The 112947-nt window shown below is 70.1% G+C and carries 100 protein-coding genes, 3 tRNA genes, 1 pseudogene and 1 riboswitch (2 of these 105 running past the window's edge); of the genes and pseudogenes, 62 read left to right on the top strand and 42 right to left on the bottom strand.

The features are described 5' to 3' along the window. A protein-coding gene (locus tag F0Q34_RS11395; RefSeq protein WP_149812340.1) for a fumarylacetoacetate hydrolase family protein crosses the window boundary here: on the bottom strand, positions 1-19 show its start. It extends 1106 nt beyond the left edge of the window; only the first 19 of its 1125 coding nucleotides appear in the window; it begins with the start codon at positions 17-19; its stop codon lies beyond the left edge, outside the window. A 128-nt stretch (positions 20-147) separates the two neighbouring features. Here F0Q34_RS11395 and F0Q34_RS11390 point away from each other — a divergent pair, with 128 nt between their 5' ends. From F0Q34_RS11390 to F0Q34_RS11375, 4 genes are all read left to right on the top strand, one after another. Beyond that, positions 148-1479 (top strand): extracellular solute-binding protein, encoded by a 1332-nt coding sequence (locus F0Q34_RS11390; protein WP_149812339.1) that lies wholly within the window; start codon positions 148-150, stop codon positions 1477-1479. Further along, complete coding sequence (locus F0Q34_RS11385) at positions 1479-2390, top strand: carbohydrate ABC transporter permease (protein ID WP_149812338.1); 912 nt, start codon at positions 1479-1481, stop codon at positions 2388-2390. The genes F0Q34_RS11390 and F0Q34_RS11385 overlap by 1 nt, the downstream gene beginning before the upstream one ends. Positions 2391-2392: 2 nt before the next feature. Beyond that, the gene (locus F0Q34_RS11380; protein ID WP_149812337.1) at positions 2393-3211 is read left to right on the top strand and encodes a carbohydrate ABC transporter permease; all 819 of its coding nucleotides are present in this window, start codon (positions 2393-2395) and stop codon (positions 3209-3211) included. Between the two features lie 100 nt (positions 3212-3311). Continuing rightward, entirely contained in the window at positions 3312-3842 is a 531-nt protein-coding gene (locus tag F0Q34_RS11375; RefSeq protein ID WP_149812336.1) for a gamma carbonic anhydrase family protein, read from the top strand. Between the two features lie 44 nt (positions 3843-3886). Here the strand turns inward: F0Q34_RS11375 and F0Q34_RS11370 are convergent, their stop codons facing one another. After that, entirely contained in the window at positions 3887-5200 is a 1314-nt protein-coding gene (locus F0Q34_RS11370) for an aspartate aminotransferase family protein (RefSeq protein ID WP_149812335.1), read from the bottom strand. A gap of 67 nt (positions 5201-5267) precedes the next feature. Beyond that, positions 5268-6296 (bottom strand): alpha/beta fold hydrolase, encoded by a 1029-nt coding sequence (locus F0Q34_RS11365; RefSeq protein WP_149812334.1) that lies wholly within the window; start codon positions 6294-6296, stop codon positions 5268-5270. A gap of 146 nt (positions 6297-6442) precedes the next feature. Between F0Q34_RS11365 and F0Q34_RS11360 the strand changes: the two genes are divergently transcribed. After that, positions 6443-7579 (top strand): glycosyltransferase family 4 protein, encoded by a 1137-nt coding sequence (locus F0Q34_RS11360; RefSeq protein WP_149812333.1) that lies wholly within the window; start codon positions 6443-6445, stop codon positions 7577-7579. Between the two features lie 2 nt (positions 7580-7581). Then, positions 7582-8535 (top strand): glycosyltransferase family 9 protein, encoded by a 954-nt coding sequence (locus F0Q34_RS11355; protein WP_149812425.1) that lies wholly within the window; start codon positions 7582-7584, stop codon positions 8533-8535. Positions 8536-8628: 93 nt separating this feature from the next. Here the strand turns inward: F0Q34_RS11355 and F0Q34_RS11350 are convergent, their stop codons facing one another. Beyond that, positions 8629-9081 carry an Lrp/AsnC family transcriptional regulator gene (locus F0Q34_RS11350; RefSeq protein WP_149812332.1) on the bottom strand — a complete coding sequence of 151 codons (453 nt, stop codon included), beginning with the start codon at positions 9079-9081 and terminating at the stop codon, positions 8629-8631. A gap of 198 nt (positions 9082-9279) precedes the next feature. On the opposite strand from F0Q34_RS11350, the gene F0Q34_RS11345 reads away from it, so the two are divergent. Further along, positions 9280-9906 (top strand): glutathione S-transferase N-terminal domain-containing protein, encoded by a 627-nt coding sequence (locus tag F0Q34_RS11345; protein ID WP_149812331.1) that lies wholly within the window; start codon positions 9280-9282, stop codon positions 9904-9906. Then, positions 9896-10249, top strand: a complete 354-nt coding sequence (locus tag F0Q34_RS11340; protein WP_149812330.1) for a hypothetical protein — start codon at positions 9896-9898, stop codon at positions 10247-10249. The genes F0Q34_RS11345 and F0Q34_RS11340 overlap by 11 nt, the downstream gene beginning before the upstream one ends. A 27-nt stretch (positions 10250-10276) precedes the next feature. Here F0Q34_RS11340 and F0Q34_RS11335 read toward each other — a convergent pair whose 3' ends face one another. After that, positions 10277-10579 (bottom strand): hypothetical protein, encoded by a 303-nt coding sequence (locus F0Q34_RS11335; RefSeq protein ID WP_149812329.1) that lies wholly within the window; start codon positions 10577-10579, stop codon positions 10277-10279. A 322-nt stretch (positions 10580-10901) separates the two neighbouring features. After that, a complete protein-coding gene (locus tag F0Q34_RS11330) occupies positions 10902-13058 on the bottom strand; it encodes an anthranilate synthase component I (protein ID WP_149812328.1) in 2157 nt (718 codons plus the stop codon). Positions 13059-13381: 323 nt separating this feature from the next. Between F0Q34_RS11330 and F0Q34_RS11325 the strand changes: the two genes are divergently transcribed. From F0Q34_RS11325 to F0Q34_RS11270, 12 genes are all read left to right on the top strand, one after another. Continuing rightward, positions 13382-14995: an ABC transporter substrate-binding protein gene (locus F0Q34_RS11325; RefSeq protein ID WP_149812327.1), complete on the top strand. Its 1614-nt coding sequence runs from the start codon at positions 13382-13384 to the stop codon at positions 14993-14995. Positions 14996-15191: 196 nt separating this feature from the next. Further along, on the top strand, positions 15192-16319 hold the full coding sequence (locus F0Q34_RS11320; protein WP_149812326.1) for a THUMP domain-containing class I SAM-dependent RNA methyltransferase: 1128 nt from the start codon (positions 15192-15194) through the stop codon (positions 16317-16319). A 207-nt stretch (positions 16320-16526) separates the two neighbouring features. Next, positions 16527-17915 (top strand): signal recognition particle protein, encoded by a 1389-nt coding sequence (gene ffh, locus F0Q34_RS11315; RefSeq protein ID WP_149812325.1) that lies wholly within the window; start codon positions 16527-16529, stop codon positions 17913-17915. Positions 17916-17947: 32 nt separating this feature from the next. Next, positions 17948-18280, top strand: coding sequence for a 30S ribosomal protein S16 (gene rpsP, locus F0Q34_RS11310; protein WP_149812324.1), 333 nt, complete (start codon positions 17948-17950; stop codon positions 18278-18280). A gap of 30 nt (positions 18281-18310) precedes the next feature. Further along, positions 18311-18925: a ribosome maturation factor RimM gene (rimM, locus tag F0Q34_RS11305; RefSeq protein ID WP_149812323.1), complete on the top strand. Its 615-nt coding sequence runs from the start codon at positions 18311-18313 to the stop codon at positions 18923-18925. Next, positions 18922-19635: a tRNA (guanosine(37)-N1)-methyltransferase TrmD gene (gene trmD / locus F0Q34_RS11300; protein WP_149812322.1), complete on the top strand. Its 714-nt coding sequence runs from the start codon at positions 18922-18924 to the stop codon at positions 19633-19635. Before rimM ends, trmD begins: the two co-directional genes overlap by 4 nt. Positions 19636-19708: 73 nt before the next feature. Next, positions 19709-20086, top strand: a complete 378-nt coding sequence (rplS, locus tag F0Q34_RS11295) for a 50S ribosomal protein L19 (protein WP_149812321.1) — start codon at positions 19709-19711, stop codon at positions 20084-20086. Between the two features lie 285 nt (positions 20087-20371). Next, positions 20372-21799 (top strand): 3-isopropylmalate dehydratase large subunit, encoded by a 1428-nt coding sequence (gene leuC, locus F0Q34_RS11290; RefSeq protein WP_149812320.1) that lies wholly within the window; start codon positions 20372-20374, stop codon positions 21797-21799. 3 nt (positions 21800-21802) lie between these two features. Further along, positions 21803-22444 (top strand): 3-isopropylmalate dehydratase small subunit, encoded by a 642-nt coding sequence (gene leuD, locus F0Q34_RS11285; RefSeq protein ID WP_149812319.1) that lies wholly within the window; start codon positions 21803-21805, stop codon positions 22442-22444. Further along, positions 22441-23553 carry a 3-isopropylmalate dehydrogenase gene (leuB, locus tag F0Q34_RS11280; protein WP_149812318.1) on the top strand — a complete coding sequence of 371 codons (1113 nt, stop codon included), beginning with the start codon at positions 22441-22443 and terminating at the stop codon, positions 23551-23553. Before leuD ends, leuB begins: the two co-directional genes overlap by 4 nt. Before the next feature lie 60 nt (positions 23554-23613). Next, a tRNA-Arg gene (locus F0Q34_RS11275) sits at positions 23614-23690 on the top strand. 38 nt (positions 23691-23728) lie between these two features. Beyond that, positions 23729-23805 (top strand) — tRNA-Arg (locus F0Q34_RS11270). A 258-nt stretch (positions 23806-24063) separates the two neighbouring features. Here the strand turns inward: F0Q34_RS11270 and F0Q34_RS11265 are convergent. The 6 genes and pseudogenes from F0Q34_RS11265 to F0Q34_RS11240 all read right to left on the bottom strand — a co-directional run bounded on the left by F0Q34_RS11265 (position 24064) and on the right by F0Q34_RS11240 (position 30217). Then, positions 24064-25236 carry a hypothetical protein gene (locus F0Q34_RS11265; RefSeq protein ID WP_149812317.1) on the bottom strand — a complete coding sequence of 391 codons (1173 nt, stop codon included), beginning with the start codon at positions 25234-25236 and terminating at the stop codon, positions 24064-24066. A 197-nt stretch (positions 25237-25433) separates the two neighbouring features. Further along, positions 25434-25673 (bottom strand): helix-turn-helix transcriptional regulator, encoded by a 240-nt coding sequence (locus tag F0Q34_RS11260; protein ID WP_149812316.1) that lies wholly within the window; start codon positions 25671-25673, stop codon positions 25434-25436. 71 nt (positions 25674-25744) lie between these two features. Then, positions 25745-26938: a site-specific integrase gene (locus F0Q34_RS11255; RefSeq protein ID WP_149812315.1), complete on the bottom strand. Its 1194-nt coding sequence runs from the start codon at positions 26936-26938 to the stop codon at positions 25745-25747. Positions 26939-27147: 209 nt separating this feature from the next. Continuing rightward, a complete protein-coding gene (locus F0Q34_RS11250; protein ID WP_149812314.1) occupies positions 27148-27759 on the bottom strand; it encodes a hypothetical protein in 612 nt (203 codons plus the stop codon). A gap of 170 nt (positions 27760-27929) precedes the next feature. Then, positions 27930-29234 carry a hypothetical protein gene (locus tag F0Q34_RS11245; RefSeq protein ID WP_149812313.1) on the bottom strand — a complete coding sequence of 435 codons (1305 nt, stop codon included), beginning with the start codon at positions 29232-29234 and terminating at the stop codon, positions 27930-27932. A gap of 222 nt (positions 29235-29456) precedes the next feature. Continuing rightward, a pseudogene (locus F0Q34_RS11240) lies at positions 29457-30217 on the bottom strand (IS256 family transposase). 378 nt (positions 30218-30595) lie between these two features. On the opposite strand from F0Q34_RS11240, the gene F0Q34_RS11235 reads away from it, so the two are divergent. The 5 genes from F0Q34_RS11235 to F0Q34_RS11215 are packed head-to-tail and all read left to right on the top strand — an operon-like array spanning position 30596 to position 40773. Further along, a complete protein-coding gene (locus tag F0Q34_RS11235; RefSeq protein WP_149812312.1) occupies positions 30596-32218 on the top strand; it encodes a nuclease-related domain-containing protein in 1623 nt (540 codons plus the stop codon). Beyond that, on the top strand, positions 32215-35586 hold the full coding sequence (locus F0Q34_RS11230) for a helicase-related protein (protein WP_149812311.1): 3372 nt from the start codon (positions 32215-32217) through the stop codon (positions 35584-35586). The genes F0Q34_RS11235 and F0Q34_RS11230 overlap by 4 nt, the downstream gene beginning before the upstream one ends. Then, positions 35583-37415, top strand: a complete 1833-nt coding sequence (gene drmB / locus F0Q34_RS11225; protein WP_149812310.1) for a DUF1998 domain-containing protein — start codon at positions 35583-35585, stop codon at positions 37413-37415. The genes F0Q34_RS11230 and drmB overlap by 4 nt, the downstream gene beginning before the upstream one ends. After that, positions 37412-38818: a DEAD/DEAH box helicase gene (locus tag F0Q34_RS11220; RefSeq protein WP_149812309.1), complete on the top strand. Its 1407-nt coding sequence runs from the start codon at positions 37412-37414 to the stop codon at positions 38816-38818. Before drmB ends, F0Q34_RS11220 begins: the two co-directional genes overlap by 4 nt. After that, positions 38815-40773 carry a hypothetical protein gene (locus tag F0Q34_RS11215; protein ID WP_149812308.1) on the top strand — a complete coding sequence of 653 codons (1959 nt, stop codon included), beginning with the start codon at positions 38815-38817 and terminating at the stop codon, positions 40771-40773. Before F0Q34_RS11220 ends, F0Q34_RS11215 begins: the two co-directional genes overlap by 4 nt. 24 nt (positions 40774-40797) lie before the next feature. Here the strand turns inward: F0Q34_RS11215 and F0Q34_RS11210 are convergent, their stop codons facing one another. Continuing rightward, positions 40798-42573, bottom strand: a complete 1776-nt coding sequence (locus F0Q34_RS11210) for an AIPR family protein (RefSeq protein WP_149812307.1) — start codon at positions 42571-42573, stop codon at positions 40798-40800. Positions 42574-43010: 437 nt separating this feature from the next. On the opposite strand from F0Q34_RS11210, the gene F0Q34_RS11205 reads away from it, so the two are divergent. The 4 genes from F0Q34_RS11205 to F0Q34_RS21800 all read left to right on the top strand — a co-directional run bounded on the left by F0Q34_RS11205 (position 43011) and on the right by F0Q34_RS21800 (position 46006). Further along, positions 43011-43442, top strand: a complete 432-nt coding sequence (locus F0Q34_RS11205; RefSeq protein WP_149812306.1) for a very short patch repair endonuclease — start codon at positions 43011-43013, stop codon at positions 43440-43442. Positions 43443-43488: 46 nt separating this feature from the next. Further along, a complete protein-coding gene (locus F0Q34_RS11200) occupies positions 43489-44535 on the top strand; it encodes a DNA cytosine methyltransferase (RefSeq protein WP_149812305.1) in 1047 nt (348 codons plus the stop codon). Between the two features lie 56 nt (positions 44536-44591). Next, the gene (locus tag F0Q34_RS11195) at positions 44592-44885 is read left to right on the top strand and encodes a hypothetical protein (protein ID WP_149812304.1); all 294 of its coding nucleotides are present in this window, start codon (positions 44592-44594) and stop codon (positions 44883-44885) included. 947 nt (positions 44886-45832) lie between these two features. Further along, entirely contained in the window at positions 45833-46006 is a 174-nt protein-coding gene (locus F0Q34_RS21800) for a hypothetical protein (RefSeq protein WP_161600842.1), read from the top strand. 403 nt (positions 46007-46409) lie between these two features. Here F0Q34_RS21800 and F0Q34_RS11190 read toward each other — a convergent pair whose 3' ends face one another. Then, the gene (locus F0Q34_RS11190; protein ID WP_149812303.1) at positions 46410-47384 is read right to left on the bottom strand and encodes a LysR family transcriptional regulator; all 975 of its coding nucleotides are present in this window, start codon (positions 47382-47384) and stop codon (positions 46410-46412) included. A gap of 269 nt (positions 47385-47653) precedes the next feature. Here F0Q34_RS11190 and F0Q34_RS11185 point away from each other — a divergent pair, with 269 nt between their 5' ends. From F0Q34_RS11185 to F0Q34_RS11165, 5 genes are all read left to right on the top strand, one after another. Then, positions 47654-48634 (top strand): Bug family tripartite tricarboxylate transporter substrate binding protein, encoded by a 981-nt coding sequence (locus tag F0Q34_RS11185; protein WP_149812302.1) that lies wholly within the window; start codon positions 47654-47656, stop codon positions 48632-48634. Between the two features lie 59 nt (positions 48635-48693). Further along, positions 48694-49608: an NAD(P)-dependent oxidoreductase gene (locus F0Q34_RS11180; RefSeq protein WP_370751209.1), complete on the top strand. Its 915-nt coding sequence runs from the start codon at positions 48694-48696 to the stop codon at positions 49606-49608. Positions 49609-49925: 317 nt separating this feature from the next. After that, entirely contained in the window at positions 49926-50924 is a 999-nt protein-coding gene (locus F0Q34_RS11175) for a Bug family tripartite tricarboxylate transporter substrate binding protein (protein WP_161600841.1), read from the top strand. A 70-nt stretch (positions 50925-50994) separates the two neighbouring features. After that, complete coding sequence (locus F0Q34_RS11170) at positions 50995-52662, top strand: thiamine pyrophosphate-binding protein (protein WP_149812299.1); 1668 nt, start codon at positions 50995-50997, stop codon at positions 52660-52662. 85 nt (positions 52663-52747) lie between these two features. Then, positions 52748-53725 (top strand): Bug family tripartite tricarboxylate transporter substrate binding protein, encoded by a 978-nt coding sequence (locus tag F0Q34_RS11165; protein ID WP_149812298.1) that lies wholly within the window; start codon positions 52748-52750, stop codon positions 53723-53725. 87 nt (positions 53726-53812) lie between these two features. On the opposite strand, the gene F0Q34_RS11160 is transcribed toward F0Q34_RS11165, so the two are convergent. Continuing rightward, the gene (locus tag F0Q34_RS11160; RefSeq protein WP_149812297.1) at positions 53813-54724 is read right to left on the bottom strand and encodes a LysR family transcriptional regulator; all 912 of its coding nucleotides are present in this window, start codon (positions 54722-54724) and stop codon (positions 53813-53815) included. A 144-nt stretch (positions 54725-54868) separates the two neighbouring features. Here F0Q34_RS11160 and F0Q34_RS11155 point away from each other — a divergent pair, with 144 nt between their 5' ends. The 4 genes from F0Q34_RS11155 (at position 54869) to F0Q34_RS11140 (ending at position 57807) form a co-directional block, all read left to right on the top strand. Continuing rightward, complete coding sequence (locus F0Q34_RS11155; protein WP_174242035.1) at positions 54869-55735, top strand: XdhC family protein; 867 nt, start codon at positions 54869-54871, stop codon at positions 55733-55735. A gap of 47 nt (positions 55736-55782) precedes the next feature. Beyond that, on the top strand, positions 55783-56220 hold the full coding sequence (locus tag F0Q34_RS11150; protein WP_149812296.1) for a hypothetical protein: 438 nt from the start codon (positions 55783-55785) through the stop codon (positions 56218-56220). A 59-nt stretch (positions 56221-56279) separates the two neighbouring features. Further along, entirely contained in the window at positions 56280-56639 is a 360-nt protein-coding gene (locus F0Q34_RS11145; protein ID WP_149812295.1) for a carboxymuconolactone decarboxylase family protein, read from the top strand. A gap of 190 nt (positions 56640-56829) precedes the next feature. Continuing rightward, on the top strand, positions 56830-57807 hold the full coding sequence (locus F0Q34_RS11140; protein ID WP_149812294.1) for a peptidyl-alpha-hydroxyglycine alpha-amidating lyase family protein: 978 nt from the start codon (positions 56830-56832) through the stop codon (positions 57805-57807). Between the two features lie 82 nt (positions 57808-57889). Here F0Q34_RS11140 and F0Q34_RS11135 read toward each other — a convergent pair whose 3' ends face one another. Then, complete coding sequence (locus F0Q34_RS11135; protein WP_149812293.1) at positions 57890-59479, bottom strand: ABC transporter substrate-binding protein; 1590 nt, start codon at positions 59477-59479, stop codon at positions 57890-57892. A 62-nt stretch (positions 59480-59541) separates the two neighbouring features. On the opposite strand from F0Q34_RS11135, the gene F0Q34_RS11130 reads away from it, so the two are divergent. The 5 genes from F0Q34_RS11130 to F0Q34_RS11110 all read left to right on the top strand — a co-directional run bounded on the left by F0Q34_RS11130 (position 59542) and on the right by F0Q34_RS11110 (position 64362). Beyond that, entirely contained in the window at positions 59542-60228 is a 687-nt protein-coding gene (locus tag F0Q34_RS11130) for an amidohydrolase family protein (protein WP_277755276.1), read from the top strand. A 5-nt stretch (positions 60229-60233) separates the two neighbouring features. Further along, positions 60234-61121, top strand: a complete 888-nt coding sequence (locus tag F0Q34_RS11125) for an NAD(P)-dependent oxidoreductase (protein WP_149812292.1) — start codon at positions 60234-60236, stop codon at positions 61119-61121. Between the two features lie 128 nt (positions 61122-61249). Further along, the gene (locus tag F0Q34_RS11120; protein WP_149812291.1) at positions 61250-61735 is read left to right on the top strand and encodes a tripartite tricarboxylate transporter TctB family protein; all 486 of its coding nucleotides are present in this window, start codon (positions 61250-61252) and stop codon (positions 61733-61735) included. A gap of 4 nt (positions 61736-61739) precedes the next feature. Continuing rightward, the gene (locus tag F0Q34_RS11115; protein ID WP_149812290.1) at positions 61740-63266 is read left to right on the top strand and encodes a tripartite tricarboxylate transporter permease; all 1527 of its coding nucleotides are present in this window, start codon (positions 61740-61742) and stop codon (positions 63264-63266) included. A 91-nt stretch (positions 63267-63357) separates the two neighbouring features. Then, positions 63358-64362, top strand: coding sequence for a tripartite tricarboxylate transporter substrate binding protein (locus F0Q34_RS11110; protein WP_149812289.1), 1005 nt, complete (start codon positions 63358-63360; stop codon positions 64360-64362). 93 nt (positions 64363-64455) lie between these two features. Here the strand turns inward: F0Q34_RS11110 and F0Q34_RS11105 are convergent, their stop codons facing one another. Beyond that, positions 64456-65727, bottom strand: a complete 1272-nt coding sequence (locus tag F0Q34_RS11105; RefSeq protein ID WP_149812288.1) for an MFS transporter — start codon at positions 65725-65727, stop codon at positions 64456-64458. Positions 65728-65932: 205 nt separating this feature from the next. Between F0Q34_RS11105 and F0Q34_RS11100 the strand changes: the two genes are divergently transcribed. The 8 genes from F0Q34_RS11100 (at position 65933) to F0Q34_RS11065 (ending at position 73703) form a co-directional block, all read left to right on the top strand. After that, a complete protein-coding gene (locus F0Q34_RS11100; protein WP_149812287.1) occupies positions 65933-66805 on the top strand; it encodes an MBL fold metallo-hydrolase in 873 nt (290 codons plus the stop codon). Positions 66806-66876: 71 nt separating this feature from the next. After that, the gene (locus F0Q34_RS11095; RefSeq protein WP_149812286.1) at positions 66877-68307 is read left to right on the top strand and encodes a M20 family metallopeptidase; all 1431 of its coding nucleotides are present in this window, start codon (positions 66877-66879) and stop codon (positions 68305-68307) included. A gap of 84 nt (positions 68308-68391) precedes the next feature. Next, positions 68392-69066, top strand: coding sequence for an SCO family protein (locus F0Q34_RS11090; protein WP_149812285.1), 675 nt, complete (start codon positions 68392-68394; stop codon positions 69064-69066). A 262-nt stretch (positions 69067-69328) separates the two neighbouring features. Next, positions 69329-69541: a hypothetical protein gene (locus F0Q34_RS11085; protein ID WP_241665441.1), complete on the top strand. Its 213-nt coding sequence runs from the start codon at positions 69329-69331 to the stop codon at positions 69539-69541. A gap of 138 nt (positions 69542-69679) precedes the next feature. Further along, positions 69680-70315, top strand: a complete 636-nt coding sequence (locus F0Q34_RS11080) for a peroxiredoxin (protein ID WP_149812283.1) — start codon at positions 69680-69682, stop codon at positions 70313-70315. Further along, on the top strand, positions 70315-71319 hold the full coding sequence (locus F0Q34_RS11075) for a cysteine synthase A (RefSeq protein ID WP_149812282.1): 1005 nt from the start codon (positions 70315-70317) through the stop codon (positions 71317-71319). Before F0Q34_RS11080 ends, F0Q34_RS11075 begins: the two co-directional genes overlap by 1 nt. Before the next feature lie 88 nt (positions 71320-71407). Beyond that, entirely contained in the window at positions 71408-72949 is a 1542-nt protein-coding gene (locus tag F0Q34_RS11070) for an acetolactate synthase large subunit (protein WP_149812281.1), read from the top strand. A 448-nt stretch (positions 72950-73397) separates the two neighbouring features. Then, positions 73398-73703, top strand: coding sequence for a YciI family protein (locus tag F0Q34_RS11065; RefSeq protein ID WP_149812280.1), 306 nt, complete (start codon positions 73398-73400; stop codon positions 73701-73703). On the opposite strand, the gene F0Q34_RS11060 is transcribed toward F0Q34_RS11065, so the two are convergent. Together F0Q34_RS11060 and metZ are read right to left on the bottom strand one after the other, a co-directional pair. Next, complete coding sequence (locus F0Q34_RS11060; RefSeq protein ID WP_149812279.1) at positions 73685-74452, bottom strand: sulfite exporter TauE/SafE family protein; 768 nt, start codon at positions 74450-74452, stop codon at positions 73685-73687. The two genes, F0Q34_RS11065 and F0Q34_RS11060, sit on opposite strands and share 19 nt — an antisense overlap. After that, on the bottom strand, positions 74452-75681 hold the full coding sequence (gene metZ / locus F0Q34_RS11055) for an O-succinylhomoserine sulfhydrylase (protein WP_149812278.1): 1230 nt from the start codon (positions 75679-75681) through the stop codon (positions 74452-74454). Before metZ ends, F0Q34_RS11060 begins: the two co-directional genes overlap by 1 nt. Before the next feature lie 64 nt (positions 75682-75745). Next, positions 75746-75824: riboswitch (SAM riboswitch) on the bottom strand. Between the two features lie 66 nt (positions 75825-75890). Between metZ and F0Q34_RS11050 the strand changes: the two genes are divergently transcribed. Continuing rightward, a tRNA-Gly gene (locus tag F0Q34_RS11050) sits at positions 75891-75965 on the top strand. An 8-nt stretch (positions 75966-75973) separates the two neighbouring features. On the opposite strand, the gene F0Q34_RS11045 is transcribed toward F0Q34_RS11050, so the two are convergent. Continuing rightward, positions 75974-77455 (bottom strand): amidase, encoded by a 1482-nt coding sequence (locus tag F0Q34_RS11045; RefSeq protein ID WP_149812277.1) that lies wholly within the window; start codon positions 77453-77455, stop codon positions 75974-75976. An 82-nt stretch (positions 77456-77537) separates the two neighbouring features. Next, positions 77538-79637, bottom strand: a complete 2100-nt coding sequence (locus F0Q34_RS11040) for a protein-disulfide reductase DsbD family protein (protein WP_174242034.1) — start codon at positions 79635-79637, stop codon at positions 77538-77540. A 111-nt stretch (positions 79638-79748) separates the two neighbouring features. Here F0Q34_RS11040 and hrpB point away from each other — a divergent pair, with 111 nt between their 5' ends. The 5 genes from hrpB to F0Q34_RS11015 all read left to right on the top strand — a co-directional run bounded on the left by hrpB (position 79749) and on the right by F0Q34_RS11015 (position 86563). Beyond that, positions 79749-82193, top strand: coding sequence for an ATP-dependent helicase HrpB (gene hrpB / locus F0Q34_RS11035; protein WP_149812276.1), 2445 nt, complete (start codon positions 79749-79751; stop codon positions 82191-82193). Between the two features lie 120 nt (positions 82194-82313). Then, the gene (locus F0Q34_RS11030; protein WP_149812275.1) at positions 82314-83393 is read left to right on the top strand and encodes a trypsin-like peptidase domain-containing protein; all 1080 of its coding nucleotides are present in this window, start codon (positions 82314-82316) and stop codon (positions 83391-83393) included. A 109-nt stretch (positions 83394-83502) separates the two neighbouring features. Further along, complete coding sequence (locus F0Q34_RS11025) at positions 83503-84621, top strand: ABC transporter substrate-binding protein (protein WP_149812274.1); 1119 nt, start codon at positions 83503-83505, stop codon at positions 84619-84621. Next, positions 84618-85679 (top strand): FecCD family ABC transporter permease, encoded by a 1062-nt coding sequence (locus tag F0Q34_RS11020; RefSeq protein ID WP_241665440.1) that lies wholly within the window; start codon positions 84618-84620, stop codon positions 85677-85679. Before F0Q34_RS11025 ends, F0Q34_RS11020 begins: the two co-directional genes overlap by 4 nt. Next, entirely contained in the window at positions 85676-86563 is an 888-nt protein-coding gene (locus F0Q34_RS11015) for an ABC transporter ATP-binding protein (RefSeq protein ID WP_241665439.1), read from the top strand. Before F0Q34_RS11020 ends, F0Q34_RS11015 begins: the two co-directional genes overlap by 4 nt. 35 nt (positions 86564-86598) lie before the next feature. On the opposite strand, the gene F0Q34_RS11010 is transcribed toward F0Q34_RS11015, so the two are convergent. The 3 genes from F0Q34_RS11010 to F0Q34_RS11005 form a co-directional block, all read right to left on the bottom strand. After that, positions 86599-87333 (bottom strand): 2OG-Fe dioxygenase family protein, encoded by a 735-nt coding sequence (locus F0Q34_RS11010; protein WP_149812272.1) that lies wholly within the window; start codon positions 87331-87333, stop codon positions 86599-86601. 62 nt (positions 87334-87395) lie between these two features. Continuing rightward, the gene (locus F0Q34_RS21795) at positions 87396-87557 is read right to left on the bottom strand and encodes a hypothetical protein (RefSeq protein WP_161600840.1); all 162 of its coding nucleotides are present in this window, start codon (positions 87555-87557) and stop codon (positions 87396-87398) included. A 6-nt stretch (positions 87558-87563) separates the two neighbouring features. Next, a complete protein-coding gene (locus F0Q34_RS11005) occupies positions 87564-88226 on the bottom strand; it encodes a dienelactone hydrolase family protein (protein ID WP_149812271.1) in 663 nt (220 codons plus the stop codon). Positions 88227-88291: 65 nt separating this feature from the next. Between F0Q34_RS11005 and F0Q34_RS11000 the strand changes: the two genes are divergently transcribed. Then, positions 88292-88480: a DUF4169 family protein gene (locus F0Q34_RS11000; RefSeq protein ID WP_149812270.1), complete on the top strand. Its 189-nt coding sequence runs from the start codon at positions 88292-88294 to the stop codon at positions 88478-88480. Here F0Q34_RS11000 and F0Q34_RS10995 read toward each other — a convergent pair. The 13 genes from F0Q34_RS10995 to gpmI form a co-directional block, all read right to left on the bottom strand. Next, complete coding sequence (locus tag F0Q34_RS10995; RefSeq protein ID WP_149812269.1) at positions 88477-90324, bottom strand: ATP-binding protein; 1848 nt, start codon at positions 90322-90324, stop codon at positions 88477-88479. The genes F0Q34_RS11000 and F0Q34_RS10995 overlap by 4 nt on opposite strands. Positions 90325-90463: 139 nt before the next feature. Next, positions 90464-91558, bottom strand: a complete 1095-nt coding sequence (ychF, locus tag F0Q34_RS10990; RefSeq protein ID WP_149812268.1) for a redox-regulated ATPase YchF — start codon at positions 91556-91558, stop codon at positions 90464-90466. 61 nt (positions 91559-91619) lie between these two features. Continuing rightward, on the bottom strand, positions 91620-92033 hold the full coding sequence (locus F0Q34_RS10985) for a hypothetical protein (RefSeq protein ID WP_149812267.1): 414 nt from the start codon (positions 92031-92033) through the stop codon (positions 91620-91622). A 3-nt stretch (positions 92034-92036) separates the two neighbouring features. Next, positions 92037-92609 carry an aminoacyl-tRNA hydrolase gene (pth, locus tag F0Q34_RS10980; RefSeq protein ID WP_149812266.1) on the bottom strand — a complete coding sequence of 191 codons (573 nt, stop codon included), beginning with the start codon at positions 92607-92609 and terminating at the stop codon, positions 92037-92039. A 12-nt stretch (positions 92610-92621) separates the two neighbouring features. Continuing rightward, complete coding sequence (locus F0Q34_RS10975) at positions 92622-93266, bottom strand: 50S ribosomal protein L25/general stress protein Ctc (protein WP_149812265.1); 645 nt, start codon at positions 93264-93266, stop codon at positions 92622-92624. A gap of 203 nt (positions 93267-93469) precedes the next feature. Continuing rightward, entirely contained in the window at positions 93470-94045 is a 576-nt protein-coding gene (locus tag F0Q34_RS10970; RefSeq protein WP_149812264.1) for a histidine phosphatase family protein, read from the bottom strand. After that, positions 94045-94668 carry a glutathione S-transferase family protein gene (locus F0Q34_RS10965; RefSeq protein WP_149812263.1) on the bottom strand — a complete coding sequence of 208 codons (624 nt, stop codon included), beginning with the start codon at positions 94666-94668 and terminating at the stop codon, positions 94045-94047. The genes F0Q34_RS10970 and F0Q34_RS10965 overlap by 1 nt, the downstream gene beginning before the upstream one ends. Before the next feature lie 79 nt (positions 94669-94747). Next, on the bottom strand, positions 94748-95476 hold the full coding sequence (locus F0Q34_RS10960; protein ID WP_149812262.1) for a class I SAM-dependent methyltransferase: 729 nt from the start codon (positions 95474-95476) through the stop codon (positions 94748-94750). Positions 95477-95492: 16 nt separating this feature from the next. After that, entirely contained in the window at positions 95493-95966 is a 474-nt protein-coding gene (locus tag F0Q34_RS10955) for an RNA pyrophosphohydrolase (protein WP_149812261.1), read from the bottom strand. Positions 95967-95988: 22 nt separating this feature from the next. Then, a complete protein-coding gene (locus tag F0Q34_RS10950; protein WP_149812260.1) occupies positions 95989-97131 on the bottom strand; it encodes a divergent polysaccharide deacetylase family protein in 1143 nt (380 codons plus the stop codon). A 24-nt stretch (positions 97132-97155) separates the two neighbouring features. After that, on the bottom strand, positions 97156-98526 hold the full coding sequence (locus F0Q34_RS10945) for a S41 family peptidase (RefSeq protein WP_241665438.1): 1371 nt from the start codon (positions 98524-98526) through the stop codon (positions 97156-97158). 168 nt (positions 98527-98694) lie between these two features. Next, on the bottom strand, positions 98695-100059 hold the full coding sequence (locus tag F0Q34_RS22505) for a murein hydrolase activator EnvC family protein (protein WP_149812258.1): 1365 nt from the start codon (positions 100057-100059) through the stop codon (positions 98695-98697). A 16-nt stretch (positions 100060-100075) separates the two neighbouring features. Then, positions 100076-101608, bottom strand: a complete 1533-nt coding sequence (gene gpmI / locus F0Q34_RS10935; protein WP_149812257.1) for a 2,3-bisphosphoglycerate-independent phosphoglycerate mutase — start codon at positions 101606-101608, stop codon at positions 100076-100078. 246 nt (positions 101609-101854) lie between these two features. Between gpmI and F0Q34_RS10930 the strand changes: the two genes are divergently transcribed. The 3 genes from F0Q34_RS10930 to F0Q34_RS10920 all read left to right on the top strand — a co-directional run bounded on the left by F0Q34_RS10930 (position 101855) and on the right by F0Q34_RS10920 (position 106746). Next, positions 101855-103156 (top strand): DUF1800 domain-containing protein, encoded by a 1302-nt coding sequence (locus tag F0Q34_RS10930; RefSeq protein ID WP_306419388.1) that lies wholly within the window; start codon positions 101855-101857, stop codon positions 103154-103156. Further along, positions 103153-104358, top strand: coding sequence for a DUF1501 domain-containing protein (locus tag F0Q34_RS10925; protein WP_149812255.1), 1206 nt, complete (start codon positions 103153-103155; stop codon positions 104356-104358). The genes F0Q34_RS10930 and F0Q34_RS10925 overlap by 4 nt, the downstream gene beginning before the upstream one ends. A gap of 87 nt (positions 104359-104445) precedes the next feature. Further along, a complete protein-coding gene (locus tag F0Q34_RS10920; protein WP_149812254.1) occupies positions 104446-106746 on the top strand; it encodes an MHYT domain-containing protein in 2301 nt (766 codons plus the stop codon). A gap of 33 nt (positions 106747-106779) precedes the next feature. On the opposite strand, the gene F0Q34_RS10915 is transcribed toward F0Q34_RS10920, so the two are convergent. Both F0Q34_RS10915 and F0Q34_RS10910 read right to left on the bottom strand, forming a co-directional pair. After that, entirely contained in the window at positions 106780-108372 is a 1593-nt protein-coding gene (locus tag F0Q34_RS10915; protein WP_149812253.1) for an ABC transporter substrate-binding protein, read from the bottom strand. A gap of 210 nt (positions 108373-108582) precedes the next feature. Then, on the bottom strand, positions 108583-109560 hold the full coding sequence (locus tag F0Q34_RS10910; RefSeq protein WP_149812252.1) for a TIM44-like domain-containing protein: 978 nt from the start codon (positions 109558-109560) through the stop codon (positions 108583-108585). Positions 109561-109741: 181 nt separating this feature from the next. Here F0Q34_RS10910 and F0Q34_RS10905 point away from each other — a divergent pair, with 181 nt between their 5' ends. Then, positions 109742-110635 carry a lysophospholipid acyltransferase family protein gene (locus F0Q34_RS10905; protein ID WP_241665437.1) on the top strand — a complete coding sequence of 298 codons (894 nt, stop codon included), beginning with the start codon at positions 109742-109744 and terminating at the stop codon, positions 110633-110635. Positions 110636-110673: 38 nt separating this feature from the next. On the opposite strand, the gene F0Q34_RS10900 is transcribed toward F0Q34_RS10905, so the two are convergent. From F0Q34_RS10900 to xseA, 3 genes are all read right to left on the bottom strand, one after another. Next, a complete protein-coding gene (locus tag F0Q34_RS10900) occupies positions 110674-110907 on the bottom strand; it encodes a hypothetical protein (RefSeq protein ID WP_149812250.1) in 234 nt (77 codons plus the stop codon). Positions 110908-111008: 101 nt separating this feature from the next. Then, positions 111009-111878, bottom strand: a complete 870-nt coding sequence (locus tag F0Q34_RS10895; protein ID WP_149812249.1) for a M23 family metallopeptidase — start codon at positions 111876-111878, stop codon at positions 111009-111011. A gap of 23 nt (positions 111879-111901) precedes the next feature. Continuing rightward, a protein-coding gene (gene xseA, locus F0Q34_RS10890) for an exodeoxyribonuclease VII large subunit (RefSeq protein WP_149812248.1) crosses the window boundary here: on the bottom strand, positions 111902-112947 show its 3' portion. The gene runs 511 nt beyond the window's last position; 1046 of the gene's 1557 nt are visible here — the last part of the coding sequence; its start codon lies off the right edge, out of view; it ends in the stop codon at positions 111902-111904.

The following is a 112947-nucleotide window of genomic DNA, read 5'->3' as shown; positions in this document are numbered from 1 at the left end:
CGGTGGCGAGGCTGGTCATGCGGCGTCCTCCGGTTGCTTCCTTCCCCATTTTCCTAGCCGCTTCCGTTGGGGCTTGCCATCCGGGGCGCGGCGATGAAAGCATGAGCCAAACAACCGGCGCAGCCGGGAAAACGGGAGGGTTTCAAGATGTCCGAGTTCACGCGCCGTGTCGCGCTGCGCGGGGCCGCCGGCCTGCTGGCCGCCCCCGCCCTGGTGGAATCCGTCGGCGCCCAGCAGGCCTTCGACTGGAAGCGCTTCAAGGGCCAGCGCGTCGAGGCCAGCCTGACCGCCAATCCGCGCTCCTCCCTGCTGATCCAGCACCAGAAGGAATTCGAGGAGCTGACCGGCATCCGCGTCGGCGCCGAGGCCATCCCGGAGCAGCAGCACCGGCAGAAATTCGCCATCGAGTTCGCTTCCGGCCGGCCTTCCTTCGACGTGGTCGGCATCAGCCTGCATGTCAGCAAGCGCCAGGTTGGCCGCGCCAAATGGACCACCGACATCCGGCCGCTGCTGCAGGACCCGACCATGACGGCGCCGGACTTCGACTTCGCCGATTATGGGTCGGGGCCGGTGGAATATTCCACCCAGGCCGATGGCCGCATGGACACGCTGCCGGAATTCACCGACTACTTCATCCTTTACTACAACAAGGAACTCCTGGCGGCGAAGAACATCGCCGTGCCGAAGACCTTCGACGAGCTGTACACCGCGGCCAAGGCGCTGACCGACCCGGCGAAGCAGCAATACGGCTTTGTCGGGCGCGGGCTGCGCAATGCCAATGTCACGCTCTGGGCGTCCTTCCTGCTCGGCACGCAGCAGCGGGATTCGGTCAGCCCGGACATGAAGCTGCTGACCGACACGCCCGACGCCATCGCCGCGACCGAGGCCTATGCGCGCATCATGCGCGAATGCGGCCCGCCGGGGAATGTCGGCTTCAACTGGAACGAATGCCAGACCACCTTCATGCAGGGCCGTGCCGCCTTCTGGATCGATGGCGTGGGCTTCGCCGCGCCGCTGGAGGACAAGGCGCGGTCCCGCGTCGCCGGCAAGGTGGGCTATGCCGTTTCGCCTGCGGGGCCGGCGCATCATCATTGCTGCCTGTTCGGCACCGCCTTCGGCATCAGCGAGCAGAGCAAGGTGCGCGGGGCCGCCTGGTATTACCTGCAATGGGCCTCGGGCAAGCAGAACCAGCTGCGCTACCTGACCTCGGGCGCCGGCGCGCCCGCCCGCACCAGCCCGTTCCGCAACGAGGAGGCGATCGCCTCCAGCCGCTTCCCGCGCGAGTTCTTCACCACCCTGGTGGAAAGCGGCCGCATCGCCCGGCCGGGCCTGCCGGAGATCGTTCCCGTCACGGAGTTCCGCGACACCATCGGCACGGCGCTCACCAACTGCATCGGCGGCGCCGACGCGGCCACCGAGCTGAAGCGCGCGACCGAGGCCTTCCGACCGGTGCTGGAGCAATCGGAAAAGGCCAGCTGATGTCCGGCGCCGCCACGCTTCCCGCGACGGCCGCCACGGCCAGGCCGCGCCGCAACTATGCCCGGCGCTATGTCTGGTTCGTGGTGCCGGCCGCCATCGTCGTGCTCAGCGTGATCCTGTTCCCATGGGTGTTCACGCTGTTCATGTCCGCGCATGACTGGAAGATCGGCGGCGGGCACAGCTATGTGGGCCTCGACAATTACCGCAAGCTGTTCACCGATGACCGCTTCCTGTGGTCCATGGCGCGCACCCTGTATTTCACCGCGCTGGCGGTGATTGGGCCGATGGTGCTGGGCACGATCGCGGCGCTGGTCTTCGCCCGCAACTTCCCGCTGCGGGGCCTGGCGCGCACCGTGTTCATCCTACCGATGATGGCGACGCCGGTGGCGGTGGCGCTGGTCTGGACCATGATGTTCCACCCTCAGCTCGGCGTGCTGAACTGGCTTCTGACGCAGTTCGGCCTGCCGCCCTCCATGTGGATCTACGACGCGAACACCGTGATCCCGACGCTGGTGATGGTGGAGGTGTGGCACTGGACGCCGCTGGTGATGCTGATCGTCCTCGGCGGCCTCGCTTCCCTGCCGGTGGACCCGTATGAGGCGGCGAAGATCGACGGCGCCAATGCCTGGCAGGCCTTCCGCCACATCACCTTTCCGTTGCTGATGCCCTTCCTGGTGGTGGCGCTGATCATCCGCACCATCGACGCGCTGAAGGCGTTCGACACCATCTACGTCATCACCCAGGGCGGGCCGGGCACCAGCTCCGAGACGATCAACATCTTCCTCTACCTGCAAGGCTTCGCCTACTACAACATGGGCTATGCCAGCGCGGTGGTGGTGGTGTTCTTCCTGATCATCGTTTCGCTCGCCGGGGTGCTGCTGTGGGCGCGCAACCGCGCCAAGGATCTCTGACCATGATGCGCGCCCTGGAGAAGATCGGCTTCGCCCTGACCGTGCTGGTGCTGGTTTCGCCGGCGGCGACCGTGTTCCTGTGGATGCTGTCGCTGTCGCTGAAGAACGAGCTGGACAACACCGCCTGGCCGCCCGTCTTCATCCCCAGCCCGCCGGTCTGGGACAATTTCATCGCGGTGTTCGAGCGCAACGACTTCCTGCTCTACACCTGGAACAGCGTGGTGGTGTCCTTCACCGCCACCGGGCTCGCCATCCTGATCGGCGTGCCGGCCGGCTACGGCATCGCCAAGATGCGGGCGACACGCGCGGCGATGCTGATCCTGATCGCCCGCATCACGCCAGGCCTGTCCTACCTGATCCCGCTGTTCCTGTTGTTCCAGTGGCTCGGCCTCACCGGCACGCTGACGCCGATCATCGTCACGCATCTCGTCATCACCGTGCCCATCGTGGTCTGGGTGATGATCGGCTTCTTCGAGGGGCTGCCGGCCGAGCTGGAGGAGGCGGCGCTGGTGGATGGCGCCAATATCTGGCAGGCCTTCCGCCATGTCGCCTTTCCGCTGGCGCGGCCCGGCATCACCGTGGCGGTGATCCTGTCCTTCATCTTTTCCTGGAACAACTTCATCTTCGCCATGGTGCTGGCGGGGCGCGAAACACGCACCCTGCCGGTCGCGGTCAACAACATGCTGACCTTCGAGCAGATCTCCTGGGGCCCGCTGGCCGCCGCCGCGCTGCTGGTGACGCTGCCGGTGCTGCTGCTGACGCTGCTGGCGCAGAAGCAGATCATCGCCGGGCTGACGGCGGGCGGCGTCAAGGGCGGCTGAGGCGGCGCGGCCTGTCGCCGGGGAAGCATTTGGCTGCCCCGGCGGCTTGTGCGGGGCGGCGCTTTGATGGACGCTGGCGGCAGAAACAGGAGGAACCGCCATGGCCATCTACGCCCTTGACGACATCTCGCCCACCCTGCCCGATGAAGGGCGCTACTGGATCGCGCCCGATGCGCATGTCATCGGCGATGTTACGCTGGGGGATGAGGTGGGGGTCTGGTTCGGCGCCGTGCTGCGCGGCGACACCACGCCGCTGCACATCGGCAATGGCACCAACATCCAGGAAGGCGCGATGCTGCATGCCGATCCTGGCGCGCCGCTGACGGTGGGCGCCAATGTCACGGTCGGGCATCATGCCATCCTGCATGGCTGCACGGTGGGCGACGGCACGCTGATCGGCATGGGCGCCACGGTGCTGAACCGCGCCCGCATCGGCCGGCATTGCATCGTCGGCGCCAATGCCCTTGTCACCGAGGACAAGGAATTCCCCGATTTCTCCCTGATCGTCGGCGCGCCGGCCAAGGTCGCGCGCACGCTGGACGCGGAAACGGCCGAGAAGCTGAAGGCGTCCGCGACGCATTACGTCGCCAATTGGCGCCGCTTCGCCGCCGGGCTGCGGCGGATCCGCTGACCGGATCTTCCCGGCCAGGCCATTCCGCCTGACCGGGAGCCGCCTCAGGCGAGCAGGGAGCGCCGCGCCTCGATGAAATCCTGCAGCGCGGCTTCCAGCGCGTCGAAGTCGTTGTCCGTCAATGGCAGGGACAGCGCCATGAAGCCGCGCTTCGGCATGGTGTAGATGCCGCGCTCCAGCAGGTCGTAGAACAGCAGCGAGCGCAGCACCGCATTGCCTTGCGCCGCATCGGCGGGGGAGCGGATCTCGCCGCGCCGCGCGTGGAAGGCCAGCATGGAGCCGATGCCCGTCACCTGCAGCGCCGCGCCGGCGCGGTGGCACAAGGCGTTCAGCCGTTCCCGCAGCGCATCGCCGCGCGCGTTCAGCGCCAGCGCCGCTTCCGGCGTGTAGACCTGACCCAGCCCGGCGATGCCGGCCGCCAGGGTAAAGACGTTGTTGTTGTAGGTGCCGGAATGCTGCAACGGCACGGATTGGCGCGGGTCGAAGCCTTCCATGAGGTCGGCGCGGCCGCCAAAGGCGCCGGCGGTGAAGCCGCCGCCGATATACTTGCCGAGCGTCGTCATGTCCGGCGTGATGCCGTGCTTCGCCTGCAAACCGCCCGGCGACAGGCGGGAGGTCATCACCTCGTCGAAGATCAGCACGATGCCATGATGCGCCGTGCGCTCGCGCAGCATCAGCAGGAAGTCGCGATCGGCGGGGATGCAGCCGCCGCCGCCGATCATGGGCTCCACGATCACCACGGCCAGCCGCCCGGCATGGGCGTCGATCAGGGCACGCGTGGCCTCGATGTCGTTGAAGGGCGCCACGACCGTCTCGAACGGAACGTTGAGCGGGTTGTCCTGGGCGGTGAAGGTCAGGAAGCCGCCATGGTAGCAGCCGGCGAAGCCCAGCACCGCCGGCCGCCCCGTCACCACTCGCGCCGTCTGCACCGCGAAGGTGTTGGCCTCGGAACCGGAATTGCACAGCCGCACCCGCTCCAGGCTGGGGAAGCGGGCGCAAAGCAGCCCGGCCAGTTCGCCCTCCATCGCCGTGTGGCCGCCGAAATTCCAGCCGCGTTCCAGCTGCGCCTCGATGGCGGCGCGGATCACCGGATGGCGATGGCCATAGATGCCGGCCGTCGCTTCGCCCAGGAAGTCGGTGCGGCGGTGCCCGTCCTCGTCCCACAGCGTGGCGCCGTCACCGCGGGCCCAGGCGACGGGGAAGGGGTCGAAGAAGATTCCGGTGCGGGTGTTGCCGCCCGGCATGGAGCCCAGCGCCGCCTCATGCACGCGGCGGCTCGTGGGATGGGCCGCGGCGTAGAGCGCCTTGGCTTCCTCCAGCGCCGCAGGGGCATCCGTGTTGGCGAGGGACTGGCGCATGGGCGGCGAACTCCGTTCCGGACCCGTGCAGGGTCCGGCCCGCATGGCGTCCTGTCAACCGCCCGGATCAGCGCAGGGCGGAGAGCTCCTGCAACAGGCTCTGGTGGAAGCGCTGCGGGGCCTGGATCTGCGGCGAATGGCCGAGATCGGCGAAGCGCACCAGCTTGGAGTTCGGGATCGCCTCGTGCGCGCGGGGCGCCAGCTCGGGATAATTGCCGAGTTTTGGCTGCAATTCGCGCGGGGCTGCGGCCTTGCCGATCGCCGTGTTGTCCTTGTCGCCGATCATCAGCAGCGTCGGCACGCGGATCTCGGGGAAGTGGTGGAGCACGGGCTGGGTGAACACCATGTCGCTGGCCTGGGCCTGGTTCCACAGCACCTGCTCGCGTCCTGGCCCGGCATACATCCCGGCCTGCATCTGCACCCAGCGCTCGTAGCGCGGCTCCCAGCTTCCGGCGTAATAGGTGCTGCGCTGATAGGCGCGGATGCTTTCCACGCTGGTGCGCTGCTCGGAAGCGAACCACTGGTCCACCGTCTGGTGCGGCACGCCGGCGGCTTCCCAGTCCTCCAGCCCGATCGGGTTGACCATCACCAGCCCTTCCGTCTGCTCCGGATACATCAGGGCGTAGCGCGCGGCGAGCATCCCGCCCATGGAGTGGCCCATCACCACGGCGCGGCGGATGCCCAGCTCGTTCAGCAGCGCGTGGGTGTTGGCGGCCAGCTGGTGCAGGGTGAACTGGTAGCCCTGCGGCTTGGAGGAGCGGCAGAAGCCGATCTGGTCCGGCACCACCACGCGCCAACCATTGTCGCGCAACGCCTCGATCGTCGTTTCCCAGGTGGCGCCGCAGAAATTCTTGCCGTGCAGCAGCACGATGCTGCGGCCATTCGGGCGCTCCGGCCGGATGTCCATGTAGCTCATGGCCAGGGGTTGACGCTGGGAGGTGAAGGCGAATTCGGCCGTGGGGAAGGGATAGGCGAAGCCTTCCAGGCGCGGGCCATAGGTCTGCCCCACGCCGCTGTCGGGCGCGGCCTGCTGCGCCTGTGCGGGGGCGGCGAGCGGTGCCAGCAGCAGCGCGGCGAACAGGGGGGCGAGGCGCATCGGCGTCAACTCCAGGGCAGGGGATATCGGGGGTTGATATGGGAGGCGTCATGCGCATGGCCGCTCACGATCCTGGCATCCCGAAGGCGGGCTCATGGGGCAGGCAGCCTTCCGCCCTGGAACGATCTGCCTTATTCCGGCGCGCCATGCCGCCCGTCGACTCGCCCGCCATCCTGCAGGTCCTGCCCGCGCTCAATGCGGGCGGGGTGGAGCGTGGCACGCTGGAAATCGCCGCCGCCATCGCCGAGGCCGGGTTCCGCCCGCTGGTGGCCTCGGCCGGCGGGCGGCTGGTACCGCGGCTGGAGGCGCTGGGCGCGCGCCATGTCACCTTGGCGCTGGATGGCAAGTCGCCCCTGGCGCTGTGGCGCAACGCCGCGGCGCTGCGCGGGCTGATCGCGGCGGAGGGGGTGCGGATCGTCCATGCCCGCTCCCGCTTTCCCGCCTGGCCGGCGCTGTGGGCGGCGCGGCGCGCGGGCGCGCGTTTCGTCACCACCTATCACGGCACCTACAACGAGAACTTCCCCGGCAAGCGCCGCTACAATTCCGTGATGGCGCGGGGGGAACGAGTGATCGCCATTTCCCGCTTCATCGCCGACCTGGTGCGGGAGCGGCACGGCGTGGAGCCCGCGCGCATCCGGCTGATCCCGCGTGGGGTGGATACCGCGCTGTTCGACCCGGCCGCCGTGGAGCCGTCGCGCCTCGCCGCCTTGCGCGCGGCCTGGGGCGTGCCGCGGGACCGGCCCGTGCTGCTGCTGCCGGCGCGGATCAGCCGCTGGAAGGGGCAGGGCGTGCTGCTGGAGGCGCTGGCCCGGCTGCCATCCCCGCGCCCCTTCGCGCTGCTGCTGGGCGATGTCGGGCGCGGCGCCTATGCCGCCGAGCTGCGCGCCAGGGCGGCGGCGCTCGGCCTCGGCGCCGACATCGCCATGCCGGGCCACACCGATGACCTGCCGGCCGCCTTCCTGCTGGCCGACCTGGCGCTGCACTGCTCCACCGATGCCGAGGCCTTCGGGCGCGGCGTGATCGAGGCGCAGGCCATGGCGCGGCCGGTGATCGCGGCCGATCTGGGCGGGCCACGCGAAACCGTGCGGCATGGCGAAACCGGCTGGCTGGTGCCCCCGGGCGATGCCGATGCCCTGGCCGGCGCCATCGCCAGGGCCCTGGCCCTGCCGGCGGCGGAGCGCGCCGCCATCGGCGCCCGCGCCCAGGCCGAGGTGCGCGCCCACTACACCACCCAGGCCATGCAGCGCGCCACGCTGGCGGTGTACCGGGAGCTTCTTCCGTGACCATGAATGCCGGGGCTGGACGCATCCTGGTGATCAAGCTGGCGGCGCTGGGCGACTTCATCCAGGCCTTCGGCCCCTTCGCCGCCATCCGGGAACACCATCCGGGGGCGGAGATCACCCTGCTGACCACGCCGCCCTTCGCCGGGCTGGCGCGGCGCTCGCCCTGGTTCGACCGGGTCTGGACGGATGGGCGGCCGGAATGGCGCGACCTCGGTGCCGTGGCGCGGCTGGCGCTGAAGCTGCGGCGCGGGCGCTTCACGCGGGTTTATGACCTGCAAACCTCCGGCCGCTCCTCGCGCTATCGCTGGTTCACCGGCGCGCGCCCCGACTGGTCCGGCATTGCCCGCGGCGCCAGCCATCCCCATGACAATCCGGCGCGCGACCAGATGCACACGCTGGACCGGCAGCAGGACCAGCTTCGGCGCGCCGGCATCGCCCATTTCCCGCAGCCCGACATGCGCTGGCTGGAGGGGGATCTGTCCGGCCTCGGCCTGCCCGGGCGCTTCGGCCTGCTGATCCCCGGCGCGTCCCCGCACCGGCCCGGCAAGCGCTGGCCGGTGGAGCATTTCGCCGCCCTGGCCGCCGCCCTGCCGGTGCCCGTGGCGGTGCTGGGCGGACCGGGGGAGCGCGCGCTGGCCGAGGCGATCCGCCGCGCGGCCCCCGCCACGATCGACCTGACCGGCCGGACCGATCTGTTGCAGATCGGCGCCCTGGCCCGGCGCGCCGATTTCGCGGTCGGCAACGACACCGGCCCGACGCATCTGGTGGCGGCGGCCGGATGTCCCACCGTGGCGCTGTTCGGCGCCGAAAGCGACCCGGCATTGTCCGCCCCGCGCGGGCCCGCCGTGGCCGTGCTGCGGCACCGCCCACTGGCCGGGCTGGACCGCGCCGCCGTGCGCGCGGCCCTGGCCGACCTGGCCATGCGCGCGCCGCGGGATGCCGGGCCCGCTGCCTGAACGGCCGCGCCGGAGCGGCTTCCGTTCGCACCGGCTCGCGAAAGCCACCCTGACCTTGCTTTCACGGGCATCTTCATCCGGCCGGGACCTGCTTCAGGGCAGGGCGGACACGCTGCGCTTCAGGCAGCGCAGCGCGAAGGCGGTGCGGGTGTGGCGCACCCCGGGCAGCCGGTAGAGCTTTTCCCGCAGCAGCGCCTCATAGCCGGCGGTGCCGCCCACCGCGGCCTTGAGCAGGTAGTCATAGCCGCCGGTCATCAGGTGGCATTCCAGCACCTCGGGCATGTCCTGCACCGCCTGCTCGAAGCGGGCCAGCGCGGCTTCGTCATGCTTGTCCATGACCACCTCGATATAGACGGTGTCCGGCACGCCGAGGGCGGCGTGGTTCAGCAGCGCCACATAGCCCTCGATGACCCGCGCCTGTTCCAGCCGCCGCACCCTTGTCCAGCAGGGGGAAGGGGAAAGGCCCACCTGCTCGGCCAGCTCGGCATTGGTCAGGCGCGCATTGCGGGCCAGTGCCCGCAGGATGCGACGATCGATCTCGTCCATGATCCTCCTCCGAACACAGGGCCGAGGCCCGTCTGACAAGCGAAGTGTGGCGGCGGGATGGCCGGGCCGGCCGAGTGATGCCGCATTCTGCGCCCACGCTTCAGACGATGAGGCCATCCCGAAAGGAGTACATCCATTTCGCTATCGAGATTGACAGATGGGCCGCATCATCACAGTATCGCGATCGGAGGCCAGCCTATGCGCCTGTATGGATATTCCCAGTCGCCGGCGACCCAGCGGATCCAGATCGCGCTGGCGCTGAAGGGCCTCGATGCTCCCGCGACCTTGTCCAAGATGCCATGCGGCATGCCGGGTGGCGGGGCGGTGCTGCAGCTTGGTGGAAGCGGCGCCCTGCCGGCGCTGGAACTGGCCGATGGCGTCAGGCTGACCCAATCCCTGGCCATCCTGGAATGGCTGGAGGAAATCTGGCCAACCCCGCCTCTGTTGCCGCCGGACCCGCTGACCCGCGCCCGGGTCCGGGGCTTCGCCCAGACCATCGCCAGCGACGTGCATCCGCTGCAAAGCCTTCGCCTGGTGTCCCGCTCGCGGGAAGGCGGCCTGGTGGAAGGGGAAGCGCAGGCCTGCGCCCGCCGTGGCATCAGCGAGGGGCTGGAAATCTGCGAATCCCTGCTGGTCGACAATGCCGGGCCGTTCTGCTTCGGCGAAACGCCGGGGCTGGCCGATCTGTGCCTGGTGCCGCAGCTGCGCATGGCGCGGCATTTCGGCGTGCATCTGGCCTTTCCGCATCTTCTGGCGGCGGAAGCCGCCTGCCTGACCTTGCCGGCCTTCCGGCAGCCCAGCCTGGAGTCGGTACATGCCGGATGATCGAAACAGGCGGCGGCGGTGCCGCGTGGCGCTGGGGCTGGGGGTGCTGGCCCTGCTCACGCCTGGTCTGGCGCAGGCGCAGCTGCGCAGCCTGATCGTGCCGGCGGATGCGGGTGTCGCGGTGGCGGCGCGGGGGCAGGCGCAGCCAAGGCTGGTGGCGCCGCCGGCCGCCTTGCAGCTTCCCGCGGATGAAGGCCCGGCGCCGCTTCAGCTTCCCGCGGGGGGGCAGGGTCTGGCGGCGCCGCTGGGTCTGGTCCTGCCGCTGGCGGCAGGTGCCCTGCTGGGGGCGGGGTTGTCACAGGGCGGTGGCTCAGGCGGGGGCAGCCCGGTCCGGACCCGTTGATCGGGTCTGTCCTGTTTCCCGAAAGGCTCAGGCTTCCGGCTGGCGTGACAAGGTCACGCGGTAACGCCCGGCGCTGATTTCCAGCGCGCCCGGGTCGCGCTGCCAGTACCAGCCGCTTTCATCGTCCCAGCGTGCATAGCTTTCGAGCTTGCCCAGCCGCAGAAAGCCGCAGAAGGGGCCATCGATCTCGGCTTCGAAGCCGCCCCACCGCAGGATCAGCAGCGGCCAGCGGCCGCTGGTGCGCGGCGCGTGCAGGAAGGCGGTTTCCTCCAGCGGGGCCGCCCGGAGGGGCGAGGCGGCCAAGGCAGGTTCGCGGGCCAAAATGTCCACTGGCATCTCCCTTTGAAGGGCTGGGGGGCGGGGATTGGAATGTCGCGAAGAATGAATGTTGTGCCGGTTAAATCAACTCACAGTGGCGGGAGTTGTAGCTTGGCCATTTCGCACAACCTGGAATTACATCTGCGCCCGCAACAAATCCTCGGAAAGCACTGAGAAGAACAAGGATTGGTTGAGCCGGCGCGCATGGTCGTTATTTCTATGAAATGAACGCGGCAACCGTAGGCAAGGGTAAAGGCTTGGTCCAAGCAACTGAGCGTGTGGTAGGCGCCGCCGCCCCACCCGGGAAGCGGCGGCCGTGGCGGCGGCGCCCGCCTCAGGCGGCGAATTCGTTGGTGGCGAAATGCCGCAGCAGGTGGCGGATCAGCGGCATGCCGATGCGCGCCGGGTCGGTCATCAGGGATTCAGGGTGGAACTGCACCGCGCCCAGCTTCAGCGAGCGGTGCTCGATCGCCATGATGACGCCGTCCTCGGTTTCAGCGGTGGCGACCAGCTCGGCCGGCAGCGCCACCTTGCGCGCATGCAGGGAATGGTAGCGGCCGACGGTGAAGCGCTCCGGCAGGCCTGCCAGCAACTGCCCGCCCAGGTTGCGGATCTCGGAAGGCTTGCCATGCATGGGCTCGGCCAGCTGGTCCAGCGCGCCGCCGAAATGCTCCACCATCCCTTGCAACCCCAGGCAGACGCCGAAGGCTGGCAGGTTGCGCTGGATCACCAGCTCCAGCGTTTCCGACATGGCGAAGTCCGATGGGCGGCCGGGGCCGGGGGAGAGCAGCACCAGGTCCACCGGCGCGTTGCCGCGCAGCTCGGCGCGGGCCGCCTCGGGCCGCAGCGTGCGCACCTCGGCCCCGGCGGCGCGGACATAGCTGGCGAGGGTGTGGACGAAGCTGTCCTCGTGATCGACCAGCAGCACGCGCAGGCCGGACGCGACCGGCGCCTCGGCCACGGCCTCGGCGGCGGGCTTCACCTCGCCGCGGATGGCGGCGAACATTGCGGAGGCCTTCAGGCGGCATTCCGCCTCCTCCGCCGCCGGCTCGCTGTCATGCAGCAGGGTGGCGCCGGCCCGCACCTCGGCCACGCCGTCCTTCATGCGGATGGTGCGCAGCGTCAGGCCGGTGTTCATGTTGCCGTCAAAGGTGATCCGCCCGATGGCGCCGCCATACCAGCGGCGGGCGGAACGCTCCTCCGCCTCCACATGGCGGATCGCCCAGGTCTTGGGCGCGCCGGTCACGGTGACGGCCCAGGCATGGGACAGGAAGCCGTCCAGCGCGTCCATCTGCGGCAGCAGCGTGCCCTCCACATGGTCCACCGTGTGGATCAGGCGGGAATACATCTCGATCTGCCGCCGCCCGATGACCTTCACCGTGCCTGGCACGCAGACCCGCGCCTTGTCGTTGCGGTCCACGTCGGTGCACATGGTCAGCTCGCTCTCCTCCTTGGCGGAGTTGAGCAGGGCGCGGATGTTGGCCGCGTCCTCCAGCGCGTCGCGGCCGCGCTTGATGGTGCCGGAGATCGGGCAGGTCTCGATGCGCTTGCCTTCCACGCGCACGAACATCTCGGGGGAGGCGGCGACCAGGAACTCGCCCTCGCCCAGATTCATCAGCGCGCCATAGGGGGAAGGGTTCACCTGCCGCAGGCGGCGGAACACCTCGCTCGGCGCGTCGTTGCAGGCGGTGGCGAAGGTCTGGCCCAGCACCACCTCGAACAGGTCGCCGCGGGCGAAGGCCTGCCGCGCGCGCTCCACCATGGCGGCGTATTCGCCGGGGCCGTAATCGCTTTCCGGCGGGCTGGCGCCCTCGCTGGTGCGGAAGCCATCGGCGGGGGTTTCGCGCGGCAGACCCTCGGTGGAGCGGCCGGCGACCTCGAAATCGTAGCGGTAGAGCGAGGCCTGCTCATGCATGTGGTCGACGACGAGGATCTCGTCGGCCAGGTACAGCACCAGGTCGCGCTGGTCGTCGGCGCGGGGCAGGCGGAGCTTCACCGGCTCGAACTGGAACACCAGGTCGTAGCCGAAGGCGCCATAGAAGCCGAGATGCGCGTCCTCCGGGCTGCCGAACAGGTCGCGCAGGGCGCGCAGCACGGAGAACACGGAAGGCTGGCGGGACCGCTCCTCCTCCGGGAAGCTGCCTTCCGGCGTGCGCACGGTGAGGTCGATGCGCCCGGCCGTGGCGGACAGCGCCGCCAGCTCCGGCAGGGCGCGCAGCGCGGGCGCGACGGCGCCGAGCAGCACCTCCCCGCGCGCGTTCAGCGCCTTGATCGCCATCTCCCGCCCGCGCGCCTGGATCATCAGCGGCGGGTCGGAAAAGCCCAGATCCCAGCGGGTGTAGCGGCCCGGGAACTCGAAGGAGGAGGACAGCAGCACGCCGCGCTGCCGGTCCAGCCTGCCGGCGAGGGCTGCCAGCGCCTCGGCCGCCCCGGTTTCCAGGGTTTCGCGGCGGACGGCGATGCCGCCTTCGGTTCGGTAGGTGATCTGCATCGGGACACTCCGGGCTGCGGGGGCCACGGGGTCCGGCGATCGGCTTGTTCGGATACGAAAAAGGCCGCCCGGAACTCCGTGGCGGCCATGTAGGGTTACGCGGGCCGCCTCAGGAGAGGGGCCACCACCAGCGCTGCTGAGGCATTCGCGTGTTCATGCGCGAAACCGTAATGGCCCGCGCCCCCGGTTGCAAGCGCCAGTTTGGCCTTGCTGGCGGCCATGGTCATGGCATCCTCGGAACCGCGTGAAGCCCGGCCCTGAGCGGGGCAGCGCACAGGGAAGGCGACAGGTTGCACGGCATCCACGTCATGAGGGGGGCGGTCATGCGGCGTAGGGCATTGCTGGGATCGGGGCTGTCGGCGGCGGCCCTGCTGGGGGGCGGGGGAGCTTACGGCCCGCTGGCGCGGCCGGCGCTGGCCCAGGGCGCGGCGGCGCGCACGCTGCGCTTCGTGCCGCATGCGGACCTCGCCAATTTCGATCCGGTCTGGGGCACGCAATACGTGGTGCGCAACGCCGCCGTGCTGGTCTGGGACATGCTCTATGGCGTGGACGAGACGGTGACGCCGCGGCGGCAGATGGTGGAGCAGGAGGAGGTCTCGGCCGACGGGCTGACCTGGACCTTCCGGCTGCGCCCCGGCCTCACCTTCCATGACGGAACGCCGGTGCTGGCGCGCGACGCGGTGGCGAGCCTCGCCCGCTGGTCGGCGCGCGACGCCATGGGGCTGATGATCAGGGCCATCCAGCAGGAGCTGGTGGCGGTGGACGACCGCACCTTCCGCTGGGTGCTGCGCAAGCCATACCCGAAGATGCTGCTGGCGCTGGGCAAGACCAACGCCCCTTGCGCCTTCATCATGCCCGAGCGGATCGCGCAGACCGACCCGTTCGGGCAGATCAAGGAATATGTCGGCTCCGGCCCGATGCGCTTCGTGCGGGAGGAATGGGTGCCCGGCGCCCGCGCCGTTTTCGCGCGCTTCGACGGCTACCGCCCGCGCGAGGAAGCCGCCTCCTGGCTGGCCGGCGGCAAGCGCATCCTGGTGGACCGCGTCGAATGGTCCATCATGCCGGACCCGGCCACTGCCGCCGGCGCCCTGCAGAATGGCGAGATCGACTGGTGGGAAACGCCGATCCCCGACCTGATCCCGGTGCTGAAGCGGGCGCGCGGCGTGTCGGTGGACATCGCCGACCCGCTGGGCAACATCGCGGCGCTTCGCATGAACCACCTGCAGCCGCCCTTCAACGATGTGCGGGCGCGGCGCGCGGTGCTGATGGCGCTGAGCCAGGAAGATTACATGCGGGCCATCGTCGGCAGCGATGACAGCCTTTGGCGGCCGCTGCCCGGCTTCTTCACCCCGGGCACGCCGGGCTATACCGAGGCGGGCGGCGACATCCTGAAGGGAAAGCGCGACCTCGACGCGGCGAAGCGCCTGCTGGCCGAGAGCGGCTACAACAACCAGCCCGTGTTCTGCATGTTCTCGCAGGACCTGCCGCCCCACAAGGCCATGGGCGACGTCACCGCCGACCTGTTCGCGCGCATGGGCTTCAACGTGGATGCCGTCGCCACCGACTGGGGCACGGTGGTCGGCCGCCGCGCCTCCAAGGCGCCGCCGGCGCAGGGCGGCTGGAACGTGTTCCACACCTGGCATTCCGGCGCCGATTGCGTCACCCCCGCCGGCTACGCGGCGATCCGCGGCAATGGCGAGAAGGCCTGGTTCGGCTGGCCCGACAGCCCGAAAACCGAGGAAGGCGTGGAGGCCTGGTACGCCGCCCCTGGCCCGGACGAGGAAAAGGCCGCGCTGGCCGCGATCAACCGGGCAGCGATGGAGGACGTGATCTACGCTCCGCTGGGCCAGTTCATGGCCTACCAGGCCTGGCGGTCCAACGTGTCGGGTGTGCTCAAGGCGCCGCTGCCGCTGTTCTGGGGCGTCAGCAAGGCATAAGGCCGGCGCCGCGCCAGGCGCCCTGCCGGGGCGGCGGGCAAGGGGGAGGGGCGGGCATCCACCCGCCCTCCGCGCCGGCAATGGCCGTCCGCGCCGCAGGATGGTAGAGAAGGGGCGGCTTTGTTGTTCTGTCTCCCCGCCCGCGCGGACAGGCCAAGGTGCCGCCGCCCTCCTGCCTCCCGCATCGCAGTTCGAGATGACCAGCAACACCGATTTCGAGATCTTCCTGGCCACCCTGCCGGGGCTGGAGCCGGTGCTCTGGGCCGAGGTGAAGTCCAAGGGCTTCCGGCGGCCGAAGGAGGTTCCCGGCGGCGTGGTGATCACGGGCGGCTGGCCGGAGGTCTGGCGCGCCAATCTGTGGGTCCGTGGCGCCGGGCGGGTGCTGGCGCGGGTCGACGCGTTCCACGTTCTCCACCTGGCGCAGCTCGAAGGCCGCGCCCGCCGCGTGCCCTGGGCCAGCGTCCTGCGCCCGGACGTGCCGTTCCGCGTCGAGGCATCCTGCGCCAAGTCCCGCATCTATCACAGCGGCGCCGCGGCCGAGCGGATCGCCGCCGCCATCGCCGAGACGCTGGGCGCGCCGCCGGCGGAAGGCGCGGCCCCTGGGGAGGCCGTCACGGTGCGGGCGCGCATCGAGCACGATCTTTGCACGATCAGCGTCGATACCTCGGGCGAGCTGCTGCACAAGCGCGGCTACAAGGAGGCCGTGAACCGCGCGCCGATGCGGGAAACCATGGCGTCCCTGTTCCTGCGCCAATGCGGCTACGAGGGCGCCGAGCCGGTGCTGGACCCGATGTGCGGCTCCGGCACCTTCGTGATCGAGGCGGCGGAGATCGCCGCCCGGCTCAATCCCGGCCGCGCTCGCTCCTTCGCCTTCGAGAAGCTGGCCAGCTTCGACGCGGCGGCGTGGCAGCAGATGCGCGCGGTGAAGAGCCAGCGCGTCCCGGCGGCGCGCTTCTACGGCAGCGACCGCGATGCCGGGGCGGTGGCCATGAGCCGCGCGAACGCCGCGCGCGCCGGGGTTTCCGATTGCACCGAGTTCCGGCAGAACACCATCAGCGACCTCCTTCCCCCCGCCGGGCCGCCGGGGCTGGTGATCGCCAACCCGCCCTATGGCGCCCGCATCGGGGAACGGAAGGCGCTGGCGCCGCTGTACCGCGCGCTGGGGCAGGTGCTGATGGGCCGCTTCGGCGGCTGGCGCGTCGGCATCATCACCAGCGAGCCGGGCCTCGCGGCCGCGACCGGGCTGCCATTCCTGCCGGCCACCGCGCCGGTGCCGCATGGCGGGCTGCGCGTGTCCCTGTTCCGGACCGCGCCACTGGCCTGAGGCCGGCCCTTCCGCTTGGCCGCGCCATCGCGGCAGGGAACGCTTGACCCTCCTGGCCCTGATGACCTAAACCCCACCGGCCTGGGTCGGACCCGGGACCTTTTTGGTCGGCGCCTCCCGGAGAGGCCCGGCTCCGTCGCTCCGCGAAGGCTCGCGCAGCGGCGCGTTTTGTTTTGGGCGCTCGTCAGGGCGCGGCAGTGAGGGCGGATGTTCGAGGCGCTTTCGGGCAAGCTGAACGGGGTTTTCGACCGGCTGCGCCGCCGTGGCGCGCTGACCGAGGCCGACGTGGCCGAAGCCTCGCGCGAGGTCCGCATCGCGCTGCTGGAAGCCGATGTCGCCCTGCCGGTGGTCAAGGACATCGTCGCCAAGGTGCGCGAGCGCGCCGTGGGGCAGGAAGTGCTGCGCTCCGTGTCCCCGGCGCAGCAGGTCATCAAGATCGTCAATGACTGCCTGGTCGAGGCGCTGGGCGGCGGGGAGGGCGTGGAGCACGTCCCCGGAATCAGCCTGAACGCGGCCTCGCCGGTGCCGATCCTGATGGTCGGCCTGCAGGGCTCGGGCAAGACCACCACCTCCGGCAAGATCGCGCTGCGGCTGCGCACGCGCGAGAAGAAGAAGGTGCTGCTGGCCAGCCTGGACGTGCATCGCCCGGCCGCGCAGCTCCAGCTCGAGACGCTGGCGAAGCAGGCGGGCGTCACCTCCCTGCCGATCATCCAGGGCCAGTCGCCGCTGGAGATCGCGCAGCGCGCCATGCAGGTGGCGCGCGGCGAGCTGTATGACGTCGTCATCCTCGACACCGCCGGCCGCCTCTCGATTGACGAGGCGCTGATGGAGGAGGTGGCGCAGGTCAAGGCCGCCACCCGCCCGCATGAAAGCCTGCTGGTGGTCGATGCCATGACCGGCCAGGACGCGGTGCAGACGGCGCGCGCTTTCAACGAGCGCGTCGGCATCACCGGCATCGTCATGACGCGCATCGACGGCGATGCGCGCGGCGGCGCCGCGCTGTCCATGCGGGCCGTCACCGGCGCGCCGATCAAGCTGCTCGGCGCCGGCGAGAAGCTGGAGGCGCTGGAGGATTTCCACCCCGACCGCATCGCCGGCCGCATCCTCGGCATGGGCGACATCGTCTCGCTCGTCGAGAAGGCCGCCGAGACGATCGACAAGGCGGAGGCCGAGAAGCTCGCCGCGAAGATGCAGAAGGGTCAGTTCGACCTGGAGGATTATGCTTCGCAGCTCAAGCAGATCAACAAGATGGGCTCGCTTTCGGGCATCCTGAACATGCTGCCGGGCCTCGGCAAGCTGAAGGGGCAGATCGACGAGTCGAAGCTCGACGGCTCCATCCTCAAGCGGCAGGCCGCCATCATCGGCTCCATGACGCTGAAGGAGCGCCGCAACCCCGCGATCCTGAAGGCGAGCCGCAAGAAGCGCATCGCCGCGGGCTCGGGGACCTCCGTTCAGGAGGTCAACAAGCTGCTGAAGCAGTTCGACGACATGTCCGCGATGATGAAGCGGATGAGCAAGCTCGGCCAGAAGGGAATGATGCGCGGCGGCCTCGGCGCGCTCCTGCCTGGCATGGGGGGCGGCAAGCGCCCCTTCTGACACCACGACCAAAACACTGATAGGAACCTGATATGGGCCTGAAGATCCGCCTCGCGCGCGCCGGTGCCAAGAAGCGCCCCTACTACCACATCGTGGTGGCCGACAGCCGCTCCCCGCGCGATGGCCGCTTCATCGAGAAGGTCGGCAGCTACAACCCGATGCTGCCCTCCGACCATGCCGAGCGCGTGCGCCTGTTCGACGAGCGCATCAAGCACTGGCTGAGCAACGGCGCCGTGGCGACCGACCGCGTGGCGAAGTTCCTCGGCAAGGCCGAGCTGGCGCCGATGCCGGTGTTCCGCGAGCAGCCGAAGCAGTCCGCGCCGAAGAAGAAGGCGCAGGAACGCGCCGCCGCCGCGGCCGGCTGAACCGGACGCGCAAGGTAGCGGCCACGCGACATGGGCAAGGATCGCATCCTGGTGGGGGAGATCGGACGGCCGCACGGCGTGCGCGGCCTGGTCCGCGTCCAGTCCTTCACCGCCGATCCGGCGGCTTTGGCCGCCTATGGCCCGCTTTCGGATGAAAGCGGCAGCCGCAGGCTCGTGCTGCAATGGCTGCCTGGCGGGCTGGCCCGCATCGACGGCGTCACCGACCGCGATGCCGCGGCGAAGCTGACCGGCACCCGCCTTTACGTGCCCCGCGGCACCCTGCCCGAGCCGGAGGAGGATGAGTTCTACCTCGCCGACCTGGTCGGGCTGGCGGTGCGGGACGCGCAGGGCGGGGCGCTGGGCGTGGTGCGCAGCGTCGATGACTACGGCGCCGGCGCCTTCCTGACGGTGGTGGACGAGGCGGGGCGCGAAACCCTGCTGCCCTTCACCCGCGCCGTGGTGCCGGTGGTGGACATCGCCGCGGGCCATCTGGTGGCGCAGCCGCCGGAGGATGTCGTGGTGCCGCCGGAAGCGGAAGGCGGGCAGGAGCCGGCGGTGCTGGCCGAGCCGGTCCGCCCCCTGCCGCGCCGCCAGGACGATCCGAAGCGCACCGGCCCGCGCGGCGTGCGCGGAGGTGGCGCGTGAGCTGGCATGCCACCGCCCTGACGCTGTTCCCGGACATGTTTCCGGGCACGCTCGGCCATTCCCTGGCCGGGCGGGCGCTGCGTGAGGAGACGTGGCGGCTGGACACGCTGCAGATCCGCGACTTCGCGGCCGACAAGCACCGCACGGTGGACGACACCCCCTGCGGCGGCGGCGCCGGCATGGTGCTGCGGCCGGATGTGGTGGATGCCGCCTGCGACGCCGCCCTGGCCGACAACGTGGCGCGGCCGCTGCTCTACCTCACCCCGCGCGGGCGCCTGATGGACCAGGCGCTGGTGCGGGAACTGGCCGCCGGCCCGGGCGTCGTCCTGGTCTGCGGGCGGTATGAGGGGCTGGACCAGCGGGTGATCGAGGCGCGCGGCATGCGCGAGGTTTCGGCCGGCGACTTCGTGCTTTCGGGCGGGGAGCCGGCGGCGCTGCTGCTGCTCGATGCCTGCGTGCGGCTGCTGCCGGGCGTCATGGGCGGGGCGGAAAGCGCGGCGGAGGAAAGCTTCGCCGAGGCCGATGCGCCGCTGCTGGAATACCCGCACTACACCCGCCCGGCCGAATGGCGGGGCAGGGCGGTGCCGGAGGTGCTGCTGTCCGGCCACCACGCCGCGGTGGCGCGCTGGCGGCGGGAACAGGCGGAGGCGGCGACGCGCGAGCGGCGGCCGGATCTCTGGGCCAGGCATATGTCCCGGCGGGCAAGCTGAGCCGCCATGCCGGAAGAACGGATTGAACGGGCGGCCCGCGCCGCCTAAACGATTGATCGAGAGGACCAAACCCATGAACCTGCTGCAGCAGTTCGACGCCGAGCAGCTTTCCCGCCTGGCCAGCGCCCGTGAGGTGCCGGAATTCGCCGCCGGCGACACCGTCCGCGTGATGGTGAAGGTGGTCGAGGGCGAGCGCACCCGCACCCAGGCCTATGAGGGCGTCGTGATCGCGCGCTCCAACAAGGGCCTGCACAGCAACTTCACCGTGCGCAAGCTGTCCTATGGCGAGGGTGTGGAGCGCGTTTTCCCGCTTTATTCCCCGAACGTGGCGGAGATCGCCGTGCTGCGCCGGGGCAAGGTGCGCCGCGCCAAGCTGTATTACCTGCGTGGCCGCACGGGTAAGTCCGCGCGCATCGCCGAGAAGGTCGCGCCGCGCGCCGCCAAGGCCTGAACCGGCCCGCGGACGGAATGGGGGCCCCTGCGCCCCCGCAAGCATGGCTCCGGGCTTTTCGCGGCCCGGGGCGACTGGTTTCGGGGGCCGCAGCGGCCCCCGCGACGCCTGAAACCGGATGTGCTTCCGGGGGATGCCTCCCCCCGGCCACAGGCCGGACGGGGTTCCGGGGGATGCCTCCCCTCGCGACGCCATCGCGACCTCCGGGTGGCGCTGGGAAGCTCGCTTCGAGCGCTCGATCGCCACGCGGATGAGTAATGAACCATCTGCCATGGGGATACGCCGATGTCGGGCACCAAGCCGCGCACGCTGTACGACAAGATTTTCGATGCCCATCTGGTCGAGACGCTCCCGGATGGCACGGCGCTGCTCTACATCGACCGCCACCTCGTGCATGAAGTGACCAGCCCGCAGGCCTTCGAGGGGCTGCGCATGGCGAAGCGCCCGGTGCGCCGCCTGGAAGGCACGGTCGCGGTGGTGGACCACAACATCGCCACCGACGCCTCCCGCTACACCGGCATCGACGACCCCGAAAGCCGCGTGCAGGTCGAGACGCTGGAGCGGAACGTGAAGGAATTCAACGTTCCCTACATCCCGCTGACCGACGCCCGCCAGGGCATCGTCCATGTCATCGGGCCGGAGCAGGGCCTCTCCCTGCCGGGCATGACCATTGTCTGCGGCGACAGCCACACCTCGACCCATGGCGCCCTCGGCGCGCTGGCCTTCGGCATCGGCACCTCCGAGGTGGAGCATGTGCTGGCCACCCAGACGCTGTTGCAGAAGCGCGCCAAGAACATGCGCGTGACGGTGGAGGGCGCGCTGCCCGCCGGCTGCACCGCCAAGGACATCGTGCTGGCCATCATCGGCAAGATCGGCACGGCGGGCGGCAATGGCCATGTCATCGAATATGCCGGCTCGACCATCCGGGCGCTGGACATGGCCGGGCGCTTCTCGGTCTGCAACATGTCGATCGAGGCGGGCGCGCGCGCCGGCATGATCGCGCCGGACCAGACCACCTTCGACTACGTCAAGGGCCGCCCGCACGCCCCCAAGGGCGAGTATTTCGACCGCGCCGTGGAATGGTGGAAGACCCTGCCCACCGATGAGGGCGCGGTGTTCGACAAGGAGGTGTTCCTCGACGCCGCCGAGATCGTGCCCATGGTGTCCTGGGGCACCAGCCCGGAGGACGTGCTGCCGATCACCGGCACGGTGCCGAACCCCGAGGAAGGCGCCGACGAGGCGCGCCGCGCCCAGCTCCGCCGCATGGTGGACTACATGGGCCTGACGCCGGGCCAGAAGCTGACCGACCTCAAGGTGGATGTCGTCTTCATCGGCTCCTGCACCAATTCCCGCATCGAGGACATGCGCGCCGCCGCCGCCATCGCGCGCGGCCGCCGCGTGGCCGAGGGGGTACGCGCCATGGTGGTGCCCGGCTCCGGCCTGGTGAAGCTGCAGGCCGAGCAGGAAGGGCTGGACGCCGTCTTCAAGGAAGCCGGCTTCGAGTGGCGCGAGGCGGGGTGCTCCATGTGCCTCGGCATGAACCCGGACAAGCTGACGCCGGGGCAGCGCTGCGCCTCCACCTCCAACCGCAACTTCGAGGGGCGCCAGGGACCGGGCGGGCGGACGCATCTCTGCTCCCCCGCCATGGCCGCCGCCGCGGCCGTCACCGGCCGCCTGACCGATGTGCGCGAGATCGCCGAAGGGAAGCACTGAGCCATGGACGCCTTCACCACCCTGACCGGCATCGCCGCGCCGCTGCCGATGGCGAATGTCGACACCGACAAGATCATCCCGGCGCGCTTCCTCAAGACCATCGCGCGTACCGGGCTCGGCAAGTCGCTTTTCGCCAATCTCCGCTACCGCGAGGATGGCTCGGAGAACCCGGATTTCGTGCTGAACCAGGAGCCCTACCGCCACGCGGAGATCCTGGTCACGCATGAGAATTTCGGCTGCGGCTCCTCCCGCGAGCACGCGCCCTGGGCGCTGCTGGATTTCGGCATACGCTGCGTCATCGCCCCTGATTTCGCCGACATCTTCCACAACAACAGCTTCAAGAACGGCATCCTGCCGGTACGGCTGCCGCGCGAGGTGTGCGACCAGCTGATGGAGGATGCGCGGCTGGGCGGCAATGCGCGCCTCACCGTGGACCTGGAGCGGCAGGTGGTGGTGCGGCCGAATGGCGAGGAGATTTCCTTCGAGATCGACCCGCTGCGGCGCCACCTGCTGCTGAACGGCCTCGACGACATCGGCCAGACCATGCAGAAGTCCGCCTCCATCGACGGCTTCGAGACAAAGCAGCGCGCCGCGCAGCCCTGGCTGTACGGCGCCGCGCAGCAGGAGGAACGCACCGCGTCATGACGGCCAACAAGAAGATCCTGGTTCTCCCCGGGGACGGCATCGGACCCGAGGTGATGCGCGAGGTTCGCCGCATCATCGAGTGGATGGACCGCCGCCGCCATGTCAGCTTCGCGATGGAGGAAGGCCAGGTCGGTGGCGCCGCGCTGGAAGCCACCGGCTCTCCCTGCCCGGATGAGACGGTGGAGCGCGCGCTGGGCGCCGATGCCGTGCTGTTCGGCTCGGTCGGCGGCCCGCGCTGGGACAGCCTGCCCTTCGAGAAGCGCCCGGAACTCGGCATCCTGCGCCTGCGCAAGGAGCTGGGGCTGTTCGCCAATCTGCGCCCCGCGCTGGTGATGGAGCCGCTGGTCGATGCGTCGAGCCTGAAGCCCGACGTGGTGCGCGGGCTGGACCTGATGATCGTCCGCGAATCCACCGGCGGCATCTATTTCGGCGAGCCGCGCGGCATCGAGACCCTGCCCAACGGCAAGCGCCGCGGCGTCGACACCGAGGTCTACACCGAGGAGGAGATCGCCCGCGTCGCCCGCGTCGCCTTCGACCTCGCGAAGAAGCGCAGCGGCCGCCTGACCAGCGTCGAGAAGGCCAATGTGATGCAGACCGGCCGCCTCTGGCGCGCCGTGGTCTCGGAGATCGGCAAGGCCGAGTACCCCGAGGTCGAGCTGTCGCACATGTATGCCGACAACTGCGCCATGCAGCTTTGCGCGCGGCCGAAGCAGTTCGACGTGGTGCTGGCCGGCAACCTGTTCGGCGATCTTCTGTCGGATCTGGCGGCGGCGCTGACGGGCTCGCTCGGCATGCTGCCTTCCGCCACGCTGGGGGCGCCGGATGCCTCCGGCCGCCGCCATGCGCTGTATGAGCCGATCCATGGCTCGGCGCCCGACATCGCCGGCAAGGGCATCGCCAATCCCTGCGCGCAGATGCTGTCCTTCGCCATGCTGCTGCGCTGGTCCTTCGGGATGGAGGAAGACGCTGCGATGATCGAGACGGCGGTGGAGAAGGTGCTGGCCGGCGGGCTGCGCACCGCCGACATCATGGGCCCCGGCACGGCCCGCGTCGGCACCAGCGTGATGGGTGACGCCGTGCTGCGCGAATTGGACAAGCTGGCGGCGTAACGGCTGAAAAAGCCCTCTTGCGCGGGGGAATGGCCTCGGTTATTCCCCCGCCACAGGCCAGCGCCCGTAGCTCAACTGGATAGAGCGCTAGACTACGGATCTGGAGGTTTGGGGTTCGAATCCTCACGGGCGCGCCACGGTGCTCCCGGGAGATCAGCCCGGTACAATTTGGTATGCGCCCGTAGCTCAGCTGGATAGAGCACCAGACTACGAATCTGGGGGTCAGAGGTTCGAATCCTTTCGGGCGCGCCATACCTTCTCAATTGAGATCAAGCAGTTATCGAAAAAGCCTGGCCTCAGCGCCGGGCTTTTCGCTTTGGGCGTCCCACGGAGGCCCCACGAAATCGCTTCTTCGCACCGGCACCTCTGGCGCCGTGAGCGGCGTCAGGGGCCGGTGTTCGGGCTGCGGTTCTGGCGCAGGGGCGCCCGGTTACGAAAGCCTCCGCGTCGTCCATCCTGCGTCACATGGCCGCCCGCGAATTCATCAATCCCCGCGGGCGGAGGCCTGAATCAGGAACGGATGCTCCTGAGCAGGTCGTTGTGCCACGCGATGCACGCGTCGCGCTGCCCGAACGCCGTAGCCTCGACCCCTTCGACGCACAGGGCAGCCTGGCCCGTCCAGATCTCAGGCACATGAAGCGCCGCATCCAGTGCGCAGGACCATGACGCACTCGCCAACTCCGGATACAGTTCCACGGCAGGGCTTTGGCTAATCCGTGGGGCGAGCGCGTCCAGAAAGGTGTAGACGCGCTCCCATTCGAACTCCTGGCGCTTGCTCTCGTGCGATCCCACCGCAAGGTGGACTGCGAACTCCGTGTCGTCGGCCGAGACAAGACTGCCCGTGCGCAAGTCCACCTCGATCCCGAGGAACGAGGCCGCGACCGAATTGGCCTGCTCCGCATCAGCCTCGAGCATCTCAGCCCTTCGCTTTCTCCACGGAATCAGCGTCTCCAGACGCTTCGACAAATTGGGGAAGCCGGCGGCGAAGGCACGAACGTGATCTCGTGTCACGCAGCCGCTGACTCGGGGCAGGTCGTAGGCTTTCGGTGCGTACGGGGGCACAAGCACACGGTTGTGAGTCCGAGTGTACCAGGAAGGATCGCACCGCATCATGGACAGAACGCGCAGCAGATCCTCGCGATGGACCCAGTAGTCGATCGTTGAGGGGACGTTGAGGATCGGCAGAACCTGCCAGAAGGCGTAACTCTGACCAACCATCATCGCCTCGCAGGCGACCTTTTCGCCAAACGCCTCGGTGATCCTCTCGTAGGTGTCGCCACCCATCAGAATGGGATCGATGTCATCCGAGAGAGCCGAGAACGGGACGCCCAGATCAAGCTGGGCAGGCCGTGCGAGGGCCCTCAAGGCCGCAGCGTACGCTGTCTTCGGGATGCCATTCCTCTTGGCCTCTGCGAGCGGCAGACCCACGCCTCCGAGAGGGATGGTTTCGCTCCATGGGTCCAGCTGGGCATGTTCCTGAGGCGGGTGCTTCGGCGCCGCCTGCTCTGCCATCCTCCTGGGCTTCCGCCGCGACGGGGAAGGAGGTGCCGCCAGCTTGGTGGCGCAGGAAAGCTTATTCTTTGGGTCCACAATCATCTCCTGCTGTGGAAGGCCGAGGGGGGCATGGAAGAGGAAGAAGAGCAGCAACGCCGCCCATGCTGAGATGCCGTCGATGTCACGCAAGCATCACGACGGTGACCTCGAGCCGCTGGCCGGCGGCTTCCTCCGGTAGAGCAGGAACCCCCGGTGCTGTTGGCATGGTGCCTCCAGGTATCCTGCTTTCTCGATGCGACGCGGAGTGCGCTGCCGCCCGTTTCGGCAGGTCGCTCGTCAGTGGCCAAGGCAGAACAGGGCCGAACTCCGCGAGGCGGATTCGAGACTCAGCTCATCGCGGTGCTGGCAACGATCCGGGCACTGATGAATGTCTCGATATCTTGGTGGCGGTAGCGGACAGTCTTGTGGCCGAGGCGCACGAAGCGCGGCCCGTCGCCCGTACAGCGCCAGCGCTCCAGCGCCTTGCGGCTGACGCCAAGCCGGGCGGCCACATCCTCGGGTGTCAGCAGGGGAGGGTGATGCGGCGTGGGCGCGGCTGCACGAATGGCCAGCTTCGGCTGTTCCATGGGGTGTCCTTTCGGCGTGGTCAGAAAAAAGGCGCAGGCGCTGAGGAGAGGGCGGCGCGGCCGCCCTCCGGTCAGGCTGTCTCCGGGGATGCGTCGTCGGTCCGCGGCGCCGGCTGGCCGATGCGGCCGACAGCGTTCGCGGCCTCGACCAGGCGCTCCTGGCTGAGGTGCGCATAGCGGCTGGTGGTGGCGACCTGCTTGTGCCCGAGGATGCGGCCGACCTCGAAGAGTGAGTGGCCGCGGTTGGCGAGCGCGCTGGCGAAGCTGTGGCGCAGGTCGTGGAGGCGCAGGGTGGGCGAAAGCCCTGCCGCGGCCTTGGCCCGCCCCCAGGCGCCACGGACGCTCTCCATCGGCTGGCCCCGCCGCCGGGCTGAGGGAAAGACGAAGGGGTTGCCCGGCACCCGCCGAAGGCTGCTGAGCAGCGCCAGCGCTGCGTCGGAGAGCGGGATGTGCCGCCGCTCGCCGTGCTTGGCCAGCGGCACCGTCAGGACGCGCCGCCCGAGGTCGACATGCTCCCAGCGGGCGCGTAGCACCTCACTCTTGCGCGCGCCGGTCAGGGCCAGCAGGTGGATGGCCTCGGCGGCGACGCGGTCCGGCTCTTCGGCCAGCACGGCCAGCAGCCGGATGTGCTCGGCGTCGGAGAGGAATTCCTCGCGGTGCCGCTCCGGCAGCATGCCGGGACGCTCAGCCGGGTTGCGGCCCTCGTAGGCACCCCAGCGCAGGGCCAGGGTAAAGATCCGGCGCAGCACGGCGAGGTGGCGGTTCACCCGCGGGTTCGACAGCCCCTCGGCGAGGAGCCTACGGCGGAACTCCGCCACCTCACCCGGCTCCACCCGGTCCAGCGGTTTGCGCCCGAGCGCGGGCAGGATCCGCTTGCGGCACATCGCCTCGTAGTCCCAGGCGGCGCGCAGCGTGTCGCGGATCTGCGGCAGGTACTTCTGCTCGACGAACTCGGCGAGGGTCGGGACGGCGCGCCGCCGGTCGCGCTCGCCGCCCGGATCGCCGCCGAGGGTGACGGCGGCGCGGAGCTGCTCTCCCTTCTGGCGCGCCTGGTCGAGGGTGATGTCGCCGAGGCGGCCGAGGCGCACCTCCCGGGCGCGGCCGCGGTCGTCGGCGTAGCGCAGCCAGAAGGTGATCTGTCCGCTGGCTCTGACCTCCATGATGAAGCCGCGGAGACGGGTGTCGAAGATGCGGAGTTTCCGTGCCCCCGGCGGCACCGGCGGGGGAGCCTTGGTGAGGGCGCGTGTGATCAGCTCGGTGGCCATGCCAAGCCGCCTTTCATCCGGTCGCGAGGAGTGGGAATGGGTCCCGGCCGCACCGAATGGCGGGCACCGGGGCTCAAGAGTGTGTTCGCGGGGCGACTTTGGCGCGCAAAGGGGAAATTGCGGGCGAGCGGCGAAAATGCCGCCCGCGCGCGCCGTGACCGTCCTCCGGCAAGCTGCCTTGGCGTTGCTTGGCGCGCCTCAGTCAGCGGTCAGGCTTGGTGCTGCCGGCGCGCCACCTCGCAGCGCAGGGCAGTGGTGGCGTGCGAGCTGGCAAGGGCAATCAGGCTGTCGGCTGGCCGCGCCAGGGCAGCATCGATCAGCATCTGATCGAGCACCAGAAGCAGCAGGCTGGCGATGATGCCCTGGCTTCGGCCGGTCGGGTCTGAGCTCAGGATGATGGGACTGCGCGTGGCGCCGCCGCGCTGGACGATGTCCCAGGGGTAGGGGGAGGGGCCATCGCCCGGGCGGAAGCTCAGCGGGGCCGCCATGCCCTGACCGGGGCGGGCGCCGAGGGCCTCGACCACCTTCCCGAGATGGTCGGAGGACTGCAGGGCCATGAGGCTCGGCTTGCGCTGCGCCTCGGCCATCTGCCGCTGTTGGGCCACGCCCGCGATGTCGCGAGCGCTCCAGGCACCACCCGGCCCGGAGTTCTCGTCCAGGCCGAGGCGTAGCGTGGCCTGGGCGCCTTCGCCGGCGTCGAGCACCGCGAGGTGCCAGGGCAGCAGGCAGCCCGCAGGCATGTTGGTGCGGGTGAAGAGGGCGTAACGCCCGGCGAGGTCGCGGCGCAGGGCCACGACGTCCGGGTGCGGAGCGTCGGTCATGGGATCGTCCGTGAAGTTGGATGACATCCGCCTGCGGGCCCGTGGGGCTCAGCAACCTAGCGGACGCGATGCCATGACATATGACCGGGAGCGGAGGTTGCTTCTCTCGGCGGGGCTCAGGGCCTCAGATCCGGTGCGCGTCGCCAAGCCGGATGAGGCCCAGAAGATGATCAGGTCTCCAGCTGCTCGTCGAGGCGGTCGTCACGGCGGCGCGCCGCCCGGAGTGCCTGCCGCGCCTGCTCGAACTCCGGCCGCAGGCCGAACACGGTGGGCCTGTTGTGGAGCCGTCGCAGCAGGCCGGCCCGTTCCATCTCGACCAGGGCGTCGCGCAGCTTCTCCGGCGTTTCCCGGGTGGTGGTGGCGCAGCGGCCGGACCAGAGGAGCGTCTCCAGCGCGCGGCGCGCCTGCTGCGGTGTCGCCTCTCCAATGGGGCGGCCTGCGGCTCCGGCAGGTCGGGGTTCGGGCGCAGCCAGACGCAGGAGCGGCATGAGGCCGAGCAGGAACTCGGTGCCGCACCGTGGGTAGACCTCGTAGAGCTCGTTGACCGTCTGCCACATCTCGTCGAGCAGCGGAACGGCCGCTTCGGCGAGCGCCGCGACGACCGCGGCAGCCGTCTGACCTGAGAGGTTGTCCTCCTCGGGCATCGGAGACGGTGCGGTCGCCAGTAGGGCGCGGACAGTCTCGCGGCTGGGCAGCTCAATCTCCGTCCGCAGCAGGTCGGGCCGCTTGGCGTAAGCCTTCCGGACGGGCGCGGTGCGAGTGCCCAGGTGCCAGCGGACCACCAAGCGGTCGCCCTCGTGGTCTCGGATCGGCCGGATGGTCTGCTGCGCGCCGCCCGTGAGTGAGCGCTGCGCCAGATCCTGGACGATCGTCTCGGCCGCCTGGGCCGGATCAGGGAGGTCCCGGTAGATCTCGCATTGCTGAACCCACAGCCGACCCCGCAGCTGCGCGGACGGAAGTTCGGCCGCCTCGGCCAATTCGGCAACGAGGGCATCAATGCCATTCTGGAGGTTCGCGAGCTCGTGGCCGAGGAGATATGTCCAGTCGTTCCCATGAGCGCCCACCAGGTTGGTGGCACCGCCTGTGGCCGGCTCGCCAGGATCCTCGAGCTGCGACCGCAGCGCACGTATCAGATCGGGGCGAAGCCGGCTTCGGTTGGTGATGCGGAGGCGCCCAGCCTCGTCTGCGCGGAGGACGAGCTCGCCGAAGATGGTCATCTTTCCGCCTTCCGGCAGGTCAGGGACGGTAAACCGGACGGGGAGGTTGGTCTTCAGGCACTGGCCCGGCTTGGGCGCAGCCTCGATGATCCCGGCCTGGTACAGGCGGACGCAAAAGCCTTCTGCCTCCTCGGCTGGCAGATGAGCCAGAGCAACATCAAGGCCGAACTGGATCCGATCGATCAGGACATCAGCCTGCGGAGCACAGGACAGCAGGGGATCGGAAGCGGTCGCATCAAGGGCTGGCAGTTCGCGCACGGTTCCCGTTCCTGAGCAGAGAGGCCTGGAGATGTCTGGGAAGCGGGCATGAGGTCAAGGGTGATGGCATTTCCCCACATTGCCGGGCCTTGTCAGAGGGGAGGCGGAATGGCGCCGCAGCGTGGGGACTGCCTCTGATGACCTGCCCTCTTAGCTCAACTTTGGGTCATGTCCCCTCGCGTGGTGTAGGAGCTATGGTTCCGGCGGGTCGGGTGGCCGGGATCAGGCTGGCACGGCGGAGAGCCTGATGGGACCAGTATCGCTGACTGCGGCGACGGTCTCCAGCGTCATGTAGCGCGACCGCTGGATGGCCCATTCGTCGGACTGTTCGAGGAGGATGGCGCCGATGAGCCGCACGACGGCGGCCTCGTTCGGGAATATGCCGACCACATCGGTGCGGCGCTTGATCTCGCCGTTGAGGTGCTCGATGGGTTGGTGCTGTGGAGCTTGACGCGGTGCGCGGCCGGGAATGTCATGCAGGCGAGGACATCCTCCTCGGCGCCATCCATGAGGGCACCGAGCTTCGGGACCTTCGGCCACAACTGGTCGGCTACCGCTCTCCACTGCCGCTTGGCACCCTCTGCATCGGGCTCCGCGTAGGCGGTGCCGATCCAGGCCGAGACGATGCGGCGCTGCGCCTTTCCGGCATGCGCCAGCGGAGTGCGGGCAAAATGAACGCGGCACCTTTGCCAAGTGCCCCTGAGCACCTTCGTCACGGCGGCCTTGAGGCCCTCGTAGGCATCAGAGACGACGAGCTTCACGTCCCTGAGGCCGCGGCGGGCGAGGCCGCGCAGGAAGTCGAGCCAGAACGGCTCCGCCTCGGAGCTGCCCACCACCATGCCGAGCACCTCGTGCCGCCCGTCGGTGTTGACGCCCACGGCAACGGAGACGATGCGCCCTGCCTCGCGCACCTTCATGTAGGTCGCGTCCAGCCAGAGATAGGGCCAGTCGCCCTCGATGGGGCGGGCCAGGAAGTCGCCCATCCGCTCGTCGATTTCAGCGCAGAGGCGGCTGGGCTCTTGGAGACCCCCTCCAGGTCCATGGCGCGAACCAGATCGTCGACCGAGCGCGTCGAGATGTCCTAGAGATAGGCCTCCTGGATCACCGCTATCAGCGCTTTCTCGGCGGTCCACCGGGGCTCCAGGAAGGCAGGGAATTAGGAGCCGCGCCGTCAGTGGGATCCCGTTGAGACGCTGATCACCTTTCCAACAGGGTTCCTATTCCACGCCGATCCACAGCTGAAAGCCTGCAAGTCGAGCCGTACTGGTGAATTAGCTAAGAATTTCTCGCGGCACCCGTTCCCCTCCCCAATATTTCTCCATAAGCTCAGGCTAGCCAACTGAACCTCGGGCGCTGTTGCGGTGCGGCTTCTACCCACGACTGTCTTGAACCCGAATACGCCGGATGGCGAACGGTATGTGCGATCGCTGCTGGCTGCAGCACCTGCATCCCCCGGCGCCTTCGTTGCTCACTCGGTGAACCTGCCCGAGCATGCCTATAAGCGGTACGGAGAGGCCGACTTCGTCCTCGTTGACCGGCGAGGGCTCCTGGTCATCGAAGTAAAGGGGGGAATTGTCCGGCACTCGGGGGGCGTCTGGAGCTTCGAGAACGGACGAGGGCAGGCGAGGCGGCGCTCCGAGGGCCCGCATAGGCAGGCCGAGTCAGGCATGCAGGCACTCCTCCGGACGCTCGCGCGCGCCGGCGCCCCACCGATCGGCATCTTCGGCTGGGTGGTGGTGACACCCTTCACTTTTTGGGCCGCGCCCCACCCCGAGATCCCAGTCCCGCTACTTCTCGACCGTTCGGCCTGCACCTCGCCTTTTAGTTTCACTGAGGCTCTGGACGGCGCCTTCCAGTGGTGGCGCGATAGGGCGGTCGCGTCAGGCCGTGCCACCCATCCGCTGGACTCTGCCGCCCTGGAGCGCCACCTGCTCCCGGAGTTCCAGTATGCCCCAGCCCCTGCGCGGTGCGCGGAGGCGATCGAGGAGGACGTCGTCCGCCTGACTGAACGGCAAGCGGAAATACTTGAGGGGCTCTCGGGTAACGCGCGGCTGCTTGTCGAGGGGGGAGCCGGGACAGGCAAGACGCTCCTGGCGGCGGCGTCCGCAAGGCAGGCCGCGGCCTCAGGGAGCAGCGTAGGCCTGATCGTCGCCGCGCCGGTCCTGGCGGCTCACCTCGCCGCCGCGATGCCCAGGGTGACAGTGGCCGATCCCGCGACGATGCGGTACCTGCCCGCACGATCCCTCGATGTCCTCGTCGTGGACGAAGGGCAGGAACTGGCTAATCCTGAGGGGCTGCACCAAGCCGGACGCCTGCTCAGGGAAGGGCTGGACGCCGGGTGCTGGCGCTGGTTCATGGACCCTGCCAACCAAGCGCTCCACTCGACCATTGAGCAGGGCAGCCTTGCGCGTCTACGCGCGATGTCGGCCTGCTACCGCTTGACCCGGAACGTCAGGTCGACGCGCAACATCGTCAATCTCGTCCGCGGCACCGTCGGCGCCGACGTGGGCATCTCTGACATCGACCCCAGAGGCGTCCTCCCGCACATTGAGCACGTGCTCGGCCCCGCAGCCGCCGCCCTCGAGGCGGCGGTTAGACGGGCACGCGAATGGATCGACACCGGCGTCGCACCGGGCGACATCGCAATACTCGCTGCGGAGCAGGACGTGACTTCCCTCCTCGAACTGGCGCGCCGGAACCTCGGCGACGACGTAGCCCTGCTGGCCGCTCCCGCTGCACTCGACGCGGCCCGCACGCGCGCCGTAGTGAGCGATCCCTCGACCTTCCGGGGGATGGAGCGGGCGTGGGTGGCGGTTGCGTGCACACCTGGCTTCGCGGAGCAGCCGAGAAGCGAGCGGTTTCTGTACGTTGCCATGACCCGCCCGAGGGCTGGGCTTGCGGTGTTCTTGGCCGATGGTGCGGACGCTTGGTTTAGGGGCCTCCAGGCCGAACAGGAATCACGGGCACAGGAAACGACCCAATGACCCACAGGACCGAGTCCTTGCCCGCTCCCAGGTCTGCCAGTCCGCCGCTCACCACCCGGGAGAAGCGCACAGCCCGCGACCGGCTGGTTGCCACCCTCCGCGGTGACCTCATCGGCCCGTCGCATGGCGACGCTGAGGAACTGCCGGAGCGACCGGACAAGCGCTATCTCATGAGCATGCTCTTCCCGCGGAACGCCACGGCCGCGCCCGTCGTGGAGGAGGAGGAGACATCGGCGCCAGACGCCGGTGCAGGAGGCAGCAACGAGGACGAAGCCACAGACGGCTTCGAGGCGCCGACCGACCTGCTGTTCCAGCGCCTGCCCGCCTCCGTCGGCTTCTCCTTCGCAGTGCCGGCCGGGCACCCATTCTCCGTGGAGATACGGGCCGGAGCCGGCACCTACCGGAAGCGGGTCCCGGTGCAGGAGGGAGCGGCTTCCGGAGTCCCGCCACAGCGAGGCGGAAGCCAGCGAAAGAGGGCATCCTGGGTCCGCTCCGGCCTCTTCCATCCGGCATCCGGCCAAGAGGAACGGGTCGACATATTGTCTACAGGGGCGGTACGGCGTGGTGCGTTCGGCGGCTGGGCGCAGATCCACGTCTCTACGCGCAGCGGACCGGAGGGTTCCTGGATTGTGACGGTTAGCCTCGTAAACGAGAGGACCGTCACGGACGAGAACGGCCGCTACGATCCGGAGGACTGCCTCTACCAAGTCTCGCTTGAGGCCGTGCCCTCCGTGGCCGTCCTGCCGTGGCCGTCCCCCGAGCGGCTCACGGTCGATCCCGAGGAGGACGAACTTGCGCTCCAGTACCGCGACCGGCCCGCGCTCGCCGTCGGGCACGGCTGCGCCGCCGACTGGAGCCCGGCCGCCGACGGTAGGACGCGGATACGAGTTGAGTTCCTGCCGTCCGTCGAGGTCGCCCCGGTCACGACGCGGATCGGTGACCTGGACGGGCGCGCAAGCCGGGCGCTCAGCCTCCAGCGCCTGCAGTCGGAGGCCGTGGCCGTGGGCGACCTCCTGTGCGATCTGCACGCCCTCGTGGAGGCGTATGCCGCTTGGCGCCGGGGCCTCGACGCAGTTCCCACGGATGACCACCCACCCGAGGCGCGCTCACGAATCCTTGGCAGGATTGACGAGGCCCTCCGCCGCATGCGGGACGGCTGCGACCTGCTGGCGCGGGATGCCGACGCGCTCCAGTGCTTCCGCCTCGCGAACCGGGCGATGCTCGTCCAGATGGCCTACTCGGGGAGGGTCAAGTCGGCCGAGAGGAGCGGGCGCCCGGCCGCCGAGCGCGTCAACCCCGACGACGCGATGCACGCGTCCTACGAGTGGCGCCCCTTCCAGCTGGCCTTCCTGCTGCTTGTCCTCCGGAGCATGTGGGAGGAGGGCGACCCGTTTCGCGACGTCGTCGACCTGATCTGGTTCCCGACGGGTGGCGGCAAGACGGAGGCATACCTCGCCGCCGCGGCGTTCGACATGCTGCGGCGCAGGCTGCGGGACCCCGGTCGCGGTGGCGGCACCGCCGTCATTATGCGCTACACCCTGCGCCTGCTCACGCAGCAGCAGTTCCAGCGCGCCGGTCACCTCATCTGCGCGCTCGAGAGCCTGCGGATGCGGGATGCGGGCAGGCTCGGGGACGAGCCGTTCTCTTTGGGCCTATGGATCGGCTCCGGCAACGCCCCGAACGCGCTCTCCGAAGCCGCGGAGAAGTTCGACCGCCTCATCCGGCAGCGGCCGGGCCCAGTGCGGAACCCATTTATCCTCCTGCGCTGCCCGGCCTGCGGCAGCCCCGTCATCTCCCCCACCCGGCAAACCGACGGGGACGAGGGTGTGGGTATCCGCTGCACGCACGCGGCCTTCGAGTTCTTCTGCCTGGAGCCGCGGTGCGAGTTCCACCGGAGCATCCCGGTTCAGATCGTGGACGAGGCGCTCTACCGCGCGCCGCCGACGATGCTGCTGGCGACGCTCGACAAGTTCGCCATGATGGCGTGGAAGGAGAACGCTGGGCGGTTCTTCGGGGCAGGCACGCGCAACGCGCCGCCGTCCCTCGTCATCCAGGACGAACTACACCTTATCTCGGGCCCCCTTGGAACGGTCGCCGGGGGCTACGAGGCTGCCCTCGACGCGGTGATCGCCCACCGCGGCGGGCGCCCGAAGGTCATCGCCTCGACCGCCACCATCCGGCGCTCAGCCGACCAAGCGCTAGGCCTCTTCGCCAAGGAGGCGGCGGTGTTCCCGCCCGCCGGGCTGACGGCCGGCGAGACCTTCTTCTCCCGCCCGGACCCCGACGTGCCCGGGCGCCTCTACCTTGGCGCCATGGCGCAGGGCCACACGCCGACCTTCAGCAACGTGCTCGCCTCAGCCTCCCTACTGACCGCCGTGCCGAGGCTCGGGCTCTCCGATGCAGTGGACGACTCTTGGTGGACACTCGTCGTGTACCATAACAGCCGGCGCGAACTCGGGCGAAGCCTCACCTTGGCGCGCGATGACATTCCCTCCCGCATTGCGGCGCTCCACCCGCCGGGCACGTCCGGCGCCAGGGCGCTGCGCCGGGTCCAGGAGCTCTCGGCCAACGTGAAGGGCGAGGACATCCCTAACGTGATCGAGGAGGTTTCCGCTGGGAAGGGTACCCCCCGCGCCATCGACTACCTCGGCTGTACGAACATGCTGTCCGTCGGGGTGGACATCGACCGGCTCGGCTTGATGATGGTGCTCGGGCAGCCTAAGACGGCGTCGGAGTACATCCAGGCGACGTCGCGCGTCGGCCGCGACGGGACGCGCCTTCCGGGCGTCGTGCTCGCTCTGTATTCCCCCACGAAGCCCCGGGACCGCTCACACTACGAGAACTTCCGGCCCTTCCATGATGCCCTCTACAGGTTCGTGGAGCCGACGAGCGTCACCCCCTTCGCGCTCCCGGCGCGGGAGCGGGTGTTCCACGCCGCCATGATCAGCGCGGTCAGGATGGGGACCGCCCTGTCCGGCAACGCCGATGCGGCACGCTTCTCGACGGCGGACCCGCAGGTCCGGGCGCTGGTGGACCGCCTCTACGAAAGGATGAGGCGGGCCGACCCGACCGAGCGCCGGGGCATCGACTCGAAGGCGGTGGAGGTGGAGCGGTGGTGGGAGACGCGGCTAGCGCAGAACCTCAAATACGCGATGCCGCCGCAGGCCATGAATTTCCCCGTGCTCATCAAGCAGTTCGGTGAGCAGGCCCATCCGGAGGCCCGCGAGACCCTTCAGTCCATGCGCCACGTGGACGTCGGCGTCCGAGTCTGGATCAGGGGCGCAAGGCCGTCCGATGCGCCTTCGGGCGGCAACCCGCCCACCCTGAGACCACGGGGCGGGGCCGCCCGGCGGAGGAACGGTACGTGAGCACAGGCAAGAACTACGAACTCCGCCGCACCCAGCTCGTCGGCGCCGGGGGCATCGGCGCTGTCATTGACATCGGGGACGAGTCCTTCGTTGTCTGCGACGCGGTGGATTGGGGCTCGCCCTCGGAGTACGTCCGCCTACAGCGGATGGAGCAGCGGCTCCGCCGCGACCTCAGGAAGCCGCCTGCGGACCGCCCGGGGTCGCCGGGGCGCGTGCTCCTGCACCGCTTCCCGGAGGCCATGTTCTGCAACAACCCCCGGTGCCGCCGCATCATCCGATGGCAGGAGGCCCGGCACGGGCGCCCTGGACTGCCGATGAGGTGCCCTCAGTGCCAGCAGGAGGGCACGCTGGTACCGATGCGGTTCGTGGTCGCCTGTGAGGACGGCCACCTGGACGACGTGCCGTGGCACCTGTGGGTCCACAAGTCGAACCGGGGCGGCTGCCGCTCCCATGAGCGGTTGAAGCTGTTGGTAGACGAGACCGGGACGGGCGGCCTCGAAACGCTGAAGATCCTCTGCGAGGACTGCGGGTCATCCGAGTCGCTCGACGGCATCACGTCAAAGGGGTCCATGAAGGCTATAGGGGCGCGCTGCCCATCGTGCCATCCCTGGCAGGCCCGGACGGGCGGGTTCACCTGCACGAGGGAGCCTTCGGTCCTCCAACGCGGCGCCACGAACCTGTACTACCCCGTCACCGCGTCCGCCCTCTCGCTGGGGGATGGCGGCGGGGCCTTGGCGCATGACGCGGCGGTGGCCAGGATGCTGGCCTCGACCACCTTCGAGATGGCGAAGGAGGTTGCGGCCGACCTCGCGTCGACGGGCAACGTACCCCACCCGAGGATCGCCCGGTTCGCCCAGATGCTCGCCGACGAGTTCGCGCTGCCCCTCGAACTCGTCCTGGAGCACCTCCGTGCATCCGCGCCCGTCGGTGGGGCAGCATCTAGCGCCGCGGACGACGGCGATCCGGATTGGGATGCCGAGGACATTCTGGCCGAGGAGTGGCGTTTCCTGACATCCGCCGAGGCTGCGGACTTTGCGTCGGACGATCTCGTCTGCCGGGAGACACCTCCTCCGAAGGTCGGTGGGGGGGCGCCGTTCGCGCGCGTCCTGCTCGCGGATCGCCTCCGGGAGGTCCGGGCCTTTTTGGGCTTCAGGCGCATCAAGCCAGACGGGGCACTGGTGCGGCCCGAGGCCGGCCGCGCCTTTCCCCCGGGGGTCCGCCCATGGCTGCCCTCGGTCGAGGTGTTCGGCGAAGGCATATTCATCGCCTTCGACCTCGACTTCGTCTCCCGGTGGGAGGCGGCGGTCCGGGCGGACCGCGACGAGTCCGCGCGGCTCGCCGAACTCGAGCGCCACTGGCAGGACCAGGGATACTGGTTCCTGCCGAGGCCGACGCCGAGGTTGATCGCCATCCACACCCTCTCCCACCTGCTGATGAGGCAGCTCGTGTTCGAGTCCGGCTACTCCTCCTCTGCCCTGCGCGAGAGAATCTATGCGGGCCCCGACATGGCCGGGCTGCTCATCTACACGGCGGACGGCGACTCCGAGGGCTCCCTTGGCGGCCTTGTACGGCAGGGGCGGCCAGACAGGCTCGGCGACCTAATCAGGGTGGCCCTGGACCGCGGGGTGTGGTGCTCCGCGGACCCGGTGTGCCGGGAGACCCAGGGGCAGGGACTCGGCGGCTTCAACCGGGCCGCCTGCCATGCCTGCTCCCTCGTCCCCGAGACCTCCTGCGTGCTCGCCAACACGCTGCTCGACAGGAGCCTCCTCCTTGGACGTGGGTCGTCCCTCCCGGGGCTGCTCGAGGGCGTGCTGGCGGGCTCGCCATGAGGCTGCCAAACGCGCGCGATCTGAACGAAGAGCAAGAACGGGTCTACCTGTACGCGCCCGAGGACGGCCGCGTCCTCGTCTCGGGACCGCCCGGCACGGGAAAGACCGTACTCGCGGTGCTGAGGGCTATGGAGGCGGCGAAGAAGGGCCGACGGACTGCCGTGGCGATGTTCAACAGGATGCTCGAGGCATACGCGTGCCGCCTCCCGGACGGTATAGGGTCGCTCGAGGCTCAGGGAATCCAGGTGCGGACCGTGCGCCAGCTCTTCAAGGAGCTGTGGTTCGGCTTGCGGGTTCCACCGGCCGCGAACGCAGCGTTGATTCTCCTCGATACTTCTTTCGACGAACGTGAGAAGGTCAAGGAGCTTGGTGCTAAGTGGAAGCCCGCGATCTGGGCACCCTGGAGCCCGAAGAGTGGTAAATCTCGCGGCTACAGTTGGACGGTGGAACCCGACGAGTACTGGCGGAATCCCGGCGCGTTCAGTAGATGGTCTCCCACGTCTGATCTTCCTGCCTCGGAGGAAAGTGAGTTCGCTGTCGACTGGGACACTGTTACCCGGCACCTCCTGAAGCACCAGTCCGTCGCCCGCTGGGACGCTCTGTCCATTGACAAGCTGATCATCGACGAGGGCCAGGACTTCCCACCGGAGTTCTTTAGGCTGCTGCGGTTGATGTCCGAGGGAGTGATTGGACCGGAGGGGCGGCCACTAGCGGTGATGGTGCTGGCCGACGAGAACCAGCGCCTCAGCGCCAAGCAGCACTCGACCATATCGGACATTGAGACGGCCCTGGCGATCCCGGCTTCGCGCCATTACCATCTGCGTACCAACTTCCGGAACACAAGGCAGGTCGCGCTCGTCGCGCAGCACTTCTTCGCCGGAGCGAACACGGGCATCCCGTTGCTTCCTGAGCGAAGGGGACCGACTCCGGAAATGCGGCGCTGTGAGAGCGTGCAGACGGCTGTGGAGCAGATCGTTACGTACCAGCGCAACAACCCGAAGCATGAGATCGGGGTGCTCATACCCGACGACGACACTGCCCGCCGGGCCTACTTCGACGCGCTGCGTACGGCGGCCGCTCCTTCGAGCGTGCGCGTCCAGACCTATGCCTTTCGAGACCCGGAATTCAATCAGCCGAAGCGGCACCTCGTCTTCGACGAGCCTGCCGTGACGGTGCTGAATCGTGCCAGCTGCAAGGGACTGGAGTTCGATGCAGTCTTTGTCGTCAACATCCATGCAGCCCGGATCGAGGAGGGCCAGGAGGACTTCTTCAAGATGGGCATGTACGTCATGTCGGCGCGGGCCCGTCGAAGCCTTGCTCTCCTGTGGGTCGGCAGGCCCTCGGATAGGCCCCAAGTGCTCGGGTTGATGCCGCGAGCACCTGCCATCAGGATCCTGGCATGAGTTCGGACAGTCCTGTTCCCCATCTTGTCTCCAATTTCCGAGAGTCCCTGTCGATTCTGGAAAGCCTTCGTGCCTCTGCCCGACCCGGCAGGGGAATGCGGCACCTTGCGAGTCGGCCGGTGGTGGACGCGTTGCGGGCAGCGGAGCTGACGGCAGTGACGGGGGGCCTGGACGGTGAGTTCCCGGTGCTATGCCGCCTCGAGGTGTCCGCCGGCCCCATCGGCGACACCCAGGCCAACTGCGTTCCGCTCGGGCGAATCGCGGCGTTCGTCTTCCGCACGGGGGACGAACGCGACCAGGTCGCGGGAAAGATGTTCGAGAACATCAGCACCGACGGGTTGAGCATGGAGGTCGCGCCCGCACTCTTCAGTCGGGAGGGGCCATCCCGTTTCAACGCGGAGCCCACCGATGGAGCGGCAGGCGAGGCGCAGGACTGGATTCGGGCAGATGCCCTGGCAGGCGCTGTCGGCACTGTCCTATCACTCGCACACCGACGCCTCGAGGCCGCGGCTGAGGCGGGCGCCTTCTTCGACGGCGCCGGGCGCCTCCCTGTCGACCTGCCCGCCTTCGTCAACTCCCTGCTCTCGCCAGACGGCCCATGGGAGACGCCGGGCACCGCGGTCGCCGCAGTCACGTCCAGCCTGCGCGGGCTGCCGGGGCAGGATCCCCTTGAACTGGTTGACCTTTACGCAGAGGCGCTCGGGGCCTGCGGTTATTCCTCGGACAACCTCGACAGGTTTAGGAACTTTGTTTCTGACGTCATCACATCCCGCAGGGCGAGGCGCCCACAGGATCTCGCCGACGAGGGAGACCTGCTGCTCCGGGCGCTCCTTCTCGTCCTGCAGAGGGATCGGATAGACGATATTCTGGACGATTCGGCCGATGGCATGCTTCCGGGGCCGGCCGTCCACCTCACGGCCGCGGCACTCGCTGGTTTCCGCGAGGGCCTCGCGAGGATGCCCTCGGCGATCAAGCAGCCCTTCCGCGACGTCCTCGGCGAGTTTGCCTCTGCTGTCGAGGCCAACCCATCGGTTCGGCTGGAGGATCTCGCCGCGCCCTTGAGGGCGCGACTGCCGGCGGCTCCCGCCACCGCGCCGCTGACCTCGACACTCCAAGACGGCGCGGTCCCGCCAGGCATCGCTGCCAGCGGTGATCTTGAGCCCGCACTGGTCCGGGAACTGCAACTCGTAGCCGAGTCCCTTGGACTCTCGCAGGCACGGCCCGAGGAGGGCATGCTAGGAAGCTGCCCCCAAACCCGCGTGGCGGTCCTGGTTTCCCCTTTGACTAACGATGCAGCCCAAGCCCCAACGCTCTGTCTTCGTGTTGTTATCGGCAGCATTGCGGGCGGGGCGCTTGTTCGCGGGGCGCTCTCGGACGCCCTGAAGGCGGAGCCCGGTTCGGTGCTTTGGCTCGCTCCGGGCTCGAACGAACTGGAGTTGGTGCTTCCGATCGGCGCTGCCACGGAGCAGAACCTGCCGCGTGTGCTCAGCCACCACGTCAAATTGGCCCGGCGCTGGCATGCCGCTGCCGCATCCACAGAGCGGCCCGCCAGCGGCGACGCACCGGCAGAGACCGCGAAGGCCCCGCGGAAGCCGAGGGGCGGGGGTGGCCGCAAGCGACCGGGGCCGTCCTCCACAGGTCAGGGCGCTGGGTCTCCCGATGCCGATAGGGCATCAGAAGCTCCGCAGGACGGCATGGGGACGACCGGAGGCGGGGAGACGAAGCCAGCCCCGCGGCGCCGGTTGAGGAAGGGCGGTGCCGAAGCGGTCGAGGGCGAGGCAGCAAAGCCATCTCCGAAACGTCGCTTGCGGAAGGAAGGCGTCGGCCGGGATCGACCCGCCACGAACCAAGTCAGCTTCCTCGGGCCGGTGTCGGGCCCGGTGCGGGGCGCCGAACCCGAGGCGGACGCCGAGAAGGCAAGTGCCGATCCACCGCCGGAGGACGGCGCTGCCTGATCGGGCCGGGCGCCGCCATTCGCGTCAGTCGAAGAGTTCGGGCAGCCTGGACGACGGTTCCGGCAGGTCGACCACGCGGACCTGCTCCCAAGCGTCGTCGCGCTTGCACCATTCGGTGACATTGCGCGTCCCGGCGCCGGAGAGGAGCGCTTCGTGGAGCGGGCGAGCCCACGACGCGAAGAGCGCCTGGATCTCGCTGGAGGCGTGCTGCGCCCGCCAGACAGCGTCGAGGTCGAATTGGCCCCCGAAGTCGGCGGCGAGGCGGGCAACCATGAACGCCACAACGTTGGCCCCGTACGACCCGAGTTCCGCCGCCCTGACGGCGGACTGGGCCGACCTGAACAGAATCGCGAGCGACACCGCTTCGCGGTAGAACGCGGGGTCCGGCTTCCATCCCCGCTGGAACTTGTCCGGAAGCTCGGACATGAAGATGGAGAAGTTCTTCTGCGCGCCCCGACTGACCGTCTGCGGACGCTCCCACCAGCACATGAGGAACTTCGCGAGGTCGGTCTTGCTGAAAACGTTGCCCTTTGGACATACCGCATCGAACTCGCGGCGCTTCGCCGCCGTCGAGCCGAACCGCGCGCGGGCTACTTGGTAGGCACCCCGGGTTCTCTCGTAGAACCAGCGCGTCCGCTCCCCAGGGCACCACAGCTGCTCGGAGAGCCGCTCGAGTTCGATGTGGAAATCACTGTTGGCAGATAGGTCAGCCACCTGGATCACGTTCTGCGTGTTGGCGTATCGCGAGATCAAGGGCACGAACTCGGAGAGGCGACCGGCCTCCACCCGGGTCAGCTTCATGGCCACGGCGACTTGGCTGACATCCATCCGGTCGACCTTCTTTGCGCGATGGATGGAGGCGGTGGTCTGGGCGCCATTTACGATCTGGAGACCCCTGACGCGGCGGATGACCGTCTCGCCGTGCCAGGAGCCGGCGTCAATCTCGTCGGCCGTGGCGGTGATGCCGTTGTTGTATGCCAGGAAGCGACCTGACTCCTCGGCAATGGTCCTCCGGATGCCCTTGTTCACGCCCCCCTTCGCCTGCAGGAAAGATCGGACGTTGAACTCGAACAGCCTTGCTCCGTACCGCTCGTAGAGGGCGAAAACTAGGTCACCGGGAAGGATTGCGAGGAACGTCTGGTACTCGCGGGGAGGCGGCCTCATCTCCAGGCATGCCAGCGGTCTACCAAGCATCTCCACGAAGTCGATCTCGATGCGCTCCCGCGTGACCCCCTCGGCGGCCGCACGCTTCAACCGCTCCGCGTCCCAGACTTCAAACTCCACTCGGCGCCCGTGGACCTCCATCGGCGGGATGTCTGCCCCCCTGACCACAGCATCGGTCAGCACGTGGACGCGCACATCCTCAATGCGCGGCAGCTCGGCCGCGATGCGGCGTGCCGCGGCATCGGCGAGGGCGCTTCCGGCGAAGCGGGTCAGGTCGCCCCTCGCCGCGTGCTCGAAGAAGCGCGCCGCCGCCGCCCCTATGCGGACGGTCTCGCTCCGCGGCAGCGTGGCCTCGCGGTCGTCCGGCCTGCGGTAAGCGGTAAAGATCTCCAGCCGAGAAGACTCATCGGGGAGGGAGTAGGCAGCCACGCGACAGCGCGAGCGGCCCGAGGCGTCCTCGTGAGGGCAGAGGTCGTGGGACGCGACGGAACCTGCCTCCTCAAGGTAACCGAGCATGACCTCGGCGAGCGCCACATGCTCCGCGAGTGGCGTCCCCGGCTCGATCTCACCGAGCCGGTCATCAGTCTCCGTACGCAGGTTCGAAAGGAATTCTGCGAGCAGTTGGTCCTCAAACAAATGCCTTCTCCGGCTTCTTCGCGGCCTGCCTTGCCGGTACTGCTCCGGCCTGGAGGCGAGTTCCACAGCGTTAGGCTCTGGAATACGCCCGCCGCCCTTTCCGAACCCGGGCACCGTCGGACTTTCCGGGTGAAGGTGGAGCGGTCACTCCTATCGAACTCCGGAGATGTCCGGCGCCGCGGTGCTAATCCGGCGCCCGTCTCTCCGCCGATCTCCACGCCGCAGAGATGCTCAGGGCCGTCGCGGTCGGAACCATTTCTCCTTTCGGGCGCTAATCCGTTCGACGGTCGCGTCAGAACCCGGCAGAAGGGAAGTGACCCAGCTTGACCCCACGTACGACACAATAGATCCTTGGTGGAACGGTGCAAGACGAAGATCTACCTCGAAAGGGCCCTGGCGGGACGCCGCCGCCGGCGCGACGGCATCGGGGGGACATCATGTCCCCCGAGAAGCGCAGCGCCGTAATGGCCCGCATCAAGGGAAGGGACACTGGTCCCGAACGCGCCGTCGCCGAGGCGCTCCGCGCCAGAGGCTGGGATTTCGAGACCCACGCGCGCGACCTGCCAGGACGCCCAGACATGCTGTTCAGGGAGGCCGGGGTGGCCGTTTTCGTGGATGGCGACTTTTGGCACGGGTGGAGGTTTCCGCAGTGGAAGGACAAGCTCTCCGAGAAGTGGGAGGCCAAGATCGAGGCGAACCGGCGGCGGGACGCTAGGAACTTCCGTCGGCTCCGCCGCGCGGGATGGCGCGTGGTAAGGATTTGGGAGCACCAAATTGGCCGGGATCTTCTCGCCTGTATCGCGCGGATCGAGTCCTTGCTGCCACCATGCGACGGTGCCCGCATCGGCAGCGTCACTGCACGCGGGTGAGGATTAAGCCTGGCCAAACGCCTCGAACCCGTTAGTCTCGCGCATCGTGCGAATCCGAACTCTAGATCTCTTCTGCGGCGGCGGCGGCAGCAGCTGGGGCGCCCAGGCTGCTGGTGCAGAGATCGTCTGCGGCGTTGACGCCTGGGACCTCGCGGTTCGGGCGTACGCGAGCAACTTCTCGACGGCCAAGGCGGTCCACCTGCGGATGACGCCAGAGAGTGGCCCCGCTGACCTCGGCGACATCGGCGAAATCGACCTGCTGCTCGGCTCCCCGGAATGCACTCACCATACCTGCGCGCGCGGGAGTAGGCCGCGGGACGAGGACAGCAAGCGTACTGCCTTCTACGTCACCAACTTCGCCCGGGACCTCAGCCCGCGGCCGCGCTGGGTGGTCATCGAGAACGTCGTCCACATGCGTGGCTGGCACGGCTACGAGCCGCTTCTCACCGAATTGCGGCGCCTTGGGTACAGGACCGAGGTCTACATCCTCGACGCTTCCCGTTTTGGGGTTCCGCAGAGCCGGCGGAGAGTCTTCATCGTCGGCGACCTCGCTGCCCAGCCGCCGTCGGAGGTGCGGGGGCAGCGGGGGCGCGCCCCCTGGGTGAAGGGCATTATTGCCGCAGAGGACGAGGGCCATCGCTCCCGTCCGCTCCGGTCGGAGGGTCGCGCCCCCGCCACGCTGGAGCGCGCCAAGCGGGGCATCGCCGCGCTCGGCGAGGGCACGCCCTTCCTCATCGTCTACTACGGCTCGGACGGCGCCGGCGGATGGCAGCCGCTCGACCGGCCGCTCCGCACCATCACGACGCTGGACCGCTTCGGGCTGGTGACTTGGCGCGGCAGCACACCGATGCTGCGCATGCTCCAGGTGGACGAACTCATGGCCGCCATGGGATTCTGGGGTGGCTACAGCCTCGATGGGATCGGCCAGCGGCGGGACCGCATTCGATTACTCGGCAACGGTGTCTGCCCGCCGGTAATGGCCGCCATTGTCGGGTCTCTGACGCGCGGGGCGGCGCAGACAGCTTCCTGGGCAGAGGACGAGGAAGCTCCGCACGACCCGCCTGGTCCCCTGTTCCTGGCGGCTGCCGAGTAGAAGGAGGCCGGGGCGCACCGTTTGCCTCTGTGAGCGTCATGTGCGAATCTTTTTCCATGACGGACCGCAGCCGTGAACGGCGGTGGCTCATCCTCAGCGAGGACGGCCGCCATGTCTGGCTTGGGCGCTACTCTGACCCGAGCGAGGAAGAGATCGCTTCGGCCGAGGCGTCCCTCGCCGCGCAATCACTTGGGGGCTACGTGGCCGTGGCCGAAGGGGACTATTGGTCGCGGAAAGCCCGCATGACCCTTCTGCCAGTTCGTCCTCTGGGGGGGCCAAGGATTCCTTTCGAGCAGGCGTCGGACGCCTTCGAGGCGATTAGAGCGAGGAGGCTGTCGGAACTGGCCTGACCTGACCCGCCTCCGGTTATGGGGGCGCCCGGTCCAGGAGGGGTCAACCGGCCTATTGTTGCCCCCAATGCTCGGATAGGGGTCTGCGTGGAGAAGGCGAAGGCATCTCCAGATGCTCGGTCGCGTCCGGCGACACGCGTATGACAATCTGTTGCCCGAAGGTGAGCCAGATCGCGGCACGGGCAGAGTTGCTGCTCGAGATGTCCTCCGTCCTACGCTTGTCCCACGGGGAAATGAGGGGGGCGGAGGGAGATTGTGGGCCGGGAAGGCACCATCGGCTGCGCCGAAAACCCCGGGAAGCCAACGGAATACCTCTGATCTCCGCCTTCAGATCAGCACTGCCGTAATCTACGAATCTGGGGGTCAGAGGTTCGAATCCTTTCGGGCGCGCCATACCTTCTCAAGCAGCAAATCGCAGATGATACTGCTTCCGGCACGGGTTTCCGGAGGGGTCCGCTTCACCCCATTCACCCGATCCATTCTTGCTTCCGATTTTTTGGCCGGCTTTTCTGGCCTGGGCATGTCGAGATGGGCCGCCAGCCCGTTCGGCCGCGGGCAGCCCGTGTGTTTCCAGGCTTCACAGCCTCTCTGGAGGCAGCCTGGGTGGTGCTGATGCGGCAGGGCAGGGGGATGGCCCGGGGGCTCCACATTCTGCCTCCTGAGGGCCGCCGCAGCGCTTCCTGAATCGCGATGCAGCGCGGAAAGAAGAATTGCCGGCAGGCTCCGCGATCTGGGGGCGAAGGATTGTTGAACATCTTTCGGCCGCCTGAAGCAGAACCTTAGCGGGAAGGATATCCCCCAGAAGGCTCTCTAGGTTGTGAAAAATTCATATTACACGCATGAGTTGTCTATGCGTTACCCTGCTTAACTAGTGAAAGAGTTTCGCTGAAAAAGAAGGGGGACGTTCAGTGGCTCAGAGTGCTGTGCTGATGTTGCCGGAAGAAGGCGTGGATCTGAAGCTGCTGGGCTCGGATATCGGCGAGATCGACCATCTCGATGCCTATCAGGTGCGGATCGTTTGTCCCGACCGGCTTGCCCTGCGAACGGCGGTGAGCGTCATGAGGGCCCTGGGCTGCGGCATCATCTCCAGCGATCTCCCGCTTCAGCCAACCCGCTACTGAAAGGCGAGGCCGTCCTGGCTTCCCTTGGGAAACGGTACGAAAGAGCATTTTAAGCCGAAACTGCAACCTCCAATTGTCATTATAATAAATGCGCCACCCAGGGTGGCGCGCCTCGCATCGAACCCTCCTCCTCACTTCCCGCCCGGCACGGCAGAGCCGGGCGGGCTTTTGTTTGGGGCGGGTGCGGCCATTGTTTACCGGCCGCGAGCCTCGGCCCAGCCTGGCTGACGATGCCTTGGCTCCCTCACTGGAGCTTACTGCGATCGGGGCGCAACGGCGACCTGCTGCCAGACAGATGGCATGCATGGCCTGGCCCCGCTTTTCATGTTGTCCTTCGTGGCGCGCCGCTTACCGGAAGCGAAGGCAAGCTTGCCCCAATGGAGTCTGGCTGTCCTGCAATGCCTCAGCCGCCGGAAGCCAGCGGCCCCGCCGGCGTCTTGCAGGCCTGGCGTTGCGGGCCCGGAGTGGTGCCGGGGCGGGCGCCGCCTTTCTGCTGCAACTCCTGCGCCACGGCGGTCAGGATCTCGACGAATTTGTCGATATGCGAACGGCCATTCTCGAAGGCCGAGCGGACAAGGCTGGGGGTGAGCTTCATTTCCTCCTGCAGCGGCAGCACCCGCAACTCCGGCCAGAAGGCGGCGGTGTATTGATCAACAAGGGCGACGCCCGCGCCCTGGCAGACCAGGGCGCAGGCCATGTCGGTCTGGTAGGTGTCGATCCGCGCGGCCTGCTGGATGTTGCAATGGCGCAGCGCGGAATGCACCAGCTGCCCGAAGGGAAGCGTCGGGTGGTGGACAATGAGGGGATAGGCGGCCAGCGCTTGCAGCGACACAGCCGCGAGTCGCGCCAGGGCGTGGCCTTGCGGCACCACGGCCACCATCCGCCCTTCCATGATCGGCGTGACGAGCAGATTGGGATGGTCGAGCGGCAGCACCGAGACGGCCAGGTTCACCTTGTTGCCGAGAAGCTCCTGCGCCATGTCGTTGAGCAGCGTCGTCCGGAAGTTCACGCGGATGCCCGGATAGCGCGCCGCGAAGCGCGCGATGGTAGTGGCCATCAATCCGCGCCCGAGGCAGGGGCTGGACGAAACGTTCAGGGTGCCTGAAGGGCCCTCGGCCAGGCTGCCGGCGAATTCGTCGACGCGCAGGGCGCGCTGGTAGAAGTCATCCACCTCCTGGAACAGGATCTCGCCCTCCGGCGTCGGCACGAGCTTGCCGCGCACCCGGTTGAAGAGCTTGAGGCGCAGGGTGGCTTCCGTGTGGGCGACGATGCGGCTGGCCGCCGGCTGCGAGATGAAAAGAAGCTTCGCCGCGCCCTTGATCGAGCCGGTCAGCATCACCGCCCGGAACACCTCCATCTGTCGCAGCTTGAACTTCATCGGGCCGGCCTCGGGCGGATGCCGCCGGAAGGGCGGCGCGTTGCGGTGTTCCTCTGATCCGGAAAGGGAAGCAGGCGGCCGGCATCCCGCCGCGTGGCGCGGTCGGGGAAGGAACCGGCGGGCGGGTGGCTGGCCGCCAGGTTATACCCTGTGCAGATTCTGAAATCGCCACCCCCCTGCGGCGCAACTACCCTTCCGGGCAATACAGGACAGGCCGCGCCGCCCGGTCAGCCGGAAGCGCGGAACAAGAATGGGAGGGAAGGCACAGCATGGACTCACCCCGGCTGCAGCGGCGTGTGGTGATCGCAGCGGGCCTTTTGGCCGGACTGGGCGCGGGCCCCGGCCCGGCTTTTGCCCGGCAATCCTATCCGAGCCGGATGGTGCGGATCTTCTCGCCGGTGGCCGCGGGCAGTGGGTCGGACCTGTTCGCGCGCTTCTTCGCCGCGAAGCTGTCGGACGCGCTGGGCCAGTCCTTTGTTGTGGAGAACCGGCCCGGCGGCGACGGCGTGATCGCCGCCAACGCCGCCCGCGCGGAAGCGCCCGACGGCTACACCCTGCTGGTCGGCAGCAACAGCCCGATGGCCGTCAACGTCGCCACCTTCAGGAACCTTCCCTATGATCCGCGGCAGGATTTCCGCCCGGTTTCCGGCATGACCAGGACCATGGCCATCCTGGTGGTGCCGGGCGACTCGCCATTCCGCACCGTGGCGGATGTCGTCAGGGCCGGGCGCGAAGGCCAGCCGGTGCTTTGCGCCACCTACACGGCCGGATACCAGCTGGCCGCGGCGCAGTTCGCCTCGAAAGCCGGCTTCGCCTTCGAGAACGTCATGTATCGCGGCCTCGGCCAGATCATGACCGACGTGATCGGCGGCCGCCTCGAACTCGCCTGCATCGACACGGCCGGCCCGATCGACACGGTCAAGGCCGGCAAGGTCCGCGCCCTCGCCGTGACGGGAGAGGCCCGCCACCCGGACCTGCCCGACGTGCCGACGCTCAAGGAAAGCGGCTTCGACGCCGTGCATTACAGCTGGACCGCCCTGTTCGCCGATGCGCGGGTGCCCGATCACTGCGTGGAGCGGATCGCCGGGGTGATGCAGGCGGCCTTCGCGCAGCCGGAGGTCAGGGCCTTCATCGCCAACAATGGCGGGGAGATGCTGCCCCTTGCCCCGGACGCGCTGCACCGCTTCCAGATCAACGAGATCGAGCGTTTCCAGAAAGCGGCCCGGGACAGCGGGTTCGAGCCGAAATAACAGCCGTTTTCCATTCCTCCAGCCGGCGCCGCGCGGCCGCCGGACCCTCGCGAGAAGGCGTGCCAGACATGAAGATCGGACTCATCGGGCTGGGCAATATCGGCCAGCATTTCGCCAACCGCCTGCTGGCCGGGGGCCACGAGCTTCTTGTCTATGACCGCGCGGAAGCGGCGATGGAGCGCGCCGTGGCGCGCGGCGCGCTGCGCACGGATAGCGCGCGCGATCTCGCCTCGCGCGCCGGGATCGTCCTGCTCTGCCTGCCGATGCCCGACATCGTGGCCGAGGTGGCCGCCGGCCCCGGCGGCGTGATCGAGGGCACAATGGTGGAGATCGTGGTGGACCTGTCCACCACCGGCCCCAGCGTCACCCGGGAGGTGGCGGACAAGCTCCGCGCCCGTGGCCTGGCATTCCTGGGCGCGCCGGTCAGCGGCGGAACCGCCGCGGCGGAAAAGGGCACATTGTCGGTGATGGCGGCGGGACCGGAGGCGACGTTCAAGGCGGTCGAGCCCTGCCTCCGCATCCTTGGCAGCAACATCTTCTATCTCGGCGAGGATCCGACCCTTGGCCAGACCATGAAGATCATCAACAACACCCTCTACGCCACCAGCATGATCGCCAGTTGCGAGGCGCTGGTTTACGGCGTGAAGGCCGGGCTCGACGCGCAAACGATGCTGGACGTGCTCAACGTGTCCAGCGGCCGCTCCTACGCGACGCTGGAGCGGATTCCGCAATGCGTTCTCGACCGCAGCTTCCCGGTCCGCTTCACCACCGCGCTGCTGCACAAGGACATCAAGATGTGCCTTGAGGAAGCGGAGCGCATCGGCGTGCCGATGATGGTGAACCCCGTCGCGCGGCAATTCCTCGCCTTCGCCATTTCGCAGGGCGATGGCGACAAGGACAATGTTTATCCCATTCGGCATTTCGAGCAGTGGGCCGGCGTGCAGTTCGGCCGCAGGCCCGACGCCGCGGGCTGATCCGGCTTTCCCCTGTTCATCACCGCGATGCCGGCATTGCGCACGACGGATGCCGTCGCGGTGGACACGCCGCGTCCGAAAGGATTGTTCTGCGGGCCGGTGGCCGCGACAGGCGGACGGATGCATGAGCGGCTGAGCGGCCTGCGCCGAGCGCCGCCCGCCAGCAGACATGCCATCCGGCGCCGATGCGGCTCGCGGCCGCGCGGCATTCACGTGGGAGATCCCGGCGGATGGCGATTTCGCATCGTTCCGCCCCTGGTCAGATGCCGGCTTCGTCGCGCACACTGCCGCAAAAGAAACAACAGGGGAGGAAGGCCATGACTCGGACTCCGCGACGCATACCGCGTTTCACGACGACCCGGCGCGGCTGGCTCGCCGGCATGGCGGCGGCCCTGGCCGCGCCCGGCGCGCGCGCCGCGGCAACCGGCTGGCCGCAGCGCCCGATCCGGATGATCTGCCCGTTTCCCGCCGGCGGCACCACCGACATCCTGGCGCGCATCGCCGCCGACATCCTGGCCGAAGCGCTGGGCCAGCCGGTGGTGGTGGACAACCGCTCCGGGGCGGGCGGCAATATCGGCGCCGCGCAGGCCGCGCGCGCGGAGCCCGACGGCTATACCCTGCTGCTGAGCTCGCCCGGGCCGCTGGCCATCAACGGCTTTCTTTACAACGATCCCGGCTTCGACGGGCTGCGCGACTTCGCGCCTGTCAGCCAGGTCGCGGAAGTGCCCAACCTCATTGCCGCGCATCCCGCCCTCGGCGTGAAAACGGCGGCGGAGCTGATCGCCCTCGCGAAGCGGCAGCGGATCGCCTATGGCGAAACCAGCCTCGGCGGCACCACGCATCTGGCGGCGGAGCTGTTCCGCCTCCAGGCCGGGATCGAGGCCGAGCATGTGTCCTATCGCGGCTCCGCGGCCATGATGCCGGACCTCCTCGCGGGGAGGCTCGCCTACGGGGTGGACAACCTGCCTTCCATCCTGCCGCATGTGCGCTCCGGCGCGCTGGTCGGCATCGGCATGACCGGCGCCAGGCGCTGGAGCGGTGCGCCGGACATTCCCGCCATCGCCGAAACCCTGCCCGGCTACGAGGTGACCGCCTGGTTCGGCGTGGTGGCGCCCAGGAACACGCCCGATGCGATGATCCGCCGGATGCAGGCGGCGCTCGCGGCCGGCCTCGCGCGGCCCGCCACCATGCAGAGGCTGGCTGACCTTGGCGCCTCGCCGATCGGGGACGCGCCCGAGGCCTTCGCCGCCCGGATCGCGGCCGAGCACGCGAAATGGGGCGCGGTGATCCGGGACGCCGACATCAAGCTCCAGTGACGCCGCGCCGCCGCGCCCTTCTGGTTCCTCTCCCCGCAACAGCCCCTCAACAGCATGGATGGCTTGCCTGATGTCGGATGCCTACACGGTCAGTGACCTGATCGCCGAGTTCCTCGACGCCTGCGGCGTTTCCACGGCCTTCGGCATCGTCTCGGTGCACAACATCCCCATGCTGGACGCGATCTCGCGGCGCAACGCGGTGCGCTTCGTGACGGCGCGGGGCGAGGCGGGGGCGGGGCACATGGCCGATGGGCATGCGCGCGCCTCGGGCGGCCTTGGCTGCGTGTTCACCAGCACCGGGCCGGGCGCCGCCAATGTGGTGGCCGGGCTGGTGGAGGCGCGCTTCGCCGGCACGCCGCTGCTGCACATCACCGGGCAAACGGCGACCCGCTTCGTCGATCGCGGCATGGGCACGGTGCATGACGTGCCGGACCAGCTCGGCATGCTGCAAGCCTCGGGAAAATCCGCCTACCGAATCCGCTCCGCCGGCGAGGCCCTGGGCGTGCTGACCCGTGCCGCCACCGACGCGCTGACGCCGCCCATGGGGCCCGTGAGCGTCGAGGTGCCGACGGATATCCAGCGCGCCACGCTGCCGCGTCCGGCCACGCTCGACGGCTTCGCGCTGCCGCTGCCGCCGCCCTTGCCGCCGGGGGAGGCGGCGCTGGAGCAGCTTGCCGCGCGCGTGATGCGGGCCAGGCGGCCGATGCTGTGGCTCGGCCGCGGCGCGGCGGGCACGGGGCGGGCGGCGCGGGCCCTGCTGGGCATGGGCTTCGGCATGGTGACAAGCTGGGCCGGGCGCGGCGTGGTGCCGGAAGACCATCCGATGAACCTTGGCGCGCTGAACGGCCAGGGGCTGGCCGGCGTCGAGGCCTTCTATGACAGCGTGGACCTGATGATCGTCGCCGGCTCCCGCCTGCGCGGCCACGAAACCGGCGAGTTCTCCGTGCCGCTGCCGCGCGAACTGGTGCAGATCGATGTGGACCCCCTGGCGGATGGCCGCACCTATCCCAACACGCTGTTCCTGCGCGGCGACGCGGCGCTGACGCTGGAGGCGCTCGTGGCGCGGCTCGACGGCCGCTTCAGCGCCGAGCCCGCCTTTGTGGAGGATTTCCAGGCGCTGAGGCGCGATACCCGCGCCGCCTTCAAGGCGTCGCTTGGTCCCTATGGCGGCTTCGCCGAACAGCTTCGCGCCGTGGTGCCGCGCGACGCGGTCTGGGCGCGCGACATCACCATCAACAACAGCACCTGGGGCAATAAGCTTTTCGCGCTGGATGACACCAGGGCGAACATCTACCCCGTCGGCGCCGGCATCGGGCAGGGGCTGTGCCTGGGCATCGGCGCCGCCCTGGCGCCCGGCCATGGCAGGACCGTGGTGATGACCGGCGATGGCGGCTTCTTCCTCAACATGAGCGAGCTGTGGACGGCCGTGCAGGAGCGGCTCGACATGGTGATCCTGGTGATGAACGACCGCGGCTATGGCGTCATCCGCCACATCCAGGACGCGGTGGCGGATGGCCGGCGGCGCTTCGACACCCTGGCGGCGCCGGAGCTGGAGGGTGTCGCGGCGCTGGCCGGGCTGCCCTTCTGGCGTGTCAGCGATCCCGCGCGGTTCGGCGCCACGGTGGCCGAGGCGCTGGCGGTGCGCGGCCCCACCCTGGTTGAGGTGGACATGACCGCCATCGGCGACCATCCGCCCTATTTCCCCTACGGGCCCAAGGTCGGCGCGAAGCCGGCGTAAGCAGGCGGGGAGCCGTAAACCCTGGCATCGGGCGGAAGCGCGGGCTTGAATTGCCCGCCAACAAGAAATCAACGGGGAGGCAGGAATGACAACACGGCGAATGGCCCTCGGAGCCATGGGCGGCCTTCTGGCGCCCGGGCTGCTCAGGGCGCAGTCCAGCGGCGCCGCATGGAAGCCGAGCCGCCCGGTGAGGATGATCGTCACCTATCCGCCCGGTGGCGTGAACGACATTGTGGGCCGCATCGTCGCCGAGCCGCTGGGCGCCGAGCTGGGCCAGCCGGTGGTCGTGGAGAACCGCGCCGGCGCGGGCGGCAATATCGGCACCCTCGCAGCCGCCCAGGCCGAGCCGGATGGCCACACCATCCTGTTCGGCACCACCGCCATGTTCGGCGTCAATCCTGTTTTGTACCAGGATTCAGGGGTGAACGCCGCGGAGGACTTCCTGTGCCTCGGCACCATCGGCGAGGTCGCCAATGTGCTGTCCGCCGTTCCGAAGCGGAACCAGGCGCGCACGGTGCAGGAATTGATCGCCGAGGCGCGGCGCCGCCCGCTTGTTTATGGCTCCGTCGGCAATGGCAGCTCGTCGCACCTGTCCGCCGTTGTGTTCCTGAAGGCCGCCGGGATCGAGGCGACGCATGTTCCCTATCGCGGCTCCTCGCCGCTGGTGGCCGCCATGCTGGCCGGCGATGTGGATTTCGGCTTCGACACCACCGCGACCTCGACCGGCCATATCCGCTCCGGCGGGTTGCGGCCGCTGGGCGTGACCACCGCGCGCCGGGCCTCGGCCCTGCCGGACGTGCCCACTTTGCGGGAAGCCGGGATCAAGGATTACGATCTGGGCATCTGGTTCGGCCTTCATGTGCCGGTCCGCACCCCGGCGCCCATCTTCGCCAGCCTGCAGAACGCGCTGCTCCGCACTAGAACGGCGCAAACGACCGAGCGCCTGCAAAGGGCCTTTGTTGATCCGCTCGCCGTTCCGGGTGACCAGCTTCAGGAATGGGTGAAGAAGGACAGCCTGCGCTGGCAGGCCATCGCGCGGGAGGCCGGCATCCGCGCGGATTGAGGGCCGCGCCAGGCGGGATGGCCAGAGCATTTTGTTCTGTCGAGCATCTTCACCCGATCAGGCGGTCCCGCCCGATCGGGGTCCGCTCTAGCTTCGCCGGCGGAAGGCGGACGGCGCCTGGCGCGACGCGGGGGTGGCATTTCCCTCGCGGCCGGTCGGGCCGGCGGCCGCGACGCTCCTCAACCCGTCCAGCGCGGTTTGGATGAGGCCGGGATCGCCGGTTCCGGCATGCACGGCATAGGCGGGATGCAGGAATTCGGGCGCGCCGGGCACCAGCGCCAGCCGCCCGCTTTCCAGATGCGGCCTGACAGCGCCCATGCGGAAATAGCCGGACCCGCCCGCTTCCAGGATGTAGCCGAGCCCCAGCGGGCCGAAGCGCGTGTGAAGGGCGAGGTCGCCCTGCGCGGCCAGTCCCGCACCCTGCCGCAGCGCGAATTCCGGCCCCCAATCCACCTGCACATAGTCCGGCGGCCTGCCGGTGCCATCCGGCGGCGTGGCCACCATCACCAGCCTTTCTTCCGCAAGCAATTCCACCTTGAGGCCGGCCCGGTAGCGCGGCGCATACATCACCGCGATGTCGAGGACCCCTTCGGCGACCTGGTCCATCAGCTCCTCCTGCAGCCCGACATGCGCGTGGAGCGCGAGGTCGGGGGCCTCGCGGCGCATCCACAACAGCCAATGGATGAGCAGGGGGTCCCAGAGGCTGAACTCGGCCCCGATGGCGAGCACCGCTCGGCGCCCTGGCGGCACGGCCACCTCGTGCCGGGCGCGCTCCCAGAGTTGCACCAGGGCCGGCGCGTGGCGGAGGAACTGTTCGCCCGCCGGCGTCAGCGAGGCGCCGGTCTTGTTGCGCACGAAAAGCGGCCGGTGCAGCTGGTCCTCCAGCGACCGCATCCGCGCGCTGACCGTGGTTTGGCTGATGTTCAGCCGTTCGGCGGCGCGGATGAAGCTGCCGGCCTCGACAATGGCCAGGAAGGTGCGCGCCAATGCGATGTCCATGGGGCCTCCTGCCGCTCATCGTGCAGGATTCCTGCTGACATCGGGCAATAAGATTCATTTGCATGCTGGGTCCCCCCCGCCAAGATCCATGAGGGCCATCCCTGGCGCTGCCGGGGCGCGGCCAACACGGATGGGGGCCCCGCCATGGCCGAGAGCGAGCCGTCTGACCTGCTGGACCTCATGCTGGCGCTGCGCAACAGGCGCGAAGCCCATGTCCTGGCCACGGTGATCGAGACCGAGGGCTCCGCTTCCGCCCGGCCCGGTGCCAAGGCGCTGATCGGCCGGGATGGCGCGCTGATCGCCGGCTGGGTGGGGGGCGGCTGCGCGGAATCCGCCGTTCGACAGGCCGCGCTGGAAGCCCTGCGGAACCAGTGCCCCAGGATCGTCGCGCTGGACCTCGATGACGAGGTGCTGGGCACCGGGATGCCCTGCGGCGGCAGCATGCGCGTTTATGTGGAGCCCGTCCTGCCGCCGCCGGCGCTCTGGATCCTCGGGCATGGACGGGTGGCGGAATGCCTGTGCCGCTTCGGCGCCACGCTCGGCTTCCGCGCCATCGTCAACGACACGCCGGCGCCGGACCCGGCGCGCTATCCGGACGCGGCCGAGATCATCGGCGATGATTATGGCTATGAACAGCTCACGCCGCTTGCTGGGGATGCTGTGGTGATCGCCACGCAGCACAAGGGCGACCATGTTTCCGCCGTGCGCGCGCTGCGGTCCCCGGCCGCCTGCATCGCGGTGATCGCCAGCCGCAAGCGGTCGCGGCTGGTGCTGGAGTTCCTTCGCGGCGAAGGCTTCACGGAGGAGGAATTGCTGCGGCTCCATGCCCCGGCGGGGCTCGACCTCGGCGCCCGGACGCCCGAGGAGATCGCTTTGTCGGTCATGGGGGAGATCGTCATGCTGCGGCGCGGCGGCTCGGGGCGCCCCATGCGGGACAACGCCGCGCGCCACGGGGCGGAGGCGCCGCAAAGGCGCGCCCGGGCGCCGGCCATCGCGCTGGAAACGCCATGACGGGCTTCCCGCGCCAGGCAGAACACATGGTTCAGGGAGTGATGGGCATGCCAGCGAAGACAAGGTTGAGGATCGCTTCTCCGGAGGAGGACCCGAACACAACCATTGTCTGCAACTCGCCGCCCTGCTTCATGCACGAGCTTGATCCGTCCTGGCTCGGCTATCTCCGGCGGGAGGAGGTGGCCGGCCTGCTGACGGAACTGCTGGAAGCGGAACCGCCCGGCACCGTGCTGGAAACAACGTGGCTGCGGGTCATGCTGCGCCAGCATCTCGCGCGGCTCGGTGATGCGGCGCGGATGGGGGGCGGCCATGCCAATCCCGGCGCGGATGGCGCCGGCGATGCCGCGCAGGCGCCGCTGGCGCAGCGGCTTCGCGCCGCCTTGCCCCGCATCCATGATGATGCGCTGCGCCGCGACCTGGCCGATGTTCTGCTGACCCTGGAACACGGCCTCCAGCGCGTGCATCGCCGGGCCATGCCGGGCTGAGGCGCCAAGGCAGCGGAAGCTGCGCGGGCCGAGAGGCCGCAGCGGAAAAGGAAAGCTCCATGACGGACATGATGTACCCGCCGGCCACGCGGGAAACGGCACAGAAGCGGCGCGACCTCGCGCCCGAAACCCAGGCCGCCTTCGATGCCTTCAGCCGGCAGGTCTTCGCCGAGGGCGCGCTTTCGGCGCGGATGAAGCAGATCATCGCCGTTGCCGTGGCCCATGCGACGCAATGCCCGTATTGCATCCAGGGGCACAGCAAGGCGGCCCTGCGGGCGGGCGCGACGCAGGCGGAGCTGATGGAGGCGATCTGGGTCGCCACCGAGATGCGGGCGGGCGGCGCCTATGCCCATTCGACCCTGGCGCTGTCCGTGTTCGAGCGGGAGGAAGCCAGGCGGCAGGCGCCCGCCGGAGAATAGGCGGCATCCGCCTGTTCGCCCGCGCGGCCATGGCCGTTCCGGATGCTCCCGGCCCTTTCGCCGCCGGGATGCGCGAAGCTTGGCCTTAAGGCCATGGGCCGGCCGCGCGACCTGTTGCACACTGCGCCCCGCCTGACGATCGGGCGAAACGCGCAATGATCCGGCGAAGCCGGGCAACAGGAGGACCAAGATGCCAGGAAACAGGATGGGCGATGGCGAATGGGTGTTCGAGCCGGTCGAGAACTGGCCGAAGCTGCCGGCCGAGATCGGAATTGGGGATCTGGGCGATGTCGCCGGGCTGGCGGTGGATGCGCAGGACCGCGTCTACATGTTCAATCGCGGAAAGCATCCTGTTCTGGTTCTCGACCGCGAAGGCAATGTGCTGCGGAGCTGGGGCCATGGCCTGTTCTCCAATCCGCACGCCGCCAGCATCGGCCCGGATGATTCGATCTACCTGACCGACAATGGCGACCACACCGTCCGCAAGTTCAGCCTGGACGGAAAGCTGCTGCTGCAGATCGGCGAGCCGGGCAAGCCTTCCGGCTTCATGAGCGGCAAGCCCTTCTGCCGCTGCACCCACACCGCCCTGTCGCCGGAAGGCGACATCTATGTGTCGGATGGCTACGGCAATGCCTGCGTGCACAAATACGCGCCCGATGGGCGGCACCTGTTCAGCTGGGGGCGGCCCGGCACCGGCCCGGGCGAGTTCAACCTGCCGCACAACATCTGCTGCGACGCGGAAGGCCTGGTTTATGTCGCCGACCGGGAGAACCACCGGATCCAGGTGTTCGACGGGCAGGGGCGCTACATCCGGCAGGTGAACAACCTGCACCGCCCCTGCGGCCTGGCCTTGTTCGGCGGGCGCTGCCCGTGCTTCCTGGTGGGCGAGCTGGGGCCATACCAGCCCGTCAACCGCGCCACCCCCAATCTCGGGCCGCGCCTTTCCATCATGGGCAATGACGGCACGCTGCTGGCCCGCCTCGGCGGGTTGAAGGCGGGGCTGGCGCCCGGGGAGTTCGTCGCGCCGCACAGCGTCGTTCTCGATTCCCGGGGCGACCTGTATGTGGGCGAGGTCGCGGCCACCGACTGGGCGTCGCTGTTTCCGGAGCAGCCGCGCCCCGACCGGCTGCGCCGCGTCCAGAAATTCACGCGCGTCCGGGCGGCCTGAACAAGCGGCCCGCAAAGGGGGCGGGGAAGGGCCGTTCCTCCCCGTCACCCTTCATCGAGGGCCGCGCGGGCTGTGCCCGCCATCAGCCGCGCCGCACCATGGTGGCCGCCGTGTAGCCGCTCATGTTGGGCTCGAAGCGGTAGCCCGGGCGGACACCCCAGACCAGCGACAGGTGGAAAAGCGGGATCATCGGCAGATCGTCCGCGACCACCTGAACCGCCTCTTGCAGCACCTTCTCCCGCGCCTCGGGGTCCAGGATGGTGAAGGACTTTTCCGTCAGCGCGTCGAGTTCCGGGTTGGAATAACGGCTCCAGTTGTTGGCGCCGGCGCGCTTGGCGCGGTCCACGGTGCTCACCACATTGCTCAGGAAATAGGATGCCTCCCCGGTGGAGCTGGCCCAGCTGTGCAGCCACATGCCGTATTCCTGCTTGCTGGCGCGGGCGCTGAAGGCGGAATAGGGCAGCGCGTCCACCACGCTCTGCACGCCGATCCGCGTCCACATCTGCGCCACCGCCTGGGCGATGCGGCTGTCATTGGCGAAGCGGTCGGTCGGCGTGTGCAGCACCAGCCTGAAGCCCTGCGGATAGCCGGCTTCCGCCAGCAGCCTGCGCGCCCGCTCCGGATCATAGGGCGGCACGCCCACGGCGGGATTGGCGGAATAGAAGCCTTCCGGCAGCCATTGGCCGCTGGGCGTGCCGCGGCCTTCCATCACCCGCTCCACCAGCGCCTTGCGGTCGATGGCAAGCGACAAGGCCTGCCGCACCCGCAGATCCAGGAAGGGATTCCGCGGCAGGGGCCTGCCATCGATGCCGGTCACGTCCGGCAACCCGCCCGCGGTGGCGTGGCTGGGCTGCATGAAGGTCAGGCGCGTGCTTTGCGTCTCGACAATGGCGACGCGGCCATCGCGCTGCAGCGCCAGGGCGTCGTTGGAGGAAACCTCGTCGATCAGGTCCACATCGCCCGACAGCAAGGCGGCGCTGCGCGCGCCGGCCTGCGGGATGATGCGGAAATGCACCTTCTCCCATGGTTCGGGGCCGCCGAAATAGCTGTCATTGCGCAGCAGCTCGATCCTGGCGCCGGGCTGGAAGACGGAAAGCCTGTAGGGGCCGGTGCCGATGGCGGCCTTGCCGCTGTTGTAATCCTCGGTTGTCGCGCCTTCCCCGGCATGGCGGGACACGATGGCGATGAAGGTCAGGTCGTTGGGCAGGGAAGGATGCGGGCCGGCGGTGTGCAGGCGCACCGTCAGCGGGTCCACCACCTCCACCTGCGTCACGGGCCGCACATAGCCGGCGAGGCTGCCGGGGCTGTTCGGCACGGTCGGCACGCGGCCGATGGTGAAGGCGACGTCATCGGCGGTGAAGTCGCGCCCATCATGCCATTTCACGCCCGGCCGCAGCTTGAACTCCCAGATCCGCTCCCCGACCGGTGTCCAGCTCAGCGCCAGGCCAGGAATGGGCCGCAGCCGCGCATCGCGCTCCACCAGGCGGCTGAACACATGCAGCGCCAGATTGAAGTTGGGCTGGAAGGCGTAGAAATGCGGATCGGCCGAGCTTGGCGTCGTCGCCGTGCCGATGGTCAGCACGCCGCCGCCCTGCGCGGCTAGGGGCCTGGGCAGCAGCCCGAGCCCGAGAAGCGCCGCGAGGCCGCGGCGTGGCAGGGCGGTGTTCAGCATGGGGGTCTTCCTCGGCATAGTTTGCACGATTGAAATTCGTTAGAAACGTATCATCACGATCCATGACAACACAATCCGCCCCGGAGGTTCCGTTCCCGCCTGCCCCAGGCCATCGTCGCGCAGGCCTGGCTGGACCGGGAGGATGCGGCGGAGCTGCTGGCGGCGCAGGCGCCTGCGGATTGGTGCGCAGCGTCCGCCACAAGCCGGGCGGGCCGGTCTCCCCGGATGAGGTGGGGGGGCGGCGCACGCTGATGTCGGCGGAGCGGTGGCGGCGCGGTTATGCGTTGCTGTCTCGCCACGGCCTGCATTTCGACCTGCAGACGCCGTGGTGGAACCTGCACGAGGCCGCTGTCCTGGCGCGGGACTTTCCGGACACGCTGATCGTGCTGAACCACGCGGGCCTTCCGGCGCGGCGTGACGAGGCGGCGCTGGGCCGCTGGCGCGAGGCCATGGCGGGTTTCGCGGAATGCCCGAACGCGCGTGCAAAGATTTCCGGCCTTGGCCTGCGGGGCCGCCCCTGGCGGGCGGAGGAGAATCGCTGGATCGTGCGGGAAACCATCGCCCTGTTCAGTGCCGAGCGCTGCATGTTCGCCAGCAACTTCCCGGTGGACAGCCTGTGCGGCAGCTTCGACACCATCTTCTCTGGCTTCAGGTCCATCGTCATGGACCCGCCGCGGGCGGAACAGGCGCGGCTGTTCCGTGACACCGCGCGGGAGGTGTACCGCACCAGCCCGGCCGGGCAGGCGTGATCCGCATGTCCAGCCCCCGCATCGGCTTTGTCGGGATCGGCCTGATGGGCACCGCCATGGTGCTGCGCCTGCGGGAACAGGGCTTCCCCGTCACCGTCTGGAACCGCGAGCCGGAGCGGCTGCCGGCCGTGGTGGAGCAGGGGGCGGTGGCGGCCGCGTCCCCGGCGGCGGTGGCCGCGGCGAGCGACATGGTGCTGCTCTGCGTGCTGCACGCCGATGCGGTGCGGGACGTGGTGTTCGGCCCCGACGGCATCGCGGCGGCGGCCCCGGCCGGCGGGCTGCTGGTGGACCTGTCCACAGCCGATCCGGCGGCGACGCGGGAGATGGTGGAAAGGCTGGCCCGCGAGGCCGGTCCGGACTGGGTCGATGCTCCCGTTTCCGGCGGGCCGCCGGCGGCGCGGGAAGGCCGGCTGACGATCATGGCGGGGGGCGCCGCCGCGGCCTTCGCCCGCGCCGAGCCGGCGCTGCGCGCGATCGGCGGCAACATCACGCATCTGGGCCCGGTGGGCGCAGGGCAGGTTGCCAAGGTGCTGAACCAGGCGACCGTCGGCACCGGCTATGTGCTGATGGCCGAGGCCCTTGCCCTGGCGGAGGCGGCGGGCATCGACGCCGCGATGCTGCCCGATGCCCTGGCGGGCGGCCATGCCGACAGCGCCCTGCTGCGGCGCATCTACCCGCAGATGCAGCGGCGTGCCTTTGATCCGCCCGGCGGCTATGCGCGGCAATTGCTGAAGGACCTGGAGGCGGTGCGCCGCTTCGCGGAGGAGCATGGCCTTTCCCTGCCGGTGGTGGAGGCGGCGCGGCGGCGCTTCGCCGACCATGTGGCGGAAGGTCAGGGCATGAGCGACAGCGCATCGGTGATCCGCCTTTACCGGCCCGATCCGCCGCGCTGAACGGCAGGCGCTTGACCCCGCCATTGTCAGGTCATCACACTGCCGCAACCGGCGAACCAAGGCGCCGAAAGAACAAGCAGCGAATGGCGGCCCCATTCGACTGTCCATGGGCGGAAGGAAGAAAGACATTGCAGTTGTCGGACAGGATCACCGGGTCATGCCTGGTCGCGCTGGGGGGCGTCACCGTGTACGGCGCCCTGCAGCAGCCCGGCGTGCCTGGGCAGGATGTGGGGCCCAGCGTCTTCCCCATGGTCATCGGCCTGGGATTGATGGGCTGCGGGTCCCTGGTGGCGCTGCGCATCGGGCACAGCTTCGAGGCGCCGGACGACGTCGTGCCCCCCGAACCGGGGGAGGTGGTGGCGCGGCCGCCCCGCTTCGCGGAATGGCGGGCCTTCCTGCCGCCATTGCTGCTGTTGTTCTACATGCTGGCTGTTGAAAGCCTGGGCTTCCTGCTCACCGCCGCGGCGATCAGCCTGGCGGTGAGCTTCACGATGGGCGCGCGGGCGCGCCTGGCGCTGCCATTGGCGGTGCTGGCGCCGCTGGGCATCCATGCCATTTTCGTCCGGTTGCTGCGGGTGCCGCTGCCGGACGGCCTGCTGACCCTGCCCTGGTGACGCCATGACCGATCTTTTCGAAGGGCTCCGCCTGGTTCTGCAAACCGATGTGCTGATCGCCATCGCGGCCTCCGCCGTCTATGGGCTGGTGATCGGCTCGCTACCCGGGCTGTCCGCCACCATGGCGACCGCGCTGCTGGTGCCCGTCACCTTCTACCTGTCGCCGATCGCGGCGGTGGCGACGATCATCACCGCCTCGGCCATGGCGATCTTCTCGGGCGACATTCCGGGCTGCCTGCTGCGCATCCCCGGAACGCCCGCCTCCGCCGCCTATACCGACGAAGCCTACGCCATGACCCGCAAGGGGCAGGCGGAGCTGGCGCTGGGCACCGGGCTGTGGTTCAGCGCCATTGGCGGCATCGCGGGCACGCTGTCCCTGCTGATCATGGCGCCGGCGCTGGCCGAGGTGGCGCTGAACTTTTCCTCCTTCGAGTATTTCTGGCTCGCCGTGCTGGGGCTGATGTGCGCGACGCTGGTGGCGCGCTCCTCCCCGGTGAAGGCGATCGCGTCGATGCTGCTCGGGCTGTTGTTCTCCTGCATCGGCATGGAGAACCCGGCGGGCACGCCCCGCTTCACCTTCGGCATGACCGACCTGCTGGGCGGGATCGAGCCGCTGCCCGCGCTGGTCGGCGTTTTCGCGGTGTCGCAGGTGATGCGGGCGCTGTCCGAGGCCGAGCCGCCGCCGCTGCCGCGCCGCCGCTTCGGCTCCATCATGGCCGGCCAATGGGCGCTGACCAAGAAGTACCCGAAGCCCATGATGCGCGGCAACATCGTCGGCATCATCATTGGCGTGCTGCCCGGCGCGGGCGCCGACATGGCCGCCTGGGTGTCCTATGCGCTGAGCAAGCGCTTTTCCAAGGAGCCGCAAAAATTCGGCACCGGCCACCCGGAAGGGCTGGTCGAATCGGGCGCCAGCAACAATGCCTCCCTGGCCAGCGGCTGGGTGCCGGCGCTGCTGTTCGGCATCCCGGGGGACACCATCACCGCCATCGCCATCGGCGTGCTCTACATGAAGGGGCTGAACCCGGGGCCGACGCTGTTCACCGAGCGCGCTTCCAGCATGTACGCGCTCTACATCATCTTCATCCTCGCCAACATCATCATGATCCCGCTCGGCATCATCATGATCCGCGTCGCGGCGACGGTGCTGCGGGCGCCGCGCGCCTCGATCATGCCGATCATCCTGCTGCTTTGCGCGGTGGGCGCCTTCGCCACCGGCAACAACCTGTTCGCGGTGCTGCTGGTCGCCTTCTTCGGCACGCTGGGCTACGTGATGGAGCGCAATGGCTATCCGGTGGCGGCGCTGGTGCTCGGCATCGTCATGGGCTCCATGGTGGAGCAAAGCTTCGTCACCTCGCTGATCAAGTCGGACAACAGCATCATGCCGTTCTTCGACCGGCCGATCTCGGCCGTGCTGGCGGCGATCACGCTGGGCGCGCTGTTGTGGCCGGTGGCGGCGTGGCTGATCCGCCGCATGAAGGCGCGCGCCCCTGCCGTCGCCGGGGCGAGTGGGGGGCATGCGAATGGCTGACACGCAATTCATGGCTGGCCGCTGAAAAACCATTCATGATCCGCCTGAACCGGCCTCACGCCGGACCAAGACAACAACAGGAGAATTGTCCATGAGCATGATGTCCCGCCGCGGGGTGCTGGGCGCCACAGCCGGGCTGGCCGCGGCCGGCGCCCTGGGCCACCCGCTGGCACGGCCCGCCCTGGCGCAGCCCCGCTTTCCGAACCGCCCGTTGCAGATGATCGTGCCCTGGGGTGCCGGTGGCGGCACCGACGCCACCGCGCGCATCATCGCCGCGCTGCTGGAAAAGGAGCTCGGCCAGCCCGTCAACGTCGTGAACCGCACCGGCGGCTCCGGCGTGGTGGGCCACAGCGCCATCGCCATGGCGAATCCGGATGGCTACACCATCGGCATCATCACGGTGGAAATCGCCATGATGCACTGGCAGGGCCTCACCGAGCTGACCCATGCCAACTACACCCCGCTCGGCCTGATGAACCGCGACGCGCCCGGCGTGCAGGTCAGCGCCTCCTCCCCCTACAAGGACATCAAGGCGCTGGCGGAAGGCATCAAGAACAGCCCGCCGGGCAAGCTGAAGGCCTCCGGCACCGGCCAGGGCGGCATCTGGCACCTGGCGCTGGTGGGCTGGTTGCAGGCGATGGGCCTGAAGCCCGATCATGTGCGCTGGGTGCCCTCCAACGGCGCCGCGCCGGGCATGCAGGATCTGGTCGCGGGCGGCATCGACATCGTGCCCTGCTCGATCCCCGAGGCGCGGGCCATGCTGGATGCCGGGCGCGCCCGCAGCCTCGCCATCATGGCGCCGGAGCGCGATCCCCAGTTCCCCGACATTCCGACGCTCAAGGAAAGCCTGGGCGTCGATTTCCAGACGGCGGTGTGGCGCGGCATCGGCGGACCGCTGAAGATGCCGGCGGAACAGGTCGCCATCCTCACCGCCGCGCTGGAGCGGGTGTACAAGTCGAAGGAATATTCCGATTTCATGAAGTCGCGCGGCTTCGGCATGGACTGGGCCGATGGGCCGGGCTTCGGAAAGGTCATGGCCGAGACCGATGCGGCGATGGGCGTCGCGATGAAGGCCGCGGGGCTGACCAAGGCCTGACATGCCCGGCGCGGAATTCGCGCCGGCCCGCCCGGCGGGTCAGGGGGAGGACCATGCCCCCTGGAGCCGCCGGGCTTTCCTGTTCCGCGTTTCCTATTCCGCTCCGGCCGCCGGGCCGCCTGGCCGCGAAAAGGCCGAAACCCGTGTCAGGGTCAGGAAGGCAGCCGTGCAGAACAGCAGGATCACGGCGAGGAAGCCGATGGCCGCGCCGACGCCATAGGTTCCCGCGACGGTGCCGGACAGCGATTGCAGCACGGCGCCCCCCAGGAAGAAGGACAGGTTGACGGCGGAAAGGGCCTTGCCGGCGTCCTCGGGCCGCACCGCGGCGCGCGTCATTGCGAACAGCAGGGGCTGGATCGAGATCGACAGGCCGAAGGCGAACAGCAGCGCCGTGTCGGCCGCCGGCGGCATCATCGCCATCCCCGCGAGGCGCGAAACCCATCCCTCCGGCCCGCCTCCCGCCAGCATCAGCAGAAACAATGCCGCCAGCGCATGGCCGGCGGCGAGCAATTCGCGACGCCTGCCGATGTGCCGGTCCAGCACGCCGGCCAGGAGTGGCCCGGCGATCAGCGCCGTGGTGCCGAGCAGCAGAACCGCCCCGGCATCGATGCGCGACAGGCCCTTCACCTCCATCAGCCAGGGGCCGCCCCACAGGCCGCGCACGCCGATGATCGCGGCGAAGGATGCGAAGGCCAGCACCACCACGGGCCAGACCACCGGCCGCGCGCCGATGCGCAGCACGTCCAGCGCTTCATGCAGGAAGCCGGGGCGCGGCTGGGCCGCGGGTTGCGGGAACGGCGCGGGCACGAGCCGCGCGACCAGCAGCGCGATGGCCACGGCCAGCAAGGCCGATACCCAGAACCCGGCGCGCCATCCCTGTTGTTCCACCAGCCAGGCGAGGGGGCTTGCCGACAGAAGCATGCCGACATTGCCGACGCCCTGGATCAATCCGGACCACAGGCCGAACTTCGCCGGACTGAGCAGCTTGGCAGCCATTGTCATCGGGCACAGCAGCATGCCGCAGCAACCGAGGCCGAGCACGATCTGCGCCAGCAGGAAGCCCGGCACCCCGCCTGCCAGCGCCGCGATGCAGCCGCCGATCGCCACCGTGGCCAGCAGCACCAGCGAAACCGGCCGCACGCCGAAGCGGTCCAGCGCCACTCCCAACGGGATCTGCCCGGCCGCGAAGGCGAAATGATACGCCCCTGTCAGGCTGGCCAGCCCTTCCGCGCTGACGCCCAGATCCCGCCCCAGCACATCGGCCGCGATGGCGGGCAGGGTGCGCACCATGTTGGACAGCATATGCCCGAAGGCGAGCGCCAGAAGCGGCGCCACGAAGGCCGCGGAGGCCTCGCGAGTGTTCATCGATGTTCAGTCCGTTCCATCCCCGGGGATGGTGTGCCCTGGCCGGAGCGGCGGGCCAAGGGGCGCTGGCGCATGGCTCCCCGTCGCGCGGCCGGAATGGCCCGGTGACATACGCTCCCCGGATGGACAGCGACGCCGCCGGGACGCGAAGCTGAGGCAAGGGAAGGGCGGCCCGCGCCGCATCCGCAACGAAAGAAGGAAAGCCATGCGCTTCAACATCGGCGATGCCGTGGTGGATGTGGTGCCCGATCTGGAATGCTTCCCCATTCCCGCCGCGAGGCTGCTGCCGACCGCCGACCTTTCCAGCCTGGCGGAGCATCGTGAATGGCTGGAGCCGGACCATGTGGATTTCGGCCGCGACGCGATCCTGCTCGGCATGCACGCCTTGCTGCTGCGGCTGCCGGGGCTCACCATCCTGGTCGATGCCTGCATCGGGGAAGACAAGCAGCGCCCGGTGCATCCGGCCTGGCACCAGCGCCACGCCAGCGGCTTCCTCGACAGGCTGGCGGCGCTGGGCGTGGCGCCGGAGGATGTGGATGTTGTGTTCTGCACGCATCTCCATGCCGATCATGTCGGCTGGAACACCCGGCTTCTGGATGGGCGCTGGGTGCCGACCTTTCCGCGCGCCCGCTATCTCATCGGCCGCCGCGAGCTGGCCTTCTGGCAGGCGCGGGCCGAGCCCGGGCTGGGATATGGCTCCTTCGTCGACAGCGTGCAGCCGCTTCTGGAGGCGGATCGCGTGACGCTTGTGGATGACGGGGAGGAGATCGCCCCTGGCGTGACGCTGTTGCCCTTGCCGGGGCATACGGAGGGCCAGATGGGCCTGCGGGTGCGGCGCGGCGCCGCCTGCGCCGTGTTCTGCGGCGATGCGGTGCATTCCCCGGTCCAGGTGCTGCGGCCGGAATGGTCGAGCGGCCCCTGCACCCATCCCCTGGAGGCGGCGGCCACCCGGCGGCGGCTGCTGGAATGCGCGGCGGAGGAGGACATCCTGCTGGTGCCCGCGCATTTCCGCCGCTGCGGCTGCACTCGCATCCGCCGCCGCGGCGATGGCTTCCGGCCTGTTCTCGGCGCCGGCTGAGCGGGCCGTCCGCTTGACGGAAGGGCGCGCGGCGCGGCACTCCGGCGGTCCAGCCACGCGGAGCCGCGACGATGCGCAACAGTGAAGACATCTGGAACCTGGTGGAAGGCCGGAAGCAGGACTTCATCGGCCTCAGCGACCGCATCTGGGACATGCCGGAACTGCTCTACAACGAGCACCGTTCCTGCGCGGAGCATTCGGCGATGCTGGAGCGGCACGGCTTCCGCGTCACGCGCGAGGTTGCCGGCATCCCGACCGCGGTGATGGGCGAGGCGGGTGATGAGGGGCCGGTGATCGCCTTTCTGGGCGAATATGACGCGCTGCCCGGGTTGAGCCAGGAATCGGGCGTGGCCGAGCGCCGGCCGGTCGAGGCGGGCGGCCATGGCCATGGCTGCGGCCACAACCTGCTGGGCGCGGGCGCGCTGCTGGCGGCGACGGCGGTGAAGGACTGGCTGGAGAAGAACGGCATCAAGGGCCGCGTCCGCTATTACGGCTGCCCGGCCGAGGAAGGCGGCGCCGCCAAGACCTTCATGGTGCGCGCCGGCGCCTTCGCCGATGTCGATGCCGCCATCACCTGGCATCCCTTCGCCTGGGCCGGGGTGCAGGAGGCCGATTCGCTCGCCATGACGCGCATCGACTTCTCCTTCACCGGCCGTTCCTCCCACGCCGCCGCGGCGCCGCATCTGGGGCGCTCGGCGCTGGATGCGGTCGAACTGATGAATGTCGGCGTCAACTACATGCGCGAGCACATGCCCAGCGATGCGCGCATCCATTATGCCTATCTGAACGCCGGCGGCATCGCGCCGAACGTGGTGCAGGGGGAGGCCAAGGTGCGCTACGCCGTGCGCGCCCATACCCTGCATGAGATGTTCGCGCTGATCGAGCGGGTGCGGAAGATCGCCCAGGGCGCCGCGCTGATGACGGAAACCACCGTCGAGGCCCGCATCCTGTCCGCCACGGCCAACCTGCTCGGCAACGCGCCGCTGGAGCGGGTGATGCAGGACAACTTCATGCGCCTCGGCCCCGTGCCGTTCGACGAGGCCGATCGTGAGTTCGCCCGGAAGATCCAGGCGACACTCTCCCCGCAGGACATCGCCAGCAACTACAACCGCTCCGGCTTCCAGCCACGCCCCGACCTGCCGCTGACCGATGCCATCCAGCCGCCGGTGGCGGAGCGGAGCGGCCCGAGCCTGATCGGCTCCACCGATGTGGGCGACGTGTCCTGGGTGGTGCCGACGGTGCAGGCCAGCGGCGCCACCCTGGCGATCGGCACCCCGGCCCATTCCTGGCAATGGACGGCGCAGGGCAAGATGCCGGCGGCGCACAAGGGCATGGTGCATGTCGCCAAGGCGATGGCCGGCACGGCGGTGGACCTGCTGAGCGACCCGTCGCTGATCCCGGCCGCCAGGGCCGACCTGGCCGCCCGCACCGGGGCGACGCCCTATGTCTGCCCGATCCCCGCCGATGTGGCGCCGCCCCTGAGGATGGCCACAGGCGGCTGAGGCCGCCGCTCCGGGGGAAACCCGGCCGCGGCGGGGGGGGGGGGCGGGCTTTCCTGCCTCCGCCCGGCGGTTTATGAACCGGCCATGCAGCGCGCCATCCGGTTCCTGGTCCTGATCCTGATCCTTGTTCTTGGGGGGCTTTGGAGCACCGCCTGGTTCACCCGCCAGCCCAACGAGGCGCTGGGCGATGCCTTCCTGCGCAACCTGGCGCAGCTGACCGGCCGCCCCGCGCCGTCGCCGATCAACGGCACCCAGTTGCCGGCGGGCGTGAGCATGGGCGGCGCCTTCACCCTGGTGAACCAGGATGGCCGCACCGTCACCGAGGCGGACTTCGGCGACACGCTCATGGTGGCCTATTTCGGCTACACCTTCTGCCCGGATATCTGCCCGACGGAGCTGGGCAGCATCGCCGCCGCCATGGACCTGCTGACGCCCGAGCAGGAGGCGCGCGTCACGCCCGCGCTGTTCAGCATCGACCCCGAGCGGGACACGCCGGAGCAGCTCAAGCTGTATGTGGAGAACTTCCATCCGCGCATGGTCGGCCTGACGGGCTCCACCCAGCAGGTGGCCGAGATGGCCCGGCGGTTCCGTGTGTTCTATGGCCGCGTCGAAAGGCCGGAGATGAGCGCCTACCTGATGGACCACACTTCCTACATCTACCTGGTGGAGAAGGGCGGGGCGGTGCGGACCCTTTTGCGTCCGCAATCCTCACCCGAGGCCATCGCGGAGGCAATCAGGCGCCAACTCTCGCAATCTTGACGACAGGCCTTGGCAAGATTGCAAACTTTTGAGATTAAACCATTAACGTTCGTTTTAATTTCGGCAAGAATGTGGCGCCAGGCCCAGCTGGGTCCGGCGAATCGTGGTGTGCGGAAAAAGCCCGGCCGGTTCCCGTTCCGGGGCCCCGCCGCCGCCGTCCAACCTGGGGAGCGAGTGCCTTATGGCGGAAGACTGGTCAGACAACCCGGCTGGGCGTGAACCGGCCCGGAGCGGAGCGGCGACGCCGCGGCATACGCGTCGCTTGTCGGATAAGATCCTGATCGCCTTCCACCAAGCCTGTGACCAGAACGACTTCGAGATCGCCGAGGAGTTGCTTCGGATCCTGGAGAAGATGGTGACGCGGCGGCCGGTCCAGCCCGACAACAACCGGCGCAAGAACATGGAAAGCCTGGTGGCGGCACATGAGCGTTTGTGGCTGCTGCGCCACCCCGAGACACAAAATGCCGATTTCTGATCGTTGAAACAGGATGCCGGCGCCACCACGCCGGCTTCTGCCTTTCATGGTCAATCATGGCCAAGGCTCCGCTTCCGCTTGGATTGACCACGTTCGCGTTGCGTGATTTCCTTCCCGTTCAGATAAGGAGGGTGGCGCATGAGCATCCAGCTGGGGCAGATTGCACCGGATTTCACGGCGGAAACCACAGCCGGCACCATCCGGTTCCATGACTGGGCCGGATCATCCTGGGTGGTGTTCTTCAGCCACCCCAAGGACTTCACCCCCGTCTGCACCACCGAACTAGGCGAGGCGGCACGGCTGAAGCCGGAATTCGACAAGCGCGGCACCAAGATCATCGGCCTGTCCGTCGACTCGCTCGACAATCATGGCGCCTGGAATGCCGACATCGCGGAAACCCAGGGCTCGGCCGTGAACTTCCCGATGATCGCGGATTCCGACCGCAAGGTGTCGGAGCTCTACGGCATGATCCATCCGGAGGCCGATCCCTCGGTCACGGTGCGCACCGTTTATGTCATCGACCCGCAGAAGAAGGTGCGGCTGACGCTGACTTATCCGCCCGCCACCGGCCGCAACTTCCAGGAAGTGCTGCGGGTGCTGGACAGCCTGCAACTGACCGACCGGCACAAGGTGGCGACGCCGGTGAACTGGCAGCCGGGCGACCGCGCCATCATCGTGCCTTCCGTGTCCGACGAGCAGGCCAGGGAACGCTTCCCGCAGGGCTGGGACGCCCAGAAGCCCTATCTGCGCTGGGTGGATGTGAAGGGCTCCTGATGACCGTTTCCGGCATCGCGCAGGGCTTCTGGGGGGCGGTGGGCGACACGCCGCTGATCCGGCTCCGCCGCGCCTCCGAGCTCACCGGCTGCGAGATCCTGGGCAAGGCCGAGTTCATGAACCCGGGCGGCTCGGTGAAGGACCGCGCCGCGCTGGGCATCCTGCAGGACGCGGTGGACCGCGGCCTGCTGGTGCCCGGCAAGCCGGGTGTTGTGGTGGAGGGCACGGCCGGCAACACCGGGATCGGCCTCGCGCTCGCCGCCAATGCCATGGGCTGGCAGAGCGTCATCGTGGTGCCGGAAACCCAGAGCCGGGAGAAGCTCGACTTCCTGCGCATGATCGGCGCCGATCTGCGGCTGGTGCCGGCCAAGCCCTATGCCGATCCGGGCAATTACGTGCATGTGTCCCGCCGGCTGGCGGAGGAAACCGGCGCGGTCTGGGCCAACCAGTTCGACAACCTGGCCAATGCCCGCGCGCATGAGCAGACCACCGGCCCCGAGATCTGGGCGCAGACCGGGGGCCGGATCGACGCCTTCACCTGTTCCTGCGGCACCGGCGGCACGCTGGCCGGGGTGGCCCGCGCGCTGAAGGCGCGGAACAACAAGGTCCGCATCATCCTGGCCGACCCGGAGGGCAGCGCGCTCGCGCCCTGGGCCAATGGCGGGGAGGTCAGGGCGACCCCAGGCAGTTCGGTCACCGAGGGCATCGGCCAGGCGGCCCGCGTTCCCGGCAACCTGGAAGGCGCGCCGATCGACGGCGCCGAGGTCATCCCCGATGCCGAGGCGCTGGAGCAGGTTTACTCGCTGCTGATCGAGGAAGGCATCTCCGTCGGCGGCAGCGCGGGCCTGAACGTCGCCGCGGCCATCCGCGTGGCGAAGGCGCTGGGGCCGGGGCATACCGTGGCCACCATCCTTTGCGATGGCGGCGCGCGCTACCAGTCGAAGCTGTTCAACCCCGACTTCCTGCGGGAAAAGGGGCTGCCTCTGCCCCACTGGCTCAGCTAGATCCTGTCGGTTCCTGGCGCCGTGCCCTTGGCGGCGCGGCGCTTTCGTTCCAGGCTCCTCCCCACCACGACTCATGGGGAGAGACGGCATGAACGGCGCCGAAAGCCTGGTGCATACTCTAGTCAAGTCCGGCCTGAAGACCTGTTTCGCCAATCCTGGCACCAGCGAGATGCATTTCGTCGCCGCGCTGGACCGCATTCCGGGCCTGCGCTGCGTGCTGGGACTGCAGGAAAACATCGTCACCGGCATGGCCGACGGCTATTGGCGCATGTCCGGCCGGCCCGCTGCGACGCTGCTGCATTGCGGGCCCGGCCTGGCGAACGGCCTGGCCAACCTGCACAATGCGCGGCGCGCCCGCAGCGGCATCGTCAACATCGTCGGTGACCAGGCGACCTATCACCGCCCCTATGACGCGCAGCTCACCGCCGACACGGAAGGCTGGGCCCGGCCGGTTTCGGCCTGGGTGCGCACCGCCACCGATTCCCGCCGCGTCGGCCAGGATGCCGCCGTGGCGGTGCAGGCGGCCCGCACCGCGCCGGGCGGCATCGCCACCCTGATCCTGCCCGCCGACACCGCCTGGAACGAGGGTGGCGAGCCGGCGGAGGCCCTGCCTGTTCCCGCCATCCAGCCGCCCGACCCCCATGCCGTCCGCGGCGCCGCGCGGCTGCTGCGGGAAAAGCGCAACGTGCTGATCCTGCTCGGCGGCCCGGCGCTGCGCGCCGAGGCGCAGGCCCTGGCGCACCGCATCGCCACGGCGACCGGCGCGCGCGTCCTGGCGGAGATGTCCAACGCCCGCGTCGAGCGTGGCCGCGGGCGCCTGCAGCTGGAGCGCGTGCCCTATCCGGTGGATGCGGCCGTCGAGGCGCTGAAGGATGTCGAGCACCTGATCCTGGTGAACAGCAAGGCGCCGGTCGGCTTCTTCGCCTATCCCGGCAAGCCCAGCCTGCATTACCCGGAAGGCGCCACCGTCCATCCGCTGACGCGCTACGAGGAGGATTGCATCGCCGGGCTGCGCGCCCTGGCAGAGGAGCTGGGCGCGCCGGAGGTGGCGGTTCCCGATCCCGGTCCGCGCCCCGAGGTGGCGCGCGGCGCGCCGACGCCGGAAGGCCTGGCGCGCACCTTGGCGGCGGTGATGCCGGAGGGGGCGATCATCACGGATGAAAGCGTCTCCTTCGGACGCGGCTTCTATCCGCACACCCACGCTGCGCCGCCGCATGACTGGCTGCAGATCACCGGCGGCGCCATTGGCTGCGGCATGCCGCTGGCCACCGGCGCCGCGATCGGGGCGGGCGGCGACCGCCGGGTGATCAACCTGCAGGCCGATGGCTCGGGCATGTACACCTTGCAGGCCCTGTGGACCCAGGCGCGCGAGAAGCTGCCGGTGACCACCATCATCCTGTCGAATCGCAAGTACCAGATCCTGATCGGCGAATACCAGAATGTCGGCGCCAATCCCGGGCCCACGGCGATGAGCATGCTGGACCTGGGCAACCCGGATCTGGACTGGCTGCAACTGGCCCAGGGCATGGGGGTGGAGGCGGCGCGCGCCACCACGCTGGAACAGTGCGGCGACCTGTTGGCGCAGTCCTGCGCCAGCAACGCGCCGTTCCTGATCGAGCTGATGATCTGAGGCGCGGCAGGGCCGGGGATCTTCCCCGGCCCGAAGTTTTTGCGAAGGACTCGCAAAAGACGCTTGACCAAGGACCAATATGGCCGTTAATTGCGAATAACTCGCAGTTGCAGCGAGGGCTTGGCGGACGCGGTTCTACTACCGTCCCGCCGCGACACCGGATCCCGCACTCTCCCCCGGGTTCCGCCAGGCCCTTGCAGCGCTGCGGGATCCGGCCGGTGACCTGCAGGGGAGGTCGCCAGCCGGGAGCGGACCGGGGTGGTCGGGCGCACTATGCGAACCGTCCGACCCAGCCGAGCGGCGCCTGAAGGGGGAAGCCGCCGGTGAGACTGGATTTGCACGCGGGCAGGGCGTGCAACCCCCGGTCCGCGTCCCCCCTTCCTTCGGCCTCTTTCCTCCGCCGTGGCAGGCGATAGGCTGCGTTCTTCCAACAAGGAGGAATCGCGGCATGCCCTACATGATCGAGGCGACCGACAAGCCCGGCGCCCTGGCGCTGCGCACATCGACGCGCCCCGCCCACCTGAAGTTCCTGGCCGACAACGCCGCCAAGCTGCTGGCCTGCGGCGCCCTGCTCGACGAGCAAACGGGGGAGGGGATCGGCAGCCTCTACATCGTGGACACCGAGGACCGCGCCGAGGCCGAGGCCTTCATCGCCGCCGACCCGTTCAGCAGCGCGGGCGTATTCGGCGAAACCCGCATCCTGCGCTGGCGCAAGGCTTATCTGGACGGCCGCAGCTACCTGCCGCCGGGCTGAAGCAACCCGTCCCACAGGGGCAGGCCCAGCAGCGCGGATAAAGCGATCAAGGCCAGGCAGGCGCGGCGGAACTGCGCCTCGCTCGCCAGGCCGAACATCCGGCTGCCGAGCCACAGCCCAAAGGCATAGGCCGGCGCCACGGCCAGGGCCAGCCACAGCAGGGCCGCGTCCAGCAGCCCCGCCGCCAGATAGGTGACGAAGCTGATCAGCCCGCTGGCGGCGAAGAACAGCACGATGTTGGCGCGCAGCCTCGCCGCCGGAATGGCGCCGCCGAGCCAGTAGGCGACCACCGGCGGCCCGCCCATCTGCGCCGCGCCGGAACAGAAGCCCGACAGCGCTCCCACCGCGATGGAAAGCCGCAGCCGCACGGGTCCATGGTAGCGCCAGCCGGAGGTGAGCAGCGCCAGCATCGCCGCCACAAGGGCGCACATGGCCCAGCGCAGCGTCACCGGATCGGCAGCCACCAGCAGCCAGGCTCCGAGCGGCGCGCCCACCAGGGCCCCGATCACCAGCGTGCCGATCTCGCGCCGCCCGGCCCGCTCCGCCACCTGCGCCCAGGCGCGGGGCACCAGGGGCAGGGCGGTGGGGTTGTCCATCAGCATCAGCAGCGGCGCCGCCGCCTGCGGCCCCAGCGCCGCGCTGGCCAGCGGAACAAAGATCAGCGCCGCGCCGAAGCCCGAGAAGCCGCGCGCCAGCCCCGCCGCCAGCGCCGCCAGCAGCGTCGCCGCCAGCGCGGCGGCTTCCGGCATCAGCCGTGCTGCGGGCGGACGGGCGCCGGGTTGTCGCCCGAGGCCGCGTCAAGCGCCGCGGCGATGTCCTCCACCAGGTCCTCGACATCCTCGAGGCCCACGGAAAGGCGCACGGCGCCGTCGGAAATGCCGAGCCGCGCCCGCTCCTCCGGCCCCACCTTGGAATGGGTGGTGGTGGCGGGATGGGTGATCAGGCTCTTGGCGTCGCCCAGATTGTTGGAAATGTCGATCACCCGCAGCGCGTCGAGGAAGCGGAATGCCTCCGCCTTGCCCTTCAGCGAGAAGGACACCAGCGTGCCGCCGCCCGACATCTGCTTCTTGGCCAGCTCATATTGCGGATGGCTGGCGAGGTAGGGGTAGCAGACCTGCACAACCTCGCTCCGCTCCTCCAGCATCTGCGCGATGGCGGCGGCGGAGCGGCTCATCGCCGGCACGCGCAGATGCAGGGTTTCCAGCCCCTTCAGGATCACCCAAGCATTGAAGGGGGAGATCGCCGTGCCGGTGTTGCGGGTGAAGGGTTGCAGCACCTCCTCGATCCACTTCCTGGAGCCCAGAACGGCGCCGCCCATCACCCGGCCCTGGCCGTCGAAATGCTTGGTGGCGGAATACACCACCACATCGGCGCCGAACTTCATGGGCTTCTGCAGCAGTGGCGTGGCGAACACATTGTCCACCACCACGATGGCGCCCGCCTTGTGGGCGAGGTCGCACACCGCCTTCAGGTCCACAAGCTCCAGCATCGGGTTGGAGGGGGTTTCCAGCAGCACCAGCTGGCAGGGGCGGCGGAAGGCGGCTTCCCACTGGTTCAGGTCGCCGCCATCGACGAACTCGGTCTGGATGCCGTAGCGCGGCAGCAGGGTCGAGACGATCCAGTGGCAGGAGCCGAACAGCGCGCGGGAGGCCACCACCCGGTCCCCCGCCTTCAGGTGCGACAGCATGGCGGAGGACACCGCCGCCATGCCGGTGCCGGTGGCGCGGCAGGCCTCGGCGCCTTCCAGCATCGCCAGGCGCGCTTCCAGCATCTGCACCGTCGGGTTGCCGAAGCGGGAATACTGGAAGTGCTCGGCCTCTCCGGTGAAGGTCTGCTCCGCCTGCAGGGCGCTGTCATAAACGAAGCCGGAGGTCAGAAAGAGCGCCTCGCTGGTTTCGTCCAGGTTGGTGCGCATCTGGCCGCTGCGCACCAGCTGGGTGGCGGGGCGCAACGGGTGGGGGGCAGCGGGCTTGGCCATCGGTCGGGCAAACTCTCGGGCTGGCAGTTCATACAACCCGGCCCGGTCGGGCGGCCCCAAAGCGCGCGGAACCGCCGCGGCCGTTTAGCGCGATTGTTTAAGCTCGCCGCAAGCTGGCCGGACAAATCGCGAGCACCCCGATGACGGGGTGCGCGGACCTTACGCCCCGCTTGCCCCCCGCACAAGGCCGGGCTAGAACGCCTTCAGATGCGGGCGTAGTTCAGAGGTAGAACGTCAGCTTCCCAAGCTGAATGTCGTGGGTTCAATTCCCATCGCCCGCTCCACATTCCCCTCATGATACAGCATTGGTCACGTGCACGCCGGGCAGGCGGCCGTCATTCCATTGGCCGTCCAGCGCCCGCTCGATCTGCGCCGCCAGTTGCAGCAGCAGCCCGTCCCCTGCCTGCTTCGTTTGCGCCTGGATGCCAAGCGGCAGGCCATGGGCCTGCCGGCCCAGCGGCATGGAAAGCCCCGGAATGCCGCACAGGTTGGACAGCGGCGTGTAGGCGAAGAACTTCCACAGGTTGTTGAACCAGTCCCGCACATCGGGATTGTTGCTGAGGGTCAGGTATTCGGTGGTGCCCAGCGGCGGCGTCGGCAAGGCGGTGATCGGCGTCAGCAGGATGTCCCATTGCTCGAAAAAGGCGCCGAAGGCGCGGGAGGCGGTGTTGAACACCGCCTGCATCGCCGCCCGCTCGGAATAGCTGGCATTGATGCCGGCTTCCCAGATGCGGATGTTCATCGGCTCCACCAGATCGGCGGGCGGGCGCTCCAGTCCCTTCTGGCGCAGCAGGCCGGCGATGGTTTGCGCGAAATTGGTGATGTAGCAGGTGGTCTGGGCGGCATAGGCGGCGCGGAAATCGACCTCCGGCACCACCCATTCGACATGGTGGCCAAGCCCTTCCAGCAGCCGCCCCACGCGCTCCAGCTCGGCCACGAATTCCGGCACGGCGCGGTAGTCGCCCCATTCATGCGACAGGGCGATGCGCAGCGGCTTCGGGTCGCGCCGGATCAGTTCGGAATAAGGCTCGGGCGGCGTCCAGTAGGGCATGAACTCGCCCGGCGCGCCGCCGCGGCAGCTGTCGATGAACAGCGCCGTGTCGCGCACCGTGCGGCTCTGGCACCCTTGGGTGGACACCAGGCCCGACAGGTCCGACAGCCCCGGCGCGACCGACAGCACCCCGCGCGATGGCTTCAGCCCCAGATTGCCGTTCACCCCGGCGGGAATGCGGATCGAGCCGCCGCCATCCGTCGCATGCGACAGCGGCACCGCGCCCGCCGCCACCATTGCCGCCGTGCCGGCCGAGGAGCCGCAGGTGGTGAAACCCGTGTTCCAGGGATTGCGGGTGACGCAGACCGCCGGGTTCTCGGCCGAGGAGCAGCAGCCAAATTCCGGCGTGGTGGTGCGGCCGATGATGTTGAGCCCCGCCTGGCGGATCCGGCCGGTGAGGAAGCTGTCCCCGGCCGCCACATGGCCGCGCATCAGCAGCGAGCCCATCTCCTGCCGCCGCCCGCGCAGCGTCGGGCCCAGATCCTTCATTAGATAGGGCACGCCGGCGAAGGCGCCGGCCGGGTCCATGCCGTCCTTCAGCGGGTCGGCCACAACATCCTCGAACACCTCCAGCACGGCGTCGAGGGCGGGGTTGGTGCGGGCGATGGCGGCGGCGGCCTGGGCGGCCAGCTCGGCGGGCGTGACCTCGCCGCGCCGGACACGCCCCGCCAGGGCCACGCCGTCATGCCGGTGCCATTCATCCCAGCTCATCGCCAATGTCATCGTCGCCATTCCTCCGCTTGCCACTGCCAGCCTAGGCGGGGCCAAAGGACGGTCAAGCGGGCGGGCCGAGTTGGGGCCGGGGTCAGCGCAGCGGCGCGGCGGCTTCCAGTGCGTGCACCAGCGCGCCTTCGGTGAGGATCTGCGGCAGCACCTCCGCCTCCCCCCCGCCCGCCGGGTAGAGCAGGTAGAGCGGCACGCCTTCCCGGCCGAAGGCACGCAGCACGGCGGCGATCGCCGGCCCGCCATCGGTCCAGTCGCCTTCCAGGATGGCGATGTTGCGGCGGGCAAAGGCATCCAGCACCGCCTCGCGCCGCAGCGCCACACGCTCATTCACCTTGCAGGTGATGCACCAGGCGGCGGTCATGTTGACGAAGACCGGCCGCCCTTCGGCGCGCAGCTCGGCCAGGCGCTGTTCCGACCACGCCTCGGCCCCGGTCATGGAAGGGTCACCGGCGCGGGCCGGCGGCGTGGCCGACAGGATGGGCAGCGCCGCCAGCGCCAGGGCGGCGCCCAGAACCGCGCCGGCCCAGCCGAGGCGGCGCCCGAGCGGGCGGCGCGCCGCCTGCGCCAGGCCGAGCGCCCAGGCCGCGAAGCCGATGGCCAGCGCGCCGGCCAGCGCCACGGCCAGGCCGGCCGGCGCCACCTGCTGCGCCAGCACCCACACCAGCCACAGCGCGGCGCCATACATGGGGAAGGCGAGGACCTGCCGCAGCACTTCCATCCAGGCGCCGGGACGCGGCAGGTGGCGCGCCAGCCCGGGCCACAACCCGAGCAGCGCATAGGGCGCCGCCATGCCGAGGCCGAGGGCGATGAAGATGCCCAGGCCCTCCAGATAGGGCAGCACCATGGCGGTGCCGATGGCCGCCGCCATGAAGGGCGCGGTGCAGGGGGTGGCGACCAGCACCGCCAGCGCGCCGGTGGCCAGGCTGCCGAGATGCCCGCCCTGCGACGCCAGGGTGTTGCCGGCGCCGACCGGGCCGCCGACGCGGAACACGCCCGAAAGGTTCAGCCCGACCGCCAGCATCAGCCAGGCCATGACCGCGACAAAGCCCGGCGCGGTGAACTGGAAGCCCCAGCCCACCGCCATCCCCGCCATGCGCAGCCCCACCATGATGCCGCCCAGCGCCAGGAAGGACAGCACCACCCCCAGCGTGTAGGAGGCGGCGTGGCCGCGCACCACGCCGCGCGCCGCGCCCGACAGGCGCGCCAGCGCCATGGCCTTCATGGCCAGGATCGGGAACACGCAGGGCATCAGGTTCAGCACCAGCCCGCCCAGGGCCGACAGCAGCAGCGCCTTCCACAGCGGCATCGCCTCGGTGTCGCCGATCAGGGGGGGCGGCACCTCGGCGGGGATGGGGGCGATGTCATAGGCGCTGCGCGTGCCGGCGCCATCGATCAGCACCAGCACGCCGGCAGCGGGGCCGGGCGGCAGCGGCGCCATGCCACGCTTCAGGCTCAGCCGCACCGAGCCTTCCTGGATCTGCGGCATCTGCGGCGCCGCATGGTCGATCAGGCTGGGATCGACGGGAAAGAAATGCGCGTCCTGCAGGGTCGCGGGGGAGAAATCGGGGCTGTCCAATCGCAGGGCGCCGGCTTCCCCGTCGAAGCCGATGCGGGCTTCCCACGGCGCCTGGCGTGGCCGGGCGAGATCCGCCGCACGGAAGGAGGGGGCGATGGCCGGGTCGGCGCGGGGGGCGGCTTCCACCGGCAGGTCGAGCCGGAAGCGGCCTTCCTCGGGAACGCAGATCTCCTTGCAGATCAGCCAAGTGGCATGGGCTTCCAGAACCAGCGTGTCGCCCGGCCGCAGCCCTTCCGGGGCGGTGGCGCTGAACGGCAGCAGCACCGCGTTCTCGTAGCCGTAATTCACCAGCGGGCCGAAGGGCAGGGCATGCGGCGCCGGCCACTCGAACTCGGTGACCGCCAGCCCGGCGGGCGCGGTGAAGCTGATCTCGGGCGCCGCGCCGGCATCGCCGGGATTGCGCCAATAGGTGTGCCAGCCCGGCTCCAGCTCCTGCCGGAGGCCGAGGCGGAAGCTTCCGCCGGGGGCGATGGCCGCGGCGTCGGAAACCAGGGTCATGCGCGCCCGCTCCGTGCGCACGGGCGGGCTTTCCAGCGCGGGGGCAGGCAACGCCGGCATCAGGGTGGCCAGCATGGCCAGAACGGCAGGAAGCAGACGCGGCATGACAGGGTGAAAGCCGATTCCGGTCTCAAGGGAAAGGGTTGGCTGGTGAAGAAGCGTTGCAACGGAGCCGGCGTTTCCTTCCGGCCCGGTTCTGCCCTATGCCGGCGCCCCATGTCCCTGCCCGAATTGCCCGTCACCGAAGCCCTGCCGCGCCTGGCCGAGGTGCTCCGCGCCGGCTCCAACGCCGTGCTGGTGGCGCCCCCTGGCGCCGGCAAGACCACGCTGGTGCCGCTGATGCTCAAGGACGAGCCCTGGGCCGCCGGCCAGAAGATCCTGGTGCTGGAGCCGCGCCGGGTCGCCGCCCGCGCCGCCGCCCGCCGCATGTCCGAATTGCTGGGGGAGTCGCTGGGCGGCACGGTGGGCGTCGTCACCCGGCTCGACCGCGCCGTGTCGGAGGCGACGCGGGTGGAGGTGGTGACCGAGGGGCTGCTGGTCCGCCGGCTGCAATCCGACCCCGGCCTCGACGGCGTGGCGGCGGTGCTGTTCGACGAGGCGCATGAGCGCAACCTGGACACCGACCTGGCGCTGGCGCTCTGCCTCGACCTGCAACGGGCGCTGCGGCCGGAGCTGCGCCTTCTGGCCATGTCGGCGACGCTGGAGGCGGAAGGCTTCGCCCGCCTGCTGGACGCCCCCGTCATCGAGAGCCTGGGCCGGGCCTTTCCGGTGGCGGTGGAATACCGCCCGCGCGACCTGCGCGACGGGCGGGACCTGCCGGACGCCATGGCCTCGGCCATCCGTGGCGCGCTGGCCGAGCATCCAGGCGACGTGCTGGCCTTTCTGCCGGGCTGGGGCGAGATCCGCCGCACCGCCGAGCGGCTGGGCGGCGTCGCCGCCGAGGTGTTGCCCTTGCATGGGGAGCTGCCGCCGGCGGAACAGGATCGCGCGCTGAACCCGTCCCCGCGCCGGAAGGTGGTGCTGGCCACCTCCATCGCCGAAACCTCGCTCACCGTGCCCGGCGTGCGGATCGTGGTGGATGGCGGCTTCCGCCGTGCCCCGCGTCTGGACCCGGCCACCGGCCTCGCGCGGCTCGCGACGCTGCGCATCTCCCGCGCCGCCGCCGAGCAGCGTGCCGGCCGCGCCGGCCGCACCGAGCCGGGCGTCGCCATCCGCCTCTGGACCGAGGCGCTGCATCGCGGCCTGCCATTGTCCGACCGGCCGGAGATCCTGGAATCGGAGCTTTCCGGCCTGGCGCTGGATTGCGCCGCCTGGGGCGCCGACCCGGCCGCCATGGCCTTTCTGGACCAGCCGCCCGCCGGGGCGCTCGCCGCCGCCCGGGCCCTGCTGCGCGACCTCGACGCGCTGGACGCGGAAGGGCGGATCACTGCGATGGGCCGGCGCATGGCGCGGCTCGGCACCCATCCCCGCTTGGCCCGCATGATGGCCGAGGCGGCGGAGCCCGGCGAGGCCGCGCTGGCCGCCGAGCTGGCGGCGCTGCTGGAGGAGCGCGACCCGATCCGGGGAAAGGAGGCGCCGTCGGACATCCAGCTTCGGCTGGACCTGCTGGCCGGCGCCGACGACCCGAACGCCGACCGCGCCGCCCTGGGGCGCATCCGGCGCGCCGTGGCGCTGCACCGGCGCCGCCTGGGCATCCATGGCAATGTCGCGGCGCATGGCGATCCGGGCCTGCTGCTGGCCGCCGGCTTTCCGGACCGCATCGCGGCGAAGCGCGGCACGATGGACGGCGCCTTCCGCCTGAGCTCGGGGCAGGGCGCGCGGCTGCCCGCCACCGACCGGCTGGGCAAGGCGCCGCTGCTGGCGGTGGCGGACCTGGAACTTGCCGGCACCGAGGCGCGCATCCGCATGGCCGCGCCGCTCACCCGCGCCGCCCTGGAGGCGAAGTTCCCGGAGCGGCTGGTGCGGGAGGAAGGCGCCGCCTTCGACCCGCGCAGCAACAGCGTCGTGGCGCGCCGCCGCCTGCGCCTCGGCCCGCTGGTGCTGGAGGAGGCGACCCTGCCGCATGCCGACCCGCATGCCGTGGCGGTGGCGCTGGCCGAGGCCGCTGCTTCCCGCGCCTTCCGCGACCTCGACTGGAGCAAGGCGGCGGAGCAGTGCCGCGCCCGGCTCGGCTGGATGCACCGGCTGGAAGGCGGGGACTGGCCGGACGTGTCCGATGCTGGGCTGGCGGCCGGGGGCAGCGCCTGGCTGGTGCCCTGGCTGGCGGGGATGACCAAGCTGTCGCAGCTGAGGGGGCTGGACGTGGTGGCGATGCTGCGGGCGCTGCCGCCGCATCCGCTGTTGCGCCGGCTGGATGCCGAATTGCCGCCGCGGGTGGAACTGCCCGGCGGCCGCTCAGCCGCCATCGACTACTCCGGGGAGGTGCCCCGGCTGGAGGCGCGGGCGCAATGGCTGTTCGGGCTGGCGGATCTGCCGAAGCTGGCGGGCGGGCGGATTCCGCTGCAGGTGGCGCTGTTGTCGCCCGCCGGCCGCCCCATCGCCGTCACCGCCGACCTTCCGGGCTTCTGGCGCGGCAGCTGGGCCGAAGTGCGCAAGGAGATGCGCGGCCGCTACCCGAAGCATGACTGGCCGGAAGATCCGCCACGGGCCGCGGCCGGCTGAGAATCAGCCCCTTTCCGGATCATGCGCCGCCGCGCCATGGTGTCGTCTCCGCTTTTGCGCCGCGCCGCCTATATGGTGCCCAGGATGTTGAACCGGCCGATGGACAAGGAAGCCTTTCTGATGCCCGCACCCCGCCGCTCCGTTCTGCTGGGCCTCGCCGGCCTGTCCATGCTCCCGGCCTGCGCCGGCCCGGCTCAGGCACAGTGGCCATCTGGCCGCGGCACCGTGCCGGATTTCGCGGATCTGGCGGAACGGGTGCTGCCGGCGGTGGTGAACATCGCCGTGCTGTCCGAGCAGACCACCACCCAGATCCCGCCGGAGCTGCGCGGCACCCCCTTCGAGCGGTATTTCCGCGAGCGCCGCGGCCGCCAGCAGGTGCAGGGCGCCGGCTCCGGCTTCATCGTCGATCCGGCCGGCCTCGTCGTCACCAACAACCATGTGGTGGGCAATGCCGCCCGCGTCGTGGTGGCGCTGCAGGATGGCACGGAGCTGCCGGCCCGCGTGGTCGGCACCGACGAGCTGACCGACCTGGCCCTGCTGCGGGTCGAGGCGCGGGCGGGGCTGGCCTCGGTGCCCTGGGGTGCCTCGGGCGCGGTGCGCGTCGGGCAATGGGTGCTGGCGGCGGGCAACCCGTTCGGCCTGGGCGGCACCGTGACGTCCGGCATCGTCTCGGCGCGCGGGCGGGAAATCGGCGCCGGGCCGTTCGACGATTTCATCCAGACCGACGCGGCCATCAACCCGGGCAATTCCGGCGGCCCGCTGTTCAACGCGGCGGGCGAGGTGATCGGCATCAACACGGCGATCTATTCGCCCTCCGGCGCCTCGGCCGGCATCGGCTTCGCCACCCCCTCGGACCTGGCGCGCGGCGTGATCGACCAGCTGCGCCGCGATGGGCGGGTGGAGCGTGGCTGGCTGGGCGTCGCCGTGCAGGATATCGGGGAGGAGGCGGTGCTGGGCGGCCGCAATCGCGGCGTGCAGATCCAGAGCATCGAGCGCAACAGCCCCGCCGCCCGCGCCGGGCTGCGCCCCGGCGACATCGTCACCGCGCTGAATGGCGAGCGGATCGAGACCGCCCGCGCGCTGATCCGCTCCGTGGCCGGCACGCCACCAGGGCAGACGGTGCGGATGACCCTGACGCGCGACGGGCGCTCCCGCGAGCTAGCGGTGCAGGTGGGGCGGCGGCCCGGCACGGCGGGCTGAGGCCCGCCGTCACCCGCCGCCTGCATGGCGGCTGACGAAGATCAAGGCTTGTTCTCCAGTTGCGAATGATTATCCATTGGCAGCACCTCATTCGCCGGAAGATCTGCCTGTGACGCTTCGAAGCCTGTTCTGTGCCGTTGCGCTGACATTGTTCGCCTGGACGCCGGGGGGTGCCGAAGCGGAAACCATCCGCCTGCGCGACCTCGCGGGCCAGGACGTCGTGCTGCAGGCCCCGGCCAAGCGCGTGCTGCTGGGGGAGGGCCGCTTCATCCACGCCCTCGCCCTGCTGGAGCGGAACAACCCCGTCGCCCTGGTGGCGGGCTGGATGGGCGAGTTCAAGCGCCTCGACCCGGCCGGCTACGCGCAATATGTCGCCCGCTTCCCGGAGACCGAGCAGATCCCGGTGGTGGGCGCTTCCTCGGCCGAGACCTTCTCGGTGGAAAGCGCGCTGGCGCTGCGCCCGGACCTCGTGGTGCTGGGCGCCGAGGGCGGCCATGCCCCGAGCAAGGGCAGCGACGTGGTGGAACAGTTCGCCCGCGCCGGCGTGCCGGTGCTGTTCATCGATTTCCGCGCCCATCCGCTGAAGAACACCGCGCCCAGCCTGCGCCTGCTCGGCCAGGCGATCGGGCGGGAAAAGCAGGCGGAGGAGTTCCTTGCCTGGCAGCAGGAGCGCATCGACCGGATCGCCCGCACGCTGGAAACCGCGAAGCCCGCCGCGCCGACCATCCTGATGGAGATGCGCGCCGGCGGCGGCCGGGAATGCTGCGGCTCCCCCGGCAACGGCAATCTGGGCGACTTCATCGACTTCGTGGGCGGCACCAATATCGGCAAGGCGGTGATCCCGGGCCCGCTCGGCCCGCTGAACCTGGAATACGTGCTGCAACAGGACCCGGCCGTTTACGTCGCCACCGGCGGCACCAGCGCCAAGGACGACACCGCGCCTTCCGTCGGCGCCGGCGTGACGCCGGAGAAGGCGATGGCCGGTCTGCGCGGCACCACCGCCCGCCCCGGCATCCGCGACCTGACGGCGGTGAAGGAAGGCCGGGCCCACGCGCTGTGGCACAATTTCTACAACAGCCCCTACAACATCCTGGCGCTTGAGGCGCTGGCGCGATGGGTCCATCCCGAGCTGTTCGCGGATGTCGATCCGGCCGCGACCCTGGCCGAGATGAACCGCCGCTTCCTGGCGGTGCCGCTGGAGGGAACCTACTGGACCAGCCTCAAGTGAGCGCTGCCCTGTCCGCTTCGCCTTCCGAGGCGGCCAGCGGCTATCGCAGCCTGTTGCTGCGGCGCACGCTGCTGCTCGCGGCGCTGGTGGTGATGCTGTGCGGCTCCCTGCTGCTGGACGTGGCGACGGGGCCCTCCCGCCTCGGCCTCGCCGACGTGGTCGGAGTGTTGCTGAACCCCTCGGCCGCCAGCGGGCCGGTTTCGGTGATCGTGCTCGATGTGCGGCTGCCCTATGCCATCATGGCGGTGCTGGTGGGCGGCGCGCTGGCGCTGGCGGGCGCCGAGATGCAGACGGTGCTGAACAACCCGCTGGCCAGCCCCTTTACCCTGGGCGTGTCCTCCGCCGCCTCCCTCGGCGCGGCGCTGGCCATCGTGCTCGGCGTCGGCATTCCCTGGGTGCCGCAGAGCTGGCTGCTCTCGGGCAATGCCTTCCTGTTCGCCTTCCTGTCGGTGCTGCTGCTGCGCTCCCTGTCCAAGCTGCGCGGCGCGGGGGTGGAGGCGCTGGTGCTGTTCGGCATCGCCCTGGTGTTCGCCTTCAACGCCGCCGTGGCCCTGCTGCAATTCGTCGCCACCGAGCAGGCGCTGCAGCAGCTGGTGTTCTGGTCGATGGGCAGCCTGGCGCGCGCCACCTGGCCCAAGATCGGCATCATGGCGCTGGCCTTCGCAGTCTGCATCCCGTTCTGCGCCCGCGCCGCCTGGAAGCTGACGGCGCTGCGGCTCGGCGAGGAACGCGCGCTGTCCTTTGGCGTTGATGCCGAGAAGCTGCGCAACGGCGCGCTTCTGCGCGTGTCGCTGTTGTCCGGCGTGTCGGTGGCCTTTGTCGGCACCATCGGCTTTGTCGGCCTGGTCGGGCCGCATGCGGCGCGGCTGCTGGTGGGGGAGGATCACCGCTTCTTCCTGCCGGCGGCGGCGTTGTGCGGCGCGCTGCTGCTGTCGCTGTCCTCGGTGGCCAGCAAGATGATGGTGCCGGGGCTGCTGGTGCCGATCGGCATCGTCACCGCTCTGGTCGGCGTGCCCGTGTTCATCGCCCTGGTGTTCACCCGGGGCCGGCGCGCATGAGCGCCGCATTGCAGGAGGCTTGGCGCATGGGCGTGCAGCAGCGGCCGCTGGCCGGGACATGGCCGCTCGGCGCCCAGGCGACGGGGGCGGGGCTGCAACTGGAGATCGCCGGCCTGACGCTTGGCTATGGCCGGCGCACCATCCTGCGCGAGGTCAGCCTGGCGCCGCTGGCCGGCGGCCACATCACCGCGCTGCTGGGGCCGAACGGCGCCGGCAAGTCCACGCTGCTGCGCGGTCTGGCCGGGCTGCTGCCGGCGCGCGGCTCGGTGAAGCTGAACGGGCAGGAAATGATCGGGCGCTCGCTGGAAGCGCGGGCGCGGCACATCACCTACATGCCGCAAAGCCTGCCGCAGGGCGTCGCGCTGACCGTGATGGAGGCGCTGGTGGGGGCGCTCAAGGCCAGCCCGCCGGGGGCCGGCGGCATGGCGGTTTCCGGGCGGCAGGCGGCCGAGCAGGCGCTGGCCCTGCTGGAGCAGCTTGGCATCGCCCATCTGGCGCTGGTCGGGCTGGACCGCCTGTCGGGCGGGCAGCGGCAGATGGCCGGGCTGGCCCAGGCGCTGGTGCGCAAGCCGGAGGTGCTGCTGCTGGACGAGCCGACCAGCGCGCTCGACCTGCGTTACCAGTTGCAGGTGATGCGGCTGGTGCAGCAGCTGACGCGGGAGAAGGGGCTGGTCACCGTGGTGGTGCTGCACGATCTCGGCCTCGCGGCGCGCTTCGCCGACCATATCGTGGTGCTGGGCGAGGGCACGCTGCGCGCCGAGGGCGAGCCCGAGCGCACCCTGACGCCCGGGCTGCTGGCCGAGGTGTATGGCGTTTCGGGGCGGGTGGAGCGTTGCTCCCTCGGCCATCTGCAGGTGATGGCGGACGCGCCCCTGGCCGGCTGAAACGGAAGGGGGCGGCCGGGCGTCCGGCTCTGGCCTCAGGCGGCGCGGAAGGTGAGCACCAGCACGTCCCGGTGCCCATCCCGCGCCGGATCGAGTGGCAGGACGGGGGTGACCCCGTGCCAGACGCGGTGGTCATCCAGCAGCACGCTGTCCATCGGATCGGTCAGGGTGAAGCTCGCCGCGTCATCCGCCTGGCCATCGACGCGGATCGCCGTGGTGCCGCCGGCGACATTGTGCCGGCCGATCAGCGTCACCAGCACGAAATCCACGCCGTCCCGGTGCATGCCCTCGGGGGTCGGCTTGCCGGCTTCCCCGGTGCGGGCCTGGATGCGGAACTGGTGCGCCTCGACCTGCCAGGAGGTGCCGGGGCGCAGCGCGTCGAACACCGCGCGGGTGCCGCGCAGCAGGGTGCTGAAGGCGGGGCCGGTGGCGACGGATTCCTCCACCGGCTCGAACCAGCGCTCGATGCCGCCATTCAGGGGATTGTTGTCCAGGCTCTGGTAATGGGGCTGGTGCGGCGCCCGCGTCAGCGCGGCATCGCCGGCGGCCAGCCGCCACACGGCGTGGCGGCGCAGCCGGTAGCGGCCATGATCCGCCATGTGCCGGTCGGGGCGCAGATCGTCCCAGCTGGCGGCGAAGCTGTTCCAGGCGGCGCCTTGCAGCGCCGTGCCGGGTTCATCGAACAGATGCCGTGCCTCCGCGGCGGGCAGGGCGGCGAAGCCCTGCGCGCGGACGGCGTCGATGACGGGGGGCGGGATGGGCTCGGGCATCGGTGGCGGCCTGTGCAAGCGGGCAGGCAGCATGAAGCCGATGCCGCCGCCCTGGAAGGGCTTTAACGGTCGTCCGGGTTGCGGCCGCGGAAGGCCATGAAAACCGCGCCCACGGCCAGCAGGGCGAACATGATCACCGGCGGGGAGTCGAACTCCGCCATGCCGCCGAAGGTCAGCGCCGCCAGAAGCACCAGGGCGATGCCGGAAGCCAGAAGATAGCTCACTGCCGTTCAGCCGAGATGGCGGGCAAGAAAGGCCAAGGTCCGCTTCATCGCCTGCTCCGTCGCGGCGGCGTTGAAGGAATCGCGCTCCTCGCAGGCGAAGCCGTGGCCGGCGCCGGGATAAACGAACACCTCCACCCCCGGCTGGGCGGCACGGACCGCATCCACATCGGCCAGGGGAATGCCGTGATCCTCGGCGCCGAAATGCAGCTGCACGGGGCAGGAGGGCCTTTCCTCCTTCGCCGCCGCGATGCCGCCGCCGTAATAGCCGACCGAGGCCGCGAAGCACTGGCTGCGCGTGGCGCCGTGCCAGGCGACGGTGCCGCCCCAGCAATAGCCGACGATGCCCCGCTTCGCGCCCGCCGGCAGGGCGGCGGCGGCGGCCTCGATGTCCAGCAGCGTCGCCGCGGCGTCGATCCGGCCGCGCAGCGCCATGCCCTGCTTGCGGTCCTCGGGGCCGTAGCCCAGCTCGACGCCCGGCTCGGCGCGGTCGAACAGGGCCGGGCAGACCACGGCATAGCCCTCGGCCGCGAACTGGTCGCAGACATGGCGCATGTGGCGGTTCACGCCAAAGATTTCCTGCACCACCACCAGGGCGCGGGTGGCATCCTCCGGCCCGGCGCGCCAGGCGGAAAGGCGGTGGCCGTCGGCTGCGGCGAGTTCGATCTGCATCCGGATTCTCCAGGGGGGCCGCCAGGCTGGTTCCCGGCAGGGCGATCACGCGCTATCCTCCGCGCATGGCGGAGATCGTCAACCTCAACCGGCATCGCAAGCAGGCCGCGCGCCAGATGCGCGGGCAGGAGGCGGCGCTGAACCGCGAGAAGTTCGGCCGCAGCAAGGCGGAGAAGGCACGGGACGCGGAAGCCGAGGCGCGCCGCAACGCCCTGCTCGACGGTGCGCGCCAGGACCCGCCGAAGCGGGATTAGGAACCGGCATCCGGGAGCGGCAGCAACTCCGCCGCCTGCGCCGGCAGCGCTTCCAGGAGCGTCAGCAGGGTTTCCCGCCGCACCGGCTTCACCAGCACGCCATCCATGCCGGCGGCGAGGCAGGCCTCATGCGTGGCGATGCCGCATTCGCCGGTCAGCGCAAAGATGGTCAGGCGTGTCTGGCTGGGCGCCATCGCCTCGGCGGCGCGGATGCGGCGGGTGGTTTCCATTCCGTCCAGACCCGGCATCTGCACGTCGATCAGCATCAGGTCGGCGGATTGCTGGGCCAGCAGGGCCAGGGCCGCTTCGCCGCTTTCGGCCTGCAGAACGGCATGGCCGGCGCCGCGCAGCAGGCCCTGCACCACCAGCCGGTTCACCGTCACGTCATCCACCACCAGGACGCGGCGTGCCGGGCCGCGGCGGCGGGCGCTCGCCGGCAGGGGGGCGGGCAGCGCCACCGGGGAAAGGTGCAGCCTGACCCAGAAGCGGCTGCCGACGCCCATGGGGCCGGCTTCCACGCCGATCATGCCGCCCATCCCGGCCACCAGCTTCGCGGTGATGGCGAGGCCCAGGCCATGCCCCTCGGTTTCCGCCTCGCCGGGCAAGGTGGACAGGCGGGTGAAATCGCGGAACAGCAAGGCGCGCTGGGCGCCTGGAATGCCGCGGCCATTGTCGAGCACGTCCAGCAGCAGGCCGTCGTGGGCTTCCGCCCGCAGCCCCAGCCGCACATGGCCGCCGGGCGGGGTGAACTTCACCGCATTGCCCAGCAGGTTTAGCAGCACCTGCCGCAGCCGGCGCGCATCGCCCAGGACGGCCTCCGGGCAGGCCGGGTCCCAGTCCAGGTCCAGGGTCAGGTTCTTGCGCTCGGCCTCGGGCCGCAGAAGCGCCAGCGCGTCCTCCAGCAAGGGGCGCAGCGGCACTGTGTCCTGTTGCAGCGTCAGGCGCCCGGCCTCGACCAAGCCGATATCGAGCACGTCATTGACCAGCGCCAGAAGATGCCGGCCGGCCTGGCCGATGACCTCCACCTGGCCGCGCAGATGCGGCGGAAGGTCCGGATGCCTGGCCATCATGTCGGACAGGCCCAGCACGCCGTTCAGCGGCGTCCGCAGTTCATGGCTCATCCGCGCCAGGAATTGCGACTTGGCCCGGTTCGCGGCCTCCGCCTCATCCCGTGCGGTGGTGGTGACGGCCAGCGCCCGCCTTTCCTGCCGCGCCAGGAACAGCACCATCAGCGCGAAGCTGGTGATCACCCCGTGCAGGATCGATTCCAGCAGGATCGCCTGCACCACCAGCCCATCCGGCAGAGCCGAAACCGTGCTCCATTCCGGGCTGGCCAGCACCATCGGGATGCGCGCCAGGACCAGCCCGGCATGCAGCGCGAAGCTGGCCGCCAGCACCCGGCGGAAACCTGGCGCCTCGGCCTGGCTGCGCAGGAACTCGGCGGCGCAGGCCAGCATCAGGGGAGGGGCCAGCACCGAGGTCGCCAGGATGCGCGCTTCCTGGAATTGCAGCACGGGCAGCTGGCGCAGCAGCAGCCACAGCGTGGGCGCCGCCAGAAGCATCCAGGGCGCGACCGGCCGCCCGTCGAAGCGCCGGGCGCCAACCCAGGCATAGCCCAGGCAAAGCAGGATCAACGCATTGCCAAGGTCGATGGAAAGCCATTCCGGCAGCACCCCGCGCAGGCCGAGCAGCAGGCTGCCCACCCCCGCGCCGATAAGCGAAAGGCCCCATTCCCGCAGGCCGTCAACCTTGCGGCGGTCAAGGGAAAGGCCGAACCACAGCCCGCCGAGGACGATGCTGATCAGCGTGCTGACGATCAGCAGGGTAGCGCTGTCGAAAATCAAGGGCAGGGGACCGAGGCTGGGCCTGTTGCCGAGGCGGTGGCCGGCCCCCTGCGGCGCCGGGATGGGCGCTGCCCCATCCCCTCAACCTTAGCGGGAATTATTACGAAAAGACAGCGGATAAATGGTGAAGCTGCAGGTGCTACACGTTGAAGCGGAACAACAGGATGTCGCCATCCTTGACGACATATTCCTTGCCTTCCACGCGCATCTTGCCGGCTTCCTTGGCGCCCTGCTCGCCGCCCAGCGCCACGTAGTCGTCATAGGCGATGGTCTCGGCCGCGATGAAGCCCCGCTCGAAATCGCCATGGATGACGCCGGCGGCCTGCGGCGCCTTCATGCCGCGGGTGATGGTCCAGGCGCGCGCCTCCTTCGGCCCCACGGTGAAGTAGGTCAGCAGGCCGAGCAGCCCGTAGCCAGCGGCGATGACGCGGTCGAGGCCCGAATCGGACAGGCCGAGGCCTTCCAGGAACTCGCCCCGGTCGGCCTCGTCCATCTGGCTGATCTCGGCCTCGATGGCGGCGGACACCACCACCGCCTTGGCGCCCTCGGCGGCGGCGCGGGCGAACACCTTCTCGCTTTGCGCGTTGCCGGTGCCGGCCGAGGCTTCCTCGACATTGCAGACATACAGCACCGGCTTGGAGGTCAGCAGCTGCAGGCGCTTCACCGCCTCCTCCTCCCCGGGCGGGATGGAAGCGCGGGCGGGGCGGCCATCGCGCAGCCCGGCCAGGATCGGCTCGATCAGCGCGAGCTGGGCGGCGGCTTCCTTGTCGCCGCCGCGGGCCCGCTTCTGCAGGCCGATCTGGCGCTTCTCCAGGCTGTCCATGTCGGCCAGCATCAGCTCGGTCTCGATGGTGTCGGCGTCGCGGATCGGATCGACGCTGCCCTCGACATGGGTGACGTCGTCATCCTCGAAGCAGCGCAGCACGTGGACGATGGCATCGGTTTCGCGGATGTTGGCCAGGAACTGGTTGCCGAGGCCTTCCCCGCGGGAAGCGCCGCGCACCAGCCCGGCGATGTCCACGAATTCCAGGGAGGTCGGCACGATCTTGGCCGACTTGCCGATCTTCGCGATGGTGTTGAGCCGCGCATCCGGCACCGCGACGCGGCCGGTGTTCGGCTCGATGGTGCAGAAGGGGTAGTTGGCGGCCTGGGCGGCGGCTGTCTGGGTCAGCGCGTTGAACAGGGTCGACTTGCCGACATTCGGCAGCCCGACAATACCGCAATTGAAGCCCATGGGCCGGTCCTCGGAAACAACGGCGCCGGGGCATCAGGCGCCCCGGCGCGGAATGGAATGATCAGGCCACGCCGAGCGAGGCGGCGATTTCCTGCGCGATCTGCGCCGCGGCGATCCGCGCCGCCGCGTCATCGGTGGGCAGCGCCAGCGCCGCGGCGCGCAGCTGCGTCAGCGCGCCGGAGATCGACACATCCAGCGCCTGGGCCGCCGCGGCGATCAGCCCGGCGCGCGCCGGGCTCGGCGCCTCGGACACCACCTGGGCCATGGACAGCGCGAGGGAAGCGCGGGCCGCAGCCGCCTCGATGGCGCCGTTATGGCCGGTGTCGCTGCTTTCCAGGGCGGCGGCGGTGGTGGCGAGGCACTGGGCCTGGGCCAGCAGCCCGGCGGCCAGGGCGGCAGCGCCATTGGCCAGATCCTCGGGCCCGGGGCCGCCGAACTCAGCCTCCAGATCCGCCGCCGCGTCTTCGATCGCCATGGGTCAGTTCTCCTGAGTCAGCAGAGCCACGCGGGTCATGAAGGCTTCCCGCTCGCCACGGGCCAGCAAGGGTGCCGCATCCGCGACCGCATCCAGCATCGGTTCCAGCCAGGTGTCCACCTTGGCGAAGTTGCCGAGCACATGGCCCGTCACCTTCTCCTTCATGCCGGGATGGCCGATGCCGAGGCGCACCCGCCAGTAATCGGGGCTGCCCAGCCTCCGGTCCATGTCGCGCAGGCCGTTATGGCCGGCGGCGCCGCCGCCGCGCTTCACCCGGATCCTGCCGGGGGCGAGGTCCAGCTCGTCATGGAAGGCGGTGATGCCATCGGGCGGGATCTTGTGGAACGCCGCCGCCGGCTGCACCGAATCGCCGGACGCGTTCATGTAGGTCTGCGGCTTCAGCAGCAGCACCTTGCCGCCGCCGATGCTGCCTTCCGCCACCAGCCCCTTGTAGCGGCTGCGCCACGGCCCGAAGCCGTGGCGGCGCGCAATGGCGTCGAGCGCCATGAAGCCGATATTGTGCCGGTGCCGCGCCTGGCCCGGCTCCGGATTGCCGAGGCCGACCCAGAGCAGCACCGCCACGCCTCCTTACTTCTTGCCCTTGCCCTTGCCCTTGGCATCGGCGGCCGGGGCGGCGACGGGGGCCTGGATGACGACCTCCTCCTCGACCGTCGGCGGGGCGATGGTGGCCACCACGAAGTCGCGGTCGGTGATCACCGGCTTGGTGCCCTTCTGGTCCTGGACATTGGACCAGCGCAGGCTGGCGCCGATGGTGGCGGCGGCCAGGTCGATCTCGAACTGGTCCGGCACCTGGTCGGGATCGGACATCACTTCCAGGTCGCGCCGGACGACGTTCAGCACGCCGCCTTCCTTGAGGCCCGGCGCGGTGTCCTCGTTCAGGAACACCACCGGCACGCGGACGCGGATCATCTGGCCCGGCGCGAGGCGCTGGAAGTCCACATGCAGCGGGGTGTCCTTGACGGGATGGAACTGCACCTCCCGCATCAGGCAGCGCTCGGCGCGGCCGGCCACCGCCACCTCGTACAGGTGCGACTGCCAGCCGCCCTTCTGCAGTTCCTTCATCACGTCGCGCGGGTCGAGCGACAGCAGCGTCGCCTCCTGCTTCGCGCCGTAGATGACGGCAGGGACACGGCCCTGCTTACGAGTCGCGCGCGCCGCCCCCTTACCGGCCAACTCGCGCGCCTCGCCCTCGATCCGAATGGTCTGGACCATTGCTTGGCTCCAAATCTCTGAGACGCCGGATGGCGTCGTTCCATGCTGCCCCCGGGCGGGCGCCCGAAAACAGTTGCGCCGGCCTCCAGGGGTGCCAGCGCAGCGGCGGCGGCATACGCGATCCGGCGGCGCAAGGCAACACTTGCCGCTTCATCCGTTCCGGCGAATGGGCCGGAACGGGCATCATGCCAGGCGGCGCCGCCTCAGTCCGGAAGGCTGAGCGGCTCGAACCGCCAGGACTCCTCGCCCGGGGCCGGCGGCGTCACCCACATCGGCAGGGCGTTGGGGGTGCGGACATTGGCGGGCAGCCCGGCCTCGGCCCGGAAGGCGCGCCACAGCGCGCCATGGGCGACAACCAGCACCGGCCCCGGCTGCTCCAGGCAGAAATTGATGGCGCCGACGGTCCGTTCCCGCAGCGCGGCGAAGCTTTCGCCGCCTTCCGGGGTGAAGCCGTCCTCCACCCAGCTGTTGAACCAGTCGGACATTTCCTGCCCTTCCTGGACGCCGAAGGACACCTCGCGCAGCGCCTCGTGCACCAGCACCGGCCGGCCCAGCACGGCCGCCACGGTTTCCGCCGTGTCCCGCGCCCGCGACAGGGGGGAGGACACCACGGTGGCGATCTCCTTTCCTTCCAGCGCCCGCGCGGCGCGCGCCGCCTGGGCGATGCCGACGCTGTTCAGCGGGATGTCCACATTGCCCTGGCTCAGCCCGCGCGCGTTCCAGTCGGTTTCCCCGTGGCGCAGGAACCAGAAGGCCTTGCGGGTCAGGGCGGCGCCCATCAGCCGGCCAGCCCCTCGGCCGCCAGGGCGCGCTGCACGGCGGGGCGGGCCATCATCCGCTCGAAATGCGCGGCGATGCGCGGCGGCACGTCCATCCGCATCCGCTTCACCGCCCAGAAGGTGACGTAGAACAACGCCGCGTCAGCCACGGAATAGCCGGATGGCAGCAGCCATTCATCGCCCTTCCAGCCCTTTTCCAGCACGTCGAAGCCAGCCGCCACCATGGCGCGGCCCTGCTCGATCACCTTGGGATGGTCCGCCTCGCTCGGCGCGTACTTGGCCTGGTTGAACAGCCGGGAGAAGGCATGGCCGTGCAGCGTGCCGACGATGAAGTCCATCGCCTCCAGCGCCCGCGCCTGGTCCTCCAGCGCTTCCGGCCACAGCTTCGCGGCCGGCGCCCGCGCCGCCACCCAATAGGCGATGGCCGGCCACTCGGTCAGGACCGAGCCGTCGTCGCGCTCCAGCGTCGGCACCTTGCCCTTCGGGTTCAGCGCCTGGAACTCCGGCTTGCGCTGGTCGCCATCCTTCAGCGACATCCGCGCGCGCTCGAAGGGCAGGCCGGCTTCCTCCAGCAGGACGTGGATGCCGAGCGAGCAGGTGCCAGGGGCATAAAACAGCTTCATGGTGGTTCCTCGTGCGGGAGGGCGGAGCATCGGCGCCGCCCAGGCGGTTCGCAAGGGGGAAGGGCATCCGGCCGGAGGCTCAGGCCGTGGCGGCGACCAGAAGGAAGGCGGGCCGCTCGCGCTCCGCGGCCAGTTCGGGTTGTGCCGCCACCTGCGCCTCGGCGGGCCCCCATTCCTCGACATGGCGAAGCGTGAAGCCGGCCCGGATCAGCAGCGTCAGGAGGGTGCCGAGGGTGCGGTGCTGCTTCACCACGCCGGGCGCCAGCCAGTCGGTGACGCGCGGCCCTTCCCGCAGATAGCCATCGACCGGCCAGGTGTCGCGTCCTTCCGCGTCCCGGACCCAGCCCGGGCGGGAGGGCGCGGTGAAGACCGGATGCTCGGCGGTGAACACGAAATGGCCGCCCGGCCGCAGCGCCCGGCGGAGGGCCGCGAGCAGCGCCGGCAGATCCTCCAGGTAATGCAGCACCAGCGAGGAATAGGCGAGGTCGAACGCCGCTTCCGGCAGCGCCGGGCGGTTCAGGTCCGCCCGGCGATAGGCGATGGCCGGGTCGTCCGTGCCGGTGCGGGCGCGGTCCAGCATCCGCTCCGACAGGTCGAGCCCCAGCACGCTGGCCGCGCCCTGTTGGCGCGCCCAGCGGCAGAACCAGCCGAAGCCGCAGCCCAGATCCACCACGGCGCGGCCCGCCAGGGGCGGCAGCACCGCCTGGATGGCGGGCCATTCCGGGGCCGCCGCCAATCCTTTGCGCGAGCGGGCCAGCTGGCTGTAGCCCGCGAAGAAATCCGGATCATCATAGATGTTCTGCGGCATGCGGTGGTTCCGCGGGTCAGGCGCCTTGCGCGAAGCGGGCGAATTCCTCGGCGAGGCGGCGATAGATGGGGCGGCGGAAGGCCACCACGATCTCCGGCAACTCGGCCAGCTCCGCCCAGCGCCAGGCATTGAACTCGGGATGCGGGTCGAGGTCGAGGCGGATCTCGGAATCATCGCCCAGGAAGCGCAGCGCGAACCATTTCTGCGTCTGCCCCCGGTAGCGGCCGCGCAGCGCCTTGCCCAGCAATTCGGGCGGCAGGTCGTAGTTCAGCCATTCCCCGACCTCGCCGATGATCTCGGCGTGGTCGGTGCCGATTTCCTCCCGCAATTCGCGCAGCACGGCGATGCGCGGGTCCTCGCCCTCGTCCAGCCCGCCCTGCGGCAATTGCCAGGCATCCCGCGCCACATCGGCCCGGCGGGCGACCAGCACGCGGCCATCGGCGTTGAACAGGGCGGCGCCGACATTGCGGCGGTAAGGCAGGTCAGGCATCAGCGGCTATCCAGCAGAAGGATCAGGGTGCCTCGGCCAGGGCCGGAGGCGGGCGCGCCACGGCGCTGGCGGGAACCAGCGCCACGCCGCGTTGCGGCAGGCTGGCGGCCCAGGCGGCGATCCGGTCCACCAGGATGGGCGAAGGCTCGCCGGCCAGGCCCAGGGCGCTGCCCTTCCGCCGCGCGGCGGCTTCCAGCGCTTCCAGCCGGAACTGCACCTCGCCGCCGGTCAGCGGCTCGTCCAGCACCTGGTCGATCGCGGCGCCCCAGACGGCGGCGGGGGCGGCGGCGCCGGGGCGGGCATCGATGTAGAACAGGCCGCGCGCTTCCAGCGCCGCCTCCAGCGCCCGCAGTTGCGCGGCGTCGGCGGCGAAGCGCTCGCCCCGCTGTCCGCCCTGGGCCCCGATGACGCCGGGATAGCCGGCGAAGCTGCCCAGGGCGCGGGCCAGGCGGTCCGCATTGTCCTCCCAGCTCCGCGAGGCGCGCAGCAGGTGGTCGGCGGGCGCGGCGCCGGCGGAATCGAGGGGCAGCGCCAGCAGCACCTCCATGCCGCGCCGCCGTGCCTGATCCAGCAGCAGGTCGGCCCGCGCCGGCAGCGGCCCGAAGGCCAGGGTGGCGGCGGCGGGAAGGCGGCGGATCGCTTCTTCCGCGCGGGGCGCGGACAGGCCGAAGCCGCCAATGATCAGCGCGATGCGCGGCTTGCCGGCGGGGGCCGCCGCCGGCGCGGCGTAAACCTGCCGCGGCACGCGCCCATCCGGCGCGATGCGCGGCAAGGGCCCATGCTCCGATGGCTCCAGCAGCGCGGGGTCGGGGGCCGCGATGGCGGGCGCCATGGCCTCGGCTGGAGCCGGCGGCAGGGGCGGCGGCGGCGGCGCCTCGGGCGGGGCCTGCCAGGGTTCCGGCGCCGGGACGGGCGGCAGGGGCGCGGCAGCCAGAACATCAGGCGGCGGCTCGGCCAAAGGTGCTTCGGCCGGAGGTGCCGGGGCCGGCGGCGCCGGGTTGGAAGCGCCCGCGAGGCGGGGCGGCGCTGAGGACGCGGCAGGCGGGGCGGGTGGCGGGCCCAGCCGGTCCAGCATCACCGCCGTGCCGCCGGCTCCCACCAGCACCCCCATCCAGAACAGCGCCAGCGCGCGCCAGGCCCGGCGCGCGCTGTTGCTTCCGTTCATCCGCCCTGCGTCCCCGGCGCGGCCTTAGCGGGCGGCGCGGCGCTGCGGCTCGGCCGCCGCCCAGGCGCGCAGCAGCGTGGCCGCCTGCTGCAACTGGTGGTCCGTTTCCGGCTTGGTCGGATCAAAGGAGGGCGCGCCCTCGGGCGGCAGGCGCGACACCTTGTCGCCGACGCCCGGCGGCAGGTTGACCGGCGGAACCGGCGCCGTTTCCTGGGCCCCGTTGTCGTTGCGCAGCGCCTTGCGCAGATCGGCCTCGCGGTCGCGCAGCGGGGCGTTGCCTTCCTCCCGCGTCGCCAGCACCTCGATGTCGGGCGAGATGCCGAGCGCCTGGATGGAACGGCCCGAAGGCGTGTAGTAGCGCGCGGTGGTCAGCCGGATGGCGCCGTTGCCGGGGATCGGCATCACTGTCTGCACGCTGCCCTTGCCGAAGGACTTGGTGCCCAGCACCACGGCGCGGCGGTGGTCCTGCAAGGCGCCGGCCACGATCTCGCTGGCCGAGGCGGAGCCGCCATTCACCAGCACCACGATGCGCAGCCCGTCGGCGATGTCGCCCGGCTTGGCGTTCCAGCGCTGCGCGTCGTCCGGGCGGCGGGCGCGGGTGGAAACGATCTCGCCCTGTTCCAGGAAGTCGTCCGAAACCTGCACCGCCTGGTCGAGCAGCCCGCCCGGATTGTTGCGCAGGTCGAGCACCACGCCCTTCAGGTTGCTGCCGGCCTGCCGGCGCATGGTGGAGATGGCGTTGCGCAGGGCGGTGTCGGTCTGCTCGTTGAAGGAGGACAGCCGCACATAGGCGATGTCGTTGCCTTCCAGCCGGAAGCGGGCCACCTGCGGACGGATCACGTCGCGGATCAGGGACAGCTCGATCGGCGTTTCAGCGCCGGGGCGGCGAATGGTCAGCTTGATGGCGGAGCCGCGCTCACCGCGCATCTTCTCCACCGCTTCCTGCAGGCTCAGGCCCTGCACGGATTCGCCGTTCAGGTGGGTGATCAGGTCGCCCGGCTTGACCCCGGCCTTGGCCGCCGGCGTGTCGTCGATGGGCGAGATCACCTTCACATAGCCGCCTTCCTGGCTGACCTCGATGCCGAGGCCGCCGAACTCGCCGCGGGTCTGCACCTGCATGTCGCGGAAGGAGCGGGCGTTCATGTAGGAGGAATGCGGGTCGAGGCCCTGGAGCATGCCGTTGATGGCGCCCTCGATCACGTCACGGTCATTGACCGGCTCGACATATTCGGCCCGCACCCGCTCGAACACGTCGCCGAACAGGTTCAGCAGCCGGTAGGTTTCGGCGCGGCTGCCGCTTTCCTGCGCAAGCGCGGAAACAACCGGCGGCAGCACCACCGGACCCAGCACCGCGCCGGCCAGGAAGGCAGCGCCCACCACGCCTGCGGTACGCATTCCAGGCTTCATCGAACAAACCCTTTACTTCGGCTCAGTGCATTCATTGCCGCAGCCAGCGCACGGCTTCGCGCTACCCTAGAGCGGTTTGGGGGGGCTCGGTCAAATTGAAACCCTTTTCCACAATGAACCCTCTGTCATCCGGCCGGCCGGTCATCCCGGCGCTGCCTAGCCCCTGGCGCGGAGCCAGGGCTTCGGGTCCACCGGCCGGCCGTTGCGCCGAAGCTCCACATACAGCGTGGCCTGCCCCCCCGCGTTGAGCTGCCCGACCGGCTCCCCCGCCAGCACCCGCGCGCCCGGCTCGGTGTCGAGCTTGTCCAGCCCCGCCAGCACCACATGGTAGCCGCCGCCGCAATTGACGATGATCAGCTGGCCATAGGAGCGGAAAGGGGCGGCGAAGGCGACGCTGCCGCCGCAGGGGCTGACCACCCTGGCGCCGCCCGGCGCCGAGTAGGTCAGGCCCTGCGCCGGGCCGCCATCGCCATCTTCCCCGAAATCGCGCGACAGCCGGCCCGCCACGGGAACGGCGCGGCCGCCGCGCGGCACCGGCAGGGCGGCCTGGCGCTGTTGTTCCCGCTGGGCCTGCCGCGCCGCCTGCTCGGCACGGCGCTCCGCTTCCTGCCGCCGCGCCAGGGCCGCCTGTTCCCGCGCCAGCGCCGCCTGCTCGGCGGCGTCGCGGGCGGCCTTCCGGCGCGCGGCCAGCGCCTCGGCTTCCCGCTCCGCCCGCAGCCGGGCGGCGCGTTCGGCGGCTTCCTGCTCGCGCTGCGCTTGGGCGCGGGCGGCGGCTTCCCGCTCGGTGCGGGCCTTTTCCAGCCTTTCCAGCATGTCGCGGAGGTTGCCGGCGCGGGACGCGCTGGCGGCGGCCTCCCGCGCCGCCTCGGCTTCCTCCCGCTCGGCGGCGGAACGGCGGGTGCGGGCCTCGGCCAGCGCCGCCTCCACCGCGGCGGCGGCGGCGCGCACCTCGGCGCGGGCGGCGGCCAGCTGCCCGGCCTCGGCCTCGGCCTTGCGGGTGGCCTCGGCGGCGACGGCCTGGGCCTGGCGCAGGGCCTCGGCCTCGGCGGAAAGGTGGCGGGTCAGGCTGCGCAGCACCAGCGCGCCCCGCAGCGCGGTTTCCGGGTCCCCCGGCACCGCCAGCAGCGTTTCGGAGGGCCATTGGCCGAGCCGGCGCATCAACGGCACCAGCGGCGCCAGCGCCTCCGCGCGGCGCCCGAGATCCACCAGCGCGGCGTCGCGGATGGCGGCCGCTTCCCGGGCCGCTTCCTCGGCGGCGGCGGCGGCTTCATCGGCGGCAACGGCGCGGCGGCCGGCAGCGGCGCGCTGTTCCGCCAGGCGCTGCTCGGCCTCGGCGGCCTGCCGGGCGGCCTCGGCGGCGGCGGCGGCGGCTTCCCGCGCGGCGTGGGCCGCGGCCTCGGCTTCCTGCACCGACTGCGCCGTGGGCTCGGTGGCCCGGCCGGAAAAGGGACCGGCCAGCCCCGCCAGCAGCACCGCCGGCAGCAGCAGCCCGGCGGGACGCAGCGCCCGCCGGCGCGGCATCAATCGGCCATCCGCATCAGGAACCGGGCCGCAGCAGGCTGCGGCCGGTCATGGCGGCGGGTTGCGGCAGTTGCAACAGGGCCAGCAGGGTAGGCGCCACATCGGCCAGCCGCCCATCGGACAGCGCGACACCCGCCGGGCCACCCACCATCACCACCGGCACCGGGTTGGTGGTGTGGGCGGTGTGCGGGCCGCCCGTTGCCGGGTCCCTCATCATTTCCGCGTTGCCGTGGTCGGCGGTGACCAGCAGCGTGCCGCCCTGGGCGCGCACCGCCCCGACAATGCGGGCAAGGCTGGCATCCACCGCCTCGCAGGCGCGGGTGGCGGCGTCGAGGCTGCCAGTATGGCCCACCATGTCGGCATTGGCGAAGTTCAGCACGATCAGGTCGAACCGGCCGCCGCCAATGGCCTGCACCGCCTTGTCCGCCAGCTCCGGCGCCGACATCTCGGGCTGGAGGTCATAGGTCGCGACCTTGGGGGAGGGAACCATGATCCGCTCCTCCCCGGGGAAAGGCGTTTCCTCGCCGCCATTCAGGAAATAGGTGACGTGCGGGTATTTTTCCGTCTCGGCCATGCGCAGCTGCGTCAGCCCGGCGCGCGACACCACCTCGCCCAGGATGTCCTTCAGCGTCTGCGGGCCGAACAGCGTGTCCAGGAAGGGGTTCAGCGCCTCGGAATACTCGGTCATGCCGGCGGCGCCCGCGAGCTTCGGCCGGCGCGGCGGCTGAAAGTCGGCAAAGGCGGGATCGAGCAGCGCGGTCAGGATCTGCCGCACCCGGTCGGCGCGGAAGTTGAAGCACAACAGCCCGTCGCCATCCTTCATGCCGGCGTAGTCGCCGATCGCGGTGGCGGGAATGAACTCGTCGGTCTTGCCGGCGCGGTGCGCCGCGGCGATCGCCTCGGCGGCGCTGGAAGCCCTGCTGAGGCCCTGACCCTCGACCATCGCGTCATAGGCCTGCCGCACCCGCTCCCAGCGCCGGTCGCGGTCCATGGCGAAGTAGCGGCCGGTGACCGAGGCGATGCGGGCGCCGGGCGGCAAGGCGGGCTCGAACTGCGCGAGATAGCCGGGGCTGGCCTCGGGCGGGGTGTCGCGCCCATCGGTCCAAAGGTGCAGTGCCACGGGGATGCCCGCCGCCGCGAAGGCGCGGGCCAGCGCCAGCCCATGGTCCTGGTGGCTGTGCACGCCGCCCGGGGACAGCAGCCCCATCAGGTGCAGCGTGCCGCCGGAGGCCTTCAGCTTCCCGATCAGGCCGGTGACGGCGGGCAGTCCGGCGATCGAGCCATCCCGCGCCGCCTTGGTGATGCGCGGCAATTCCTGCAGCACCACGCGGCCGGCGCCGAGATTGAGGTGCCCCACCTCCGAATTGCCCATCTGGCCATGCGGCAGGCCGACATCCTCGCCGCAGGTGTGCAGGAAGGCGCGCGGGCCTGCGGCCCAGAGCGCGTCGAAGCAGGGTGTCCGGGCCTGACGCACGGCATTGTCGGCCTTGTCGTCCCGCCAGCCCCAGCCATCCAGGATGACCAGCATCACGGGCTTCGGACGGGGCATGGCGATCTCTCCGGGCGCGGTTTCAGGCTGAGGCGAGGGGATAGCGCCGGAGGGGGGCATTTGCACAGGGGGGGAGGGGCAGGGGGTGAGCGGGGGGGGGCAAGGCGGCTGCGGCGAGCCTGGTGGCCTCCCGAAGAATGGCGGCGGATTGGGGCCGTGCGGGGATATTGTTACCTCCGGTTGTGATGATGGCATTCTGTTCGCGGCTGCGGTGGTGCTACCCTCCGGCTCATGGATACGCGCCCCTTGCAGGCTGCCATCCGCTTCGGGCTCGGGTCCCGGCCGGATCAGGCGCTGCCGAGCGACCCACTGGCCTGGCTCGACGCCCAGATCGCAGGGCCCGACCCGGAGCCCCCGCTTCCCGCCGGCTGGCCGGCGCCCCCCACCGTGCCGGATGGCTACCGGGTGCTGAACGCATCGGAACGGAACAAGCGCCGGCCCGGCCAGCGGCACCCCGCCGACCTCCATTTCGAGGCCGAGGTCATCGCGGCGCAGGCGGTGCGGATCGACACGGCAGCGCCCTACCGGGAAAGGCTGGTCGCGTTCTGGGCCAATCATTTCACCGTGGCGCGACGCGCCGGCTATGGCGCGGCGGTCGCCATCGGGCCCTATCTGCGGGAAGCCATCCGGCCGCATGTGAATGGCCGCTTCACCGACATGCTGCGGGCGGTCGCCACCCATCCGGCGATGCTGAGCTACCTGAACCAGTCCGCTTCCGTCGGTCCCAACAGCGCCCAGGGCAAGCGGACCGGCCGAGGGCTCAACGAGAACCTGGCGCGCGAGATCCTGGAGTTGCACACGGTCACGCCCGCCGCCGGCTACAGCCAGGCGGATGTGGTGGAGTTCGCCCGCCTGCTCACCGGCTGGGGCAATGAGCGCCGCAAGCCGCCGCTGGGCGTGGTGTTCCGCGCCAGCCACCACGAGCCCGGCGCCAAGACGGTGATGGGCCGCCGCTTCGAGGAAGGGCGGGAAGCGACCGACGCGGCGCTGCGCTTCCTGGCGGAGCACCCGGCCACCCACCGGTTCCTGGCCACCAAGCTGGTGCGCCACTTCGTCGCCGACGATCCGCCGCCCGCCGCCGTGGCCCGCATCGAGGCGGTGCTGCGCGACACCGGCGGCGACCTGGCCGCCGTGGCCGCCGCCCTGCCGCGCCTGCCGCAGGCCTGGAACCCGCCGCTCGGCAAGCTGCGCAGCCCGGCGGATTACACGATCGCGGCGCTGCGCGCCTGCGGTGCCCGGGGCATCGCCTCAGGGCGGTTCGCCTGGGGCTCCACGGTGCGGATGAACCAGTCGGCCTGGGATGCGCGGCAGCCCAATGGCTGGCCAGATCATGCCGGCGCGTGGCTGGGGCCGGAGCCGATGATGCAGCGCCTCGACTGGTGCTACGAGGTGGCGGGCCATTTCGCGCGGCTGGACCCGATGGCGGTGCTGGACACCGCGCTTGGCCCGCTGGCGCGGGATGAAACCCGCCAGGCCCTGCGCGGGGCCGGCTCGCCGCGTGACGCCCTTGCCTTGTTGTTCGCCAGTTCGGAGTTCCAGCGCCGATGAGCCATCTTCCACGGATCGGCCGGCGCGGCCTGCTGCTTGGCCTGACCGCCCTGGCGGCAACCCGCCAGGCCCGCCTCGCGGTGGCGGCGCCACCCGCCCTGGCCATGCCGGATGACCGCCGGCTGGTTGTGGTCATCCAGCGCGGCGCCATGGATGGCCTGGCGGCGCTGGCCCCTTATGGCGACGCAAATTACCGCAGCCTTCGCGGCCCCCTCGCCCTGGCCGAGCCGGGGCGGGAAAACGGGCTGCTGGATTGCGGCGGCTTTTTCGGGCTCGCGCCGGAACTGAGGAATTTCCATCGTTTCTTCCAGGAAGGCAGCCTGCTGCCGGTCCACGCCATCGCCGGCCCCTATCGCAACCGGTCGCATTTCGAGGCGCAGGACATGCTGGAAAGCGGCGCGCCGGAGCGGCTGTCATCCGGCTGGCTGAACCGCGCCCTGGAAGGCACGCCCCCCGTGCCGAAGGGCGCGCCGGAGCGCGGCCTGGCCGTGGGCAACGACCTGCCCCTGCTGATGCGCGGCGCGCAGCCGGTCGGCATGTGGGCGCCGCCGCGCCCGGTCCGGCCGCCTCCGGAGCTTTACGCCCGCATGGCCGACCTGCTGCATGCCGACCCGCTGATTGGCGATGCGGTGCGGGAAGGGCTGCGGGCCCGCGGCTTCGCCGCCGATGCGCTGAGGGGGGAGCCGCCGGCCAGGAGCGGCTTCGTGTCCCTCGCCACTTCCGCCGGCAGGCTGCTGGCGGCGCCGCAGGGACCGCGCGTCGCGGCGCTGGAGATCGGCGGCTGGGATACCCATGCCAACCAGAACTATGCGCTGGGGCGGGCGCTGAAGCAGCTGGATGAGGGCATGGCGGCGCTGCGCGGGCAACTCGGCCCCGCCTGGCGGCACACGGCGGTCCTGGTGATGACCGAGTTCGGCCGCACCGCCCGGGCCAATGGCAGCCTTGGCACCGATCACGGCACCGGCGGCGTGGCCTTTCTGATAGGTGGCGCGGTGCAGGGTGGCCGGGTGGTGGCGGACTGGCCCGGCCTGGCGGAAGGCCAGCTTTTCGAGAAGCGCGACCTGGCGCCGACCCGCGACCTGCGCGCGATCGCCAAGGCGCTGCTGCGCGACCATCTGGGCCTGCCCGAGGCCGCCATCGCCACGGCCTTTCCGGGCGCCGAGGGCGTGGCGGCGGAAAATGGCCTGATCCGCGAAGGCTGATCGGCGCCTGAGCCGGCCCGGGGGCGCGAGCGCCCGTCGCTCCCATAAGCCGGTTCAAAGCGGGCGCGACATGTTACATCATGTGGCATGCCCATCACCGGCGTCCATGATCAAGCGCTTGTCGCCCTGTCCGTCCTGATCGCGATCACGGCATCCTACACCGCGCTCGATCTGGCCAGCCGGGTGCGCGCCGCGGCCGGCCTGCTCCGCTATGCCTGGCTCGCCACGGCTGCGCTGGCCATGGGCGGCGGCATCTGGGCGATGCATTTCGTGGCGATGCTGGCCTTCAGCATGCCGGGCATGGAGGTCACCTACGGGACGGGGCTGACGCTTCTTTCGCTGCTGATCCCGGTTGCGGCCACCGGCATCAGCTTCCTCGCGGTGTGCCGGCCGCATCCCGGCCCCGCGCTGCTGCTGGCCAGCGGCCTGTTCATGGGGCTCGGCATCGCCGCGATGCACTACACGGGCATGGCGGCCATGAACATGGCGGCCGATCTCCGCTACGAGCGCGCCTGGGTCGCCGCATCCATCCTGATCGCGATCGGGGCGGCCACCATTGCCCTGTGGCTGTCCGTGCGGACCAGCCGCGTGGCCGTGCGGCTCGTTTCCGCCGTGGCCATGGGCGTGGCCGTTTCCGGCATGCATTACGCAGCCATGCAGGGTGCCGTGTTCACGGCACAGCCGCAGGTGGACCTGGCGCAGGGCACGGCGAGCCTGACCCAGGTGACGCTGGCGCTCGCCGTGGCCGCCGCGACCTTCCTGATCCTGTTCCTGGCGCTTCTGGCCGCCTTGTACGACCGGCGCTTCGCCGCGATGGCGGAACGCGAAACCCAGGCGTTGCGGCAAAGCGAGGAACGCTTCCGGGCGCTGTACACCCGCACGCCTCTGCCGCTGCATTCCCTGGATGCGGCCGGCCGCATCGAGCACGTCACCGATGCCTGGCTGAGCCTGCTCGGCTATGAGCGGGAGGAGGTGATCGGGCGCCCGCTGATCGGCTTCATGACCGAGCCTTCAGCGCGCCAGGCCATCCAGGAGGACTGGCCCCGCCTGCTGCGCGGGGGCGAATTGATCGATGTCGAATACCGGTTCGTCACCAGGGATGGCAGGTTCCTCGACATGCTGGCCTCCGCCCGCGTCGAGCAGGACGGGCAGGGGGGCTTCCTGCGCGTCCTGGGCGGGCTCACGGATGTCACGGAACGCCGGCGCGCCGAGGAGGCGCTGCGCCAGTCGCAGAAGCTGGAAGCCGTCGGCCAGCTCACGGGTGGGGTGGCGCATGACTTCAACAACCTGCTCACGGTGGTGCTGAGCAGCCTGGAGTTGCTGGGCAGGCGCCTGCCGGCCGGGGATGAGCGCGCCTCGCGGCTGCTGGAGAACGCGGCGCAGGCCGCGCGGCGCGGCGCCTCGCTGACCCAGCGCCTGCTGGCCTTCAGCCGCGGGCAGGCCCTACAGCCGAGCGCGGTCGAGCTGCCGGAGCTTGTGCGCGGGATGTCGGAGCTTCTGCGGAGTTCCCTGGGCACCGGCATCAGGGTGGAAACGCTGTTCCCGCTCGGCCTGCCGCCGGCCTATGCCGACGCCAACCAGCTGGAGCTGGCGCTGCTGAACCTGGCGGTCAATGCCCGCGACGCGATGGCGGGCGGCGGCCGGCTCACCATCTCCGCGCGGGAGGCGCGTGTCGGCACCGGGCAGGAGAACGAGCTGAAGGCCGGCGACTACGTCGTTCTCGGCGTCACCGACACGGGTGCCGGCATGGACGAGGCGACGCTGGCCCGCTGCATGGAGCCGTTCTTCACCACCAAGGGCGTCGGCAAGGGAACCGGGCTCGGCCTTTCGATGGTGTATGGCCTCGCCGCGCAATCCGGCGGGCGGCTCCTGCTGCGCAGCCGCCTGGGGGAGGGCACCACGGCCGAGCTTTGGCTGCCGCGCGCCGCGCCGCAATCCGGGACTGCGGCCCGGCCCGCCGCCGCGCCGGCCGCGACGTCCGTGGAGGCGCCGGTCCGCCGCACCGTGCTGGTCGTGGATGACGATCCCCTGGTGCTGGCGACCACCGCCTCCATGCTGGAGGATCTCGGCCATGTTGTTCTGCAGGCGGATTCCGCTCCCCGCGCCCTGGAGCTGCTCCGCCAGGGCGGCCGGCCTGATCTGGTGATGACCGATCAGGCGATGCCGGGGATGACCGGGCTGGAACTGGCCACTGCCCTGCAATCGGCGCGTCCCGGCCTGCCGGTGCTCCTGGCCACGGGCTATGCCGAGCGGGCGGAGCTGGCGGCGGCCGGGCTGCCTCTCTTGCACAAGCCCTTCGACCGGAATGCCCTGCTGGCCGCGATCGAAGGCTGCCTGGCACCGCGCCCGCAGCCCGCCGGGCAGGTGCTGCCGTTCCGCAAGGCCTGAGGGCGGGGCGCCGCCGGAGCCGGGGTTCCCGGATCAGGCCTTCCGTGCGTCCCAGAACAGCGGAAAGGGCGCGTGGTGGATGTTTCGCACCGATTTGCGGGACGCGGTGTAGCCCAGGAAGAAGCCGGTCGGGATATAGGTGACGAGGTCCATGCCGGCGCGGTTCACCGCTTCCAGTGCCCTGTTCTCGCCCGCGGCATCGGGCGCCTCGTACCATTCGGCGATGTGCCGCTCGACCTCCGCCGATGACGGCCAGCCGAACCATGCCTTGTCGCCGCTGGCGGAGACGCCCTTGTAGGGTGCCGGGTTGATGCAATCGACGCCGGAATGCCAGGAAAAGAAGATGTTCCAGCCGCCCTCGGACGCCGGCTTCTTGCTGGTGCGGCGGGAACCCACCGTGCCCCAGTCCAGCGCCTGGTAATCGACGTTCATGCCGATGCGGGACAGCATGTCGGCGGTGACGTCGCCCTGCGCCTTGGCGACGGGAACATCGGCGGCGACCAGCATCACCACCTTCTCGCCGTTGTAGCCGGCCTGCTTCAGCAACTCCCTGGCCTTGTCGTAGCGGCGCCCGCCCTTCAGGCGCTCGGCGCCCGCCTCGGTGTAGCCCGGCGTGCCGGGCGTGAAGAAGGACGGCATCGGCTTCCACAGCGCCTCATCGTCACCGACGATGGCGCGCATGTAATCCTCCTGGCTGACAGCATATTGCAGCGCCTGGCGGATCAGCTTGTTGTTGAAGGGCGGCACCAGGTGGTTCAGCCGCATGGCGCCGATATTGCCGAGGGGATCGGCGACCTCGACGTTGATGTCACGATGGCCCTGCATCACCGGCACCAGATCGGCGATCGGGCTTTCCCACCAGTCGATCTCGCCACTCTGGATGGCGGCCAGGGCAGTTCCGGGGTCGGGCATGGTCAGCCATTCCACCCGGTCCATCAGCACCCGCTTGCCGCCGGCCAGCCAGTCGGATTTTTCCTCGCGCGGCTGGTAGGCAGCGAATTTCTCGAACACGGCGCGGGAGCCGGCCATCCATTCGTCTCGCCTGAAGCGCATCGGGCCGGAGCCGACATAGTCCTTGACCTGCGTGTAGGGATCGGTGGCGGCGATGCGCTCCGGCATGATCACCAGCAGCGGCGTGTTGCTCTTGCCGAAGGCGTAGAGCAGCTTGGGGAAGGGCTGCTTCAGGCGCAGGCGGAAGGTTTGGTCATCCACCGCTTCCAGCGCGTCGAGCCGGGCCTGGATCATCTGGCCCATGCCGTCGCGCGGCATCCAGCGCCGGATGCTGGCCACCACGTCCCTGGCCAGCACCGCCTCGCCATCATGGAAGGTGAGGCCGCCGCGCAGTCTGAAGCGCCAGTCCTTTCCGTCGGCGCTGACCTCATGGCTTTCCACCATCTGCGGCTTCGGCTGCAGATCCGCGCCGATGCCATAGAGCATGTCGTAGACCATCAGGCTGGCATTGCGCACAACGAGCTGCGTGCCGGCCACGGGGTCCAGGTTGGGCAGGTCGGCCTGCGGCACGAAGCGCAGCGTGCCGCCGCCTTGCGCCCTTGCCAGACGCGGCATGGCGAGCCGCGATGCCGCCATGGCGGCTCCGGAGGCGAGAAGGAAGTGGCGGCGCTGCATGTGGGAAATCCCTTCGGCTAAGTCGCGGCTGGTCTACGCGCATTCCCGGAAGGCGCCTATGCCTTATGCTCAATATAAAGGCAAAAAGTAAGAAAATGAATAAATATTGCCCGTATAGCCCAATTAATGGGCTTTATCTGCACTGTTGCTGCGCAAACAAAAAGGGCGCCGCGAACGGCGCCCTTTTCAATTCTCCGGCCGATGCGGCCTTCAGCGGGTCTGCTGGATGGCCGACAGCTTCCAGGCGCCGGCTGGCTGCCGGACAAAGGTCCACAATTCCGCCGCGGTGTCGCGCCGCTGCGGATCGCCCTCAACCACGTTGCCCTGCGCGTCATAGGTGACATCCACCAGGCTGAAGCGCATCGCGACGGTGGCGAACTCGGCATTGCCCTCGCGCCAGGCTTCCGCGAGGTCACCCTGTTCCAGCTTCAGGTCGCGGGTTTCGTTGCGCCAGCCACGGGCATCGAGGTCGCGCATGTCCTGGGCGAAGTAGTTGTTCATCTCCGGCGTCGCCAGCCGGCCGAGGCCGGCCAGGTCACGCCGCGACCAGGCGGCGTTGACGTCGCGCAGCAGCGCCTCGAAGGCCTGGAAGTCGGACTGGTTCAACTGCACCGGAGCGGCCGCCGGGCCGGTGCCGGAGCTACCCCGGGGCGCCGCATGGCCGCCCGCGCCCATGTCCCGCCGCATGGCGTGCGGGTTTGGCCCGCCCGCCATGGCGGGGCGCTGCATGCCACGCGCCGCTGCGCCCTGGCTTTGCCGGTTGCGGAAGAAGCGCAGCGCCATCCGCACCAGGAACACGATCAGCACGATCTGCAACAACAGGCCCAGGATGCTGCCGAAGCCGCCGAAGCCGCCGAACAGCCCGTTGCCGAACAGCAAGCCGCCGATGCCCATGCCGATCAGGCCGCCCATCAGCGCGCCGCCGAAGCCGCCGCCGAACATGCCACGCGACTGCTGCGCCGGGGCCATGCCAGGCGCCGCCGTGCCGGGGCGGGCAGGCTGCTGGAGGGTGCGGTCCATCGGCCGCGCGGCGTCAGGCGCCGTGCGCGTTACCGGCGGAGGCGTGAAGGTGCGGCTGCCGCGGCTGCCCATGCTGCTGCGGCCGCCGGGCCGGGCTTCCGCCAGGGCTGGACCAAGCACCAGGGCAAAGGCCGCGAATGCCGCCAGGATGCTGGCCTTGCGACGCATGCGTGGATTCCTCCAAGGATCGTTCATCCGAATAGCATATAGGCATTACCGGCACGTAATCCAGAACGACCGCGTGCCGGGTGTGGCCAAAACGGGCCAGATGCCGCAGAACGCCGCCCCCGGGTGGAGGTTGCCCGGCGAAACCCCGCGGCGTCCCCGCCCGGAACAGTGGAGAGCCGGCTTGGCGGCGAAGAACAGGCAATGGCGCTGGCGTTTCGAGGCCGCGCTGGCGCGGGGCTTGGTGGCCCTGTCGCGGCGCATGGGAATGGTGCGGGCCTCGGCCCTGGGCGGGGCCATTTGCCGCCATGTCGGCCCGCTTCTGCCGGTTTCCCGGATCGGCCGCCGCAACCTCGAGATCGCCTTTCCCGACCGGACGCCGCAATGGCGGGAAGAAACGCTGCGCGATGCCTGGGAGAATCTGGGCCGCGTCATGCTGGAATGGCCGCATGTGGCGGATCTGCGGCGAACCGAATCGGGGCCTGGCTGGGAAGCGGCGGGGGAGGAAAACATCCCGCCGCCCGAGACGCCTTGCATCTTCATTTCCGCCCATCTGAGCAACTGGGAATTGATGCAGCGGCCAGCAGGGGGATCGGGCCGCCGGATGGCCGGCTTCTATCGCGCGCCCGACAATCCGCTGGTGGATGAGCTGGTGCAAAGCCTGCGCGGCGGGGGCGACATATCCGCGTTGTTCCCCAAAGGGTCCCGGGGCGCGCGCATGGCGATGAAGCACCTGGGGGCGGGCCACTCCATGGGCATCCTGGTGGACCAGAAGATGAATGAAGGGCTCGCCCTTCCCTTCTTTGGCCAGCCCGCCATGACCCCGACCGGGCCGGCCGAGCTGGCCCTGCGCTTCGGCTGCGTCGTGGTGCCGTGCCGCACGCAGCGCATCGGGCCCTGCCGCTACCGCGTGCTGTTCGAGCCGCCGCTGCCTTTGCCGGATACCGGGGACCGGGCGGCCGATGTGCGGTCGCTGGCCCTGATGATGAACCAGACCCTGGAGCGCTGGCTGCGTGAGCAGCCGGGCGAATGGCTGTGGCTGCACCGCCGCTTCCCGCGGGAGGTTTACCGGCGCTGAGATCGGCCGCTTCAGCGCGCCGGCCGTGCCATGAAGCGTTAGCCCACCACTAGCAGGGCGCCGGCGGCATAAAGCCTGTCGCGCAGGCCGCAAAGCGGCGGCATCGCCACCACGCCGGAAGATATTTCCCGCCATTGCGTCACGCCGGCGCGCACAAGGGCGGCGGCCGCTCCATCGCGGCTTTCGAACAGGGCGACCACAGGGGCGTCGAAGCTGCCGGAGGCGGGCAGGGGCTCGGTGGAAGGAACGGGACGGGGGGCGAGGTGCGACATGGGCGTGGCTATGCGTTCCGGTCGCTTACCGAATCATGAACGTCAGGCGGCATTTCGGGGAAATTCTTCTCGATCTAGCCGGGAAAACACGAAAATCGTTCTCAGGCCGCCGGGAGCAGGGGCTGCGGGTCCAGCGGCGTGGCCAGCCAGTGCAGCCCGAGATGCAGATGCGGCCCCGTTGCCCGCCCGGTGGCGCCGATCGCCCCCAGCACCTGGCCCCGCGCAACCGCCTCGTCGCTTTGCACATCCATGCGCGACAGATGGGCATACAGGCTGACGACGCCGCGGCCGTGATCCACCATCACCGTGTTGCCGGTGAAGTAGAGGTCATCGGCCAGCACCACCCGGCCGCCGCCCATGGCCTTCACCGGAGTGCCGGTGGGGGCGGCGATGTCGAGGCCGAAATGCGGCGTCCGCGGCTCGCCATTCAGGATGCGCTGGCTGCCGAATACGCCGCTGATGCGGCCCTGGGCTGGCCAGATGAAGCCTTCGGCGAAATGCGGCATGTCGCTGTCCAGCTTGCGGATCTCGGCGATCCGGGCGCGCTCGCGGTTGATGCGGGCCAGTTGCCGCGCATCCGGGCTGACCATGGCCTGCGGCAGGCCGTTGATCCGCTGCACCTGCCATTCGCGCTTCAGCACGGCCAGGGCGCGGATTTCCGAACGCCCGTCGGGCGCGGTCACGGCCAGCCGCGCATCGGCATCCGCGTCCCGCCCGAAGCCGATGGCGAAGCGGCCATCCGGCCCGACCCGCACCGGGCGCCCATCCAGCGTGACACGGCTGCCCGGCGGCACCCGGCCCAGGGCCAGCCCGCCCTGGCTGAAGCCGCCGGCGGCGGTGGCGGCGGCCGGCGCGATCTCCAGCAGCGGCCCGGCGGCGGAGGGGGCCGCCGTGACCCCCTCGCGGCCGGCGCAGGCGGCGAGCAGGCCAATGGGCAGGGCCAGGGCGGTGCGGCGGGTCAGGCGGGGCATGGCGGGTGCTCGCGAAAGGCGGTTCACAGCAGGGAGCCCTGCTCGGGGGCCGCGGCGGAGGCATCCGGGCGGCGGCGGGGCGGGGTGCGGGGCGGCGCCTCGCCCTCGGCCACGAGGTCGCGGCTGCCGTCATGCAGCGTGGCCGTGACGCGGGCGCCGGGCGCGATGGCGGCGGCGCTGGTGAGCGGCTCGCCCTCAGCGTCGCGCAGCAGTGCGAAGCCGCGCGCCAGCACGCCCTGGTAGGATGCCCCTTCCAGCCGGGCAGAAAGCCCATCCAGCCGCAGCCGGCCTTCGCGCAGGCGGGCGGCGACGCGCGGCGCCGGGTCGGGCAGGCGGTGCAGCACGGTCTGCCGGCGCTCCAGCAGGCGTTGCAGGGCGGCGCCGGCGGCGGGGATGCGGGCCAGCCGGGCATGGGCCTGGGCGGTGAGGCGATGCAGCCCGGCGGTGGCGCGGTGTTGCAGCAGGCCCAGGCCGTGGCGGTGCCGCGCCAGGGTTTCCCGTGGATGCGGCAGGCGGTGGCCCACCGCGTCCAGCGCGCCGCGCTTGCGGGCGATCAGCGCGGCCGGCGCCAGGGCCAGGCGCTCCGTCCGGTCATCCAGGCGCTGGCGGGCGGCGCCCACCAGGCCGGGCAGGTCGGGCATCCGCGCCTCGACCCGGGACAGGCGCAGCCGGGCACGGTCCATCGAGGCCTGGCCGCATTGCACCAGCCGCGCCGCCGTTTGCGCGATGGCGGCCATGAGGTCGGTGCGGGAAGGCACCGCCAGCTCGGCGGCGGCGGTCGGGGTGGGGGCGCGGCGGTCGGAGGCGAAGTCGATCAGCGTGGTGTCCGTCTCGTGGCCCACCGCCGAGATCAGCGGGATCGGGCAATCGGCGACTGCGCGGATCACCACCTCCTCGTTGAAGGCCATCAGGTCCTCCAGGCTGCCGCCGCCGCGCGCCACGATCAGCACGTCCGGGCGCGGCAGGTGGCGGGGTAGGCGGGAAAAGCCGCGGATCGCCTCGGCGATGCGCTCGGCCGCGCCCTGGCCCTGCACCGGCACCGGCCACAGGATGACATGGCGGGGAAAGC

It is taken from the genome of Teichococcus oryzae, assembly GCF_008386565.1.
Classification (GTDB): domain Bacteria; phylum Pseudomonadota; class Alphaproteobacteria; order Acetobacterales; family Acetobacteraceae; genus Pseudoroseomonas; species Pseudoroseomonas oryzae.
Note: the sequence above shows the minus strand (reverse complement) of the source record. Positions and strands in the feature narration are given on the sequence as shown.

Bases quoted from the DNA above. Each gene is read 5' to 3' on its own strand.
- F0Q34_RS11390 (WP_149812339.1), top strand. From the start codon at position 148: ATGTCCGAGTTCACGCGCCGTGTCGCGCTGCGCGGGGCCGCCGGCCTG.
- F0Q34_RS11385 (WP_149812338.1), top strand. From the start codon at position 1,479: ATGTCCGGCGCCGCCACGCTTCCCGCGACGGCCGCCACGGCCAGGCCG.
- F0Q34_RS11380 (WP_149812337.1), top strand. From the start codon at position 2,393: ATGATGCGCGCCCTGGAGAAGATCGGCTTCGCCCTGACCGTGCTGGTG.
- F0Q34_RS11375 (WP_149812336.1), top strand. From the start codon at position 3,312: ATGGCCATCTACGCCCTTGACGACATCTCGCCCACCCTGCCCGATGAA.
- F0Q34_RS11370 (WP_149812335.1), bottom strand. From the start codon at position 5,200: ATGCGCCAGTCCCTCGCCAACACGGATGCCCCTGCGGCGCTGGAGGAA.
- F0Q34_RS11365 (WP_149812334.1), bottom strand. From the start codon at position 6,296: ATGCGCCTCGCCCCCCTGTTCGCCGCGCTGCTGCTGGCACCGCTCGCC.
- F0Q34_RS11360 (WP_149812333.1), top strand. From the start codon at position 6,443: ATGCCGCCCGTCGACTCGCCCGCCATCCTGCAGGTCCTGCCCGCGCTC.
- F0Q34_RS11355 (WP_149812425.1), top strand. From the start codon at position 7,582: ATGAATGCCGGGGCTGGACGCATCCTGGTGATCAAGCTGGCGGCGCTG.
- F0Q34_RS11350 (WP_149812332.1), bottom strand. From the start codon at position 9,081: ATGGACGAGATCGATCGTCGCATCCTGCGGGCACTGGCCCGCAATGCG.
- F0Q34_RS11345 (WP_149812331.1), top strand. From the start codon at position 9,280: ATGCGCCTGTATGGATATTCCCAGTCGCCGGCGACCCAGCGGATCCAG.
- F0Q34_RS11340 (WP_149812330.1), top strand. From the start codon at position 9,896: ATGCCGGATGATCGAAACAGGCGGCGGCGGTGCCGCGTGGCGCTGGGG.
- F0Q34_RS11330 (WP_149812328.1), bottom strand. From the start codon at position 13,058: ATGCAGATCACCTACCGAACCGAAGGCGGCATCGCCGTCCGCCGCGAA.
- F0Q34_RS11325 (WP_149812327.1), top strand. From the start codon at position 13,382: ATGCGGCGTAGGGCATTGCTGGGATCGGGGCTGTCGGCGGCGGCCCTG.
- F0Q34_RS11320 (WP_149812326.1), top strand. From the start codon at position 15,192: ATGACCAGCAACACCGATTTCGAGATCTTCCTGGCCACCCTGCCGGGG.
- ffh (WP_149812325.1), top strand. From the start codon at position 16,527: ATGTTCGAGGCGCTTTCGGGCAAGCTGAACGGGGTTTTCGACCGGCTG.
- rpsP (WP_149812324.1), top strand. From the start codon at position 17,948: ATGGGCCTGAAGATCCGCCTCGCGCGCGCCGGTGCCAAGAAGCGCCCC.
- rimM (WP_149812323.1), top strand. From the start codon at position 18,311: ATGGGCAAGGATCGCATCCTGGTGGGGGAGATCGGACGGCCGCACGGC.
- rplS (WP_149812321.1), top strand. From the start codon at position 19,709: ATGAACCTGCTGCAGCAGTTCGACGCCGAGCAGCTTTCCCGCCTGGCC.
- leuC (WP_149812320.1), top strand. From the start codon at position 20,372: ATGTCGGGCACCAAGCCGCGCACGCTGTACGACAAGATTTTCGATGCC.
- leuD (WP_149812319.1), top strand. From the start codon at position 21,803: ATGGACGCCTTCACCACCCTGACCGGCATCGCCGCGCCGCTGCCGATG.
- leuB (WP_149812318.1), top strand. From the start codon at position 22,441: ATGACGGCCAACAAGAAGATCCTGGTTCTCCCCGGGGACGGCATCGGA.
- F0Q34_RS11260 (WP_149812316.1), bottom strand. From the start codon at position 25,673: ATGGAACAGCCGAAGCTGGCCATTCGTGCAGCCGCGCCCACGCCGCAT.
- F0Q34_RS11255 (WP_149812315.1), bottom strand. From the start codon at position 26,938: ATGGCCACCGAGCTGATCACACGCGCCCTCACCAAGGCTCCCCCGCCG.
- F0Q34_RS11250 (WP_149812314.1), bottom strand. From the start codon at position 27,759: ATGACCGACGCTCCGCACCCGGACGTCGTGGCCCTGCGCCGCGACCTC.
- F0Q34_RS11230 (WP_149812311.1), top strand. From the start codon at position 32,215: ATGACCCACAGGACCGAGTCCTTGCCCGCTCCCAGGTCTGCCAGTCCG.
- F0Q34_RS11220 (WP_149812309.1), top strand. From the start codon at position 37,412: ATGAGGCTGCCAAACGCGCGCGATCTGAACGAAGAGCAAGAACGGGTC.
- F0Q34_RS11215 (WP_149812308.1), top strand. From the start codon at position 38,815: ATGAGTTCGGACAGTCCTGTTCCCCATCTTGTCTCCAATTTCCGAGAG.
- F0Q34_RS11205 (WP_149812306.1), top strand. From the start codon at position 43,011: ATGTCCCCCGAGAAGCGCAGCGCCGTAATGGCCCGCATCAAGGGAAGG.
- F0Q34_RS11195 (WP_149812304.1), top strand. From the start codon at position 44,592: ATGACGGACCGCAGCCGTGAACGGCGGTGGCTCATCCTCAGCGAGGAC.
- F0Q34_RS11190 (WP_149812303.1), bottom strand. From the start codon at position 47,384: ATGAAGTTCAAGCTGCGACAGATGGAGGTGTTCCGGGCGGTGATGCTG.
- F0Q34_RS11185 (WP_149812302.1), top strand. From the start codon at position 47,654: ATGGACTCACCCCGGCTGCAGCGGCGTGTGGTGATCGCAGCGGGCCTT.
- F0Q34_RS11175 (WP_161600841.1), top strand. From the start codon at position 49,926: ATGACTCGGACTCCGCGACGCATACCGCGTTTCACGACGACCCGGCGC.
- F0Q34_RS11170 (WP_149812299.1), top strand. From the start codon at position 50,995: ATGTCGGATGCCTACACGGTCAGTGACCTGATCGCCGAGTTCCTCGAC.
- F0Q34_RS11165 (WP_149812298.1), top strand. From the start codon at position 52,748: ATGACAACACGGCGAATGGCCCTCGGAGCCATGGGCGGCCTTCTGGCG.
- F0Q34_RS11160 (WP_149812297.1), bottom strand. From the start codon at position 54,724: ATGGACATCGCATTGGCGCGCACCTTCCTGGCCATTGTCGAGGCCGGC.
- F0Q34_RS11155 (WP_174242035.1), top strand. From the start codon at position 54,869: ATGGCCGAGAGCGAGCCGTCTGACCTGCTGGACCTCATGCTGGCGCTG.
- F0Q34_RS11150 (WP_149812296.1), top strand. From the start codon at position 55,783: ATGCCAGCGAAGACAAGGTTGAGGATCGCTTCTCCGGAGGAGGACCCG.
- F0Q34_RS11145 (WP_149812295.1), top strand. From the start codon at position 56,280: ATGACGGACATGATGTACCCGCCGGCCACGCGGGAAACGGCACAGAAG.
- F0Q34_RS11140 (WP_149812294.1), top strand. From the start codon at position 56,830: ATGCCAGGAAACAGGATGGGCGATGGCGAATGGGTGTTCGAGCCGGTC.
- F0Q34_RS11135 (WP_149812293.1), bottom strand. From the start codon at position 59,479: ATGCTGAACACCGCCCTGCCACGCCGCGGCCTCGCGGCGCTTCTCGGG.
- F0Q34_RS11130 (WP_277755276.1), top strand. From the start codon at position 59,542: ATGACAACACAATCCGCCCCGGAGGTTCCGTTCCCGCCTGCCCCAGGC.
- F0Q34_RS11125 (WP_149812292.1), top strand. From the start codon at position 60,234: ATGTCCAGCCCCCGCATCGGCTTTGTCGGGATCGGCCTGATGGGCACC.
- F0Q34_RS11115 (WP_149812290.1), top strand. From the start codon at position 61,740: ATGACCGATCTTTTCGAAGGGCTCCGCCTGGTTCTGCAAACCGATGTG.
- F0Q34_RS11110 (WP_149812289.1), top strand. From the start codon at position 63,358: ATGAGCATGATGTCCCGCCGCGGGGTGCTGGGCGCCACAGCCGGGCTG.
- F0Q34_RS11105 (WP_149812288.1), bottom strand. From the start codon at position 65,727: ATGAACACTCGCGAGGCCTCCGCGGCCTTCGTGGCGCCGCTTCTGGCG.
- F0Q34_RS11100 (WP_149812287.1), top strand. From the start codon at position 65,933: ATGCGCTTCAACATCGGCGATGCCGTGGTGGATGTGGTGCCCGATCTG.
- F0Q34_RS11095 (WP_149812286.1), top strand. From the start codon at position 66,877: ATGCGCAACAGTGAAGACATCTGGAACCTGGTGGAAGGCCGGAAGCAG.
- F0Q34_RS11090 (WP_149812285.1), top strand. From the start codon at position 68,392: ATGCAGCGCGCCATCCGGTTCCTGGTCCTGATCCTGATCCTTGTTCTT.
- F0Q34_RS11080 (WP_149812283.1), top strand. From the start codon at position 69,680: ATGAGCATCCAGCTGGGGCAGATTGCACCGGATTTCACGGCGGAAACC.
- F0Q34_RS11075 (WP_149812282.1), top strand. From the start codon at position 70,315: ATGACCGTTTCCGGCATCGCGCAGGGCTTCTGGGGGGCGGTGGGCGAC.
- F0Q34_RS11070 (WP_149812281.1), top strand. From the start codon at position 71,408: ATGAACGGCGCCGAAAGCCTGGTGCATACTCTAGTCAAGTCCGGCCTG.
- F0Q34_RS11065 (WP_149812280.1), top strand. From the start codon at position 73,398: ATGCCCTACATGATCGAGGCGACCGACAAGCCCGGCGCCCTGGCGCTG.
- F0Q34_RS11060 (WP_149812279.1), bottom strand. From the start codon at position 74,452: ATGCCGGAAGCCGCCGCGCTGGCGGCGACGCTGCTGGCGGCGCTGGCG.
- metZ (WP_149812278.1), bottom strand. From the start codon at position 75,681: ATGGCCAAGCCCGCTGCCCCCCACCCGTTGCGCCCCGCCACCCAGCTG.
- F0Q34_RS11045 (WP_149812277.1), bottom strand. From the start codon at position 77,455: ATGACATTGGCGATGAGCTGGGATGAATGGCACCGGCATGACGGCGTG.
- F0Q34_RS11040 (WP_174242034.1), bottom strand. From the start codon at position 79,637: ATGCCGCGTCTGCTTCCTGCCGTTCTGGCCATGCTGGCCACCCTGATG.
- hrpB (WP_149812276.1), top strand. From the start codon at position 79,749: ATGTCCCTGCCCGAATTGCCCGTCACCGAAGCCCTGCCGCGCCTGGCC.
- F0Q34_RS11030 (WP_149812275.1), top strand. From the start codon at position 82,314: ATGCCCGCACCCCGCCGCTCCGTTCTGCTGGGCCTCGCCGGCCTGTCC.
- F0Q34_RS11015 (WP_241665439.1), top strand. From the start codon at position 85,676: ATGAGCGCCGCATTGCAGGAGGCTTGGCGCATGGGCGTGCAGCAGCGG.
- F0Q34_RS11010 (WP_149812272.1), bottom strand. From the start codon at position 87,333: ATGCCCGAGCCCATCCCGCCCCCCGTCATCGACGCCGTCCGCGCGCAG.
- F0Q34_RS11005 (WP_149812271.1), bottom strand. From the start codon at position 88,226: ATGCAGATCGAACTCGCCGCAGCCGACGGCCACCGCCTTTCCGCCTGG.
- F0Q34_RS11000 (WP_149812270.1), top strand. From the start codon at position 88,292: ATGGCGGAGATCGTCAACCTCAACCGGCATCGCAAGCAGGCCGCGCGC.
- ychF (WP_149812268.1), bottom strand. From the start codon at position 91,558: ATGGGCTTCAATTGCGGTATTGTCGGGCTGCCGAATGTCGGCAAGTCG.
- F0Q34_RS10985 (WP_149812267.1), bottom strand. From the start codon at position 92,033: ATGGCGATCGAAGACGCGGCGGCGGATCTGGAGGCTGAGTTCGGCGGC.
- F0Q34_RS10975 (WP_149812265.1), bottom strand. From the start codon at position 93,266: ATGGTCCAGACCATTCGGATCGAGGGCGAGGCGCGCGAGTTGGCCGGT.
- F0Q34_RS10970 (WP_149812264.1), bottom strand. From the start codon at position 94,045: ATGGGCGCCGCCCTGACCCGCAAGGCCTTCTGGTTCCTGCGCCACGGG.
- F0Q34_RS10965 (WP_149812263.1), bottom strand. From the start codon at position 94,668: ATGAAGCTGTTTTATGCCCCTGGCACCTGCTCGCTCGGCATCCACGTC.
- F0Q34_RS10960 (WP_149812262.1), bottom strand. From the start codon at position 95,476: ATGCCGCAGAACATCTATGATGATCCGGATTTCTTCGCGGGCTACAGC.
- F0Q34_RS10955 (WP_149812261.1), bottom strand. From the start codon at position 95,966: ATGCCTGACCTGCCTTACCGCCGCAATGTCGGCGCCGCCCTGTTCAAC.
- F0Q34_RS10950 (WP_149812260.1), bottom strand. From the start codon at position 97,131: ATGAACGGAAGCAACAGCGCGCGCCGGGCCTGGCGCGCGCTGGCGCTG.
- F0Q34_RS10945 (WP_241665438.1), bottom strand. From the start codon at position 98,526: ATGCGTACCGCAGGCGTGGTGGGCGCTGCCTTCCTGGCCGGCGCGGTG.
- F0Q34_RS22505 (WP_149812258.1), bottom strand. From the start codon at position 100,059: ATGCCGCGCCGGCGGGCGCTGCGTCCCGCCGGGCTGCTGCTGCCGGCG.
- gpmI (WP_149812257.1), bottom strand. From the start codon at position 101,608: ATGCCCCGTCCGAAGCCCGTGATGCTGGTCATCCTGGATGGCTGGGGC.
- F0Q34_RS10925 (WP_149812255.1), top strand. From the start codon at position 103,153: ATGAGCCATCTTCCACGGATCGGCCGGCGCGGCCTGCTGCTTGGCCTG.
- F0Q34_RS10920 (WP_149812254.1), top strand. From the start codon at position 104,446: ATGCCCATCACCGGCGTCCATGATCAAGCGCTTGTCGCCCTGTCCGTC.
- F0Q34_RS10915 (WP_149812253.1), bottom strand. From the start codon at position 108,372: ATGCAGCGCCGCCACTTCCTTCTCGCCTCCGGAGCCGCCATGGCGGCA.
- F0Q34_RS10910 (WP_149812252.1), bottom strand. From the start codon at position 109,560: ATGCGTCGCAAGGCCAGCATCCTGGCGGCATTCGCGGCCTTTGCCCTG.
- F0Q34_RS10900 (WP_149812250.1), bottom strand. From the start codon at position 110,907: ATGTCGCACCTCGCCCCCCGTCCCGTTCCTTCCACCGAGCCCCTGCCC.
- F0Q34_RS10895 (WP_149812249.1), bottom strand. From the start codon at position 111,878: ATGCCCCGCCTGACCCGCCGCACCGCCCTGGCCCTGCCCATTGGCCTG.